Origin of the sequence: Trinickia symbiotica (assembly GCF_002934455.1) — a bacterium.
Classification (GTDB): domain Bacteria; phylum Pseudomonadota; class Gammaproteobacteria; order Burkholderiales; family Burkholderiaceae; genus Trinickia; species Trinickia symbiotica.
In genome coordinates this window covers 57,261-172,295 of sequence record NZ_PTIR01000006.1, presented here as the reverse complement: position 1 = coordinate 172,295, position 115,035 = coordinate 57,261, and the positions used below count along the sequence as shown (strand labels likewise).

Genomic DNA, 115,035 nt, shown 5'->3' with positions numbered 1-115,035 from the left:
CGGCTTTTCGCTCCTCGTGGGTCAGCTTGCCGATTCGATCGGCTACGGACCGCTCTTCGGTGCGCTCGGGGCATTCGACATCATCGGCGCGACGCTGCTCGTCGTGTTGATGCGAGGCGTCACGCGCGCGCCGCGGTCGCGGGCACCGAAACCCGACGCCCGTATCGCCTGAATTCCTTACTCATCAATATCGCATGGCCACGCTCGATCAACGTCCGCGCTTCACGCTCTCGGCGCATGCCGGCAACCCTCTCGTACTGACCGCCGCGAGCGGCTGCCGCATGGAGTGCTTCGTCCTTGCCGATGACATCATTCGCATACTCGTGCTGCCCGATGGCGAATTGCATGGCCCGCGCACCTGGGCGATCGCGCCGGGCATCGACGACGTCCCGCTCGAGGGTCGGGACCGGCGCGATCTTTCAGGGTTCGCGCAAACACAGTATTCAGTTTCGAGCGATACCGATCGTGTCGTCGTTCAAACGTCCTGCATTCGCCTGACCATCGCGCTCGATGGCGGCTATTGCGCCTGGGAGATCCTGCATGAGGGGGTGTGGCACCCCGTTTTGCGCGATCGAAAGACGCAGGCCTACAACTTCGGCTGGTGGGATTCGCGCGTCTATCACTATCTGGAGCGCCGCCAGGACGAGCTGTATGTGGGCCTCGGCGAACGCGCCGGCTCGCTCGATCGCGCGGGCCAGCGCTACGAAATGCGCAATATCGATGCGATGGGCTACAGCGCGCGCTCGACCGACCCGCTCTACAAGCACATCCCGTTCTACTTGACGTGGCAACCGAAGACGGCGACGGGCTTCGGCCTTTTCTACGACACACTTGCCGACTGTCACTTCGACATGGGCCGTGAGCTCGACAACTATCACGGGCATTATCGGCACTTCATCGCCGAGCACGGCGACCTCGACTATTACTTCATCGCCTCGCCCGCCACGCCGCTCGCGGCCGTGCGCCGCTTTACCTGGCTGACGGGGCGCCCCGCCTGGATGCCGAAGTGGGGACTCGGCTACTCCGGCTCGACGATGACCTATACCGATGCGCCCGACGCTCAACGGCGCATGAACGAATTCATCGAGCGATGTCGCGAACACGATATTCTCTGCGACTCGTTCCATCTGTCATCGGGCTACACATCGATCGGGCCCAAGCGTTATGTCTTTCACTGGAATCGCGAGAAATTTCCCGACATCGACGCGTTCGTCAGTCACTATCTCGATCACGGCGTTCGCCTTTGCGCGAACATCAAGCCATGCCTGCTGCACGATCATCCGTTCTTCGGTCAAGCCGCCGAGGCCGGACTGCTGATCCGAACGAACGCCGGCGAGCCGGCCTGGGTACAGTTCTGGGACGAGGTCGGGGCGTATCTCGACTTCACGAATCCGGCCACGATCGCGTGGTGGAAAGCGCGCGTCCAAGACGCCCTGCTCAGCCACGGCGTCGCCTCGACATGGAACGACAACAACGAGTTCGAGATCTGGACCGACGACGCGCTCGCGCACGGCAACGGCCAGCCCTACCCGGCACGCCAAGCCAAAGTCCTGCAGACGCTCTTGATGATGCGCGCATCGCGCGACGCACAGCGCGAGTACGCGCCATCCTTGCGTCCGTTCCTCGTGTCTCGCTCGGGTGGCGTGGGGATGCACCGATATGTGCAGACCTGGTCCGGCGACAACTACACGTCCTGGGAGACGCTACGCTTCAACCTCAAGATGGGCCTCGGGCTCGCGATGTCCGGCGTATCCAACAGCGGCCACGATATCGGCGGATTTTCGGGGCCGGCACCCGATCCCGAACTCTTGGCTCGCTGGGTCGCATTCGGCATTTTTCTGCCTCGATTCAGCATCCATTCATGGAATGACGACGGAACCGTCAACGAGCCGTGGATGTACCCGCAAGTGACGCCCTGCGTCGCAAGCCTCATCAAGCTGCGCTACCGTCTCATCCCCTATCTCTACGATTTGCTTTGGCAGTCGCACGACGCTTACGAGCCCGTGCTGCGTCCCATGTTCGCGGAGTTCCCCGCAGACCCGCGCTGTCTCATCGACGGCGACGACATGATGCTCGGCCCGTCGCTGCTCGTGGCGCCTGTCGTCGATCCGGGCCAAACGACGCGCGATGTCTATCTCCCGTCTGGAGTGCGCTGGTTGTCGTACTGGAGCGGCGAAGCATTCGAGGGCGGACAGACGATTCGCTTACCGGCGCCCCTCGAGAAGCCCGTCATGCTGCTTCGCGAAGGTTTCGCCGTTGCGCTCAACATCGCGGAGCAGACATTCGCGTATCGCGCGGACCGGCGCGCGTTCGCCGTGCTGCCGTTCGCCGGAACGGGCGTCGCACGCGGCGGTTCGATTGAAGACGACGGTGAGAGCGAAGCATGGCGCTCAGGCGAACAGGGGCGCTGGGAACTCACCCTGGCAAGCGAGGAAACGACGCTTCGGCTATCGGTCGTCTACACCGGCTCACACGCTAGCGCGCGAGACGAGGTCGAAGTCTGGCTGCCCGCGGCCGATGCTCGCGAGGTGCTGTGCGTGCACGGAAATCTCGCGTCCGATCGCGTGGATGCGAACTGGAGGCGTCTGACCGTTCGCGTGCCACCTCGTTGAAAGGATCGATGCGCGCCGCGGTAACGCGACGAAAAATCAAAAGCGAGACGCTCGTCGCCATGCGCGCTTACGCGTGAAGGCGCAGCGGATAACAACCCGATTCGCCCGCCCAATTCCGGGCGGCACTTGCCCCGGAGACTCTCAAGTGAACGATCGCAAGCACGCCAGGCGCCGTGCCCTCACCCTTTCATGCCTGCCGCTCGCCGGCTTGGTGTTCTCGACTGGCGCGCACGCGCAAAGCAGCGTGACGCTTTACGGCGTCGTCGATAACGCGTTCGCCTACGTCAGCAACCAGCACGGACAGTCGAACTTCTACATGAGCCAGGGCAACCTGCAGGCAAGCAAGTTCGGCCTGCTCGGTGCCGAAGACCTAGGCGGTGGGACGAAAGCGATCTTCCGGCTCGAAAACGGCTTCAACTCGCTGACCGGAGCGCTCTCGAGCTCCGGGTTGATGTTCAACCGGCAAGCCTACGTCGGATTGAGCAACGACCGATACGGAACACTGACGCTCGGCCGCCAATACACGCCTTACTTTTCGATGGTCGGTGCGCTCGGACCGACGGGTGTCCTGACCGGCGCGACGGGAGCGCATCCGGGAGACGTCGACGCGCTCGATACGACGCTGCGCTTCAACAACTCCGTCACCTATCTTTCGCCGACGATCGCCGGCTTGCAACTGAGCGCGCAGTATGCGCTTGGCGGCGTACCGGGCAGCGTGGCGACGGGCAGCAACTTCAGCGCCGCTGTCAGCTACGCGTATCAGCCGTTCGCGTTGGCGGCCGGCTACGTGAAGCTCAAGAACATTTCGACTAGCCAGGCGCTCGGCAGCTTCGCGATCAACTCGCCCGTCAACAGCGGGTACGCGACGGCCGAGAGCGTGCAGCTCTTCGCCGCGGCGGCGCGCTATACGCTGAAAAACTGGATGGTCGGCCTCAACTACTCGAATGTGCTGTATGCGCCGGGCACCGGATCGCTCTTCACGAATGAAGCCGTGTTCAACAACTATGGCGTCATCACGACGTACCGCTTCACGCCAGCTCTCATCGTGGCTGCCGGCTACAGCTATACGCGCGCGAGCAAATCGAACGGCATTGGCGATCCCGCGCGCTACCATCAAGTGTCGCTCGAGCAGGCCTACAGCCTCTCGACTCGTACCACGATCTACTTGCTCGAGGCGTACCAGATCGCGCGCGGGAGGACGCTCGTCAGCGCGGGCACGGGGACGAGCATCATCGATGCGGTAGCCGTGGTTGGCGATTCGCAGAATACAACGCCGTCCTCGGGACGCTCGCAGTTCGTCGGCATGGTCGGCTTGCGCCACGCATTCTGATCGCGTTCGAGCGGACGACACGTTTCGCGCGAAGCGCTTAAGATTGGGCGTTGCCGTGCCCAACTCAAGGAGACTTCGCGTGAAAATCGATCTTTCCGGTAAGACAGCGTTAGTCACCGCCTCCACGGGCGGCATAGGTTTTGCGATTGCGAAGGGACTCGCCGAAAGTGGTGCGGCCGTCGTATTGAACGGCCGCAGCGACGCCAGCTTGACGAAGGCCGGCGAGAAACTGCGCTCGGCCGTACCGTCCGCGCAGTGGCGCGGCATCGCCGCCGATCTCGGCGATGCCGCCGGCGCGCAGAAGCTGCTGGGCGAACTGCCGCCGGTCGACATCCTCGTCAACAACGCGGGCATCTTCGAGCCACAGGACTTCTTCGATGCCGATGACGACGTCTGGGAACGGCACTGGCAGACTAATGTCATGTCCGGCGTGCGGCTCTCGCGCGCGTTGCTGCCCGACATGGTCAAGCGCTGCTGGGGCCGCGTCGTGTTCATTTCTTCCGAATCCGCGCGCAACATCCCCGCGGACATGGTCCACTACGGCGTATCGAAGACAGCCCAGCTCGCCATCGCGCGCGGGCTCGCAAAGCGCGTCGCCGGCACCGGCGTGACGGTCAACTCCGTGCTCCCGGGGCCGACCCTATCCGACGGCTTCGCCGAAATGATGAAAGACGAAATGGCGAAGACGGGCAAGACTCTGGAGCAGATCGGCAAGGAATTCGTCATGGCGCATCGCGCAAGCTCGGTCATCCAGCGCGCGGCCACCGTCGACGAAGTCGCGAACATGGTCGTCTATGTTTCTTCACCGCAAGCTTCGGCGACTTCGGGCGCGGCGCTGCGCGTCGACGGTGGAGTCGTCGACGACATCGTCTGACGGCTGTGTCGATCGCCGCTATCGCACAACGCTGACTTTCGGAACTGTTTAGCGTCGCCGCGCGCACACCCGCTTGCCCCCCCGGGGTGCGAACCCGGCTCCTCCTCAACGTTGCATTGGCGTCGTGCATTGAGCCTTGCGATTCATCGCGCATCGCCTCTCGGGTAATTCCCTAATGTGACTTCGTCGCACGACTCTGGTATAAAACGACCTCACGCTGATTACGTTTTAGCAGTCATAAAACCGATGCTTGCAAGAGGCCGGCATCGAGGCGCATAAGGAGCCGCGATGGCGCGCGTTGTGGTGGTGGGCAGCATCAACATGGATCTCGTAACGGAAACGGACCAGTTTCCGCGGCTCGGCGAGACTTTGTTCGGCAAGCGCTTCGCGCAATACCCGGGCGGCAAAGGCGCGAACCAGGCGGTCGCGGCCGCGCGTCTCGGCGCCGAGGTCACGATGATCGGCTGTGTCGGCGCTGACGCGTTCGGCCAGCAGATGAAGGCCATCCTCGCGCGCGAAGGCGTCGATACGCGCTGGGTCTCGACCGGTCGTGAGGCAACGGGAATCGCCGCGATCACGCTCTCGGCCGGCGACAACGCGATCGTCGTCGTGCCCGGGGCCAATCACGAGTTGTCGGCCGCCGATATCGACCGCGCCGAGCAAGCGTTTCGCGATGCCGACGTCGTCCTTGCCCAGCTCGAAATACCGTTCGCTACCGTATGCCACGCCGCGCGTGTGGCGCGCGCGCACGGCAAGCCGTTTTTTCTGAATCCCGCACCCGCGGTCGCACTGCCCGACGAACTGCTCGATCTGACTACGCTCATTACGCCGAACGAGCATGAACTCGCCACTGCTTTACAGACTCCCGGCGTGGACTGGCGCGCGATCCTGCAACGCATGCCGGGCCGCATTGCGATGACACTCGGTAAGGAAGGCGCGTACTACGCCACGCCCGACGGCCAGCTCGTGCACCAGCCCGGTTTTGCGGTAAACGCCGTCGATACGACCGGTGCCGGCGATACGTTCAACGGCGCGCTCGCTTCGTTCTGGCATCTCGGCATGGCCGAGGCGATACGACGCGCGAACGCGGCGGGCGCCCTCTCCGTCACGCGCCCCGGCGCACAAGGCGGCATGCCGACGCTGGCCGAGCTCGAACGATTCAAATCCAACCATGAAAAAACTCGGACACCTGAACCGTGACATCGCTCGCGTGCTCGCCGGCATGGGGCACACCGACAGCCTCGTGATCGCCGATTGCGGGTTGCCGATTCCCGATGGCGTCGAATGCATCGACGTATCGCTGAAGATCGGCATGCCGGGCTTCTCCGATGTCCTCGATACGGTCCTCGCCGACTTTAAAGTCGAGCGCGCGGTCTTTGCGACCGAGAGCCTTACGCAGAACGCAGCCATCTCGAGCCGCGCCGAGCAATTCGCCAACACGGGCGTCGGCGTCGAATACGTCGCGCACGACGAGTTCAAGCGCCTGACGAAACGCGCGAAAGTCGTCATTCGCACCGGCGAGTGCAGCCCCTACGCGAATGTAATCCTGCATTCGGGCGTGATCTTCTGAGGGACGTGCAATGCAAGTCACCTTGCGCGGCATCAGCAAGGCGTTCGGGCCTGTGCGCGTGCTCGAGCACGTCGATTTTGAACTCGGCGCGGGAGAGATTCACGCGCTGATGGGTGAGAACGGCGCCGGCAAATCGACGCTGATGAAAATCCTGTGCGGCGTCTATCAGGCCGATGCGGGCAGCATCGCCATCGACGGCAAGCCTGCGCGCATTCGCGATACCGCCGACGCCGAGCGCCTCGGGATCGCGATCATCCATCAGGAGCTGAACCTGATTCCGCAGCTCACGGTCATGGAGAACATGTTTCTCGGCCGGGAGCCGCACCGCTTCGGCATCGTCGATGCGGGCGCGTTGTGGAGCGAGGCGCGGCGCTGGCTCGACGTGCTCGGCGCCGCCAGCATCGATCCGCAAGCGGAGGCCGGGCAGCTGTCGATCGGTCAGCAGCAGATGGTCGAGATCGCGAAGGCCCTCTCGCTCGACGCGCGCGTGCTCGTCATGGACGAACCGACCGCGGCGCTGACCGATCGCGAGATCGAGGCACTCTTCGCCGTCATGCGAGACCTCAAGGCGCGAGGCGTCGCGATCGTCTACGTCTCGCATCGGATGGAAGAGATTTTTCGCATTTGCGACAAGCTGAGCGTGCTGCGCGACGGCAAGTTCGTGGGCGTTCGCGCGATCTCGAGCACCGACTTCGACGAAGTCGTGCGCATGATGGTCGGCCGCGAAATCGGCGAGCGCTTCCCTCGCCGCGACAGCAGGCGCGGCGATGTGCGCCTCGAAGTGTCGGGTCTCGCCGACGACGGCCGTATCTCGGGCGTTTCATTCGACGTGCGCGCCGGAGAAGTGCTCGGCATCGCCGGCCTGATGGGCGCCGGCCGCAGCGAGATCCTCGAGACCCTGTTCGGTGCGCGCAAAAAGACCGCCGGGCAGGTTTTGCTCGACGGCCGCGCACTGGACGTCCGCGACCCATCCGATGCGATCGACGCCGGCATCGGCTTCGTCACTGAAGATCGCAAGAGCCGAGGCCTCGTGCTCGGCATGTCGGTGCGCGAAAACGCGACGCTCGTTCATCTCTCGCGCTACGCGCGCTTTGGCATCGTCGACGATGCAGCCGAACGCGCCGCCGTGGCGAAACTGATCGAGCAGTTGCGCATTCGCACGCGCGACGCGGAGCTCGACGTCAAGGCGCTTTCGGGCGGCAACCAGCAAAAGGTCGTCTTCGCCAAATGGCTCGCCAACCCGCCGAAGGTTCTTCTGCTCGACGAGCCCACGCGCGGCGTCGACGTCGGCGGCAAAGCCGAGATCTATCACATCGTCAACCGGCTCGCGGCACTCGGCGTGGCCGTCGTGATGGTGTCGTCGGAATTGCCGGAGGTGCTGGCGATGAGCGATCGCATCCTCGTCATGCATCAAGGCCGACCGGCGGGAATCTTCGACGCGAAACTCGCAACGCAGGAATCGATCATGACGGCCGCCACGGGCGGTACCGTGCTTGAGCGAGCCGTCGTCTCGACGGCGTCGTGACACGCGTTGTCGGCGTTGGTGCCTGTGTTCACGCTGTTGTTCGTTAAACCGGCGGCGGCCGCCGCTTGAAACTGAGTACCGGAATCGTGCAATCCATCCTCACGCCCACCAACAAGGCCACGCTCCAAAAGCTAGGGCCGTTCATCGCGCTTGTCATCGTCGCGCTCGCCCTGTCGCTGACGAGCACCGATTTTCTGACCGTCGGCAATCTGCTCAATGTAATGCGGCAGGCGTCGATCAACGCGCTGATCGGCTTCGGCATGACGCTCGTGATCCTGCTCGGCGGCATCGATCTGTCGGTTGGCTCGATCCTCGCGCTGTCGTCTGTCGTCATCGCGAGCCTCATGCAGGCGGGCACCGCACCCGCGCTCGCGACGCTCGCTGGCATAGCGGCCGGTGGCCTCATGGGTCTCATCAACGGCTTAGTGATCAGCAAGGGTAAGGTTGCACCCTTCATCGCGACGCTCGGCTCGATGACAGTGCTGCGCGGCGCCGCGCTCGTGGTCTCCAATGGCAGCCCGATCAGCGACTTCCATAGCGATTTCTTTTCGATGCTAGGTGGCGGCTACGTCGCCGGCCTGCTTCCGGTCCCCGTCGTCCTGATGCTGATCATGTTCGGTGGATTCTGGTTCCTGCTGAGAAAAACCGTGTTCGGCCGCCACGTCTACGCAACGGGCGGCAATGCCGATTCGGCGCGGCTCTCGGGCGTGAAGGTCGATCGCATTCAGCTCTGGGTCTACACGATTTCCGGCGTCATGTCGGCCATCGCCGGCGTGGTGCTGACCTCGCGCCTGAACTCGGCGCAACCGACGGCAGGCACGGGCTATGAGCTCGACGCGATCGCAGCGGTCGTGCTCGGCGGCACGAGCCTCACCGGTGGCCGCGGCTGGATTTTCGGCACGCTCGTCGGCGCGCTTTTGATCGGCGTACTCAACAACGGCCTCAACCTGCTCGATGTCTCATCGTTCTATCAGCAAGTCGTCAAAGGCGGCGTGATTTTGTTGGCAGTCCTTATCGATCGCGCGAACAAAAAATCGTCGTAAATCGACAAACATGTACTCAACACTTCTTATTCGAAAACCAGGAGATAACTGATGCAACGGATCATTTCGCCCCTCGTCGCGAGCCTCCTCGTGCTCGGCATCGCCGCCTGCTCGAAACAGGGACCCGACACGACCGCCGCGTCGGCCGCCGCCCCGGCATCGGGCGCCGCCGCCAGCGCGGTCACGGTGGGCTTGTCGGTCTCGACGCTCAACAATCCGTTCTTCGTCTCGCTGAGGAAAGGCGCCGAAGACGAAGCGAACAAGGAAGGCGTCACGCTGATCACGGTCGATGCGCAGAACGATCCGGCCAAGCAGCAGGCAAGCGTCGAAGATCTGATTCAAAAAAAGGTCAGCGTCATCCTGATCAACCCCACTGATTCGTCGGCCGTCGCCAATGTCGTCAAGGAGGCTACCGACAAAGGCATCAAAGTCGTATCGCTCGATCGCAGCGTGAACGGTGCCGAAGTCAGCTCGCACATCGCGTCCGACAACGCAGCGGGCGGCAAGATGGCGGCCGAGTTCATGCTGCAGAAGCTCGGCGGCAAGGGCAACGTCGTCGAGTTGCAGGGCATCCCGGGCTCCTCGGCGGCGCGCGAGCGCGGCGACGGTTTCGATAAATCGATCGAGTCGGACAATGGGGTGAAGATCGTCACGAAGCAGCCGGCCGATTTCGATCGCGCGAAAGGCCTTTCCGTGATGGAAAACATCATCCAAGGCAACAAGGACATTCAGGGCGTGTTCGCCCAGAACGACGAAATGGCGCTCGGCGCGGTGAAAGCGATCCAAGCCGCCGGGCTCAAGAACATCATCGTCGTCGGGTTCGACGCGACCGATGACGCGATGGCCGCCGTCAAGGCCGGCACGATGACGGCAACCGTCCAGCAGCAGCCGGAGCTCATCGGCCAATACGGCGTGCAGACGGCAATGAAGCTGGCGCAAGGCCAGCCGGTCGACAAGCTCATCCACGTTCCGCTCAATCTTTACAAGCAGTAAGCGCTCGTTGGCCGAACGCCGTCGGCACGATGTGCGCACGTAGTACGATTGGGCACTAGCACCGTGCGGGTATCAACATCGACGCACGGGCAAAAGCGCCGTCGGCCTCGGCCGACGGCGGCCCCTCGAGGACAAGCCAACGTGACTCAGTTCGAGCGCCTCACCATCGACGACATTGCCCGGCTCGCAAACGTCTCTCGGACGACGGCGAGCATGGTGCTCAACGGTTATGCCGAACGCTACCGGATCTCGCCGGCGACGGTCGAGCGCGTGCTGCGAGTGGCCAAGGAACATCACTTCACACCCTCGCAATCGGCTCGAGCGCTGCGCTCGCGGCGCAGCAACACGATCGGCCTCGTGATTCCGGACCTCACGAACTCGACCCATGCGGCGCTCGCTCAAGCGATGGAGACGCTGTGCCGAGACGAATACGGCTATCAGCTCGTCGTCGTGACGAGCGACGAGGATCCCGCGCGCGAAACCGAAGGGATCGCGCATCTCGTCTCGCATCAGGTCGACGGCATGATCGTGGTGCCCTGCACGGCCGACCCGAAGCGCTATCTAAAATGGACCAAGCGCCTTCCGCTCGTGTTCGCGGACCGGCGCGTCGACGAGACGGGCATTCCCTACGTCGTGACCGATGCCACGGAGACGGTCGCCATGCTGATCGGCGATGCGCTCGCACAAGGCGCGCGCGAGGTGGTCTACTTCGGTGGTCAGCCCGAGTTATCGGCGAGCCGGGACCGACTGGCGGGTTTCCGGCTGGCGCTGGCGTCGCACGGCCTGGCCGAACGGGAAGATTGGGTCTTCGAGCGCGACTATCATCGCGAATCCGGGCGGGTACTGATGGAGGCCTGGTTTGCAGCTCATGGGCGCTATCCCGAGGTGCTGTTCGCCGGCTCGATCACGCTGCTCGAAGGCGCGCTGTCGTTCATCAACAACGCGCATAAGCTTGGCCAGGCCCCCGGCCGCCTGATGACATTCGACGATCATCAATTGCTCGATTGCCTGCCGCTCACCATCGATGCGATCGTGCAGGATAGCCGCGAACTCGCGGCTCAAAGCTTGCAACGCGTAATCGGGATGCTGGAAGGCGATCCAAAGCCTCAGTCCCTCTTGGTGCCCGCCAACATCCACTATCGACATCCGCGCGCCCGCGCGAAGTGAAGTCGCAGTCAGCCCGCCTCCGCAAACGGCAGTCCGACGTAGTTCTCGGCAAGCGACTGCGCCGCGGCGTTCGAGGTCGTGACGTACTTCAGCTCCGACATTTTCAATCGATTGACGAAGCTCGTCTCGTCGGGCGACGGGTGGAGCATATTCGTCATGAAGTATGAGAAATGCTCGGCTCGCCATACCCGCTCCAGGCAGGTCGTCGAATAGCCTTCGAGCAGGTCCACCCTGCCGTCCCGATAGCGGGCGGCGAGCGCCCGCGATAGCGTGCGGACGTCGGCTACCGCCAGGTTCATCCCTTTGGCACCCGTGGGCGGCACGATATGCGCGGCATCGCCCGCGAGAAAGAGCCGTCCGTATTGCATCGGCTCGGCCACGAAGCTGCGCATCGGCGTGACGCTCTTCTGCGTGATCGACCCTTCGTTGGGCGTCCACCCTTCGTCGTTTTCGAAGCGAGTATGCAGCTCCGCCCAGATGCGCCCATCGGACCATTCCGCGAGATTCTCGTCAGGGCGACACTGCAGATAGAGGCGCGTGACGCTCGGCGAACGCATGCTGAAAAGCGCAAAACCGCGCTCATGGTGCGCATAGACGAGCTCGTCGGCCGACGGCGTCGCATCGGCAAGAATGCCGAGCCATGCGTAGGGATAAACACGCTCGTAAGTGCGCAGAACGTCGGCCGGAATCGACGCACGCGAAACGCCGTGAAAACCGTCGCATCCCGCGATGTAATCGCAATCGATGCGGATGCGCTCGCCTCGATGAACGAGTTCTACATAGGGCTGATCGCTTCGAATGTCATGCAATAACACATTCGCAACGTCGAAAAGAACGGGCTGCTCGTGATCGATCGCCGCCGCGATCAGATCGCGCACGACCTCATGCTGGCTGTACACGGTAATCGACCGGCCCCCCGTCAAGTGGGTCATGTCGATGCGATGGCGCCTGCGCTCGAACAGCAGCTCGATTCCATGATGGACGAGCCCCTCTCGCTGCATGCGCGCGCCGAGTCCGCTCTCGACGAGCGTATCGACCGTGCCCTGCTCGAGCACGCCGGCGCGGATGCGGTTCTCGCAGTATTCGCGCGAGCGGGTCTCGACGACGACCGAGTCGATCCCCTGCAAGCGCAAGAGATGAGAAAGAAGCAGGCCCGCCGGCCCGGCGCCGACGATCGCCACTTGAGTCTTCATGGATGTCCCCTCTGTATCTCTACTTCGAAAGATTGGCTGAGGGGAATTCTCGGGCGCCCCCTAATATACGGCAACGCGATTTTGCGCATACCCTGTATACGTCATTTCGATAAAGGTGCGGGGCCCGAGGGGGCCCGAAGAGTGATGCAGGATCTCGACTTGAATTTGATTCCCTATCTCGTGGCGATGGAGGAGGCGCGCAACGTCAGCCGCGCGGCGCAGATGCTCGGCGTGAGCCAGCCGCGCGTATCGACGGCGCTGGCGCGACTGCGCGATTATTTCGGCGATCCGTTGTTCGTACGGACTTCACGCGGCATGGAGCCGACGCCGCGCGCCCTGTCGTTGATTCCATCGGCACGCGAGGCGTTGGGACATATTCAACGCGGTGTGCTCGATACGCAGCAGTTCGACCCGGGCACGACGACCCGCACGTTTTCGATTGCGCTCTCCGATGTAGGTGAGATCGTCTTTCTACCGCGGCTCTTGCAAGTCTTGGCCCAACGCGCGCCGCATGCGAATTTGCGCTCTCTTTCTTTGCCGCCGGCCGAGCTCGAACGCGGGCTCGCGGCCGGCGAAATCGATCTGGCGATCGGCTATTTTCCCGATTTATCAGGCAACAACTTCTTTCAGCAGCGTCTTTTCTCGCATCGGTTCATCTGCTTGATGCGCAACGGCCACCCGCTTGCCAAGCGGTCGCTGACGCTCGAGGCGTTCCTGCGATGCGGCCATGCCGTGGTGCGCGCGGAGGGCCGCAGTCAGGAGGTGCTCGAAAAGTATCTGGAAAAGCACCGAACCCATCGGCGCGCCGTGCTCGAGACCTCTCACTTCATGAGCCTGCCGTTCATCCTCTCGCGAACCGATCTGATCGCGACGGTGCCTCACGCGATAGGGTTCGCCTACGCGGCCGAGCACGCTTCCATCACACTTGCCGAGCCGCCGCTCGCGTTGCCGCGCTTCGACCTCAAGCAGCACTGGCATCGCAAATTTCATAACGATGCAAGGACAATATGGCTCCGTGGCATCGTTGCGGAACTGTTCAACGACGAGCACGACGAGTGGCCCCGTTGAGAGGCTGTACGAACCGGAGGGAGTAGCCGCCTCCACGCTGCGAATCGCGCGGGCTGACAAGCGCGGTCGTGGTGCCCTTCGTTTTCGCCACTCACCTCGCTCCGCTCAACTCTTCATCAACGTGCGATAAAGATCGTTGGCCCGGCTCAGATGCGCATGCATGGCTTGCGCAGCGGCGTCGCCGTCGCCCGAGGCGATCGCTTCCGTGATGCGCTCATGCTCGGCGAGCGTCAGCGCTTCCGCGCCCGGCGCGCGAACCATCGGCCGGTAGTAGTCGGAAGCCCAACGGAAAATCGACTCGACGATCGCCGGGAAAATCGGATTGCCCGTGATTTGCGCAATCTCGCGGTGAAAGGCCATATCGCGCTCGAGAAACTCTTCGAGGTTGACCATCGATGCGCGTTGCTGCTCGACTCTGAGGCGCAGCCGCGCCGCATCTTCCTTCGTCGCGCGCTCGGCGGCCATCCGTGCGGTGCCTGCCTCGAGAAAGAGCCGCGCCGATTTCAAATGCTCGAGCATGTCGGGCTGCGTGCGCAACAGATGCATCGCGCCGCTGGCAATCTGCGCGATCAATCCATCGGCCGTCGGCACGACGACGCGCGCTCGCTCGCCATGCACGATCTCCACGATGCCCGAGCGCTCGAGCGTTTGCAGCGCCTCGCGGATCGCCGGACGACCAACACCGTACATCTCCATCAACTCGCGCTCCGACGGCAGATGCGCGCCCGGTGGAATCTCGCCATTACGGATGCGCTCCATCAGACGGTCGAGCACTTCCTGATAGAGCTTGCGACGAGGAATGATTTCTGGCATCGAGAACAGAGGCAAAAAACTGGTCTGATGACCATATCATGAAGCGGGTCGTTTTTAAAGCGCGCGGTCCGCGAAGCCCGCTGTATCAAGCGCCACGGAGCGCAGGCCAAACGGGTCGAGCGTTGCGATCGTTCGTTCTCCTATCGATACGCGTTGGATATCCGGCGTCAGGTTGACGAGGGCCAGTTCCAGCGCGCCGGCGTCCGTCACGGCGCCGAACGCCGCGACCTGCCCGGGCCGGCTCGAGCGGCACGGGACCCGAGGACGACGCGCCATCCGCGCGACGATGGCGGCGACATCGAACATCGGATACCGCTCACCTGAAACGTCCATGACGCCGCGCGGCCCGACGAGCGCCCCGAGCGTCAGGCATTCGACGCGCGCGCCCGCGAGCGCCGCGACATAGCCCCCTAGCCACGCCGCCCCGTAGCGTGCGCGCTGCCGCGGGTCCGCTTCGGCCATCGCCACGCGCTCCCGATGCGGATTCGGCATGACGCGCGAACCGTAGGGGTTTTGCCGCATGCCAATCGAAATCGGCCCGATGGCATACGGTTGGTCGCCGATGAAAGCGCGGCACGATCGCGTGATGTACGGGATGGCCTCGAGCGTCTCCATCACGCTGCGATCGTCGGCCGCGTGCACGATCGGGCAAGTGGCATGCGTCACGAAATCGACCATCCGCAGCGGCGGACGCTTTCGATTGAGCTCCGTGAAGTAGCTGAGCATGCCTCCACCGAGACGTAGGCCGGGCAGCGCATGCCGTGCCGCGCGGTAGACTTCGTCGAGCGGCGGACACGGCGGACTCGCGCTGCCGGGCGGATTCGATTGGCGATGCACGGCAGGACTCACGACGACAGCCGCCAAATCGAGCTTTGCTTCTCGAATCTGCGCCGCGACGCGCGCGAATTCCTCCGCCGGTGCGCCCTGCCCAGGCAGCGCGAGCTCGAGCGTCGCCGCAATGCCGCTCGCGCGCCGCAATTCGGCGTAGCGTCGCAACTCTTGCGCGCCGTGGCCCGCGAGCGGATCGAAGTGCAGCGTCAGCCGTCGCGGGGCCAGGGCCAGCAGCGCGTCCAGATTGGCGCGTACGGCTTCAATTTCCGCTGGGGCGACCGCGATGCCGAGCTCGGGCATCGGCTCTTCGCTGCATAGCGCGTCGATGTCGACCGCGACCATCGCGTCGTCGGTCTGCTCATTCCTCTGCCCGCTCTGTGCACTTGCATGCGCCGGCAGGGCGATCGTCACCGCGACCGCCTGTTCGCTCGTCTCGCCGGCACGGATCGTGTAAGGCCAAGGCAACGCCAGCGGGCGCGAATAGGTCTTGAACGAGGCGTCCGACCAGTTGCGCTGGTCTTCCATCTCGAACACGTCGCCGGTCAGCCCGCAGCGCACCCACCATCCCATCGGCGTTTGGTAAGCGATCGCGCGAATATCCATGAACGGTTGCCACGGATCGATCGTCTCGGGGAAATGTGCGACCTCGACCGTGCCGTCGCCGTGCTCGACGCGAGCCGGCGCGCCGGCCACGCCGGCGATCGGATGGAGCACGCAAAAGCCGCAGCGCGCGGCGATGAAATCGGTCAGTGCCGTGCACGTCGCCCGACATTCGAGGCCGTGTTCGGCGTCGCAGTCGATCGCGATCTCGAAGCGCAACGCGTGTCCGTCCGGATTCGTGCAACGGGCGCTGTACGAGAGACGAAAGCCCCCGTCGCGTTCGTCGATCCGCTGATCGCTGATTTCGGGCCGACAGGTACCCCAATCCTTGTCGCGTACGAGGTAGGCGATCGCCCGGATCACTTCGACGCCGTCGTACCGGATGTCGCGCAACGCACCGTCGATCAACGAGGCCGACCAAAGTCCCGCGTGCAGTCGGCGTAAAGTCGGCTCGACCTGCTCCGTACCGTACAAACCCAACATGTCGGATGCAGTGATCATTCGTGTCACGCCTCTACGGAGTTGAGCGCTGCATCGGCGGCGGGAGCCGGCGCCCCAAGCACGACCCCCTGCCCCGTTTCCGCCGATCGGTAAGTGGCGTCGACCAACGCGAGCGTCTTCAAATTGTCCCGCCCCGACGTCGATGGCTCGATCCGCTTCGTCAGGCAGTCGATCCAATGGGACTGAATGCCGACGACGCTATCCTGAATCGCATGCCACGGCGCCTCGGACCACGGATAGACCGTCGGCGCAGCGAGCTCCTCGCGGGTACCCCGGCGGCCATGAACCTGCAACCGGTAATCGGCGAAAAGCCGCAGCGTCCCCTCTGAACCGTCCACCTCGACGAGCGTCTGCGGGAAACGCTCCTGCGGCAGCCGCGTCGCATAGCTGCAATCGACAATGCTCGTCGCGCCAGCAACGTGCTGAAGAAGGATCGTCGCCACGTCTTCGCCCGCGATGTCGGGATTCACACGCGCAGTCGTCGCCGAGAGCCGCTGGACATCGCTGAACAGATATCGCGCGATATCGAGCACGTGAATGCCAAGGTCCTCGACGATAAAGCGCGGATTGCGCGCGAGGTATGGCTGGCCGCTGAATACATCGAACGCTGAGCGAAACGATATGCGGCCCCAGAACGGTGTTCCGATCTCGCCTTCGGCCAGCACGCGGCCGACCGCGCGGATGGCGCGCTGCCAACGGAAGTTTTCGTGCACCATCAACGGCACATCCGCCTGCCGGCAAACGGCGACCATCGCCTCCGCATCGTTCATCGACAAGGCAAATGGCTTCTGACAGATCACGGCCACGCGGTGCCTCGCCGCGAGCTCGACGAGCGCGCGATGGCTCGGCGCCGTCGTGGCGATGTCGACGAAATCGAGCCGCTCGCTCTCGAGCAGCGCGGCCGCATCGCCGTAGAGCCGTTCGATCCCGAACGCCGCGCCCGCCATGCGCAGCCGCTCCTCGTTCGCATCGCAAAGCGCCACGATTTCGACGCCATCGATTTCCCGCCATCCCTGCAGATGGTTGCGCGAAAAAAAGCCACAGCCGATCAGTGCCCCTCGGATCTTGCCGACAGCCGCGTGCACATTCACCGAAGCATCCGTCATGGGTTCAGCCTCCCGAAGCCGCTTGTCGTTGCAATGCGAAGCGATGCTGGACGCGTCGCTGGATCTGGTCCACGACGACGGCGGCAATGATCACCACGCCTTTCACCACGGTTTGCCAGAACGCACTGACGCCCATCATGACGAGCCCGTCGGACAGGATGCCGATGACGAACGCCCCGACGATCGTCCCACCGATCTTGCCGCGTCCACCCGACATCGACGTGCCGCCGAGCACGGCCGCGGCGATCGCGTTGAGCTCGAACGTCTCGCCGCTCATTGGATGCGAAGCGACGAGCTCGGACGAAATGATCAGCCCGACGATCGACGCGCAAAAACCCGAAAACATGTAGACGATCATCTTGACCCGATTCACGCGCACGCCCGAGAGCTGGGCTGCCCGCTCGTTGCTGCCGATCGCGTAGATCTGCCGTCCGAGCGGCGTGCGCGCGGCGACATAGGCGGCGATGACGCCGATGATCGCCAACAGCCAGACGGTAAGCGGCACGCCGAGGACCGAAGCACTGCCGAGCAGCGGAAACCCGGTCGTGCCGTAAGCGGGATTGCCGGCCAGGTTCGGGAAGGTTTCGCCGTCCGAAGACAGCAACGCCGCGCCGCGGGCGACATAAAGCGTGCCGAGTGTCGCGATGAACGGCGCCACGTTGAGCCGCGTAATCAGCAAGCCGTTGATGGCTCCGACCGCGACGCCGACGGCCAATGCGGCGACGATCACCATCGGCACGCTGAGGTAGAGCGTGTATGCGCCCAACGGGATGCCATGCAAAATCAGTCCGCCCGCCACCATCCCCGAGAGCCCGACGACCGAGCCGACCGACAAGTCGATGCCGCCCGCGACGATGACGAACGTCATGCCGATCGCGAGAAACGCGTTGAGCGCGACGTGTCTCGACATGATGAGCAGGTTCTCGATGTTGAGAAAATTCGTGGCGGCGAAGGAGAAGAAGATCACCACGGCGAAGAGCGCAATGAACGTACGCAGCTTCAGCAACAGCAGCAACGGCGCTTCTCCGACCGTCCACGTCGAGCTCGTTTGCTTGACGACAGCCGTCATTTCGATGTCTCCAATGTTATGAGTCTGCGTTCAGCGGTGTGCATGCCGTGCCTCGTCGAAATCATGCGCGAACGGCATCCGTTTCGTGCAAGCTCGCGGCCGCGCGCCGGCCAACTGCCGATGCGGCGACGATATCGTGCTGTGTGGCTTCGGCCGCCTCGAACTCGGCCGTCACGCGCCCGCTCGACATGACGAGAATGCGGTCCGACAGCGCCATCACTTCCTCGAGGTCCGAGGTGGCGAAGAGAATGCCGAGCCCCTTCACGGACAACTCGCGCATCACTTTGAAGATGTCGGCCTTCGCCCCGACGTCGATGCCGCGGCTCGGCTCGTCCATCAGCAGCACTTTCGGCGTCGTCATCAAGGCTCGCGCGATGACGACCTTCTGCTGATTGCCGCCGGAAAGCGAACTGACGGGCAGGCGCCAATCGGCGACCTTCATGGCGAGCTCGCCGATATACCGCGTGATCCGACTTTGCTCGTGTTTCGGGTCGATGTCGAAGCCCCGCGCCAACGTTCGCAGGCTCGACAACGTCATGTTGCTGCCTATCGAGAGGATCGGCAGCAGCGCATCCGCTTTGCGGTCTTCAGGAATCAGCGTGACGCCTTCGGCCACGCGCTCGGCGATCGCCCTGCCGCTCAACGGCTTGCCCGCCAGCACAACTTCGCCTTCCGCCTCGGCGTGGCAGCCGAGAATGCATTCGAAGAGCTCCGAGCGGCCCGCTCCCATCAAACCGTAGATGCCCACGATTTCGCCCGCGTGCAGCGTCAGCGATACGTGATCGACAAGATAGCCGCCGCCCTTCTTGGGCAGCGACAGCGCGCGCACGCCGAGCACTTCGGCGCCGCGCTCATGCCCGACGGGGCGCGCGAAATCGCGCGTTTCCCGCCCGACCATCTGCTGCACGATCCAGCGCACGTCGACCCGCGCCATGCGCTGATGGCCCGTGATACGCCCATCGCGCAGCACCGTGATGTAGTCGCCGATGCGAATCAGCTCCTCGAGTCTGTGCGAAATGTAGACGATCGCGACGCCATGTGATTTGAGGTCGGCAATGACACGAAAGAGCACCTCCACTTCTGCCGCGCTCAGTGCCGACGTCGGCTCGTCGAGGATCAGGATGCGCGCGTCCTGCGCAAGCGCTTTCGCGATCTCGATCAATTGCTGCTGACCGATCGGCAATTCCTCGACGAGCGTGTCGGGGCTCAAGTCCAACTCTAGCCGCTCGAGGAGCGCACGGACCTTCGTGCGCTGCGTGTTCGCGTCGATATGAATGCGGCCGCGCGTCATCTCGCGGCCCAGAAACACGTTCTCCGCGATCGACAGATTCGGAAAGAGGTTGAGCTCTTGATGGACGATCCCGATACCGTGCCTCAACGCTTGCGCGCTGTCGGCCAGCTCGATCGGCGCACCATCGAGCACGAGGCGGCCGGAAGTCGGTTGTTCGGCGCCGGCGATGATCCGCATCAGCGTCGATTTTCCGGCACCGTTCTCGCCGACGAGCACGTTGACAGCCGCCCGATGCACGACGAAGCTCACTTCCTTCAGTGCCGTCGTGCCCGGATAGACCTTAGTGACCGCCTCGACGGACAGGATCACGTCGTCGTGCGACACCACCGCATCGGCCCCGTCGCTCATTGCGCTTTCTCCAGTGCTATCGCAACGGGCACGACCTCGGGCTGATCGCTCGTGCCGTCGTACGAGAACGTGCCGGTCACCGTGATCGTCTTGCCTTTCAGGCCGTCGCGCGGCAGCGCCTTCATGACATGTTCGACCGCGTAGGCATTGAGCGCGGTACCAAAGCGCGCGTAGTCGATCTGATTCTTGAAGTCGGAAAACGAAACGAAATCGAGCGAATCGCGCAACGCCGTGCCGAGCACGGTGGGGCCGATATCGACGATGACGTCCGGCTTGCCGCTGCCGCTCGTATCGACGCCGATCGTCCCCTCGCTCGAAGAGGTGTCGACCGATACGATCGTGCCGCGCAGCTTCGTCGGGAAATTCCACGGCCCGCCGCTCGTCTTGTCGCGATAGCCGTACTTCTGGCCCGCCGCATCGGCATCGGCCGCAACGGCATCGCGCAGCAGCTTGAAGTCCGTCGCTCGCTTCGCGATATCGGGGACCACTTTTGCTTCCCAATCCTTCGCGACCGCGGCATTCGGATCGTACGCCGACGCGGCATAAGGATCGGCCGCCGCGCCGCTCGCGGCCCCAACGGCCGCCGTATCGTTCTTCACGAGCTTGCACGCCGGCAACACGCCGCACAGCGCGAGCAGTAGGCCCGCCCACACCAATCGTCTCATCGGTATCCTCGCCTCGACAACTCATCAGGCGGCGCCGCCGCGCCCCCCTCGGTTTCGCTCAACGCTCAACGTTCAACGCAGCGCGAACAGATCGAGCTTCTTCGCGTTGGCCTTCGTGATCAGCGAGCAATCGATCAGCTGCTTTTCCGGCTTACCCGTCGAGTGCGTCTTCAGATACTTGTCGGCCTGGTCCACGGCTTGGGTCGCCACGAGCGCGGCCGGCTGCAATACCGTTGCGCGGATCTCGCCGCGCTCGATTGCGTCGCGCACGTCGTTGCTGCCGTCGAACCCGACCACGATCACGTCGTTGCGCTTGGCCGCTTTGAGCGCGGCCGAGGCGCCCATCGCCATCGTGTCGTTGCCGGCGATCACACCCTTGATGTCCGGGTGGCTCTGCAGGATGGACTCCATCACGCGATAAGCCTCCGTCTGACTCCAATTGGCCGACTGGCGCGCCACCATCTTCATGTTCGTGAACTGGTCGATGACGTCGTGATAGCCCTTCGAGCGAATGCCGGCGTTGATATCCGCCTCGCGGCCGACGAGCTCGACGTAGTTGCCTTTTTCGCCCATCGCCTTGACGAATGCGCGCCCGCCGAGCTGTGCGCCCTGATAGTTGTTCGAGACGATTTGCGAAACGGCCACGCCCGTCTTGTTGATCTCACGATCGATAAGGAACGACGGAATACCGGCATCCTTCGCCTTCTGCACGGCGGAGATTGAGGCCTCGGAGCCCGCGTTATCGAGAATGATCGCTTTCGCACCGCGCGCGATCGCCGTATCGACGAGATTCATCTGTTTGTTGGCGTCGTCGTCGTGAGAGAGAACAATCGTGTCATAGCCGAGCGACTTCGCGCGCGCGTCGGCCGTGTCGGCTTCCACCTTGAAAAACGGGTTGTCGTGCGACGGCGTGATGATCGCGATCAAGCCGGCCGCGTGCACCGGACCGGTAGCGCCCAAAACGATGAGCGCGCACGCTCCGCCGGAAAGCCACTGCTTCAGACCTTTCATGTCTCGTCTCCTTGATGTGCGGCGAGCAGCATTGCCGATTGAACCGGCTCCCGCTGCCGCTGCCAGTGGTGCTTATCACTCTTGATGATGTCAACGTACCAACGCGGACGCGCTCAGGCTTCCTATCGCTTCATCATTTCGCCAATAGCCAAGGCGACTGAAGCGACTTGCGCGACCACCCCTTACAGCGTCACTTCCAGAAACCCAGCGCAGCTTGCAATGCTGGATGACGCATTGCATGTTGCTCGAGCGGCACCCCCTCGATCGCTGCAACCCATGCCTCGCGCAACGCGTCTACGCCGGCGGCCACCCCTCCCGGGTGACCGAAAATGCCGCCCCCCGCTGCATGAATGAGATCGGCGCAGCCGAGCGCCGCATAGGTAGGCGCCGCCTGCAGTCCGGTTTGCCCCGAGCTGAAGACGGGCATGGCCGGCATCGGCGCCTCGGGCATGACGGGCGAGAGGACGGCGCGCGCCGCCGCGATCACGCTCTCGTCCGATTCGCTGAACTTGTTGGCGAGCCCGTTCACGTGCAGGTGATCGGCGCCCGCGAGCCGCCAGATCTGCTGCCATGGTGCGTAATCCCAGCCGAGCTGCGGACTGCGCGACAGATAACCCCATCCGGCCCGATGCCCGTGTATCGGCAACTGTGAATGACGTCTGAGCTCATGCAGGCCGACGATCCCGACCGAGTTCAAGACCGCCATGACGCAGGTGCCGCCCTCGGCGAGCACAAGGTCATGGCGGCGGCGCATCTGATCGAGATCGCCCGTGAGGTTGAACGCCACCATCGCCTTCTTGCCGGTTCGATCCGCTTGCTCGTTGACGACGCGCATCACCGCGCGCACGCGCTCGTCGAACGGGCAATGCGGGCCGTCGGCTTGCAGCTCGTCATCCTTGATGAAGTCGATGCCGCCCATGACGAGCTCGCGCACTTGCCGCGCCGTTTCTTCCGGCGAGAGCCCCACGCTCGGCTTGATGATCGTGCCGATGACCGGGCCGTGGCTGACGCCCGTGAGCCGGCGCGTACCTTCGATCCCGAACGCGGGGCCCGGATAGGCCGCCGCGAACGAAGGCGGCAAACGCAAGCCCGTCAGCCGCAGGCCCGACACCTGACGCAGTTCGTACAGATTGCCCGCGATCGTCGAGACGAGATTCGGCAACGACGGTCCCATGTTTTCGATGGGCCACGAAAGCTCGAGCTCGCACTGCGTGTAGCGGTTCGAGCGCATGCCGCCGGGCAGGCTCGGTCCGTCGACTTCGCCTAGTATTCGGAGCCGCTCGACGCGCGCGCCCGAGCTTTCCTTCAGTTCCGGCGTTTCGTTCGGCAGCGCCACGAACGTACCGCTCGATTGCTCGCCCGCGATCACATCCGCTGCGACGCGCGGGTCCGCTCCGGTCTCGAGCCAGTAAGAGGCATGAATCCGTTCAGTCACGACAATGCTCCCTTCAATGGTGGGACGCTCATGCTTGCGCTTTGCGTTCGCCCGCGAACGCGGTGCCGTTTCATGGTGTCGGCATCGCGCCCTTCAGGCAGGCGCCAAAAAACGAAGCCTCGCCCATCTGGCCGCCCTTCAGTACGATCTCCAGCCCGTCGCGTCGCGGCGAATCTGACCAGACGCGGCACAGCGGCGCACCCGGCGCCATTGCGGCCAGCACGCTCAGCGCTGTGATGCCGAGCGAGCTCGCCACTTCGCCGGAACTGTCGCCGCCGGCCACGACCACGCGCCTGAGCGCAGTCTCGTCGAGCAGGCGTCGCATGATGTCCGCGAGCGTCGAGCCCACGCGGCGCGCCGCATCGTGGCGCGTCATGCCGGCCGCTCGCGCAATCGCATCGAAGCCGACCACATCGGGGTCGTCAGGGCCTTCGGCGCTGTGCACGACGACGCTTCGCCCTTGCGCAATGGCCTTGGCGGCCTGGCGAACATGGTGCTCGGCTTCTGCCCCTGCGCTCTCGCGATCGAGCGCGCGTCTCAGATCGAGTCGAGCCACATGGAATCCGTTTGCGCGGGCCCAACGAATCTGCTCGGCCGTCACGGGCGAGCAGCTGCCGCTCACGACAGCGATGGCATCGACCGCGTCCGCCGCCGGCAGAGACGGTGACGCGGGCAGCATGCCGCACTTGCGCCACCAGGCGGCGAGCGCGTACTGCAGGCCCGATGACGACGCGGTGAAGACACCGTCGCCGCGCCCTTCCCAAACCAACCTGCCCGCTTCGACGAGCGTTTCGTCATCGAGTACGTCGATCATCACGACAGGGACGTCGCTGCCGGCGATTCGATGCACGAACGGCAACGCGTCCGACGATCGCAGGCGCACCATGTCGACGAGCTCGATGCGTCTATCGGTCTGACGTCCGAGATGCACGGGCAGGTCGGCCTCGTTCATCGGCGTGACCGGATGCCGCGACATCGTCGGATGGCGATCGAGCCGATACCCTACGCCGCCGATCGCCGCGAACAGATGGCCGAACACTTGATAGCGCTTGAGCCGCGGGGCGCCGACAATCATCGGCGACCACTCGCCATTCATCGCCTTCACGCCGATATCGATGGCGCGACCGATCGAGCCGATTTCGGGTGACGAATCGAACGTCGAGCAAACCTTGTACTGCAGGATGGGCGCGCCCAGCTTCGCGAGACCGTAGAACGCATCGGGCAAGGTATCGCTCATCCATTGCGGCGTGCGCCCGCGCGAGGCGCCCGCGAGCCCCACGCAGCGAACGCCCGGAAACCGCGCGAGCAGCTCGCGCGACGGCGTATCGAGGCACAACAGCGTGGGCACGCCCGCCGCCGTCATCGCCTCCATCGCGTCAGTCGATCCCGTGAAGTCGTCGCCGTAGTAGGCAAGCAGCAAGCCGTCAGGCCAGGTCGTATGCATTTCGGTGCGCTCTTGCGGTGTCACTTTACGGCGTCACGTAATGCGCCGAATGCTCTCGGCGATTTCCTCGCGATCGAACACCTGCTTCCAGTCGTCGCGCATGAGCCGCGGCTTGCCGAACGTAATCGCCTTGTTGCAGGCATCCGAGAATGCGCCGGGAATCTCCTTGAAGATGACCGCCGCCAAAATGTTCATATGGCCGAGCAGAAAATCGCGTGCGGCTTGCGCGGGCACGCCGCGCTTGACGGTCTCGTCCATCGCTTCGCGCATCACGTCGAGCAGCGTCGCGCACACCGTTTCCGAAAGCCCGGGCTCGAGCAAGGCCATCTGGTCGACGCTCAGGCGATAGGAACGCAGGATCGGCGCGTAGATCGTTTTCGCCACCTGCTCGCCGAGATCGAAGGCCTCCTCGGGGCCCTGCATCAACGCGCTGGTGATCGATTGCTTGGCGTAGGCGCCGCCGAAGAAATCGCGTCGTGCCTTCGGATCGGCGTCGTCATTGAAGATCAGCGGATGACAGGGATGCGCGACGAAATAGACGAGGTCTTTCCGATCAGGCAGGTGGCCCGCGAAGGGGGCGGCCGCATCGAGCGTCATCACCATCGTGCCGGCCGGCAGCTTCGGTGCGATCTCATGGCTCAGCTTTCCGATCAACGTGTCGGGCACGGCCAGGATGACGACGTCGGCGCCATCCAGCGCTGCGTCAACACTGACGCATTCGACGCCGAGCTCGTCTTTTAGCCGCTTGCGTCCCCCCTCGCTGACCTCGACGTGCGCGACGCGATAGTCCGATCTCAGCAGGTTGTTCGTCAGGCGGTAGCCCATCTTGCCGCCCGCGCCGAATAACGCGATCTTCTCGTTCATTTAATTCTCCGATGGAGAGTAGGTTCGAACACCGATGCTGATTGGGTAGGCGCTTCAGCCGCGAGCCTGGCGGCCGATCGCTCGACCGACTGCTCCCCCTTCGTTGCGTGCATCCCGTCGTGCGGGTCGCCTAAGCGGCGACTGGTATAATGAGTACACCATCTTGGATGGCGAGCGGATACTAGGGGATTTACTGAGCCCTCAGTCGAAGCGGACAGGGGGACAGGCGGAAACGGGAAACGAGCGGCCGCGAACCGCTCGAATGAGCTAGATGATCACGCAGGCTTCGTCGAAATCGAAGCGAGGACTGCGCGGGAACAGCCCGGCCGGATCGCCATAGCCGAGGCAGCAGAGGAAGTTGACGCGCAACGAAGTGCCGGCGAAAAAAAGCGAATCGATGAGCCGCGCATCGAAGCCCGACAGCGGTCCGCAGTCGAGACCGAGCATGCGCGCAGCCAGAATGAAGTATCCGCCCTGCAGCGAACTGTTGCGCAAGCAGGTTTCTTCGGCGAGCGCAGGTCGATCGCGAAAGAGATCGCCAGCATTCGGACGGTGCGGAAACAGCTTGGGAAGTTGCTCGTAAAACGCGGTATCGTGGGCGATGATCGCGACGACAGGCGCCGTCCGGACTTTCTCGACGTTGCCCGGCGAGACAGCCGATAGTAGCTGCGCGCGCGTATCCGCCGAACGCACGAACGTCACTCGCATTGGCGAGCAATTCATGCTCGTCGGGCCCCACTTGGCCAATTCATATAACTCACGCAGCAGTTCGTCGGATACCGGGCGCGGGAGCCAGGCGTTCTGACTGCGGGCATGCGTCAACAATTGCTGTCGAATGGGGCTATCGAGGGGTTTCGTCGTCAACGCATGCTCCAGTTCCGCTCTGCTCACAGCGCTGCCCCGCTCTTCGCGCGACTGGCGCCGATCATGAAAAACGCGACGAGCGCGGGCACCTGACTCTTGTTGCGCCACGCGTGCCGCGTGCCCTGTTGCACGACGACATCCGTCGGGCGCAGCAAAGTCTCTTTTCCATCATCGACTTCCAGCCAAATTTCACCGGACAGGACGATCGCATAATCGACCGTATCGGTCGTATGCATGCCCGGGCAATCGGGCTCGAACGTGCTGGCGAGATCCGGCATGCGCGCAATGCATTCTTCACCCGCCGCAGCGGGATCGAAACCCGGTGCGGCCATCGTGCTGTCCGGCGGAAATGTGACGATCAGCAGACTCGTTCCGCCCGCCGGAGGCAGCAAGTTGGTCTGCCCTTCGGTAGGATCGCCACCGCTCGCAGGCAAAACCGGCGAACCGGGTGTCGTCCATACTTGAGCGAAGGCGTGCCCGGGAATCGATTGAAACGCGACGGTACGCGGCGTCGGACCGTCATAAAGCAAGACGGACCGGCCGCTGTCGTCATGACCGGTTACGACTCGTCTGATATGCATGAATATGCTCGACGAAGAAAGAAAAATAATCGATGCGCCTGGCGCGGCGGCTCATCGCGACGTCAGGCACCTACGTCCATGTTCAAGGGCAAATCACGTAGTTGCTGAAGCCGCCGTTGCGATTCTCGATACCACCGAGCGCAGTGTTGATGTCTTCGAGGTTGAAGACGCAATGTTCGAATACCGATAAATCGACGACGCCTGACTCCACCATATCGGCCATCTCCTGACCTTGACCCGCTGTGAACCAAGCGGAGCCGCTGAAGCGCTGATCGTTGTCCATCATATAGTGCAGGTTGATCGGGACTTCGCCCGCCACGGCGCCGATGTTGATCAGATGGCCGCCGCGCCGCAGTGTCTTCAGCGTTTCGCGCAGCGTCTCCTGCGGCGCGCCCGGTCCCAATGCATCGATGACTGCATCGATACCCGCACCCCGCGTCACACGCGCGGCCCATTCGCTGACCGAGCCATCATCCAACGACATGACTTCGATGCGCTCCGGCGCAATGGCTTTGACGCGCTGCAGGAGTTCGCGGTTACGTGCCGTGCCGAGTATCTTCTTCGCTCCCATCGCGAGCCCGAAGAGAGCCACGCCGATGCCGAGAGTCCCGCTGATGCCGCTCACGAGAATCGTGCTGCTGGGCCCGACTTCCGCCTTTTTCAGCGCCCGATAGGCCGTCCCCAAGTAGCCGAACCGCGCGGCAGTTTCGTGACTCAGGTTGTCGGGGATCTTCACGAGACTATATTGCGGAGCGGTCATGTATTCGCACAGCCCGCCGTACGGGTAGTCGTCGAATATCGCCTGCGAGCGTTCGCTGAATCCGAAATAGCCGTTGAATGTGTAGTAGGGACACGCGGTGGTATCACCGGAACGGCAAGCGCGACACCCTCCGCAATAGCGAGCGGGGTTCACATAGACGCGATCGCCTGGATTGAACGCGTGAACTTGACTTCCTACCTCCGCGACGACCCCGGTTGCATCGAGACCAAAAATGGCCGGCAGCTTCGGCAACGGAAGATGCGGGAACCACTTCTCCCAATTGCTCAACACGTTGCCGAGATTCGGCACAATCCCACATGCCTTCACCTGCACGAGCACGTCGGTCGGGCGCGGCGACGGCACGGGAATATCCTCCACCACCATCGGCTCGCCTACATGGTGCATGCGCGCCGCCCGCATCATCTTCGTCGTCATCGTTTGTCTCCTGTTTTATAGTTAAGTGCACAATATTGTTTTTTGTGCACAGAGCAAATGATCGTTTACCTGAACGCTATCGGAGGCCGTCCAGGCCCTTGACATCCGATGCCTGCAATCCACCCAGCCGCGCATGAACGCGCCCGCCCGTCGCCATGGCCAGCGCAAAGGCGATTTCGTTGCGACGCGGGCCGTCCCACACCGTGACCTCGCATGTGCCGTAATGGCTTCGCACATAGGAAGCCTGAATGTATCCGAGCGGAACCATCAGGCGCGTGCCGACTGCGCCGATCGTTTTGGCGGACGGCACGATCGCCTTCGGCCCGCCCAGTGTTTCCCTCATGGCCCATCCGCCCGCCTCGTGCCAAACGGCACCGTGCTCGAGTTCGCCGTCTTCACCGACGATCGCGCCCTTCCCATAGGCCTGAACTTTCGACGCGCCGCCCAACTGAGCGACGAGACGCGACGACAGCTCGGCCCCCAACTGGCGCAATTCGCTCATGAACGGCAATAGATCCGGCTCGTACCGCCCCGCGTAAGGATTGGCGACGATCGCCGTCGCCACGGCGACCACCAACGGCTCTCCCAGGCGGTCACCGCCTTCGTGCCAGACCTCTTCGACGTCCAGCTTGACCTTTCTTACATTCACTAGCGACATCCGCTGCTCCGAGGAAATAGTTCGCATCGACTTCCGACCGTGGTGCTGTATCGCACACCGGCGCTTGCATTATATCCATCGCGGTGTAATATGCACAAAAATATCTTTTATGCCCTAAAGGAGGCGAACGTAATGAAATTGGTCTCGTACCGAAATCAAGGCCGATCGGGGTTCGGCGCGGTCAAGGACGACGGCGTCGTCGATCTGACGAAGCGTCTGCCGGCCGTTGCTGATCTCGCCGCGCTCGTAGCGAACCCAGCCGATCTCGCGCAAGCGCGGCGGCTCGTCGATACAGCGTCGCCCGACTTTGCGCTCGCGGCGCTCGCGCTCGAACCGGTCATTCCCAACCCGAGCAAGATCATTTGCGTTGGCATCAACTATGTCGCGCATGCCGCGGAGGCCGGCCGCACCGTGGGCCAATACCCTGTCATCTTCCACCGCTTCGCGCAAACGCTGGTCGCGCACGGCGCTCCGATCATCCGTCCGCGCGTGTCGAACCAATTCGACTTCGAAGCGGAGCTGGCTGTGGTGATCGGCAAGGGCGGCTCGCATATCAAGCCGGAAGACGCCATGGATCACGTCGCCGGCTATACCTGTTTCAACGACGCGAGCGTGCGCGACTGGCAATTCCATACGCACCAGTACGGGATGGGCAAGAACTTCCGCGGCACGGGTTCGCTCGGTCCGTGGCTTGTCACCGCGGACGAAATCCGCGACTATCGCGAGCTCTCGATCCAAGGATCGCTCAACGGCGAATGTCTGCAGACGGGAAGGCTCTCCGAGCTCGCGTTCGACATTCCCGGATTAATCGCTTACGTATCGCAGGCACTCGACTGGCAACCCGGCGACATCCTGGCGACCGGCACCCCGAGCGGAATCGGCTTCAAACGTCAGCCGCCGATCTTCCTGAAGCCGGGCGATACGTTCGACGTCGTCATTCCGGGCGTCGGAACACTCTCGAACCCCGTCGCGGACGAAGCGTGAACGCGTGAACGTGAACCAGAAAGAAACGAGACATCTGGAGACAGGCATGGCGGCATTACCGAAAATTCAGTTCACGCATTGCGGGATCTTCTGCAGCGACCTCGAGAAGATGGTCGAGTACTACCGCAAGTTTCTTGGCTTCGTCGTCAGTGACAAAGGGGTTGCCTCGACCGGCCACCGCCTGTACTTCATGACGCAGGATCCCCAAATCCATCATCAGCTCGTGCTCTTTGACGGGAAGCCGACGGATCTGCCGTTCAATCCCGTCAATCAGCTCTCGCTGCTGCTCGAATCGCTCGCCGATCTGCAGTCTTACTACCGGCGCGCCGTGAGCGCCGGCGTTCAAGGGATCGAGCAAGTCGATCACGGCAACGCATGGTCGATCTATTTCAAGGACCCCGAGGGCAATCCGGTCGAGTTGTATGTCGACAGCCCGTTCTTTACGGCGCAACCTTGCCGCGAGCCGCTGAACCTCGATCTTTCGGCAGACGAAATCCTCGAACGAACGGAAGCCATGTGCCGCCGCCGCCCCGGCTTTTTGTCGCGCGAAGCCTGGATAGCCGAGATGCGCGCGCGCATTGCCGCCCAGCGCGTGGCGTTCGATGCGTAGGTGCGGCGCGTCTCGCGTGCGCTTGCGGAACAGTATTCGATAAGGAGGAGACGTGGACTTCGATTTGATCATCGTCGGGCTCGGTCCGGTGGGCGCGGTTGCCGCGAATCTGGCCGGCGAGGCCGGGTTGCGCACGCTCGTGCTCGAAAAGGCCCTGACGGTCTTCGACAAGCCGCGCGCAATGGGCTTCGATCAGGAAGTCATGCGCATCTTCGGCGACTTGGGGCTCGCCGATAAAATCGCCCCTTACGTGATGCCCTATCGACCGTCCGAATATTGGACAACGGATTCAAGCGTGATTCGGCGCATCGAGGCGGCAGAGCCACCGTTCCAATTGGGCTGGGCGCCCAACTACGTGTTCATGCAGCCGCAGATCGAAAGCACGCTGCGCGAGAATCTCGCCCGCTTCCCTTCGGTGACGGTCAAGCTCGGCGCGCACGTCGACGCCGTGACGTCTGGCGAAGATGGGGCATCGGTGACCGTCGCCGAGTCGCCGAGCGAGTCGAATGCACCGCGTACCTATCGATCGCGCTACGTGCTGGCCTGCGACGGCGGAACGAGTCCGATCCGAATGGCGCTTGGTCTCGAGATGGAAGACCTCGACTTCGACGAACCGTGGCTCGTCGTCGATGTTGTCCTCAAAAACGGGGGCGGCGCGAGCTTACCGAAGACGAATGTCCAGTATTGCGAAATCGAGCGCCCTTGCACGTTCGTGGTAGGTCCCGGCCAGGTTCGGCGCTGGGAATTCATGATCAATCCCGGGGAAACGCCGGCGCAGGTCATGGAACCTGCGTTCGTTCGCCGGCTCATTTCGCGCTGGCTCGACGAAAGCGAGTACGACATCTGGCGTGCTTCGTCCTACCGTTTCCACGCGCTCGTCCTACGCCAATGGCGCTCCGGCCGCGTATTCTTCCTCGGCGATGCCGCGCACATGACCCCACCGTTTCTGGCCCAGGGGATGTGCCAAGGGATTCGCGACGCGGCCAATCTGATTTGGAAGCTCGCGCTCGTGAACCGCGGCACCGCAGCCCCTCTTCTACTCGATACCTATCAGGCTGAGCGACTCCCGCATGTCAAGCAGACGACGCTTGTTACCAAATCGCTGGGCAAGCTTATCTGCGAGCGCGATCCGGCCGCCGCGCGCCAACGGGATGAACGCTTGCTCGAGGAAATGGCGGCGAATCCGTGCGGTACCGTGCGGCAATCGTTGATTCCCGGGCTCGCCGCAGGCTTCTTGTCCGCGTCGGCTTACGGGCCGTGCGGTCAACTGTTTCCGCAGCCGCTCGTCAAATTGCCGGACGGTCGTCAATGCCTGCTCGATCAAGCGACCGGCGCAACGTTTCGCCTCGTTGTCTCGAACGACGTCGATGCGGCCGTCATCGCGCGTATCGCAGAGGAATGCGATGCCGTGCGCGACATTCCGGTCGAACTGGTCGTGATCGGCACAGAGCCAGTTGGGACGAACGCACCGCCGCACACCTTCCAGGATTCGGACGGCATGCTCGTGGGTTGGATGCGACGGCACGCTTGCAGCGCGGTTATTGCTCGACCCGATCACTATGTGTATGGGGCTTGCCGCCAAGCCGAAGAGGCGTGCGCAATGATCCGCGAGCTCGCCGCGGCGCTCGGAGCGGGTAACCCACACGAGAATCCGGCTGCTGCCGCCTGCGCTTAATCCGCAATACAACCCGTGTGGCGCGAGGGATCGATGCCCCTCGCGCTTTCGCTCGGCCAATGAAAGACTCCTATTTGCATATCGCCAAATTTTGCGCATAAAATGACGTTATCCACTATTCCGTAGTCATCCCACACTCATGGACTCGACACCCGTCTCGAACGGTGCACCGCTGATTGATGTTGCCTTCGCCCGGATGAAGACGTCCATCATCCGCTGTGAGCTCGCCCCGGGCAGCCGGCTCAAGGTCGAAAGCCTTTCGAAGGCATATGGGCTCAGTAGCTCGCCGATTCGAGAAGCCTTGAACCGGCTTGCGCAAGACGGCATCGTCCAGGCGACGGAAAATCGCGGCTTTTGGGTTGCCCCCATCAGCCTCGACGACTTCAAAGACATCACGCGGATGCGCGTGCTGCTCGAACATGAAGCGCTCAGCGATTCCATCGAGTACGGCGGCGAAGAATGGGAAGTGGCCGTGCTGACGGCATTTCATCGATTGAGCCTCGCCGAGAAGCGTCTCGGGTCGGGCCCTGTCGCGCTCGACGACGACTGGTCGGAACGCCACCGCGCCTATCACATGGCGCTGCTTTCGGCGACACCGAGCGCCCTACTCTCGAATATGATCGCCTCGCTCTTCGATCGCGCAGAACGTTATCGCCGCTATTCCGCGCTGCACCGGACGGAGGAGCGTCACAAGAACAGCGAGCACGAAGCACTCATGAAGGCCGCGATCGACCGGGACAAGGAAAAGGCCTCGCGGCTCTTGCGCAAGCATATCGAAGGCACGCTGGCACGCGTCGCCGCAGCGCTCGAACGGCAATTGGCCACGGTGCAGTAAGCAAGCGCCACGCTGATTCGAGACCGCGCGGCATTCCATTGCCGCAATGTCGACGAGGCAGTGCAGTGCATTGCCTCGCCGATAGACGTTTCATCAAAACACCGTCTGCATACCGATCCGGCCGACGAACTGCGAGCGACTGCTCGAAGGGCCGAACGTCCCGTTGATGACCGCATTAGCGCCCGCGTTGGTCAGCTGATAGGCGCCTTGCGCGTAGACCGCGGTGCGCTTTGACAGGAAGTACTTGGCCACCGCGCCGAACTGATGCGCATGATTGTGATCGACGCCTGCGTTGCCCCACATGTAGGTATAGGCAAAGCTCGTCGAGAATGCGGGCGTGAAGCTGTAAAGCGCCCCGGCTTCCGCGGCGTTGACAGCCGCACCGTTGTGCGAATTGCGCGTATTCGTGAAGAGTGCCGTCAACAGCAGCGTGTCCCCCTTGTATTTCGCGCCCAAACCGAAGTTGCGGATGCTGTCGCCGAGCAGCGCGGCATAGCGTACGTCCGTATAAGCCGCGCCGAAGGCGAATGGCCCGGCCGCATAGCTCGCACCGACACTGTCCGCGCTGTTTTGGCGAAAGTTTCCCGCCGTGCCGCCAAAGGCATACATGCCGCCGAACCGCAAGCCACCGAAGAGCGGGCTCGTATATTTGACCGCGTTGTTCAATGGCGTGTCGCCGTTCATGCGATCGAAGTCGAACGCTTCGTCGGGCGGTGAGTCCGGAATGCCCAGCTTGGCAAAGGGACCGTCGCGAAACTGATAGAAGCCCCCGCCATACATTGCGATGTCCGCGCCGACGTCGCGAAAGAGCGTCTCGACCATGAAGTCGTACTGCCGCCCCAACGTGAGCTTCCCGTACTGATCGTTATCGAGCCCAACCCAGGCGTTGCGAGCGAAAAGCCCCGTTCCCGTTCCGCTTCCGTTCGTCGCCTGTGCGACGAGATTGCCCTGCAACGTGAATTGCGTCACCAACTCGAAGACCGCGTGCGTGCCGTTACCGAGATCTTCGCTGCCCTTGAAACCCACGAGATTCGGCAGCGCGATGCCGTCGTCGAGCCTCCACGTCGAATGCGCGCCGATATTACTGACGTAAGACACACCCGCATCGAGCAAGCCCCACAGCGTCACACTGCTCTGAGCGTGCGCACTTGGCACGATGCCGGCGCACGTGCCCGCTGCGATTGTCGCCGCAGCCATGATCCGCTTCTTCACTATTGTCTCCTCCGAGGTCGACCGTATGAACGTATATGCATATACAACTCAGGTACACGTAACAACGTGTTTTGTGCATATTCTATAAAAACGTCAGCAGCGGTCAATGCCCTCGGGGGCAAATCGTGGTCAGTGTTTACGTGTGTTTACGGCGCGCTCGTCAACGGCGCCTGGAAAGCGGCGAATGTTCGCTGGAAAACAAGGTGAAACGATGCGTGCAGGCTAATGGGGGAAGGTGTCGTGCCCGACCTTGCGTCGGTTTTCGGGTGACGTCGAACGCCGCCGTCGATCCGCCCATTCGTCGAACTGCCCCACTCCGCGCTGCCCGGCTTCGTCCTTCGCCGTGCGAATTGCGTCATAGAAGGTCAGTTCGGAAGCGACCTGCGCCCGATCGACAGTCACGACCCACCTGCCGAACGCAAAGCGCCAGCGAATGCGTCGCTCTTCGAGCAGTGCCGAAAACCAGCGCCACGTCGACGCATCTTCGGCATTGGCTGCTGCGGCGGCATCCCGCCGAGCTTGCTGCATGTTGTTCATATCGCAGGGACGTGCGCGATCCCACGCCGCATTGGCCCCGCGCCGCCAATGCGCATCGCGCGCCTATTCATATCGCGCGCTTCGCATGCAAAGCATCGATTTCCGCGGCGGTTGCGCCAAGCCAATCCGACAATACTTCGCTGGTATGCTCGCCGAGCGTCGGCGGTGCGTGCCGATACTGCACGGGCGACTCCGAGAGGCGAATCGGGTTCGCCACGAGCGGCACCTGCTTCGCCAATGGGTGAGGCATCTCGATGCGCATTCCGCGCGCCTGCACGTGAGGATCGGAGAACACTTTATCTAGCGTATTGATCGGGCCGCAGGGCACGCCGGCCCCTTCCATCGCGGCAACCCACTCGTCGGTCGTACGGCGCACAGTGATAGCGTGAATCAGCGCAATGAGCTCGCTCCTGTACTTCACGCGCTGGGGATTGGTGGCAAAGCGCTCGTCACCGGACCATTCCGGCTTCCCCAGCGTCTTGCACAAGCTCGCGAACTGACTGTCGTTGCCGACTGCCACGATCATGTAGCCGTCGGCCGTCGGAAACTCCTGGTACGGGACGATGTTCGGGTGTGCATTACCCATGCGCCGTGGCGCGACACCGCTCACCAAGTAGTTGGCCGCTTGATTCGCAAGACACGCGATCTGCACATCGAGCAACGCAAGATCGATATGCTGCCCTTCGCCGGACTGCTCCCGGCGCTTCAATGCGGCCAGTACCGCGACCGTGGCGTACAGTCCAGTCATGATGTCCGTCAACGCGACGCCGACCTTGAGCGGGCCCGCGCCCTCCATGCCGTCGGGACGGCCGGTGAGGCTCATCAAACCGCCCATGCCCTGGATCAGGAAGTCGTAGCCGGCGCGCGACGAGTAAGGCCCCGTCTGCCCAAATCCGGTAATCGAGCAATAGACGAGTCGTGGATTGATTGCTTTGAGGCTGGTGTAGTCGAGCCCGTATTGCGAGAGGCCGCCCAGCTTGAAGTTCTCGAGCAAGACATCCGCCTTGCTCGCCAGTTGCCGCACGAGACTTTGGCCTTCCGGGCTGGCCAGGTCGATCGTCGCCGATCGCTTGTTGCGGTTGGCGCTCAGGTAGTAGGCCGATTCCCCGGTCGATTGTCCCTCGGGATCATTCAACCACGGCGGTCCCCACGCACGCGTATCGTCGCCCGCGCCCGGACGCTCCACCTTGACGACATCGGCGCCCAGGTCGGCAAGCAACTGACCGGCCCACGGGCCCGCGAGCACGCGCGAAAGATCGAGGACGCGTACGCCGGCGAGCGCCCCCGGTTGCAGGGTTTCGTTCATTGCAGTTAGAAAGCGGCGATGCCGGTCATGGCGCGCCCGAGAATCAGCGCGTGAATGTCGTGCGTCCCTTCATAGGTATTGACGACTTCGAGATTCACGAGATGGCGAGCGACGCCGAACTCGTCGCTGATGCCGTTTCCGCCGAGCATGTCGCGCGCCATGCGGGCGATGTCGAGCGCCTTGCCGCACGAATTGCGCTTCATGATGGATGTGATCTCGACTGAGGCCGTCCCTTCGTCCTTCATGCGGCCGAGCCGCAAGCAGCCCTGCAAGCCGAGCGCAATCTCCGTTTGCATATCCGCGAGCTTCTTCTGGATCAACTGGTTTGCGGCGAGGGGCTTGCCGAACTGCTTGCGATCAAGCACGTATTGACGCGCGCGGTGCCAGCAATCTTCCGCCGCTCCGAGCGCGCCCCACGCGATACCGTAACGCGCGCTGTTCAGACACGTGAAGGGGCCTTTCAAGCCGCGCACATCGGCGAACGCGTTCTCTTCCGGGCAGAACACCTCGTCCATGACGATCTCACCCGTAATCGATGCCCTCAATCCAACCTTCCCATGAATCGCGGGCGCGGACAGTCCCTTCCAGCCCTTTTCGAGCACGAAGCCGCGAATCGCACCTTCGTCGTCCTTCGCCCAAACGACGAACACATCGGCGATCGGGCTGTTCGTGATCCACATCTTGTTGCCCGTCAGTTGGTAACCGCCTGCTACCCTTCGTGCTCGCGTCACCATGCTTCCGGGATCCGAGCCATGATTGGGCTCCGTCAAACCGAAGCAGCCGATCCATTCTCCCGTGGCGAGCTTCGGCAGATATTTCTGTTTGACGACTTCGCTGCCGAATGCATTGATGGGCACCATGACGAGCGAAGACTGGACGCTCATCATCGAGCGGTAGCCCGAATCGACGCGCTCCACTTCGCGCGCCACGAGACCGTAGCTGACATAGTTCAGACCGGCGCCACCGTACGCTTCCGGGATCGTCACGCCGAGCAGCCCGAGTTCGCCCATCTCTCGAAAAATGGCCGGGTCTGTTCGCTCATTGCGAAACGCTTCGAGCACGCGCGGCGCGAGACGCTCCTGGCAATAGGATCGCGCCGACTCCGCGACCATCCGCTCTTCTTCGCTCAACTGCTGCGCCAGCAGTAAAGGGTCATCCCATTGAAACGACGAAGACTTGTGCTGTTGACTCATTTCTGGCTCGGAAGTGTTGATCGTTCCATCAATCTAGCGGCAGCATTCCGCTCGAGCAAACGATTTGTTGTCAGCGACCTGTGCGAAAATTGCACAGGTTATCCGACAAGGGTTCCAGCACCATGCGTAGAAAGATTCCGTCCACCCTCGCACTGTCCGCGTTCGAAGCGGCGGCACGCCACCAGAGCTTCACGAAAGCTGCGGATGAGCTGGCGGTGACGCAAAGCGCTGTCTGCAGGCAGATTGCTTCCTTGGAGGATTTCCTCGGCCTCAAGCTGTTTCGCCGGGATCGCCGCGGCGTGGCCCTGACTGAAGCCGGTGTTGCCTACAGTCGAAAGGTGGCCTCCCGCCTCGACGATGTCGAACGCGATACGGTGGAATTGATGGGTAAAGGCGGCAAAGGAGGCACGCTCGAAGTCGCGGTCGTACCTACGTTTGCGACGAAATGGCTGCTCCCGCGCATGTCGATGTTCATGGCGGCTCATCCGGACATCACGGTCAATCTCAGCACACGCACGCGCCCGTTCCTGTTCGGCGACACCGATTTCGACGCCGCGCTTTACGCCGGCCCCGCGACGTGGCCCGGCACGGCAAGCTGCTTTCTGATGCGCGAGAGCTTGATCGCCGTCTGTAGTCCTGACCTCATCGCACCGCGGCAAAGACTCAAGGCTTCCGACTGGTCCCGCTATCGCCTGCTGCAGCAGAGCACGCGGCCGTATGCGTGGCGCGACTGGTTCGCGTCACGCGGCATGCGAGTGGAAGGCGATATGTCGGGGCCGAGATTCGAGCTCTTTTCGATGCAGACGGAAGCGGCCATTCAGGGCATCGGGATTGCCCTCATCCCACGTCTTTTGATCGAGGACGAGTTGAGGCGCGGCATTTTGATTTCTGTTGCGCAGCATGACTATTTGAGCGACCGGTCGTACTACCTGATCTATCCGGAGCAGAAATCGGATAGCGCGCCGCTCGTCGCGTTTCGTGAGTGGATCGAGGAACAGGCGCGCAGCTACCGGGAGCCGTTGGGATTGGGGTGAGATCGCGGCGCGGACAAAAAACCCGCAGAGCCAATAGCAGTGCGGGTTTCGGGGTACTGCAACAGAACACGATGGAACTGGCTGACGCAAATCGCGAACGGAATGGTGGGTGCTGAGAGGCTCGAACTCCCGACCTACGCCTTGTAAGGGCGCCGCTCTACCAACTGAGCTAAGCACCCGTTCGCGCTGCGTGACACATTGCTCGCTGCTTCGAGCTAGCTCGATGCCACAACTTGCGGATTTCTCGCTTAACGGCTTATCTACTCAATCAGCGAGCCCGCTAGTTTAGCGCATCTTTCAGCGCTTTGCCAGGCCTGAACTTCGGAACTTTCGCCGCACCGATCTTGATCGCAGCGCCCGTGCGCGGATTGCGCCCGGTGCGGGCCGTCCGCTTACCCACCGCAAACGTGCCGAACCCGACGAGCGTGACCGAATCGCCCTTTTTCAACGTGTTCTTGACCCCTGCGATCAACGCATCGAGCGCACGCCCTGCCGCTGCCTTCGATAAATCCGCCTGCTCCGCGATGTGATCGATCAGTTCCGACTTGTTCATCCAAACCCCCGAGCGTGAATGTTGGCAATCGTGGTGAATGCCCTCGCGATGCGCGCAGCGTTCGGCACGCAAAGCTGAGCTTGCTCATTAGATGCAGACGAAACCCGCATGTCAACCGGGGTTGCACCGGGATGACCCCAACAGGGGTATCCCTGGCGAGATGACTGGATCCGCACGCAAAAAAGCCCACAGGGCAAAGACCCTATGGGCTCTTGGGCACGCCGCGCCAATGCGGCGCGGCTTGCCAGCGGATCGGGACCGCCGAAGCGATCCCTTCCGATCCATCGTCAGTGCTTCACGAACTCGGTAGCCGTCTCCTTGGTCGCATCGGCGACGGGCGCGGCCGGCTTCGGCTCCTCCTCGGGGAGTGCCTCGGGCACGCGCTCGAGTGCGAGCTCGAGCACCCTGTCGATCCAACGCACCGGCACGATCTCGATCGAGTTCTTGACGTTGTCAGGGATCTCGGTCAAGTCCTTGACGTTCTCTTCCGGGATCAGCACGAGCTTGATACCGCCACGGTGCGCCGCCAGCAGCTTCTCCTTGAGGCCGCCGATCGGCAGGACTTCGCCACGCAGCGTGATCTCGCCCGTCATCGCCACGTCCGCGCGCACGGGAATGCCCGTGAGGACCGACACGAGCGCCGTCGTCATCGCGATACCCGCGGAAGGACCGTCCTTCGGCGTCGCGCCCTCTGGCACGTGGATGTGGATGTCCTGCTTGTCGAACGCCTCATCCTTGATGCCGAGTCGCCGCGAACGCGAGCGCACCACGGACCGCGCCGCCTCGACCGACTCCTTCATCACGTCGCCGAGCGAACCCGTGCGAATGACGTTGCCCTTGCCCGGCATCACGGCCGCCTCGATCGTCAGCAGATCGCCGCCGACTTCCGTCCACGCCAGACCCGTGACCTGTCCGATCTGGTTCTGCTTGGCTGCGAGACCGAAGTCGTACTTGCGCACGCCAAGGAACGTGTCGAGGTTCTCGCCATCGACCTTGACCGCGCCTTCCGCCTTCTTCAGCAGCAGCATCTTCACGACCTTGCGGCAGATCTTCGATACTTCGCGCTCGAGCGAACGCACGCCGGCTTCGCGCGTGTAGTAGCGAATGATGTCGCGAATCGCCTGCTCGCTGACCTCGATTTCGCCGTCCTTGAGGCCGTTGTTGCGCTTTTGCTTGGGCAGCAAGTAGCGCTGCGCGATGCTGACCTTCTCGTCCTCGGTGTAGCCCGAGAGGCGAATCACTTCCATCCGGTCGAGCAGCGGAGGCGGAATGTTCAGCGAGTTCGACGTCGCGACGAACATCACGTCCGAGAGATCGAAATCCACTTCGACGTAGTGATCGGCGAACGTATGGTTCTGCTCGGGGTCGAGCACTTCGAGCAACGCCGACGACGGATCGCCGCGGAAATCCATGCCCATCTTGTCGACTTCGTCGAGCAGGAAAAGCGGATTGCGCACGCCGACTTTCGTGAGGCTCTGCAGAATCTTGCCCGGCATCGAACCGATGTAGGTCCGGCGGTGACCGCGGATCTCGGCTTCGTCGCGCACGCCGCCGAGCGCCATGCGCACGAACTTGCGGTTCGTCGCACGAGCGATCGACTGACCGAGCGAAGTCTTACCGACTCCAGGAGGCCCGACGAGACAGAGAATCGGCGCCTTGACCTTGTCGACGCGTTGTTGCACCGCAAGATACTCGAGGATCCGTTCCTTGACCTTTTCGAGACCGAAATGATCCTCGTCGAGCACACGCTCGGCGTTCGAGAGGTCGTTGTTGACCTTGCTCTTCTTGCGCCACGGCAAGCCGATCAGCGTGTCGATGTAGTTGCGCACGACCGTTGCTTCGGCCGACATCGGCGACATCAGCTTGAGCTTCTTCAACTCGGCGTCGGCCTTCTTCTTGGCCTCCTTCGGCATGCGCGCCGCTTCGATCCGCTTTTCGAGCTCCTCGAGGTCCGCGCCTTCCTCGCCCTCGCCGAGCTCCTTCTGAATCGCCTTGACCTGTTCGTTCAGGTAGTACTCGCGCTGGCTCTTCTCCATTTGCCGCTTCACGCGACCACGGATACGCTTTTCGACCTGCAGAATGTCGATTTCCGCCTCGAGTTGCGCGAGCAGATGCTCGAGCCGCTCGATGACAGGGAACATCTCGAGGATGTGCTGTTTCTGGTCGAGCTTGAGCGGCAGGTGCGCGGCGATCGTGTCGGCCAGGCGACCGGCTTCGTCAATGCCCGCCAGCGACGTGAGGATTTCAGGCGGAATCTTCTTGTTGAGCTTCACGTACTGATCGAACTGCGAAACGATCGCGCGACGCAGCGCCTCGGTTTCGGCGCTATCGGCATGATCGGGCTCGAGCGGCATGACTTCGCACGAAAACTGCGTTTCCTGCTCTTCGATCGTCAACGTCTTGGCACGCTGCAGCCCTTCGACGAGCACTTTCACGGTGCCGTCGGGCAACTTCAGCATTTGCAGGATGTTCGCGATACATCCCACTTCATACATGTCCTTTTCGGTCGGCTCGTCTTTCGCCGCGGTCTTTTGCGCGACAAGCATGATGTGCTTGCCGCCCTCCATCGCCACCTCGAGCGCCTTGATGGATTTCGGCCGCCCCACGAACAGCGGGATGACCATGTGCGGGAACACGACCACATCCCGCAACGGCAGCAGTGGGAGCGTGGTGCGCTCGGAAGGAAGGAGCTGGGTTCCTGACATTTTCATTTCCCCAAGAATGGTTTCGTAACGTTCAGTAGTTGAGGCCCGCTATACAGAATGCAAGCCTTCGCGTGTGGGAAAAAGTTCAGTGCACGTGTCGCGGTAGTCAGCATCACCCACAAGATAAACGAAAAAAGCCGTTCACGTCGGCCATGAACGGCTTCTCCAAAAGCCTTCTCGGCTGCTCGATCAATTCGAACCCGCCACTTTCGGCGCTTCTTCATAGATCAGCAACGGTTTGCCGTCGCCATCGATGACGTTGTCGTCGATAATCACTTTGCTGACCCCTTTCATGGCCGGCAATTCATACATCACGTCGAGCAGCGCCTGTTCCAAAATCGAGCGAAGGCCGCGCGCGCCCGTTTTGCGCCGGATGGCCTTGCGCGCCACGGCCTGCAGCGCCGCGGGCCGGATTTCAAGCTCGACGCGCTCCATCGCGAACAGCTTATGGTACTGCTTGACGAGGGCGTTCTTCGGCTCGACGAGAATCTTCATGAGCGCCGCTTCGTCGAGCTTGCCGAGCGTCGCCACGACGGGCAGACGGCCGATCAGTTCGGGAATCAGCCCGAATTTGATCAAGTCCTCGGGTTCGACCTCGCGCAGCACCTCGCCCGCGTCGCGCTCCTGTTTGCTCTTGACCGTCGCGCCGAAACCGATCCCTGTTTTTTCGGTCCGGTCCGTGATCACCTTTTCGAGGCCGTCGAACGCGCCGCCGCAGACGAACAGAATGTTCGTCGTGTCTACCTGGATGAAGTCCTGGTTCGGATGTTTGCGGCCACCCTGCGGCGGCACCGACGCCATCGTGCCCTCGACGAGCTTCAGCAACGCCTGCTGCACGCCTTCGCCGGAAACGTCACGTGTGATCGACGGGTTATCCGATTTACGGCTGATCTTGTCGATTTCGTCGATGTAAACGATGCCGCGCTGGGCCTTCTCGACTTCGTAGTTGCAATTCTGCAGCAGCTTCTGAATGATGTTCTCGACGTCTTCGCCAACGTAACCGGCTTCGGTCAGCGTCGTTGCGTCCGCGATCACGAACGGCACGTTCAGCAGCCGCGCGAGCGTCTGCGCGAGCAATGTCTTGCCCGAACCGGTCGGTCCGATTAGCAAAATATTGCTTTTCGACAGCTCGATGTCGTCCTTTTTGTCAAGGTGCTTGAGCCGCTTGTAGTGGTTGTAAACCGCCACGGCGAGAATCTTCTTCGCTCGCTCCTGGCCGATCACATATTGATCGAGAATCTCACGAATTTCCTGCGGGCTCGGCAAGTCGGACTTCGACAAGCCAGCGTCCGTGCCTGCTCCCGCGGCTTCGTCGCGAATGATCTCGTTGCACAGGTCGATGCACTCATCGCAGATGAACACCGACGGGCCGGCAATCAGTTTCTTCACCTCATGCTGGCTTTTACCGCAAAACGAGCAATACAACAGCTTTTCGCTGTTCGAACCCTTCTTGTCCGCCATGGATATACGAGCCTCCGGACACTCGAATCACTACGCAGGCAGGGCACGCCACCCCCCATTGGGGACGGAACAAGTTCGCCGAACTTGTCTGGCGCCTCCGCTGCCCGCGCCTGAAACTATTATCGACCATTTATAACACCGCTTGAGCCGGCAACCATACCGAGGTATGAAAGAATTCGGCTCGCCGCGGCGCTTAGGGCATCTTACGGGCGCTTTTGCAAGACCTGGTCGATCAGGCCATATGCTTGGGCGTCCTCGCCGGACATGAAGTTGTCACGGTCGGTGTCGCGCGCGATGCGCTCGACGGGTTGCCCGGTGTGGTGCGAGAGCAACTGGTTGAGCCGTTCCTTCAGATAAAGAATTTCGCGTGCCTGGATTTCGATGTCCGACGCCTGGCCGCGTGCGCCGCCAAGCGGTTGGTGGATCATCACGCGCGCGTTGGGCAACGCAAACCGCTTGCCTTTTGCCCCGGACGCGAGCAGGAACGCCCCCATGCTCGCCGCAAGCCCCATGCACAGCGTCGAGACGTCCGGCTTGATGAACTGCATTGTGTCGTAAATCGCCATCCCCGCCGAGACGGAGCCCCCTGGGCTGTTGATGTAGAGGCTGATGTCTTTGTCGGGATTTTCGCTCTCGAGGAACAGCAGCTGCGCAACGACGAGGTTTGCCGTCTGATCGTTGACTTCGCCGACCATGAAGACGACGCGCTCCTTCAACAGGCGCGAATAGATGTCGTACGAACGCTCGCCCCGGCCGCTCGTTTCGACGACGATCGGCACGAGCCCCAACGCTTGGGTTTCAAGATCCCGCGGCGCTTGTGAGGCCAACGTGTCGAGCAATTGAGCGCGAAAGGTCATGCGATGAGTCCTTCTCTTGGAATGTGTCTTGAATGCCGACGGCAGCGCACCGGTGTCTTGCCTCGAGAACCCGGCGCCAAAAATACCCGGCCCCGGGATGCCTTTTGCGAGAAAAAAACGGCGTGCGGCCGTCGCCCCGACAGCCAGCACGCCGTTCGCGGCGATGCCTTACGCTTGCGCCGAGGCGCTCGCCAGTGCTTCGAAGCTGACTTCCTTATCCGTCACTTTCGCCTTGCCGAGCACGAACTCGACGACGTTGCTTTCGACGACGTAGGCTTCCATTTCGGCCAGGCGCTGCTTGTTCGAATAATACCAGCGGATCACTTCCTTCGGGTCTTCGTAGCTTTTCGCGAATTCTTCGACCTCGGCGCGGATCTGCTCGGGCTTCGCCTCGAGGTTGTTCGCCTTGACGAGCTCGGCCAGCACGAGGCCCAGCTTGACGCGGCGCTCGGCTTGCTCCTTGAACATTTCGGCCGGAATCGGGGCATCGGCCGCGTTCGGCACGCCGCGCTGCACGAGATCCTGGCGCGCCATTTCGACGAGGCGCTGTTGATCCTGTTCGATGAGCGCGTTCGGCACGTCGAGCTCGGCGAGCTTCAGGAGCGCATCCATCACCTGGTTTTTGACGATCGACTGCGTGCGGCGCTTCGCCTCACGCTCGAGGTTTTCCTTGATTTCGGCGCGCATCTTCGTAAGGTCGCCATCGGCGATGCCGAGCGACTTCGCGAATTCGCCGTCGATCTCGGGCAGATGCGGCCATTCGACTTTCTTCATCGTGACCGTAAACTGCGCCGTCTTGCCCGCGACTTCCTTGCCGTGATAGTCGTCCGGGAACTTGAGATCGAACTCGCGCGTTTCGCCGGCCTTCAGGCCGGTCGCGGCCTGTTCGAATTCGGGCAGCATGCGTCCTTCGCCGAGCACGAATACGAAATCCTCGGCCGTGCCGCCCTGGAACGCCTCACCGTCGATCTTGCCGACGAAGTCGATTGTGACGCGATCGCCGCTTTGCGCCGCCGCATCCGCGCCACCGTCGCCATGCTCGCCCGCTTCGCCGCGCGCATGATAGTGCACGCGCTGCTTGCGCAGGATCTCGAGTGTGCGATCGACTTCGGCTTCGGAGATGGACGTGACCGAGCGCTCGATTTCCGCCGTCGACAGCTCGCCGATCTTCACTTCGGGATAGACCTCGAACGTCGCGTCGAACGCGTAACTGTCCGTATCGCTATCCTCTTTCGGGCTGAAGCTCGGCTGTCCGGCAACGCGCAGGTTCTCGGCGCGGCTGATGTCGAAGAACTGCTTGCCGACCTTGTCGGAGAGCACCTCGGCCTCGACCTGCCCCGCGTACTGCTGCGTCACCATCTTGAGCGGCACCTTGCCCGGACGGAAGCCTGGCATGCGCACGTTTTTGGCGATCTGGCGGATCCGAGACTCGATCTCCTTTTGCACCGCCTCCTTCGGCAGGGAAATCGTCACGCGGCGTTCAAGCTTGCCGAGGTTTTCAACAACGTTAGCCATGGCTTCAATCGTCCTAAATTGTTCAAGCGTGTCAGTAATCTTCCCCGTGTCCACTGCTCGTCGACACCATCGGTATCGCGAGCGCACCTTTTGCCCAGTCGCGCCAGCCGCACGAACGGACGCGAAAAAACGGTGCTTGATCACCATCCTTTCGCTTCCTCGTTGGCATTGCGTGGCGCTTGCCTTGACGTTGTTCTTGGCAATATCGACCGGAGTCGGCGCTCTCGAGGAGCACGGTTCGGATCGGAAGAATCGGTTATTCTAGCAAACTATTCCGCCCGGCTGGCCGCGCATGGACGTGGCCGCTTCCGTCTTGATCGCGCGTCGCTTTGCCGCCGCCAACAGCTCCCACCCCCGATGACCGACCTGTTAAGCTGTCGCCCGGACAGCGGCCGCGCACGGCGCGCGGCAACTCGCATTCGCCATAGGTTATAGAGATAAGACCCATTCGGAGACACACTCATGCCGAACCTCTCGCCGGTCATCGTCATCGCCCCCGATTCGTTCAAAGGCTCTCTGAGCGCGCAAGGCGTCGCCGAAGCCATCGCCAAGGGCGTCGCGCGCGCCAGGCCGGACGCCGTCGTGCGGCTCTGCCCGATGGCCGACGGCGGTGAAGGCACGCTCGATGCCATGCTCGCGCGCGGCGGCGAGCGGCGTGTGTTGCAGGTGCGCGGCGCGAGCGGCGCCAGACGCGACGCCGCGGTGGGCCTGCTGTCGAACGGCGCCGCGATCGTCGAGACCGCCGAGATCGTCGGGATTACCGATGAGGTCGCGATGTGCGAGCCCGTCGAAGCGCGCAGCACGCGCGGCATGGGTGAAGCGATTCGTCTGCTCCTCGATGCGGGCATGCGGCGCTTTTTCGTCGCGCTCGGCGGCAGCAGCACGAACGACGGCGGCGCGGGCCTTCTCGTCGGCCTCGGGCTCAAGCTCTTCGACGATCATGGGCGCGAGCTCGAACCCACGCCGGCAGACCTCTCGCGACTGGCGCGCATCGATGCGTCGGGGCTCGACGCGCGGCTCGCCGAGGCTGCGTTCGTCGCGATGTCCGACGTCGACAATCCGCTCGCGGGAGAACACGGCGCGACGGCCGTATTCGGTCCGCAAAAAGGCGCGAGCGCCGACCAGATCGCTTTGATTGACGGTGTGCTGGCCCGCTTCGCGGCGCTTCTCGAAGCGGCGCTCGGGCGCACCGCGCGCGACCTTCCGGGCTCGGGCGCCGCCGGCGGGCTCGGCTTCGCGCTGCGCATGCTCGGCGCCGAATTCGAGGCGGGCGCGGAAGTCGTCGCGGCGCAAGTGGGACTCGACGCGGCACTCGACGGCGCCAACTGGCTCATCACGGGCGAAGGCCGCTCGGATGTCCAGACGCTGCACGGCAAGGCGCCGTTCGTCGCCTGCCGCCACGCGCGGACCGCGGGCGTGCCCGCGACGCTGCTCTCCGGCGCCGTCGATTCCTCCGCGCTCGAGCGGCTCTCCGAGCATTTTTGCGGCTGCTTTTCACCCGCGCCCGGGCCGATTTCGCTCGACACCGCGATCCGCGATGCGGCGCGGCTGCTAGCGAACGAGGCCGAGCAACTCACGCGGCTGAAGTACGGCTTATGAACACCACTTCCACGAAGGCCGCCAAGGCCGGGCTCGAGCAATTTCTGACCTATCGGATGCACGTGCTGAACAAGCTCTCCGAGCGCGGCATCAGCGAGCGATACCAGGCGAAGCTCGACGTCTCGCTGCCTGAAGCGCGCATCATCGCGTCCGTCGGATCGTTCGGGCCGTTTTCGATCATGGACCTGGCGAAACATGCGAACCTCGACAAGAGCCAGGCGAGCCGCGCCGCGGAAGCCCTGATCAGGCGCGGACTCGTTCGCCGCACGCCGAGCCTCGAGGACGGTCGCGTCGTCATGGTTTCGCTGACCGACGAGGGACGCGCGCTCTATCGCAAGGTCATGCCGATCGCGCGCAAATGGAACGCCGATCTCTTCGGCTGCCTCGACGAAGCCGAGAAAGCCGCCTTGAGCCGCGCGCTCGACAAGGTCATTGCCAGCGTGCTCGCGAATGACGATCGGCGACCGACGATGGACGAATGACGATCGTCGATCGAATCAGGCGATCGTGAGACCGCTATTGGCCGCGCGCTGGCGCAGCAGCCCGAGCACGGCGTCGCAGAAGGGGGTGGGCACGCCTAGTTTGCGGCCCAGCTCGGGAAACACACCGAGTATCGGATCGATCTCGAGCGGCCGGCCCGCCTCCATGTCCTGAAGCATCGAAGTCTTGAATGCACCGAGCTTGCGCGTCACCGCAACGCGCTCAGCCGCGCTCATGCCCGTCGAAAGGCCGAGGCACGCGCCGATCGCCTCGGCCTCCTCCATCATCCGCAGCACGAGCGCATGGGTGAACGGATCGTCGAGCAGGCGATCGGCCGTGGAGCCTGTCAACGCGCTGAGCGGATTCATGTTCATGTTGCCCCAGAGCTTGGCCCAGATCTCCGTGCGAATGTCGTCGACGGCTTGCACGTCGAACCCGCCCGCCCCCAGCGCCGCGGCGAACGTTCGCGCTATCGGCGCGTGTGCCGCATATGCCGCGCCGACGATGAGCCGATTTCCGAGCCCGCGCCGCACGATGCCGGGAGCGTCCGTCGACACGGACAAGTGAACGACGCAACCCAAAGCGCGTGGCGCGGGTAGCGCGCGTGAAACGACGCCTTCGGGATCGACGGCATCGATGCGTTGACCCGCGAGCGGCGTCGTGGTCCCGTCGAGAAACCACCAGGGCAGGCCGTTCATGGCGCTGACGATTGTCGTCCGTTCGTCGACGAGGGGACGCAGACTCGCCGCGATCGCCGGGAGCGTTTGCGCCTTCAGCGCGATGACAACGAAGTCCTGGGCGCCCAGCTCCGCGGCATCGTCGCTCGCGCGGAGCATGATCGACGATGTTTGGCCGTTGCCATCGATGACGCGCACGCCATGCTCGCGGATCGCATCGAGCGTCCTGCCGCGCGCGAGCACGCTGACTTCATGACCGGCCCGTGCAAGCGCTGCAGCCATCAGGCCACCGATCGCACCTGCTCCAATGACGGCCGTGTGCGAGACACGATCCGGCGCTTCTGATTCTTCGCTCATGGGATTCGATCTTGGGAGGCACGTGCGTGCCCGATGGACGGAAGCATAGAGCATCAATGGTTGCGCTCACAACCGACTCGGCTCCGCCTGTGGCCGCGAGTCGCCCGATGCGCGATGCGATCCGCGTCGCAATTCGGCACGCCCCTGGCCGATCGGACGACTCCACCCGCTCGTAATTTGGTCCGAAAATGTAGTCCAGTCTGCAGTCGCCCGATTGCTGGCAATACGATCCACTGCCGTAACCATGCAATGCGGGTCGCCGGAAGCCAGCGGCCGAAAAGGAGAAAGAAGATGGAAAAGTCGTTGGATGTCGCCAAGCTCGAAGCGGAAATTACGAAGCTGACCGCGGAGACGATGAAACTGGTCTCAGAATCGATCAAACTCGACAGAGAAAGGCGCTGGATGCCGTTCGTCTGTGTCAGCACCTTGATCGGTATTTGCTTCGCGATCGTGAAATTCCTTCAGTAGTAGACGACAAAGGCCGCCCGAAGGCGGCCTTTGCAGGTAGGGAATTCCAGTGGTGCGAGGAGCGGGACTCGAACCCGCACACCATTGCTGGCGTCAGGACCTAAACCTGGTGCGTCTACCAATTTCGCCATCCTCGCAGCCGGAACGGCGCGCTGCGCGTTCCGATATCCGGCACGCTCTCGACCATTCCGGCTCGTGCGGTGAGCGCGGAAGGCAGGTCCCGAAAGCGTAAGCGCGAGATTGTAACTGATTCGCCGATCGATGTCTGCACCGACGAGGCTCGCGCTCGTACCGCGAACGAAACGCCGCAAGAACAGGAGCCTCGGTCAGGCAACCAGCACGTGCGGCGTCCCTTCCGTCATCGTGCCGATTACCACCGCATTGTCGAAGCCGTCGGCGCGGAAGCGCTCGAGCACGTCGTCGACGCTCTGCTCCGCGCAGGCCACGAGCAATCCGCCCGATGTCTGAGGATCGGTCAGCAACGCCTGCACGATCGGCGGCAGTCCCGGCGACAGCGTCACCTCGTGTCCGTAGCCGGCCCAGTTCCGGCCCGATGCCCCCGTGACGAATCCCGCCTGCGCGAGCTCGGGCACGGATTCGAGCCACGGCAGCGCTGCGTAATCGATGCGCGCGCCAAGCCCGGCACCGCGGCAAAGCTCGAGCAAATGGCCGAGCAGGCCGAATCCCGTCACGTCCGTCATCGCGTGCACACCATCGAGCGTACCGAGCGCCGTGCCGGGGCGGTTGAGCTTCGTCGTCGCCGCGATCATGGCGGCGTAACCGGTCGACTCGAGCCGCTGTTTCTTCAGCGCGGCGGACAGTATCCCCACGCCGAGCGGCTTGCCGAGCACGAGTAGGTCGCCGGCACGCGCGCCGGCGTTGCGGGCGATCCGCCGCGGATCGACGACGCCGATCGCCGCAAGCCCGTAGATCGGCTCGACGGAATCGATGGAATGGCCGCCGGCCACCGGAATCCCCGCATCGGCGCAGACGGACTCGCCCCCTTCGAGGATGCGCGCGATCGTCTCGTGCGGCAACACGTTGATCGGCATGCCGACGAGCGCGAGCGCAAAGAGCGGCTTGCCTCCCATTGCGTAGATGTCGGACAGCGCGTTCGTCGCCGCGATGCGGCCGAAGTCGTACGGGTCGTCGACGATCGGCATGAAGAAGTCCGTCGTCGCGACGATCGCCTGCTCGTCGTTCAGACGGTAGACGGCCGCATCGTCGGCCGTCTCAGAACCAACGAGCAGGTCGGGGAAGGTCGGCATCGGCGTCGCGCGCTTGAGCAATTCGGCGAGGACGCTCGGCGAGATCTTGCAGCCGCAGCCGCCGCCGTGCGATAGCTCAGTGAGGCGCGGCACCGTCGACGAACCGGCTGTTGGCGCGTTCATGGAGAACCCCCAGAGAAATCAAAAATGGAGCGCAATGGCTGCAAGCCCGCCCGCCACGCCGACGGGGAACACCATCAACACCATCATCACCACGACGCGCCGGCCCAGCGCACGCGCCGTCATCGCAAGCGACGGCAAGCTGATGGGCGGCAGCGTCATCAGCAAGGCGGCAGCGGGCCCCGCCGCGACACCGAACGAAAGCATCGCTTGAACGATCGGCACTTCGCCTGCGGTCGGGATTACGAACAGCGTGCCGACGAACGCGAACAGGAGAATCCAGCCGATCGCATTGTCGACTTCGGGGCCGACATGCGGAAAGAGCCAGGCGCGCGCCGCGCCGAGCAGCAGGACGAGAACGATGTATTCAGGGACGAGCCGCACGGCCATCTGCGCGAGCAACTTGAACCACCTCGCGATGGCGTTGCCCTGCGGGGCGGCTTCGTAGGCCAACGCATCGAGCTGCACGCGCGCCGCGGTGCGTTCCGAAGCGGTGGCGGTCAAATCGACGAGCCAGCCGCCGCCGAACACGAGAACGATGCCGAGGGCGAGGCGCAGCGCCGTCCAGTGCCAGCCGAGCACGAACCCCATGAACACGAGCGTCGCGGGATTGAGCACCGAATTGCCGAGCCAGAACGCCACGGCGGCGCCCTGCGAGGCCTGACGCTCGCGCAGCCCGACGACCACGGGAGCGGCGCAACAGGTGCACATCATGCCGGGCAGCGACAGCAGGCCACCCGCCGCGACGCTGCGCAATCCCGCCTTGCCGAGGAGCTTTGCCACCCAGTGGACGGGCAGCAGCGTTTGAACCGCGGAACCGAGCAGCAAGCCAAGCACGAGCGCCTGCCAGATTGCGCGCCCGTACGCGCTGGCATAGTCGAGGGCCGCTTGCCACGACACCGGCTCGGGCGTCGCAGCCGTTCCCGAGAGGATGGAATGGCCGATCGAATGGGTGTCGGCGGCGACGAACACCCGATGGTAGTACGGCGACCACTTGACGTAGTAAAGGCCGACCACCGCGACGAGCGCGAAAATCACGGCGGCCACCGGAAAACTGACCTTTTGCCGGCTCTGTCCGAGCGTCTCCATAGTGCCTCGCAGATATCCAGTTGCGGTTATGTACCGGCCGTCAGATGCCGCTCGGCCCCGCGGCGCTCGGCGCACTTGTCAGGGTTGCCGTCGAGCGCCGTTTCTTTACTCTGGCAAATCAGCGCCGCGAGCCGCCGCGCCTCGCCGACTCGATCTTCGGCGCAGGGATCGAAAGCGAACCGCAAAGCGTGCTCCGTGTCGCCGAACGATCGCAAGCTGCTGGTGGCATAGGCCGGATCATAATGCCGCTCGACGAGCTCGGCAAAGAGCGCTTCGCGCTCGCCCGCATCGATCAAGGCGAGCCAATGCTCGACCGTTTGCCGGCTATGAAGGCCGATTAGCCGTTGGAGTTGATCTTTGAAGTACTGCGGCTTATCGAACAGATGGCCATAATCCTCGAGCAGGAATTTCACGCGCGTTTCGAGCGGCGCGACGACGCGCACGCGGCGGCCGGCGCGAAACGCGTCGAGCAACGTCGTCGGCAGGCTGATCCGGCCGATTCGGCGGCTTTCAGCTTCGATGAAGACGGGGCGCTCGGGGGCGAATTTGGAAAGCTCCGCGGCGAGCGCGGTGTCGAAAGCCTTTTGCGTCGGCTGCTCGGCGTCGGGCAACGCACCGAGCAGCGATCCTCGATGCCGCGCAAGCCCCTCGAGGTCGAGCACCTGCTCGCCCGCCGCGGCAAGCGCGTGCAGGAGGCGCGTCTTGCCGGTGCCCGTGTGGCCCGTCAGCGCGACATAAGTCAGCTGCGGCGGCACGCGCTCGAGCAGATCGAGCACCCAACGGCGGTAGGCCCGGTAACCGCCATCGAGCTGGCGAGCCTGCCAGCCGATCATATTGAACCAGGTCGTCATCGAGCCCGAGCGCTTGCCGCCGCGCCAGCAGTAGATGAGCGGCCGCCAGGTACGCGGGCGGTCGGCGAAGAGCGTGTCGAGATGGTGGGCGATGTTGCGTGCGACCATCGCGGCGCCGAGCCTCGTCGCCTCGAATGGCGATTGCTTGTAGAGCGTGCCGACGATCACGCGTTCTTCGTTGGACAGCACGGGCGCGTTGATCGCACCGGGGACGTGATCCTCGGCGAACTCGAGCGGCGTGCGAACGTCGATGACCTCGTCGAACGAAGGGAGCTCATCGACGGGAACGGCAAGGTTTTTCACAAAGCATGAGCGCCGCGGCGCGAAGCGACGATGCCTCTTGCCGGCGGCGGAAAGAGACGCGATTTGGCATTATCGCACGCGGGGGCACCCTTTCGGGTGTCCCGTCGCCCTACCACCGCCATGCGCGCGAACCCGACATCAATTTCGTTCGGACGCGATAATGCCCTCCTCGATCCGGCGCGCACGCTTGGCACGCCTTTCGGTTCGCAAGCCTTCGCGCCGTCCACTTCCAACGGAGGAGCGTTTTCATGGAATACCGTCAACTTGGCCGCTCGGGCCTCATGGTGTCGACCATTACGCTGGGCACGATGACGATGGGCGGCAAGGGCAAATTCGCGAGCGTCGGCCGCGTGAGCCTCGACGAGGCGCGTCGCCAGATCGAGCTATGCATCGATGCCGGCGTCAACCTCATCGACACGGCCGATGTCTACTCCGACGGCGCATCGGAAGAAATCGTCGGTGAGGCGCTCGGCGGCAAGCGCAAAGGCGGCGTACTGATCGCGACGAAAGCGCGCTTTCCGATGGGCGCCGGTCCCAACGATCGCGGCGTGTCGCGGCACCACCTGATTCAGGCCTGCGAAGCCAGTCTCAAGCGACTGAGGACCGACGTCATCGATCTCTATCAGATTCACGAGTGGGACGGCATTACACCCGTCGAAGAAACGCTCGGCGCGCTCGATCTCCTGGTGCGTCAAGGCAAGGTACGTTACGTCGGCTGCTCGAACTACTCGGGCTGGCACATCATGAAGGCGCTCGGGTTCAGCGAGCGCGACCGGCTGCCCCGCTTCGTCAGCCAGCAGATTCACTACACGCTCGAGGCGCGCGAAGCCGAGTATGAGTTGGTGCCGATCTCGCTCGATCAAGGCCTCGGCATACTCGTCTGGAGCCCGCTCGCGGGCGGCCTGCTGTCGGGCAAGCATCGGCGCGGCGTCACGCCCGAAGGGACGCGTCAGCTCGCGGGCTGGACGGAGCCGCCGATTCGCGACGAGGAGCGGCTTTGGTCGATCGTCGACGTGCTCGTCGATATCGCCGGCGCACGCAACGTATCGGCGGCACAGGTTGCGCTCGCATGGACGCTCGGTCGACCCGCCGTGGCCTCCGTGATCATCGGCGGGCGCAACGAAGCGCAGTTGCGCGACAACCTCGGCGCCGCGGACTTGAAGCTGACGGCCGAAGAAAGAGCCCGGCTCGACAAGATCAGCGTGCCTGCGCTGCTCTACCCCTATTGGCACCAGGTGCAGACGGCCAGCGATCGTCTCGGGCCAGCGGACCGGTCTCTGCTCGCGCCGTTCATCGAAAGCTAGATTGTCGTCGGCAACGAGACAGTGATTCGCATTGGTGACGGATTTCAAATTCGTTAGGCACCCTAAACTTCGGAGCGTGGTGAACGGCAACGTATCGTTCGTTGCCGGGGAACACCGATTCTGGAGATCGACATGCTTGAAATCCGCCGCGCAGACGAGCGCGGACGCGCCGAACACGGCTGGCTCAGCTCTCGCCACTCGTTCTCGTTCGCCAATTACTACGACCCGAAGCAGATGGGCTTCTCCGACCTGCTCGTCATCAACGACGATCGCGTCATGCCGGGCCGCGGCTTCGGCAAGCACCCGCACCGGGACGTCGAGATCTTTTCGTACGTGCTCGAAGGCGCGCTCGAACACAAGGACTCGATGGGCACCGGTTCGGTGATCCGGCCCGGCGACATCCAGTTGATGAGCGCGGGTACGGGCGTCGCGCACAGCGAGTTCAACCCGTCGAGCACGGAGCCGGTCCACTTTCTGCAGATCTGGATCGCCACCGCGGCGAAAGGCGCGACGCCGCGCTACCAGCAGCGGACGTTCTCCGATTCGGACAAGCGTGGCCAGCTTCGTCTCGTGATCTCGCCGGAAGGCGGCGACGACACGCTGGAGATCCGGCAGGATGCGCGTGTCTACGCCGGCCTTTTCCACGGCGACGAGCAAGCTCGCCTCGATCTGGAAGCGAACCGGTTCGCCTACGTTCACGTCGCGCGCGGCAGCATCAGCGTGAATGGCACCGTGCTGTCGGAAGGCGACGGCGTCCGCGTGCGCGCCGAGCGGAGCCTCACGCTCACGGATGGCCATGACGCGGAAGTGCTCGTGTTCGACCTGCGCGACATCGAAGTCTCCGACTTCTGGGCGTAGACACGCGAAGCGATGAGAGGCGTTTAGTTCTGCTTACGAAGCGGCATGACGCGATCGAGCGAGGCCTTCAGATGCCGTTGCATCGCGGCCTGGGCCTGGATCGCGTCGTGCGCTTCGAGCGCCTCGAGAATTTCCTTGTGCTCGTCGAGCGCGGCCTGCCAGGTCGTTTCGTTCTCGAAGTGATCGCGCAGCTTCGCGGAGAGCGGGCTGTGGCGCTCGTCGAACAGCGAGCCGACGGCGCGTTCGAGCAGGTCGTTGCCCGTCATTTGCGCAATGGCGACGTGAAACGCCCGGTCCAAGGCCGTGGGCTGCTGCCCCGCCTCGACTTCGCGCACCATCTTGTCGTAGAGCGTGCGCAGCGCCTTCAGCGCCTTCGGTTTAGCGAACGGCGCGACGCTTGCCGCAACCGCGCCTTCGATGACGACGCGCGCTCCCATGATGTCGACGAGGCTCTCGCCGAGCTCCGCTTCGGGCCGCGCGGCATCGCGAACCGCGCTCGGCGTCGCGCACGCATAGACGCCGGACCCCATGCGGATCTCCACACGGCCCTCAAGCTCGAGCGCGACGAGCGCTTCGCGCACCGACGGCCGCGATACGCCGAGCTGCTCGGCGAGCACACGCTCGGACGGCAACCGCCCGTTCTGCGTGAAGCCGGGCTGCTCCATCAACGCACGCAGCTTGTCGGCAATTTGTAGGTAAAGACGCCGTGTCTCGGCGGGTTTGATGGCCACGTGACGGTTCCTGCTTGTCGGCAAACCATTGATCGGCGATCGGCAAGCCTTTCCGGCTGCCTGGCGACGGGCGATTGTAAATCGAACCGATCGTCGCGCAAATGCGACGCCTGCGCACGATCGAAGCTGCCCCCATGACGCGCCACTGGCGACCCTGGGGTAAAACTGGCTTGACCAGCTCGGCCAGTTTCGATATTTTCGCAACTGGTAAGGCCAGAAGCAACAGCGAGGCAACGTCGTTCACGACGACTTCATCGCTCGCGCACGCTCAACCCGCATCGCGCTGTCCGTCGCGCGACGCATTACGCTCCCAGAGAATCTCCGCCCGTCGATGAAAACCGTCATCTGCGAAGAACCCGGCAAACTCGCCGTCGCCGACCAGCCCATCCCGCAACCCGGCCCTGACGACGTCCTGATCCGCGTCAAGCGAATCGGCGTATGCGGCACCGATCTGCATATCTTCACCGGCAACCAGCCCTATCTCGCCTATCCGCGCGTGATGGGACACGAGCTCGCCGGCATCGTCGAATCGGCGCCGGCTGGCGCTCGCGTGCAAGCCGGCGACCAGGTCTATGTGATGCCGTATTTGTCCTGCGGTCGCTGCGTCGCCTGCCGGGCCGGCAAGACCAATTGCTGCACGAACATCCGCGTGCTCGGCGTGCACACGGACGGTGGCATGACGGAGTACCTTGCCGTGCCGCAAGGATTCGTCTTCAAGGCCGATGGCGTCACGCTCGATCAGGCGGCCATGATCGAGTTTCTCGCAATCGGCGCGCATGCGGTCGCCCGCGCCGACGTGAAAGCGAACGAGCGCGTGCTCGTGGTCGGCGCCGGTCCGATCGGCATGGCCGCCACGATCTTCGCCAAGCTGCGCGGAGCGCGCGTCTACGTGCTCGACGGCCGCGCCGACCGTCTTGCCGCGTGCGCGACGGCGCTCGGCGCGGACGGCACCGTCGAGCTCGATACGAGCGAAGCCGGCGCCGACAAAGCGCGCCTCGCCGAGTTGACCGACGGGGAATTCTTCGAAGTCGTCTTCGACGCGACCGGCAACGCGAAAGCGATGGAGCGCGGCCTCGAATTCGTCGCGCACGGCGGCAGGTACGTGCTAATTTCGATCGTGAACAGCCGGATCTCGTTCTCGGACCCGGAGTTTCACAAGCGCGAAACGACGCTGCTCGCGAGCCGCAATGCGACGGTGGCCGACTTCGAAACGGTGCTCGCCGCGATGCGCGCCGGCAAAATCCCGACCGACGCGCTCAACACGCACAAGCTGTCGCTCGCGGAACTGCCTTCCGAGTTTCCGAAGCTGCTCGACCCCGGCGCGGGCGTCATCAAAGCGCTCGTTGCCTGCTGAGGTCGCACGACGCCGAGGCTTGCCCCACTCGCTGCTCCGGCCGTGGCACCTCGCCCCGGCCGGTAACGAGACATCACTGAACGATCATGAGCAACCCGATTCTCCAATTCGGCACGAGCCGATTCCTGCAGGCCCATGCCGACCTGTTCGTTTCCGAGGCGCTGGACGCGGGTCGCGCGCTGGGCAGCATCACCGTCGTTCAAACCACGACGAACCCGGAAAGTCGCGCACGCATTGAAGCGTTGCGCGCGCATGGGCGTTATCCCGTGCGGATTCGCGGCTTGCGCCACGAAGCGGTCGTCGACGCAACGGTCGATTGTCATGCGGTCAGTGAAGCGCTCGACGCCAACAGCGAGTGGCCGCTGGTGCTCGAACGATTCGTTCGCAATGCGCGCGTCGTGATCTCGAATACGAGCGATAGCGGCTATGTTCTCTTCGACGAAGACACGCCCGCACTGCTCGAACCTGGCGCGCCGCCGCCGCGCGGCTTCGCCGCCAAGCTCGTCGTTCTGCTCCACGCCCGCTTCCGCGCGGGCGGCGAGCCGCTGACCGTATTGCCTTGCGAGCTCGTCTCCAACAACGGCGATACGCTGCGCACGCTCGTCGCCGGGATTGCGCGCGTCTGGGCGATTGATCCGGCGTTTCTGAGCTACATCGAAGAGCGCTGCGTATGGGTCAACTCGCTCGTGGACCGTATCGTCTCCGAACCGATACGGCCGATCGGCGCGATCGCCGAGCCGTATGCTCTATGGGCCATCGAGCGGCGCCCTGGCATGGTGTTGCCCTGCGAGCACGAGGCCATGGTCGTGACCAACGATCTTTCGCACTACGAACGGCTGAAGTTGCTGCTGCTGAATCTCGGCCACACCTATCTCGCCGAGCGCTGGCAGACCGATCGCCGCCCGGCCGACGAAAACACGTTGCACGCCATGCGCGATCCCGCCGTGCGGGCTGACCTGGAGTCGCTGTGGCGCGACGAAGTTTTGCCGGTCTTCGACGCACTCGGGAAAGCAAGCGCCGCTCGCGACTATCTCGACGAAGTGCGCGAGCGTTTCGAAAACCCGTTTCTCGACCACCGCCTGGCCGATATCGCGCGCAATCACGACGAGAAAAAGCGGCGCCGCTTCCAGCCCGTCATCGATCTGGCGCGCGAGCTCGGATTGAAGATCGAGCAGCCCCGCCTGCATGCGGCGCTTCGCGTAGCCATGCCTATGTGACGCAGTTGCAGGTTCACTTACGAGGCATCGCGGCGAGCCGCCGGTTTCGCGTGACAGATGCCCTACTTAAGGAGACTATCAGATGAGAAAGATGCGTTGGGTCGTTGTTTTTCTATGCTTTCTCGCGCTCGCCGTCAATTACATCGATCGCGCCAATCTCGCGGTCGCGGCCCCCCAGATCGAAAAGGCGCTCGGCATCGGTCCGGCGCAAATGGGCCTCATTCTGAGCGGTTTCTTCTGGACCTACGCCTTCATGCAGATGCCGTTCGGCTGGTTCGTCGATCGCGTCGGCGCGCGCATCGCGCTGCCGCTCGCGGTCGGCTGGTGGTCCCTTTTCACGGCCGCGACGGCAGGCGTGTCGAGCGTGGCGTCGATGTTCGGCTGCCGGCTGCTGCTCGGCGTCGGCGAAGCCGGCGCCTATCCTTCTTGCGCCAAGCTCGTGAGCCAGTGGTTCAAGCCTCAGGAGCGCGCGCTCGCGACCAGCATCTTCGATAGCGGCTCGCGAGTCGGCTCCGCATTGTCGATCCCCGTCGTCGCCCTCATCATCGGCACGCTCGGATGGAAAGCCGCCTTTGTCATCACCGGTTTGCTCGGCGCCGTCTGGATCGTGGGCTGGCTTATCATCTATCGCAGCCCGGCGCACGGCGACATGACGGGCGAGCACGACGTCGTTCATGCGCCGCGCGCGGCCGGCGCCAGCGACGGCGACGAAGCGAACAACGTGACGTGGTCGTCGCTCTTTCGCCATCGCACCCTCTGGGGCATGATGCTGGGCTTCTTCTGCCTGAACTTCGTCATTTACTTCTTCATCACCTGGTTTCCGACCTATCTCGTGCAGACGCGCGGCTTTTCGCTGAAGTCGCTCGGCACGCTCGGCATGATTCCCGCGCTGATCGCGATTCCGGGCGGCTGGATCGGCGGGCTCGTCTCCGACGCGCTCTATCGCCGCGGTCTCTCGCTGACTGCCGCGCGCAAGACCTGCATGGTGGGCGGCATGCTGATGTCGTCAGTCATCACGTTGTCCGCGTTCACATCGAATGTCTATCTGATGCTGGCGTTCTTCGGCATTTCGTACGGCAGTCTCGCGTTCGCCGCCGCGAGCATCTGGTCGCTGCCCGGCGACGTCGCGCCTACGCTGCGTCACGTCGCCTCGATCGGCGGCATCCAGAACTTCGCGTCGAATCTGGCCGGCATCGTTATCACGACGTTCACCGGCTTCATGGTCGCCATGACGAAGGGCTCGTTCACGATTCCGCTCGTCGTCGCGGGGGGCTTCTGCTTTCTCGGCGCGTTCAGCTATCTGGTAATCGTTGGCCGGATCGAGCCGCTCTCGCTCGAGCGCGAGCGCAGCGAGATGCGGACCGGTGCACGCACGCCGATCTGATCGATCGTTTCACCCTGTTTGAGAAGGCCCGACATGTCGACTTCAGCTCCCACCCGGACATCGGCCGCGCATGCGGTCATCCGCCTTCATCCGAACGACGACGTCGTCATTGCCACGCGTCAACTCGTCTCGGGGACCCGTCTCGATGCCGAGGATCTCGTGGTCACGGGCCTCGTCCCGCCCGGGCACAAGATCGCGACGCGGGCGATCGCCAAAGGCGAGCCCGTGAAGCGCTACAACCAGATCATAGGCGTCGCCCGCGAGGACATCGCGCGCGGCCAGCACGTGCACGTTCACAACCTCGGCATGGCCGAGTTCGAGCGCGAGCACGCGTTCGGGATCGATACGCATCCGACGGACTACGTCGCCGACCCGGCCACCTTCATGGGCATCAGACGAGCGGACGGCCGCGTCGCCACGCGCAATTACATCGGCGTGCTGACGAGCGTGAACTGTTCGGCGACTGTCGCGCGCGCCATCGCCGATTATTTCCGGCGCGACGTCCATCCCGAAGCGCTAGCGGATTTCCCCAACGTCGACGGCGTCGTCGCGCTGACGCATGGTCTCGGCTGCGGCATCGACATGCAAGGCGAAGGCATCGCGATCCTGCGCCGCACGCTGGCCGGCTACGCGGTCCACGCGAACTTCGCTTCCGTGCTGTTCGTCGGCCTCGGCTGCGAGACGAACCAGATCGGCGGCATACTTGAATCGGGCGGGCTGACCGAGACCGACATGCGTTTGCGGACGTTCACGATTCAGGACAGCGGCGGCACGCGCAAGACGATCGAGCGCGGCATTGCGATGGTCCGCGAAATGCTGCCCGAAGCGAATCGCGTGAAGCGAGAGCCGGTGCCGGCTTCACATCTCGTCGTGGGGCTTCAATGCGGCGGGTCCGACGGCTATTCGGGCATTTCGGCCAACCCGGCGCTCGGCGCGGCCGTCGATCGGCTCGTTCGGCACGGCGGGACCGCCATCCTTTCAGAGACGCCGGAAGTCTATGGCGCCGAGCACCTGCTGACGCGTCGCGCCGTGAGCCGCGAAGTCGGCGAGAATCTGCTCGCACGCATCGGTTGGTGGCAAGACTATTGCGCGCGCAACGGCGCGGCGATGGACAACAATCCCTCAGCCGGCAACAAGGTGGGCGGCCTCACGACGATCCTCGAAAAATCGCTCGGCGCCGTGGCGAAAGGCGGAACGACGAATCTCGTCGCGGTCTATGAGTATGCGCAACGGATCGACGCGAAGGGATTCGTGTTCATGGATTCGCCCGGCTACGACCCAGTATCGGCGACGGGACAGGTCGCGTCGGGCGCCAATCTGATCTGCTTCACGACGGGCCGCGGTTCCGCGTACGGCTGCGCGCCGTCGCCGTCGCTGAAGCTCGCGACGAATACGGCGCTTTGGGAGCGTCAGCAAGACGACATGGACATCAACTGCGGGGGCGTGATCGACGGCACCGCGACCATCAACGAGCTCGGCGAGGCGATCTTCCGCATGATGCTCGACTGCGCTTCCGGCACGCGCTCGAAGAGCGAATTGCATGGATACGGCCAAAGCGAGTTCGTACCCTGGCAGGTCGGCGTCATTACCTAAGCGGTGCGTAAGGCTGACGCGGCGACGCAAGCCCGACCCCGGCCCCGGTCGCGTTGTCGCATCGTCGCGCACGCGGCACGCATTTGCCGGTCAATAGATAGGACACCGAACGAATCATGAAGATGACCTTCCGCTGGTATGGCGACAACGATCCGGTCCCGCTCGCCTATATTCGCCAAATCCCGGGCATGTACGGAATCGTGTCGGCGATCTACGACGTGCCCGTCGGCGATGTCTGGCCGCTCGACAAGATCCGCGCGCTGAAGGAAAAAGTCGAGGCGCACGGGCTGAAGCTCGAAGTGATCGAAAGCGTGCCTGTGCATGAGGACATCAAGCTCGGCAAGGCCACGCGCGATGCGCTGATCGCGAACTACGGACAGACGCTGCGCAACCTCGCGGCCTGCGAGGTGAAGGTCGTCTGCTACAACTTCATGCCCGTCTTCGACTGGACGCGCACGTCGCTCGAAATGCGCCTGCCCGACGGCTCGACGACGCTCGCGTTCGATGCCGACGCCATCGAAGCGCTCGACGTCTCGAAAGGCATCGCGCTGCCCGGCTGGGATACGAGCTATCGTCCCGACGAGCTGAAAGCGCTGTTGCACGAGTATGAAACGCTCGATGAATCGGAGCTCTGGGCCAACCTCGAGTACTTCCTGCGCGCCATCGTTCCTATCGCCAAAGACTGTGGCATTCGGATGGCGATGCACCCCGACGATCCGCCGCGTTCGATCTTCGGCCTCCCTCGCATCGTGAAGAATCGCGACGACCTCGAGCGCCTGCTGTCGGTCGTCGACGATCCCGCGAACGGGCTGACGCTCTGCTCGGGTTCGCTCGGCGCCGACCCGCGCAACGATATTCCCGCGCTCGTGCGCGAGTTTGGCGCGCGCGGCCGCATCCATTTCGCCCACTTGAGGAACGTGCGAACCAATGCGGAGGGCGACTTTTACGAGACTTCGCATCGCTCAGCCGACGGGTCGCTCGATATGGCCGAGATCGTCAAGGCCTACTTCGAAATCAGGTTCGAGGGCTATGCGAGACCCGACCACGGCCGGATGATCTGGGGCGAGACGGGGCGCGCGGGCTACGGACTTTTTGATCGCGCGCTCGGCGCCGTTTATCTGAACGGACTCTGGGAAGGGTTGGAAAAGGCTAACCGGGCCTGATCGTCGGGCACCTGCCCACCCCACGTCTGAGATGGCCGTGCACGTGGCACGACGTGGCCGGCGCCCCGCTGCCAACGAAAAGCAGCGCGGCGCCGCGCTTCCTCACGACCGTGTTGGGGTCCGACCATCGCTCATCGTTGCAATGTCGACGGCAACGCGCAAATGCCGAGGGCCACCGTTTGCTGCTTGAGGCTCGCGGCCGATGACGGTCGAACGTCCGAATATGACGCGATGCGCAACTCCTTCGCCGAATCGTCCTTGACACTGCTTCGAGGGTGGCACTTCTAGGTCCGCTTTTTCGACGCGATCTGCACGCTAGAAAAAGCTTGCACCCAGTGCTATATTTCAATCCTCGATCCATGTGAAGATGACGAAGTTCAGGAAGAAGATACGGGTATTCAAGACGAAGGCATTCGCCAAGTCAGCGAAGAAATCCAGACTTTCGAATCAAGCGTTGTGGCGTGCAGCTTCTGATCTCGCGGAGGGAAAAGGAAACGATCTTGGCGGCAACGTCTGGAAAAAGCGGCTCGACGACAACCGGCAGCGAAGCATCGTTATCAGCAAGGTCGGCACAGTCTGGATTTTCGTATTCCTGTTTGCGAAGCAGGATATGGAGAACATAGACGACAGTCAGCTGGCGAGACTCAAGAAGCTCGCGAAGGACTACGGCAAGATGAATCGAGCCGACATCGATACGTTGGTCCGATACAAGGAACTAGAGGAAATTTTCAGCGATGGCTAAACCACGGTACAAAAGCGACCTGGACGAGGCAATCCATAGCGCCGCTGCGGGCCTGCACCGCGCAAGGGTAATCGACAAGAAGACCATGCGCGAATACGACGAACTCTGCATCGCCGATACGCCGGAATTCAGTGCCCAGGACGTTGCCAACATCCGCAAGAACGCAAGGGTGAGCCAGCCAGTATTCGCTCGTTACCTAAACACGAGTCTTTCGACCGTTCAAAAGTGGGAGACGGGCGCGAAACATCCGAGTGGAATGGCAGCCAAGCTTCTGCAGATCGTCCGGAAACACGGCATCGAAATGCTCGCGTAACCGCGGGCGCCTGGCGAACTTGGCCCTGAGCTTGGAAGCGGGCCGAGCGGCGCATGGCAAATTTCGTCGGTTCGACCTTGGATAGACCGCCGACTTTGCTATTATGCCTGTACAAATATACAGGCTTCCGTTCCGCCCGTGCTTACCGACGTTCCGTCCCCGCTCTATTACCTGCATAACTTCGAACGCGCGCTGGCGTGGCTGGGGCAACGCTACGACGACCTGCTCGACGCGAGCGAGCGCGCCTTTCTCGCCGAATTCCCTCGCCTTCCGCTGAACTCGCGCGCACTGCTCGTTCGCATGCTGATGCGCAAGGGCATGCTCTTTCGCACGAGCCGCCTGACGTACGAAGAGGTCGGTTGCCCCGTCGCAGCCGCCGCTCCTCTCACGGTCCTCGGCTGGGTCGATCCCGATCCGCCGCTGACGATCGAAGAGCTCTTCGCACTGTCAACGCGTTCCGAATTGCAGCGGATCTTCAGTGACGCGGACATCTCGAAGTCGGCGCGCAAGTCCGATTGGCTCGACCTTCTACGCGCGAGGCACACGGACGCAAGGCGTCTCGTTGATTGGGATGCCGATACGCCGGATCAGGTGCTCCATGTCTGCATCGCACCGCTCGCCGATCGGCTGAAGCTCCTGTTCTTCGGCAATCTGCATCAAGACTGGTCCGAGTTCGTGCTGGCGGATCTCGGTGTCTACCAATACGAGAAGGTATCGATCGCCTCTTCGGCGCGGGCGTTCCGGCAACGGGCCGACGTCGACGCCTGGCTCGCTCTGCATGCCTGCCGAGAAGCGCTCGATGCCGCTGAAGACGTCGATTCGCTCGAGTCCATCTTCGGGGCGGCAATGTCGATCAAGATCGACAATGCGTGGCTCGAGACGCGTCGAGCACAGCTTTTGTTTCGCATCGGCCAATGCGCCGAACAACGGCACGAATGGGATTTCGCGCTGACGGTCTACGAGCGTTGCACTTGGCCCGGCGCTCGCCACCGCCGCATGCGCGTGCTTGAGCTTTGCGATCGGTTCGGCGATGCATTGACGCTTGCCTCGGAGGCTGAGCTCTCCCCGGAAAACGAAGCCGAGAGCCAGCGCGTCGCGAGACTGTTGCCGCGGCTGCGGCGGCGCTTGCAACTTCCGGCCTTGCGCGCGGAGCGCGCCTCGGTCGTTCCACGCGAGCTGTTGACGCTCGCCCGCCCTCGGGAATCGTTCGCCGTCGAATACGCGGTGCGCGATCATCTCGACGCGCCGCATGCGCCGGTCTACTACGTCGAAAACGCACTGATCAACTCGCTGTTCGGGCTCCTTTGCTGGGAAGCCGTATTCGCGCCGGTCTCCGGCGCGTTCTTCCATCCGTTCCAGCGCGGCCCCGCCGATTTGCACGCCCCTGACTTCTCTGTGCGCCGCGCACGCGAGTTCGCTCATTGCCTCGCGCAGCTCGACAACGGCACCTATCGGCAAACGATCGTCGGTCACTTCGAATGCAAAGCGGGGCTGCAATCGCCGTTCGTCTTCTGGGGCGTCCTCACCCCTGAGCTATTGGAAACGGCGCTCGATTGTCTGCCAGCCGCGCACCTGAAGCTGTGGTTCACGCGGTTGCTCGACGACATTCGCGAAAACCGCTCCGGCCTGCCCGATCTTGTCCGTTTCTGGCCTCGCGAGCGCCGCTACGAGCTGATCGAAGTGAAGGGTCCCGGCGACCGGCTGCAGGACAATCAAAGCCGCTGGCTCCAATACTGCGCGCGTAACGGCATTCCCGTGCGTGTCGTCGATGTGCGCTGGCACGAGGCCGAAGAGACGGAAGCGTCGGCATGAGCTACGTTGTCGCCGTCCGCATGCTTTGCGAATTCACGGCCAAGCGCGGCGATCTCGATCTGCGCTTCACACCCGCTCCCACGGCGCTCGAAGGAATCGAGGGGCATGCGGTGGTCACCGCACGACGTGGGCCTCGTTACGAATCCGAAATTACCTTGACCGGCACGCATCGAGAACTGACTGTGCGCGGCAGAGCGGACGGTTATGACCCGGCCGACAATCGACTCGAGGAGATCAAAACGTACCGCGGCGATCTCGACGCGATGCCGGACAATCACCGTGCGCTGCACTGGGCACAAGCGCTTGTCTACGGGCATTTGTTGTGCCGAGCGCGCGAACTGTCGCAGCTGCATGTCGCCCTCATCTACTTCGATGTCTCGACGCGAAAGGAAACGGCGCTCACTCGAACATACGATGCAACCGAGCTCGAAACGTTCTTCGTCGAGCAATGCGAGCGATTTCTCGACTGGGCCGTTCAAGAGCAAGCCCACGCCCGCGCGCGCAACGCGGCCTTGAGCGCCCTTGCCTTTCCGTATCGTACGTTTCGCACGGGCCAACGCGAGCTTGCCGTGGCCGTCTACCGTGCCGCGCGCGACGGCAGGACGCTGATGGCGCAAGCGCCGACCGGCATCGGCAAAACGCTTGCGACGCTGTTCCCCGCGCTGAAGGCCTGCGGGGAAGACCGCGTCGAACGTGTCTTCTTTCTCACGGCGAAGACGCCGGGCCGTGCGCTTGCGCTCGAGGCGATCGATGCACTTGGCGCGGAAAAAGGCGGGCTGCCGCTTCGGACGCTCGAGCTCACGGCACGCGACAAGGCATGCGAGCACCCGGACAAAGCCTGTCACGGCGAATCATGTCCGCTCGCGCGCGGCTTTTACGATCGTCTCGGCGCGGCCCGCCGCGCAGCGCTCGCCACGCGGCGCCTCGACCGGGCGGCGGTGCGCGAAACCGCACTCGCGCACGAGGTGTGCCCCTACTACCTCGCGCAGGAACTGGTGCGGTGGAGCGATGTCGTCATAGGCGACTACAACTATTACTACGACAGCAGCGCATTGCTGCATGCGCTGGCGCGGATGAACCAATGGCGCATCGCCGTGCTCGTCGACGAAGCACATAACCTGCTCGAGCGCGCGCGCAAAATGTACACGGCCTCGCTCGATCAAAGCGCCTTGCGCAAAGCGATCAAAGCGGCGCCCGCGGGTTTGAAAAGATCACTCCAACGATTGCAGCGCGAATGGAACGCGCTCGCTCGTATGCAAGAAGTCGCCTACCAGGTCTACGACGAGATACCGAAGACGCTGCTCAACGCCGCGCAGAAGTTCATTGGCCTGGTCAGCGAGCAACTCGGAGAAGCGTCGGTCCCGATCGAAGAGCCGCTGCTGCAATTCTTCTTCGATACAACGCATTTCGTCGCACTCGCGGAGCAGTTCGACGATCATTCTCTGTTCGATGCGACATCGGTCGAATATATTGCGCGTGGTCGCGCACGAAGGACCTCGACGCTATGCGTGCGCAACGTCATTCCGGCGCCATTCCTCGCCGCGCGGCACGCCACGGCGCATGCGACGGTCATATTCTCGGGCACGCTCAACCCGCAACACTTCTACCGCGACATGCTCGGCTTGCCCGACACGACGGCATGGCTCGACATCGAAGGCCCATTCCGATCCGAGCAGCTCGCCGTCCACGTAGCGGGCCATGTGTCGACGCGCTGGCGGGACCGCGAGCGATCGCTCGAGCCGATCGCCGATCTGATTGCCGAGCAATACGCGGCTCGCCCCGGAAACTATTTAGGTTTCCTCAGCAGCTTCGATTATCTCGATCGCCTCTGCGCGCTGATTCGCACGCGGCACCCGCATCTGCCGATATGTAGACAAGCGCCGGGCATTGATGAGGCGGCGCGCGACGCGTTCCTCGCACGCTTTCGCGCCACGGATTCGTGCATCGGCCTTGCCGTGCTGGGCGGCGCGTTTTCTGAAGGGATCGACCTCGTCGGCGAGCGTCTGATCGGCGCGTTCATCGCCACGTTGGGCCTTCCGCAAGTGAACGAGGTCAACGAACAAATGCGGCTCGCCATGGAAGCCCGATTCGGCCGCGGCTACGACTACGCCTATCTGTACCCAGGGCTCCAAAAGGTCGTTCAGGCCGCGGGGCGCGTGGTGCGCAGCGAAAATGACGTAGGCGTGCTTCATCTGATCGACGATCGCTACCGCCGGCCCGAAGTGCGGCGTCTGTTGCCCCGCTGGTGGAAATTGCCGTAAGCCCGCGTTCGCGGGCAGAAAACGGAAACGGGCGTGTCAATCGATCGCAGCGGACGATCGGCTCGTGAACGATCGACAGCCGTCGCGCGGCGCGGTGAGCCGGTCGTGCAGTCGACACACGCGCGTATCGGCCGCACTGGCGCCGAACGCCGACCCGAGCGACGTCAGCCCAGGGATGGAGGCTTCGAGCGAAGAACGCGCGCTCGACCAGTAGCGGCACGCCGTGCAGCCATTCGGGATGTCTGTCATTGCGCGAGCCGCTCCCAGTAAGGGGCGAACAGATGAGCGGAAAGCAAATAACCGACGATGACATTCACGACGACACCGGCCGCGAATACAGCCAACGGCTTTTTGCCCGTTGCCGCGAGGCTGGCAAATCTCGTCGTGAGCCCGATGCTCAGGAAGCAAAGCGTAAAGGCCCAGATACGCAGCGTCGTGATCGGCGCGACGAGCGCGGGCGTGACGATCGAACGATAGTCGCCGATCGAGTAATGGCTGGCCACCCACGTGACGAATGCCGATGCGACGACGAAACCGATCACGAACTTCGGGAAACGCGCCCAGATTTCGCCTGCGCCCGTCCGCGTACGAATGCCGTCGGCGGCATCCTGCCAGCGGCTCGTCGCGACAATCGCGAGCACGAAGGCCCAGATCCCTATCCAGATATCGCGACCGATCACTTTCATCAGCGTGAACGCTTGGACGGACGCCTCGGGCGATCCGGCAATCGCGCCGCCCGCGTGACGCGCCATATCGCCGTACGCCTGCGCGGCAGCGATTCCCGCGGCGTCCGCGAACTCCGACGTGCCGATCCATGCGCCCGCCACGCCGGTGGGCAATCCGAGCGCTCGCGAGGCGAACGGCAGCACGAAGACCATCACGATCGCCCAGACGACGACGAGCGTGATCGCGACCGAAGCCTGCTCCCGTTTGGCGCGCACGGCGCCGGCAACGGCGATCGAAGCCGAAACGCCGCATACCGCGCCGCCGACACCGAGCACGGCGGCGAAGCGCGGCTCGAGTCCGGCCCAGCGCGCGACGATGAAGATCGTGAAGAACGTGACGAGCGAAACGATCGTCGCCTGGCCGAGCGCAACGGGTCCGGCCCAGACGAGCAGCGTGAAGGGCAGCGTCGCGCCGAGTAGAACGATGCCGACTTTGATGAAGAGCTCCACGCGCAGCGCCGGCTTCAGCCATTCCGGCACGCCGAACACGTTAGAGACGACGAGGCCGAGCGCCAACGCGACGAGCGGCGGCTCGAGGTTGTAGCGCACGGCGACCGTCCAGGCCCCGAAGGCAAAAACGAGCGCCGATACGATGAAGAGCACGACGAAAGCGCGGACGAATTGGAGCGCGGAGCCGCCTTGCGCGGCGATGCTCACGCCGAAGAGCACGGCAAACGCCGCCCCGAGCGCGAGATAAGAAACGATGTGCGAACCCAGGTCGCCGGCGGCGCCGGACAACGCGCTCCACTTCGCCGGCGCCACGGCGATCGGCTTGATGCTGCCGCCGGCCGTGAACAAGGCATAAGCGATCACGACGACGCCGAGGCCGATCCAGACGGCCCACCAGTCTTCCGTCGCAAACAAACCGCTCAGTCTGGCCGACCGTTCCCCGGGCGCATGCCCAGGACGCGCACTCTCTTGAATTTGCGTCATCGCTCTCCCCGAAGGCGCGGCATCGTGCCGCTTTCTCGCCGCGTTCCCGCCTTGCGCGCTCATGACGCGGCCCACTGACTGCATGGCGAGAATTCTGGGCGCGGCGCGCCTCGAGGCAAACGAATTTATCGCGCTATCGATACAACGAAATCAGCTTTGCCGTGGCGCATAGCGGAACGCGCGAATCGAAGCGCTCGTCATCGTCCGCGTCCTCGCCGCTCGAGGAAAGTTCGCAACCGCTCGAGCCCGGCATCGATGCGCGCGACGTCGCAGGCGTAACACCACCGAACATACCCTTCCCCCTCGGGGCCGAACGCGCTGCCGGGCGCGAGTCCAAGACCGGCTTCGCGGACGAGCGCTTTGCAGAGCGCGAGGCTTTCGCCGGCACCCGGCATCGAGAAAAAGAGGTACATGGCGCCCGCCGGGGACGTGACGTCGACACCGGGCAACGCCTGCAAAGACTGCACGAGATGGTCGCGGGCCACGCGCAAATCGCCGACCAACTGCCGTGGCGTGCTCCCGCCGTCTCCCAGCGCGGCAATTCCGGCCTGCTGCACGAACGACGGCGCACACGATGTGTTGTATTCGATCAGCTTGGCGAGGTCGTCCATCAACGCAGCCGGCGCAACGAGCCAGCCGAGGCGCCAACCCGTCATCAGGTAAGCCTTCGAGAACGAGTTCACGCAAATGACGCGCTCGTCCCTCGACGCGATGTCGAGAAAGGACGGCGCGCAAGCGTCGTTACGGACATCGTCGTAATAGAGGCGCTCGTAGACCTCGTCGGCGAGAACCCAGATGCCGTGGCGCCGGCAATGGTCGAGCACGGTCTGCTGCTCGTCGCGAGTCAGTACCCAGCCGGACGGATTATTCGGCGAGTTGACGATGAGAAGCTTCGTCGACGGGGTGAGTGCCGCGAGCAGCTGGTCGAGGTCCAGCCGCCAGCCGTGAGGCCCGTATTCGAGCGAGACCGTCTCGACATCGGCGCCGAGGATCTTCGGAATTTCGACGATGTTGGGCCACAGCGGCGTGACGGCGACAACGCGATCGCCTGCCTCGACGATCAATTGCGATGCGAGCATGAGCGCGTTGACGCCGGCGCTGGTAACGGCCACATGATCGACGGACGTCTGCCCGTGCAGCGTCGATACATGGCGCGCGATAGCTTCGCGCAGCGGTGCGATGCCGAGGTTGTGCGTGTAGAACGTCGCTCCGGAGTTGAGCGCCTCCGATGCCGCATCACGGATGAAACGAGGCGTCACGCGATCGGATTCGCCGAACCAGAACGGCAGGACGTCGCCGTTGCCGAAGCCCGCGTTTGCGACTTCGCGGATCTGCGACGAACGCAATGCGCGCACGGCGTTGCGTGCGCTCGGTGCGTCGCTCGATTGGACTACTGAGGTATTCGACATGTCTTTTGGTGGACCGACGCGCAGCCTGCCGGGGCCGAGCCGCGCGCTCGTGATCGATGATGGATTGGAGCGTTCGAAAGATTAAGAAAACGGGATTAAAGATATTGCATTGACGCAATACTTCCATTATTCCCTATTTCATGACTACCGGCGTGAGCGGATTCGTCGGACTGAGCCCGCTAACCCTGGCGCAAACATTGCAGCATTCCCGCTATCCGTCACGCATAGCCGCGGCATGACGTCGCCGGACCATGCCGAAGAATCCGATTCGATCGACGGGGGGCAGTGGAGGACATCCGATGTTGGATGGAGCGCTTGCGCTTGCGCTTGCGGCCGGGGCGGCAGCCTGTGCCGGAGCCGCGCGCCTCGCCGTCGAATGGCGTCGGCTCGAGCACATGCCCGCGCTCACGCCGTCAACACGTGCGTACGGGATAGCCGGCTGCTCCGTGCAAGCGGGTACGTTTTCGATGTTTCACCGAATGCGCCCCGGGCCGCCCTCCGCCGCGAACTACCCGCCGGTCGTTCTCGTTCACGGTCTCGTGGTATCCAGCCGCTACATGGAGCCGCTCGCATGCGCGCTCAGCCGGAATTTTCGCGTCTACGCGCCCGATCTGCCCGGCTTCGGCGAAAGCGCCTGCCTCCAGCATCTTCACCGGCCGCCGCTATCGGTCGTCGAGTTGGCTCATGCGCTGCATCTTTGGCTGCAGACGTGCCGGATCGAGCGCGCCATGTTCGTCGGGAATTCGTTCGGCTGCCAGGTGCTCGCCGAGCTTGCCGTACGCTATCCCGATGTCGTCGATCGGCTCGTGCTGCAAGGACCGACGACCGATCGTTGCGCCCGCTCGCTGCCGCGGCAAATCGCGCGCGCACTGATCAACGGCCGGCGCGAGCGACGGCCCTCGCCTGCCCCCGTCGCTCGGATCGACTATGCGAAGGCGGGCATTAGGTATGCACTGGCCGCGATACGGATGGCGATGCGCGATCGGATCGAGGATCGGCTGTCCGATATCGTGGCGCCGACCCTCGTCGTACGCGGTACCCGCGATTCGCTAGTGACGCAGCGTTGGGCCGAGGAAGTCGCCGGGCAATTGCCGAACGGCGAATTGCTCGTCATCGCGGGGGGCACGCACACGCTCAATTTCGTCTATCCAGAAAGTTTCGCGTTCGAGATCCTGCCGTTTCTGCTGCGTTCGCATGAACCGGTCAGGCTGGTCGATACCGTCTCGCATGCGGGAGCCCATTCGTGAACAGACCGCCGCGCGGAATCGCGCGCTTCGATTCGGCCGCCGCGATGGCACAAGCATTGGCGGCCTCGCTGAGGGGAAATCCGTTCAGCAGCCCCAGCCAGTCGCCGCTCCTCGATGCCGCCATGCCGGCGATCAATTGCTTGCCGCGCACGGCGCGCGAATGGGCCTACGCGATCGGCGGCATGACCGAAGGCATCGGCCCGCGTGAAGCGCGCCGGCTCGATATCGAAAAGATCGCCGAATGGGTCGCCGGCCTGTACCCGGACGGCCCCTTCCCGGCCGCATTCGTCGGCTCCTCGAACGGCGCGCTCGTTCATCTGGCCGCGGCGCTGGGTGTTCCGTGGCTGCCGCAGACATTTCTCTGCCCCGTGCGCGCGCCGCTATCCGATCCCGACGATGCGCGTCGCGGCTTCGAAGAGGGTCGGCGCATCGTCGACGCACTGCTCGAAGCCGACAGCCGCATCGCCGTCCATCATATGTTCGATCCGAACCAGGATCGATTGATGTTGCAGACGATGCGCTACTTCCGGCTCAAGCACCGCACCCTGCCGCTCGCCTATCGCGAATTCCTGCTGCGTAACCTGGTGCGCGGGGGCACGCTCTATGTCGTGGCATGCAAACGCAGGTGGCCCGTCACCCGGTTGAACGAGCGCGCTTGCTTTCAGTTTGGTGCGACAGGCGGCGCAACCGAGCATGAATACTTGCATGGGGGGCCGCGCGTGCGCGATTATCTGGCTCGTTACGGCAGCACGCGCAGCCGTTGGGATCCGCCCGAGCCCGACGACATCGCGCCGGAAGCCGAATGGGGCTTCGACGCGGCGCTCATCGAGGAGCTGCTGGCAATGGGAGCGAGGATGAACTGGCGCATCGTCGAGATTCGCTTTCGCGAACCGGAGGCAGCGAGCTTCGTCGCCGCGAACATCTACCGCGACTGGTACCGCGACGCGGGCATCGAGCCGCAGCGGCTCATCGTCGATTCTTTTCTGCTGATGGATCCGTTCACGACATTGCGACTGCACGCGCTGCCATTCTGGCTGCTCTTTTGCGTCGAGCGATCGGCCGATGCGCTGCGGCGCTTCCTCGCCGGGCAGCCGCCCTTCGAGGAAATCGACCTCATGCTGTTCTCGCACGGCACCGAGAGCATCGGGATCGAGCCGATCGCGCGATGGCGCACGTTGATCGATTCCGCGACGCGCGAGGGGCGGTTTCTCGGCGTCGACGAAGCGCGCTATCCGCGCGACTTCGCCACGTTCACGCGCTTTCACCGCGCGCTTTCGCAACTCGCGCCGCGCTACGAGCCGCCGCGACGGCTTGCGCCCGCGCGCTTCGAGACCCTGCTGCACCACCACGGTCCGGCCAACGATGTCCATTGCCTCGAACGCGCGCGCACACTGACATGAACGACCCCCACGCTCACTTCGTTCGCTGCCCCCCGCGGGGGCGGTCAGTGCGCTTGGGGCGGCCCGGCGCACACTGACATGAAACTCCCGGTGCGCACGACACTGCTCTCCGTCGCCGGCATCGCCGCGCTCGGCTATGGATCGATCGTTGCGATGCTGCTCTGGCTGCAGGGCCGGCTCATTTATCCGCTCGAACGGATCCGCGACATCCCTCCACACCCGGACGCCGATCGGCTCTCGCCCGCTGTCGTGCGAACGCGAGACGGCCTCGAGATCGGTATTCGATATAAACCGCCCGCCACTCCTGACGCCGCGACCATCGTGCTCTTTCACGGCAACGGCGAAGACCTCTCGCAACGCGTACACATCGCGCACGCTCTCGTCGAGGTCGGCTACGGCGTCGTCCTCGCCGAATACCGCGGCTACGGCGGCAACCCCGGCAAGCCGCACGAAGCGGGGCTCTACGCGGACGGCCGCGCGGCGCTCGAGTTTGCCTATCGGCAAACGTCGCGCGTCGTTCTGCATGGCTATTCGCTCGGCTCCGGCGTCGCGGTTCAAATGGCGACCGAGTACCCTGTCGAAGCGCTGCTTCTCGAAGCGCCCTTCACCTGTATGGCCGATGTCGCCCGCACGCGCTTTCCCTACGTGCCCGTTCGCTGGATGCTGCGCGACCGGTACGACAACCTTGCGAAGATCGGCGCCGTGCGTGCGCCCGTGCTGATATACGGCGGCCTTGCCGACCAACTGATCCCGCCGCGCCAGTTTGCCGCGCTGCACGCCGCCGTGCCCGGGCTGCGCCGGCTGGTGCTGATCGACGACGCCGACCATGTCGACGTCTGGACCAAAGGCGGCGCCGGACACGTGCTTTCCTTCCTGCGCGCGCTTCCCGCCGGAACGCGGAGCGCCAGCCCCGACACGCGGATGAGGTAGTATCCGCACTCCACTCGTTCCGTCGCTCGCGGCTTGCCAGACGTGTCACAAGATTCAGGCTTATCCCATCAGAACTTCGACGACTATTGCGCGCAAAAGGCCGGGCCGCCAGGCTCCAGCGTCTACTACGCGCTCCGTCAGGCGCCCGTCGCGCGGCAGCCGCTGCTGACCGCGCTGTTCGCCCTGCGCGGCGAGCTCGAGCAAACGGTCAAGGAAACGAGCGATCCGGCCATCGGCCGCACGAAGCTCGCCTGGTGGCAGCAGGAACTCGGCGCGCTCGCGACGGGACGGCCCTCGCATCCGGTCTCGCTCGCGCTCGCGGCACACGGGGCCGACATCGGCACCGAAGCCGGAACGCTCGAGGCGCTCGTCGCCGGTTTCGAAATGGACCTCAACCAGGCCCGGTATCTCGACTTCGCCAACTTGCGCGGTTACATCGAGAAGGTCGGCGGCGCGTTCGCGGGCGCGGTGGCCCGCGTCACGGCGCGCGAGCCAGAGCGCGCGGGCGAGTGGGCGCCGCCGCTCGGCAACGGGCTCATGCTGGCGCAGCTGGTTCAGGAGCTCGGAAACGATGCGCGCCACGGCCGCATCTATATCCCGATCGACGAACTGCAGCGCCATCAGGTCACCGCGGCCGATCTCATCAATCGCAAATACAGCGCCGAGTTTTCTGAGCTCATGCGCTTCCAGACGAGCCGGGCTCGGGACGCGCTCCAGGCGGCGCTCGCCGGCATCCCGGCCTCCGAGCGCAAGACCCAGCGCACGCTGCGCGCGCAATCGGCGATGGCACTTGCGCTGCTCGACGAAATCGAGCGCGACGGCTACCAGATCCTGCATCAGCAGATCGCGCTCACGCCGATCCGCAAGCTGTGGATTGCCTGGCGCGCGGCGCGCGCACGGTAAGGCAGGGAGAGAGGAAAGGCAAGAAACGCAGCGTACCGGTCATCGACTGGCGGCGACGTTCCCGCTGGAAACGGAAAACCTTCGGCCGTGCGTCAACGCTTGTAGAGCTCGCGTACGGCGTCCTCGATGTGCTGACGCAGCAGGTGGCGCTCTTCGGGCGTCATGTGACCGTCGCGCTGCGTCGTGTCGAAGTCGAGCAGCGTGGTCGTGCGCACGATGGGATCGGAAGCCGCGGCGGACGCTTGCTGCCGTTGAGTCCTTGGTAGAAAGCGCCTCGGCGGCGGCTGAGATTCGGCGGCGCCGCGCCGTGGCTGCCCGTAGACGTCCATCGAGCCGACGGTGCCGACGACTGCGCCGGCAATCGCGATCGCGACGACCTGCGCCCGCATGCGCGGCCATGCTCCCACCGTCATCTTGTTCCCTTCGTCATGCGGCAACCGGCTACCTCGAAATCACGTGTGCTACGCCCGGACCACGCCCAGGCAAAAAGGAATACTGATCGGACGGATGAAGTATCCACCGAAGAGCCGGCATCCGTGAAGCAGTTTATGGTCGCGGTGTTTACTCGGACCCCTTGGTGAGGGTAAATTTTGTAACTGACTGTAACCCGAAATTCGGACTTTCCCGACCTGCTTTGCAATCGCGCTAAGATGCCGCCCATGGAAACGAAAAACCCCTCCAAAATTCTCGTCGTCGACGACGATCCGCGCTTGCGCGATCTGCTGCGCCGCTATCTCGGCGAGCAAGGCTTCAACGTCTACGTCGCGGAGAACGCGCCCGCGATGAACAAGCTCTGGGTGCGCGAGCGGTTCGACCTGCTCGTGCTCGACCTTATGCTGCCCGGCGAGGACGGTCTCTCGATCTGCCGCCGGCTGCGCGGCAGCAACGACCGCACGCCGATCATCATGTTGACGGCGAAGGGGGAGGACGTCGATCGGATCGTCGGCCTCGAGATGGGCGCCGACGACTATCTGCCGAAGCCGTTCAACCCACGCGAGCTCGTCGCGCGCATTCATGCGGTGCTCAGGCGGCAATCGCCGTCCGAGCTGCCGGGCGCGCCGTCGGAGACGGCCGAGGTGTTCGAGTTCGGCGATTTCGCGCTGAACCTCGCCACAAGGACGTTGACGAAGGCAGGCCAGGAAATCCCGCTGACGACGGGCGAGTTTTCGGTGCTGAAGGTGTTCGCGCGCCATCCGCGTCAGCCGCTCTCGCGTGAAAAGCTGATGGAGCTCGCGCGCGGACGCGAATACGAAGTCTTCGATCGAAGCCTCGATGTCCAGATTTCACGTCTGCGCAAGCTGATCGAGACCGATCCCAGCAGCCCGCGTTTCATTCAGACGGTCTGGGGCCTCGGCTACGTCTTCATACCCGACGGCTCGGCGTGACGCATCGCGCGCCGCCTTTGTCACACTCCCAGTAGCCCATGCGGATCGACCGGCGTTTTTTTACGCATGTCTTCGGCGGGCTATTCTGGCGAACGTTCCTGCTCATTGCGCTGCTGATTGCGGTCAGCCTCGCCGCCTGGTTCCAGAGCTTCCGAGTGATCGAGCGCGAGCCGCGCGCGCAGCGCGTCGCGCTGCAGCTCGTCGCCATCGTCAAGCTCACGCGCACGGCGCTGCTCTACTCGGATCCCGATCTGCGCCGCGCGCTGTTGCAAGATCTCGAAAGCAACGAGGGCGTGCGCGTCTACCCGCGCGAGGCGACGGACAAATACACGCTGCAGCCCGACGAGTCGTTGAACCGGCTGATCGAGCATGACATCCGCGGGCGACTCGGCGACGACACGGTCATCGCGCAGTCCGTCAACGATATCCCGGGCGTCTGGATCAGCTTCAAGATCGACGATGACGATTACTGGGTCGCGCTCGATCGCGAACAGCTCGACAACGTCACCGGCCTCCAGTGGGCGGGCTGGGGCATCTTCGCGCTCGCCCTTTCGCTCTTCGGCGCCGCATTCATCACGAGCCTCGTCAATCGGCCGTTCGCGCGCCTGTCGGCCGCGGCGCGCAAGGTCGGCTCCGGTCAGTCGCCGGAGCCGCTGCCCGAGCGCGGGCTCGGTGTTGCCGCCGAGACGAACCGCAGCTTCAATCAGATGGTGCGCGATCTCGAGCAACTCGAGGCCGATCGCGCGGTGATGCTGGCCGGCATCTCGCACGACCTGCGCACGCCGCTTGCCCGGCTCCGGCTCGAAACGGAGATGAGCCCTTCCGATCAGGATACGAAGGACGCGATGATCGACGACATCGAACAGATGGATATGATCATCGGCCGCTTCCTCGATTACGCGCGGCCCGCCCAGCATATGTCCGAATCGGTCGACCTGTCGCAAATCGCGGGCGAGATGGCCGCGCGGCTCGCGAGCGAGGACGGCGTGCGGCTCGCGACGAAGCTGGCCGCGTCGGCCGTCATAGAGGCCGATACGACAGACGTTCGCCGCGTGGTCGGCAATTTGCTCGAGAACGCAAGGAAGTACGGCCACAGCGAGGCGGACGGGATCCCTCACATCGTGTTGGAGACGCGTGTCGTGCATTCGCGCGTCGAGCTTTCGGTCCTCGACGAAGGCCCCGGGATTCCCGAGGACCAACTCGCGCTCGTCACGCGCCCCTTTTACCGCGTCGACTCGGCGCGCAGCCAGGCGAACGGCACGGGCCTCGGCATGGCGATCGTCCAGCGACTCGTCAGCCGTCACCGCGGAACGCTGCGGTTGCGCAACCGCGTCCCCGGGCCGGGGCTCGAAGTCACGATCGAGTTCCCGTCGGCGAGGAGCTTCTAAAACCGGGGCCAGCGTCTGGGGCGACCGCCTCAAACGCGTTGCGCCCGGTCCTCATGCGATGGCCGTCGCGCATGGTGCAACGACCGAAGCTATCCTCCTCAATATATAATTTCTATTGAAAAAGTAACTCAATAGTGTTATTGTAGCGGGTGTGTAACGGAATCGTTACAGGCACCGGGTAGTTTTGGAAGACACCGTTTTTTTCAACTCATAGAGGAGTCACTGCATGAAAACCGTGGGCGATAAACTCGAAGCGTTCACCGTCACCGCCGCGAAGCCGGGCTTCAACCATCATGAAGAGAACGGCCAGTCGGGGGTCGAAGAGATCACCGAACAGTCGTTCCCGGGCAAGTGGAAGATCATCTATTTCTATCCGAAGGACTTCACGTTCGTGTGCCCGACCGAGATCGTCGAGTTCGCGAAGCTCGCGAAGGATTTCGCGGAACGCGACGCCGTGCTGCTCGGCGGCAGCGGCGACAACGAATTCGTCAAGTTCGCATGGCGCCGTGAGCACAAGGACCTCGACAAGCTGAACCACTACTCGTTCGGCGACGTCAAGGGCGAACTGATCGACCAGCTAGGCGTGCGCGACAAGGAAGCCGGCGTGGCGCTGCGCGCGACTTTCATCGTCGATCCCGACAATACGATCCAGCACGTCTCGGTCAACAATCTGAACGTCGGCCGCAGCCCGCAAGAAATTCTGCGTATTCTCGACGGCCTGCAGACGGACGAGCTCTGCCCCTGCAACCGCGCAGTCGGCGGCGCAACGCTGTAAATCAGCCATCGTCGGAGTACGAGCCCGCTATGCTCTTTCAAGCCGGCGGGCTTTTTTGTCGAATCCCCGATAGGAGCTATCAATGGAATTCTTGTCTGCGATTAAAGACCGCATCCCCGATTACGCGAAGGACATCCGACTCAATCTCGACGGCACGATCGCGCGCTCGTCGCTCGAGGGCAACGACGCGGTCGGCGTAGCATTGGCGGCCGCCTTCGCGGCGAAGAGCAAGACGATCGCCGACGCGATTCGCTCGTCGGGCGTGCTGTCGCCCGAAGAGATCAACGGCGTCCACACGGCTGCGGCGCTGATGGGGATGAACAACGTTTGGTATCCGTTCGTCGAGATGGCGGACGACGCCGATCTCAAGACACAACGGCCCGAGCTGCGGATGACCGCATACGCGACTCACGGCGGCGTCGACAAACGGCGCTTCGAGATGTATGCACTCGCGGCCTCGATCGTCGGCAAATGTCACCATTGCGTCGCTTCGCATTTCGCAATCCTGAAGAACGAGCAAGGGATGTCGGCCCAGCAGTTGCGCGACGTCGGCCGCATCGCCTCCGTCGTCAACGCGGCGGCGCAGGTGCTCGCCACCGAGGGGCAGTAAGTCAGCTCGCTTGATCAGGCGCGCGCAGCAGCACCGCGGCCTGCGCCTCGATCCCCTCGCCTCGTCCGAGATAGCCGAGCTTCTCGTTAGTCTTCGCCTTCACGTTGACGCGCGTGATCGGCAGACCGAGATCCTCGGCGATGTTGGCGCGCATCGCGTCGATGTGCGGCGCGAGCTTCGGGGCCTGCGCGATGACGGTGCTGTCGACGTTCTCTATCGCGAAGCCGGCGTTGGCGAGGCGCGCCGCGCATTCGCGCAGCAGCACGCGGCTGTCGGCGCCCGCGAAGCGCGCGTCGGTGTCGGGGAAATGGCGGCCGATATCGCCGAGCGCTGCCGCGCCGAAGAGCGCATCGGTAATGGCGTGCAGCAACACGTCCGCATCTGAGTGCCCGAGCAGTCCCCGGTCGTAGGGCACCGTCACGCCGCCGATGATGAGCGGCCGTCCCGACACGAGCGCATGCACGTCATAGCCCTGCCCGATTCTGTAGTTCATTCGATATTCCGTTTCGATGGATGGAAGAGCGGAGATGGACACCGCGAATCGGGGCGCCGCTCCTCGGGATTCAGGCGGCTCCGCCGTGCCGCAGGATCGCGTCCGCGAGATCGAAGTCCTCGGGGTAAGTCACCTTGAAGTTGCGCAAGCTCCCTTGAACGAGGCGCGGCGCGTGCCCGAGCCATTCGATTGCGCTGGCCTCGTCGGTCAGGTCGTGCCCGTCGCGCTGCGCGCGCTCGATCGCTTCGCGCAGCATGCCGATGCGGAACATCTGCGGCGTTTGCGCCTGCCAGAGGCCGTTGCGCGATTCGGTTCGAGCGATGCGCTCGCCGGACTCCACGTCCACGCGCTTCAACGTATCGGCGACCGGCAGCGCGATGATGCCGCCGACCGGGTCGTCCTTGACCGCCGTGATCAGCGAGCGAATCAGCGCGGGCGTGACACCCGGTCGGGCGGCGTCGTGCACGAGCACCCAGTCGTCGCCCGACGCGCCGAACTCCGTGAGCGCGGCGAGCCCGTTCATGACCGACGCCTGTCGCGAGGCACCGCCGCAGCGCCGGACGGCGAAGCGCAATCCGCCGAAGCGGCGAGCGTCGAAGTGGGTATCGTCCGGCGCGAGCACGACGAGCGTCTGCGCGAACTCGTTGCACGCATCGAAGGCGGCAAGCGTGAAATGCAGCAACGGCCGGCCGGCGACGGTGCGGTACTGCTTGGGCGTCGGCGCGCCCGAACGGCTGCCGGTGCCGGCGCAAGGGATCAGGGCGAAGAAGCGGGAGGTCACGAAACCAACTTGCGGATCAAAAGTGGAGGACGGATTTTATAATAGGTGGTCGTTTCACTTCCTCATGCCTCAAACCGCCGGATCGTCCACCTTGCCTCTCCTGCCGTTTCCGCTCGTCAAGCCCGGCCAGCGCTATGCCTTCGACGGCACGCATGGCTCCTCCGATGCGCTCCTCATCGCCCGCTATCTGCAGATGGCCGGGAAATCGGCGCCGCTCATCGCCGTCGTCTGCGCAAGCGCCGTCGACGCCCAGCGGCTCTCGCAGGAGATTGCCTGGTTCGCGCCGAGCGCCCGCGTGCGGCTGCTGCCCGACTGGGAAACACTGCCGTACGACACCTTTTCGCCTCATCAGGATCTCGTTTCGGAGCGGCTCGCGACGCTGCACGACCTCGGCGAAGCCCGCTGCGACGTGTTGCTCGTACCTGCCACGACGGCGCTCTACCGGATGCCGCCCGCCTCGTTTCTCGCGGCCTATACGTTTTCGTTCACGCAAGGCGAGCGGCTGGACGAGGCGAAGCTGAAGGCGCAACTGACGCTGGCAGGCTACGAACACGTGAGCCAGGTCGTGCGGCCGGGCGAGTACTGCGTGCGCGGCTCGCTGATCGATCTTTTCCCGATGGGCTCGCCGCTGCCGTACCGGATCGATCTTTTCGACGATCAGGTCGATTCGATCCGCGCGTTCGATCCCGACAGCCAACGCAGCCTCTATCCGGTTCGCGACGTGCGCCTCTTGCCGGGACGCGAGTTTCCGTTCGACGAGGCGGCGCGCACGGCCTTTCGCAGCCGCTGGCGCGAAGTATTCGAAGGGGACCCGAGCCGTTCCCCGATCTACAAGGACATCGGCAACGGCGTGCCGTCGGCCGGCATCGAGTACTACCTGCCGCTCTTCTTCGACGAAACAGCAACGCTCTTTCACTATCTGCCCGAGGGCGCGCACCTCGCGTTCGTCGGCGATCTCGACAGCGCGATCCGGCGATTCACGGCCGACACCAAGCAGCGCTATGCGTTTCTCTCGCACGATCGCGAGCGCCCGATCCTCGAGCCGCAGCGACTGTTCCTCAGTGACGACGACTTCCATACGCTCGCCAAGCCGTTCGCGCGGCTCGTGCTGCCAGCCGACGGCGGCGGCGCCTGGTCGACGCCGCTGCCGCCGCTCTCGATCGATCGCCGCGCCGAGGATCCGGTCACCGCGCTGCGCGACTATCTGTCGGCGAGCGGACGGCGCGTGCTGATCGCGGCCGAGTCGGCGGGCCGGCGTGAAACGATCGCGGAGCTGCTCTCCGAGAACGGCTTGCGCCCTCACCCCGCCGATACCTTCGAGAGCTGGCTCGAGAGCGACGCGCCGTTCGCGCTCGGCGTCGCGCCGCTCGCGAACGGCTTCGCGCTGCCGGGCGAAGGCTGGGCGATCGTCACCGAAACCGAGCTTTACGGCGGGCTGGCGCGCCGTGCCGGCCGGCGGCGCCAGGAGCAGGCGAGCAGCGTCGATTCGATGGTGCGCGATCTGTCCGAGCTCAAGGTCGGCGACCCGGTCGTCCATGCGCAGCATGGTATCGGCCGCTACATGGGCCTCGTGACGATGGACCTCGGCGAAGGCGAAACCGAGTTCCTGCACCTCGAGTACGCGGGCGACAGCAAGCTTTACGTGCCCGTTGCGCAGTTGCACGTAATCTCGCGCTACAGCGGCGCAGATCCCGAAAGCGCGCCGCTGCACTCGCTCGGATCGGGCCAATGGGAAAAGGCCAAGCGGCGCGCGGCGCAGCAGATCCGCGATACGGCGGCCGAGTTGCTGAATCTCTATGCGCGACGCGCGGCGCGCGAGGGTCACGCCTTCAAGTTCGATCCGCGCGACTACGTGAAATTCGCCGAGAGCTTCGGCTTCGAGGAAACCCCCGATCAAGCGGCCGCGATTGCCGCCGTCATCGGCGACATGACGGCCGGTAAGCCGATGGATCGGCTCGTTTGCGGCGATGTGGGGTTCGGCAAGACCGAGGTCGCGCTGCGAGCCGCGTTCATCGCCGTGGCGGCCGGCAAGCAGGTGGCCCTGCTCGCACCGACGACGCTGCTCGCCGAGCAGCATACGCAGACGTTCACGGACCGTTTCGCCGAGTGGCCCGTGCGCATCGCCGAGCTGTCGCGCTTCAAGTCGACGAAAGAGGTGAGCACCGCCATCACCCAAATCAACGAGGGTTCCATCGACATCGTCATCGGCACGCACAAGCTGCTCTCGTCCGATGTCCGGTTCAAGCGGCTCGGGCTCGTCATCATCGACGAGGAGCATCGCTTCGGCGTGCGTCAGAAGGAAGCGCTGAAGGCGCTGAGGGCCGAAGTCGATGTACTGACGCTGACCGCCACCCCGATTCCGCGCACGCTCGGCATGGCGCTCGAAGGCTTGCGCGATTTCTCGGTCATCGCGACGGCGCCGCAAAAACGACTGGCGATCAAGACGTTCGTGCGGCGCGAAGAAGACAGCGTGATAAGGGAGGCGATGCTGCGCGAGCTCAAGCGCGGCGGACAGGTCTACTTCCTCCACAACGAGGTGGAAACGATCGAGAACCGGCGCGCGATGCTCGAAGCGCTCGTGCCCGAGGCACGGATTGCCGTCGCACACGGGCAGATGCACGAGCGCGAGCTCGAGCGCGTGATGCGCGACTTCGTCGCGCAGCGCGCGAACGTCCTGCTGTGCACGACGATCATCGAGACCGGCATCGACGTGCCGAGCTCGAACACGATCATCATTCATCGCTCCGACAAGTTCGGACTCGCGCAGCTGCATCAACTGCGCGGACGCGTCGGGCGCTCCCATCACCAAGCCTACGCGTACCTGCTCGTGCATGATCCGCAGGGGCTCACGAAGCAGGCGCAGCGCCGGCTCGAAGCGATCCAGCAGATGGAAGAGCTCGGCTCCGGATTTTATCTCGCGATGCACGACCTGGAAATTCGCGGCACGGGCGAAGTGCTCGGTGACAAGCAATCGGGCGAGATACACGAGATCGGTTTCCAGCTCTATTCGGAAATGCTGAACGACGCCGTAAAGGCGCTCAAGAACGGCGACGAGCCCGATCTCACGGCGCCGCTCGCGGCCACGACCGAAATCAACCTGCACACGCCGGCCATTCTGCCCGCCGACTATTGCGGCGACGTTCAGGAGCGGCTCTCGATATACAAGCGCCTCGCCAACTGCGAAGAGAATGATGCGATCGACAACATCCAGGAAGAGCTGATCGACCGCTTCGGCAAGCTGCCGCGACAGGCGCACGCGCTGGTCGAGACGCATCGATTGCGACTCGCCGCCAAACCGCTCGGCATTTCCAAGATCGACGCCGGCGATACAGCGATCAGCCTCCAGTTCGTGCCGAATCCGCCCGTCGATGCAATGCGCATCATCGAGATGGTCCAAAAGAACAAACACATCAAGCTTGCGGGACAAGATCGCTTGCGCATCGAGACGCGCAGTCCCGATCTCGCGGTCCGCGTCTCGACGGTCAAGGAGACGCTGCGCGCACTCGCCACGCCATCCCGGCAAACGGCCGCCGCGGCGCGATGAACCGACCCGATGGCGCACGGCGGGCATCGGTCGTTTTATGGCATCGGCGGAGGGGGAATGAGGCTTCCCCCTCGCGTTATAGCATTCGAGTGATAACGACGCGCGCAGCGCGCTGGGATGCCGCATCGCAACATCGGATGTCGGCTAGCGACGATGCGCAGTGTTTGGGGGCATAGGGGTTTTTTCGGTATGATCGGATGACCATGAATCGGAGTCTTGTCATGTCGCACGAAGTCGAGTCGGCGCATCGGTCACCCTCCTCGTCCCCGCCCCCGGCTTCTCCCGCTCCTTCATCTCCCGTCAGCCTGCAGTGGGTCCAACGGCTCGTGTCGATGGATACGACGAGCCGCCTCCCGAACATCGGGCTGATCGAGACTGTGCGCGATGCGCTGGCCGAGCGCGGCATCGCGGCGACACTCACGAGCGACGAACACGGCCACGGCGCGCAGTGGGCCAATCTCTTCGCGACGATTCCCGCGCACGACGGCGCGACGAACGGCGGCGTGGTTCTGTCGGGCCATACCGACGTCGTGCCCGTCGACGGTCAACAATGGGATAGCGACCCGTTCAAGCCCGAGGTTCGCGACGGCCGGCTATACGGGCGCGGAACGTGCGACATGAAGGGATTCATCGGCGCGGTCATGGCGCTCGTGCCCGAGATGCAGGCCGCCAAGCTGGCGAAACCCATTCATCTCGCATTTTCGTTCGACGAGGAAGTAGGCTGCGCGGGAGCGCCGCTCATGATCGCGGACCTGCAAAAGCGAGGCTTGAAGCCGGAAGGCTGTATCGTCGGCGAGCCCACGAGCATGCGTCCGATCGTCGCGCACAAGGGGATTCACGCCTACCGGTGCTGCGTGCGTGGCCGCGCGGCGCATTCGTCGCTGACGCCGCAGGGTCTCAATGCGATCGAGTATGCGGCGCGCCTCATTTGCCATATTCGCGATGTGGCGGACCAGATGCGCCGCGAGGGACCGTTCGACCAATGCTTCGATGTGCCGTTCACGACGGCGCAAACGAGCACGATCGAAGGGGGCAATGCGATCAACACCGTGCCGGCCGAATGCCGCTTCGCATTCGAGTTCCGCAACCTGCCCACGCTCGATCCCGCCACGATCTTCGCTCGAATCGAGCGCTACGCGCAGGAGACGTTGCTGCCGCAGATGCGCCGGGAGCACCCGAACGCGGCCATCGAATTCACGGCTATCGCCTCGGCGCCAGGGCTCGATGCGATGGAGCAGAACGCCATCACCGAGCTCGTGCGCGCGCTGACCGGCGACCGCGCAACGCGCAAGGTGGCCTACGGCACCGAGGCGGGGCTCTTCGCGCAGGCCGGCGTGCCGAGTGTCGTCTGCGGCCCCGGCGACATTCAGCAGGCCCATCGCGCGAACGAGTATGTGGAGCTCTCGCAACTGACGGCCTGCGAAGAGTTCTTGCGCAAGTTCATCCATAGCATGTCGGTCGACGCGCGCGTCTGACGCGTTTTTCTCGCCATTCAACGATCGCTTCCCACATGTCCACCGCCACGCCGCAACACACAGACCATACGATCGATACCGAGCCGATTCCGACACTCGACGCCATCGCGACGCAGCATTTCGCGCTTGCGCCATGGGTGCTGCGCACGCCCGTGTTCGAACGGCACGATTTCCCGTCGCTCGAAGGCACGAGCATCAATTTCAAGTTCGAGCTGCTGCAGGCGAGCGGCAGCTTCAAGGTGCGTGGGGCGTTCACGAATCTGCTCGCGCTCGACGCCTCTCAGCGCAGCGTCGGCGTGACCTGCGTTTCGGGCGGCAATCACGCCGCGGCGGTTGCCTATGCGGCGATGCGGCTGGGCACGAGCGCGAAGGTCGTCATGTTCCGCACGGCGAGTCCCGCGCGCGTCGCGCTATGCAAGCAGTACCGTGCCGAGATCGTCATCGCGGACACGCCGGCCGAGGCATTCGATCTCGTGCGCCGGATCGAGGCTGAGGAAGGACGATTCTTCGTGCATCCGTTCAACGGTTATCGGACCGTGCTCGGAACGGCGACGCTCGGCTACGAATGGGCAACGCAGACGCCCGATCTGGACGCGGTGATCGTACCGGTCGGCGGCGGCGGGCTCGCGGCCGGCGTATCGACGGCGCTGCGCCTGGCCAATCCGCGTGCGCATGTCTACGGTGTGGAGCCGGAAGGCGCGGACGCGATGTCGCGCAGCTTTGCCGCGAATCACACGATCAAGATGGGCCCGATGCATACGATCGCCGACTCGCTGATGGCCCCTTACACCGAGCAATACAGCTATGAACTCTGCCGGCGGCATATCGACCGCCTCGTGACGGTCACCGACGACCAGTTGCGCGCGGCCATGCTCAAGCTGTTCCAGCAACTGAAGCTCGCGGTGGAACCCGCCTGCGCGGCGGCGACAGCGGCGTTGCTCGGGCCGTTGCGCGAGACATTGCAAGGCAAGCGCGTCGGCATCCTGCTCTGCGGTACGAATACCGACCCAGCGACGCTCGCGACGCAGCTCGAGCTTGCCGCGGCGCGCGGCTGACCGACGAACCGCGAACCAGCCCCCGAGGCCGCAAAGCGGCCTCCCTTCCCCAGCGTTACGGCCGATTGTCCTCGAACATATTGAGGATCTGCTTCTTCTCTTGAGTCGTCACCTGCGGCGGCGGAACGGTCGGTGTCGTCAAGCCTGCCGGCCCGATGGTGCCGAGCGCCTCGCTCGCGCCGCTCTCGCCCGCGAGCGCGGTGCCCGAATCGACGCCGATGCTGGCCACGAAGCCTGTGCCGGGCGTCATGTCGGCGTAGTACAGCTCACCGTTGACGGTGGTCACGCCATCGGGCATCGGCATCTGCTCCTGCGGCACGCCACGCAGCGCACGCGACATATAGTCCACCCAGATCGGCAGCGCGAGCTGCGCACCGAACTCGCGGCTGCCGAGACTCTTCGGCTGATCGTAGCCCATCCATGCCACAGCGACGAGCGTCGGCTGGTAGCCGGCGAACCAACCGTCCTTCGCATCGTTGGTCGTACCGGTTTTGCCCGACAGATCCGAACGGTGCAGCACGTTGGTACCCGCGCCCGTCCCCGCTGTCGCGACCGAATGCAGCAGGCTGTTCATGATGTACGCGTTCGCCTCGCTGATGACGCGCGGCGCGTCGCGCCCGGCGACGATCGGCTGCGCCTTCGAGATGGGCTGGCCGCGTGCGTCGTCGACTTCGGCGATCAGGTACGGGTTGACGCGATAGCCGCCGTTCGCGAAGACGGCGTAGCCAGAAGCCGACTGCAGGGGAGTCACGAGCCCCGCGCCGAGCGCCATCGGCAGATAGGGCGGCGTCTTGTCGGCGTCGAAGCCGAAGCGCTGCGTCACATAGTCCTGCGCATACTTGGTCCCGATATAAGAGAGGATCCGGATCGAGACGAGGTTCTTCGATTTTTCGAGCGCGACGCGCATCGACATCGGACCGTCAGGCTGATCGTCGTCCTTCGGTTCCCAGGCATCGCCGCCCGGCGTCGTCGGCGGGAAGTAGAGCGGCGCGTCGTTGATGATCGTCGCCGGCGCCAGTCCCTTTTCGAGCGACGCCGAATAAATGAACGGCTTGAAGCTCGAGCCCGGCTGGCGCCATGCCTGCGTCACGTGATTGAACTTGTTCTTGTTGAAGTCGAAGCCGCCCACGAGCGCGCGGATCGCACCGTCTTGCGGCGAAAGCGAAACGAGCGCGCCCTCGACTTGCGGCAGCTGCGTGATCTGCATGTTGCCCTTCGCATCGGGCATCACGCGCACGATCGAACCGGGCCGAATCCGTTGCGCCTGCGTCGCGCGCGGGCCCAGCGCAGACGCCACGAAACGCAGACCGTCGCCGGTCACGTTCGCCGTCGTGCCGTCGACGAATTGGACCGTCACCTGCTTCGGACTCGCCGCCGTGACGACGCCCGCGACGATCTCGCCGTCGTCGGGATGGTCCGCGAGCGCATCGTCGATCGCCTCGTCTCGCTCGTCCTTGTCCGCCGGCAGCTCCACGAACCCTTCGGGCCCGCGATAGCCGTGCCGCCGCTCGTAGTCCATGACGCCCTTGCGCACGGAGTGATAGGCGGCGTCCTGATCGGCCGAGTCGATCGTCGTCACGACCGAAAGCCCCTTCGTATAGGTCTCGTCCTTGTACTGCGCATACATCATCTGCCGCACCATCTCGGCGACGTATTCGGCATGCACGCTGTACTCGTTGCCCGAGACCTTCGTGTGAATGTCTTCCTTCACGGCCTGGTCGTACTGGTCCTGCGTGATGTAGCGCAGATCGAGCATCCGCTTGAGGATGTATTCCTGGCGGATCTTCGCGCGCTTCGGATTGACGATCGGGTTGTAGGCCGATGGCGCCTTCGGCAGCCCCGCGAGCATCGCCGCCTGGGCAAGCGTAATGTCCTTCAGGTCCTTGCCGAAGTAGACGCGCGCCGCCGCCGCGAAGCCGTACGCGCGCTCACCCAGATAGATCTGGTTCATGTAGAGCTCGAGGATCTGATCCTTGGTCAACGCGCGCTCGATCTTGTAGGCGAGCATCATTTCGTAGATCTTGCGCGTGTACGTCTTCTCGCTCGAGAGGAAGAAGTTGCGGGCCACCTGCATCGTGATCGTGCTCGCGCCCTGCGAGGCGCCGCCGTGCATCAGATCAGCCGTGCCGGCGCGCAGGATGCCGATGAAATCGACGCCGCCGTGCTCATAGAAGCGATAGTCCTCGATCGCGAGGACCGCTTTTTTCATCACATCGGGGATGTCGGCGAAGCGCACGAGCTTGCGCCGCTCCTCGCCGAACTCGCCGATCAGCACGTGGTCGGCCGTATAGACGCGCAGCGGCACCTTCGGGCGATAGTCGGTCAACGCGTCGAGCGACGGCAGTTGCGGCGCCATCACGATCAGCGCATAGCCGACGATGAGCGCCCCGACGACGGCGAACGTCGCGAAGAGTCCGGCGATCGTCAGCGCGATGCGCGTGCCGAGCGAGCGGCGGCGCTCCGAACGAGCGGAACTGCCTCCCGGAGTATTGCGGCCATCGGCCTCGGAATCGGAAGATGGGGGTCTTTTGATGATCGGCATGACGGCATGATCGGCGCGGCTCACCGCACCGGTTTGAGCACGCCCGATGGGCGGCGCTCGGGGAATCGAGTCGTGATTCTAAGTGTAAAACCTGCGAAGGCGCCGCGCCCGTCTCAGGGCCCGCTGGGCGAGGCAACTGCGCATTGTAAAGAAAACGCCCGCTCGGCAACGGAATTTTTTGTAAAAATTCCCGACGTTCATCGATGTTCGCTCCCGCACGGCCTCTCGGCCGGTTATCAACAGAAAATGTGCAAAGCCCTGTGGAAAAGCGTCAGGAAAGCAAGGCAAGTCGTTGATGCAGCGGGAAATGTGCCAAACCGCACATTTGTGCGCACTGCCCGACGAGAGAGGGTCCGCAAGCTGACCGTCTTTGTCGGACGCCCGCCGCTGATTCGGCCAGGCGCACCGAGCGGCCCGTTATGGGAGGCAAGCAACGTAAGCTCGTAGCCACCCTTTTTTTGTCCGGGGGGAGCGTCCTATGATAAGAGGGTGCCCTGCTGCAGAAACGGCACGCTCGTCCACTGGCCTACTCTTTCATTCATGCCCGCGAGCCGACCCATGAAAAACAGCAGCGAACGTCTCGTCGTCTTCGTCACGCCAGCCCAGAAGCACGCCATCACCGCCCGAGCGCGCGAGCTCGGCGTCAGCGTCAGCGAACTGTTGCGGCGCGCCCTGCTCGCCTACGACGGCACGGCCGAGCAAGTGCGGGCCGCGCGCATCGTCGGCAACTGGCGCACCGGGCAATCGGTCGATGCGCTGAACGAAACGCTGCGGCAACTTGCGCAAGTGACAGCGGCGGCGCGGCCCGCCGCGCCCGCCGCGCCCGCCGCGCCCGCCGCGCCCGCCGCGCCCGCCGCGCCCGCCGCACCCGCCGTTCCGACGCCCGCGCCCGGGCTCGTTTCGCCGCCTGCCGTCGAAGCCGAGGAACGGGAGCAGCCGGTCTCGGTCGCAGCCGCCGTCGCGCAGGCGCTGGAGCTGCGCGGTGAAGACGCCGATGCCCCCTCCGAGGATCGCAGTCTGGACGCCCAAACCGTGGCGCGCATGGCGGCGCGCTGGATGGCCGGCACCCGGGACGCCGACCATGCGGCCGAAATCGATGCCGCTGCCCTACCCATGGCGAGACAGGCCTGGTCGGGCACCTGAATACTCGCCGCATACAGATACAGCGTTCTTCAGACCTCCTCCGCCCGCTTCTCGCCCGCCGGGCCGAGCAACGCGACAGGACGGCCATCTGCGCCCGACCTGACCCGCCACTATTTTTAAGGCCGTTTTAACACGGCACTGTTGTAATATCCGCCGGCGGGAAAGAAGGGTCGCGCGGCGCTCGCGTTTTTTCGCGAGAACGCTATTGCAAATGCAGAATGCGGCCCGACATCCGCCAGAAGCGGGGATACCCCCCGCCCGGCGAGGCGGCGTACAGTATCGAGGAAACGCCCGCCCGCACGTCATTCGTCCGGCGCCGAGTCAACAGGAGGCTTTCATGTCGCTATTCGACACCATTTCGCGCACTGTCAAAGGGTTGCTGAACGATGCGGCCGAGTCCGTGCAGGATCCTTCGCGCGATGCGCGCCAGATCGTGCGTGAGCTCGACGACAGCATCGCCAAGGCGGAAAACTCGCTCATCGAAATCGAGGCCCAGGTCGCGACGCAGCAAAGCAAGCGCGATGCGGCCGCCGAAAAAGCCCGCAAGTACGAGGATGGCGCCAAGCGCGCACTGCAGGCAGGCAACGAAGACTTGGCGCGCGAAGCGCTCGCGGCTCAGGCCAATGCGGAAGCCGAGCGCGACGCCCTGGCGCACGAGCTGACGACGCTCGAGCCTTCCGTCGAACAGCTCAAGAGCCAGATTGCGGACATGCGCCAGCGCCGCAACGATCTCAATGCGCGCTCGAACATCCTGCAAGCGAAGCAGCAAATCGCCCAAGCCAAGGACACGGCGGCGACGGCGCTCGGCGGCATCGGCGGCAAGAATCTGTCGGAGGACTTCCGCAAGCTCGAAGACAAGGTCGCGCTCTCGAATGCGCGCTCGGACGCGCGGTTGAATTCGGCGGACGTCTCGAGCGGCAAAGCGCTCGACGACAAGCTGGCCGCGCTCGATCACGGCCCGTCCGTCGACGAGCGGCTCGAAGCACTGAAGAAGCAATTGAACACGCCGGCGCAATAGGAAGCGAGCGATCGCGCGCAGGGCATCGCGGTATCGGCCGACTGGAGGTGCAAGCGATGTCCGAAAGTCGTCATATGCGGCCTCGTTGCACGATGCTTGCGGTATCGACATCAGGATTGCCACGGAGACGGGCGCGCCGCGCCCGGTTCAGCCAATGAAGAGACTTCTCGCAGCCGCAAGCGCATCGCTGCTGCTGCTGATTTCGGGACTCGCCTTCGCGGTGCCGAGCGCACAGCAAGTCGAGCGCGCGATGGCGCAAGGCAACTGGCAGCAGGCCGATGCCGAGCTGACCCAGGTGTTGCAGGCGCATCCGAACAATGCGCACGCCCACTATCTGTACGGCCAGGTGCTCGCGCGCGAGGGCCGCTTCGCCGACGGCCTCGCGCAGATCGAGCAGGCCAAGACGCTCGACCCGCAAATCCGTTTCACCGATCCTTCGCGCTTCGCGCAGGTCGAGGCGCGCGTGCGGGCCGCCGCCAATCGCGTCGGCTCGACCACGGGCACGACGGCCACGACGGCGACGGCGCAGCAAACGCCGGCCGCTCCGCCGGCAAGCGCACATAGGGGGCCCTCGATGGCAGCTTGGATCGGCATCGCAATCTTGATCGCGGCCATTGCGCTCGTGCTGCGCTGGACACTGCGCCGCGCGCGTTCGTCCGAAGACGGCCGAGCCGACGACGAGCGCCGCGAGCAGTTGAAGCGCGCCACCGAGCTGCTCAACGCAACGCGCTCGCTCAAGCTCGATGCGCGGCTTTCGACGGCACCCGGGCATGAGACCCTTGCCAGCGAAGTCGAAGGCGTCGAGACGCAGCTGCGCGAGCTCGTCGAAACCCTCTCGGGCGGCAAGAATCCGGTACCCGCCTATCGACTGGAGGAACTCGAGCGGCAGCTGGCAAGCCTCAAGGCCCGCACCGAAGGACGGCCGGATCCGAACGTCGCCGCATCGGCGCCGGGCGCGTATGGCGCGCCGAATGCCTCGCCTTACGCGCAGGAGGCCGACCGCTTCCAGCAGCAGGCGCCGCAGCCACCCTATCAGCAGCCGCAGCAGCAGCCGACCGTCGTCGTGCAGCAAGGCGGCGGCGGCTTCGGCGGCGGCATGGGCGGGCTCCTGACGGGCGTGCTGCTTGGCGAAGCGCTTTCGCATGGGCGCGACCGCGTGGTCGAGCGAGACGTCTACATCGACGACGAGGAAGCCCGCCGGCGAGCCGAGCGGGGCGATAACGGCGGCGGCGTCGATTTCGGCCAAGGCTCGAACGACTGGAGCGACGATAGTAGTGGTGGTGGCGGCGGCGTCGACTACGGCAGCGACGATTCGGGCGGCGGCTGGAGCGACACCTGAGCTTGGCCGGCATGCCGCGCGAGGCTGCCCGAACCGCGCCGCCTCGCATTGCGATCATCGGTTGCGGTTTTGCCGGCATCGGCATGGCCATCCGCCTGATGCGGATGGGCCTTGGCACGTTCACGATCTACGAAGCGGGGGCCGACGTCGGCGGCACGTGGCGCGAAAATACCTACCCTGGCGCCGCCTGCGACATCCCTTCGCACCTCTATTCGTTCTCGTTCGAGCCGAACCCGCTCTGGTCGCGCACCTTCGCCTCTCAGCAAGAGATACTTGCGTATCTGAAGCGTTGCGCGAACAAGTACGGCCTCATGCCGTTCATCCGCTTCAACGCGCGCGTGGCGGCGGCGACATTCGACGACGACGCCCGGATCTGGCGGCTGGAGCTCCTGGCGAACGGGACCAGGGAGACCGTCGAAGCCGACGTCGTCATCGCAGCGAACGGTCCCCTCTCTCGGCCCGCACTGCCGCGAATCCCGGATATCGAGCGTTTCGCCGGCAAGCTCTTTCATTCCGCTTGCTGGGATCACGAGTATGCGCTCGAGGGTAAGCGCATCGCTGTTGTCGGCACGGGCGCGAGCGCTGTCCAATTCGTGCCGCGCATTCAGCCGCGCGTCGCGCACCTTTCGGTCTTTCAGCGCACGCCGCCGTGGATCATGCCGCGCCGCGATCGCGCGATCAGCGAGCGCGCGAAGACACTTTTTCGAACCTTTCCATTTACGCAACGTCTCGTGCGCTATGGCCTTTACTGGCAGCACGAAGTGCGCGCGCTCGGCTTCGTCGTGAACCCGAAGCTGATGAAGCGGCCGATGGCGTTCAGCCTCGGCTACCTTGCCCGCCGGGTAAAGGATCCGGTGCTGCGCGCGAAGCTCACACCCGATTACCAGCTCGGCTGCAAACGCGTACTGTTGTCGAGCGATTACTACCCCGCGCTTGCGCAGCCCAACGTCGATCTCGTCACGGCGCCGATTCGGGAAATCGTCGCCGACGGAATCGTCACCGAGGATGGCAAGCATCACGCGGTCGACGCGATCATTTGCGGCACGGGATTCAAGGTCAACGACGCGGGCGCGCCGTTCTCCGTGACCGGCGTCGATGGCGCCGACCTCGATACACTCTGGCGGCGCGAAGGCCCGCAAGCCTATCTCGGCGCGAGCATCGCCGGTTTCCCGAATTTTTTCATGATCACGGGACCGAACACCGGGCTCGGACACAACTCGATGGTCTACATGATCGAGTCGCATATCGGCTATGTCGCCGATTGCCTGCGCACGCTGCAGCGACGCCGCGTGCGTACGATGGAAGTTCGCCATGAAGCGCAGTGCGCGTTCAACGAGCAACTGCAGCATGCGCTGCGGCGCTCCGTCTGGCAGACGGGGTGCCGGAGCTGGTATCTGTCCGAGAGCGGGAAAAACACGGCACTGTGGCCCGGATTCACATTTTCGTTCCGGCGGCTCACGCGACGTGTGCGCGCTGGCGATTATCGTTTTCTGTAGCCGCCGGTCGCGACGATGGTGACGAAGGGTCGGCTACGGCTGCCCGGTATCGACGCTATGCCGAAAACGCCGGTTCCGGTCGCAAGCGACTCGCCGTCGCGGCCACCTCGACTGGCTGCGACGGCGCCCGCGCCAGTGGGGACGCGGCGACCCGAAACTCGGCCACGGCCGCGTCGAGCCGCGCCGCCTGCTCTTCGAGCGACGCCGCGGCGGCCGCGGCTTGCTCGACGAGCGCCGCGTTCTGCTGAGTCACGGTGTCCATCTGCATGACCGCGCGACCGATTTGCTCAATGCCGTTCGACTGCTCGCCAGAAGCCGCGCTGATCTTGCCGATGATGTCCGTCACCCGGCGCACCGCGGCCACGACTTCGTCCATCGTCGAGCCGGCGCGTGCGACGAGCGTCGTGCCGGCCTCGACCTTGCCGGCCGATTCGGCGATGAGGGCCTTGATTTCCTTGGCCGCGCTCGCGCTGCGTTGCGCGAGGCTGCGGACCTCGCCCGCGACGACGGCGAAGCCGCGCCCCTGCTCTCCCGCGCGCGCCGCCTCGACGGCCGCATTGAGCGCAAGGATGTTCGTCTGGAATGCGATGCCTTCGATGACGCCGCTGATATCGCCGATCTGATGCGAGCTCGAGGCGATATCTTCCATCGTCCGCACGACGTCGCCGACAACCTCACCGCCCTTCGTCGCCGTACGCGATGCATCGTCGGCAAGCCCGCTCGCCTCGCGCGCATGCTCGGCGTTCTGCTTGACGGTCGCCGTCAGCTCCTCCATGCTCGCGGCCGTTTCGGCGAGCGAGGCGGCCTGCTGCTCCGTTCGTTGTGAAAGATCGGCGTTGCCCGAAGCGATCTCCCGCGCACCGTGCATGATCGCCTCCGAGCCGCTACGCACGCGCGATACCGTGGCGGCAAGCGCCGCCTGCATCCGCTGCAAGCCTTCCAGCAATCGCCCCATCTCGTTGCGACGCCTCGCGTCGATCGAGCCGGTCAGATCGCCCGAAGCAATGCGCTCGAAATGCCGGATTACACCGTCGATCGGCCGCACGACGGCCGCGACGAGTGCCGTCCGGGCAAGTGCGCCGACGATGAGCGCGGCAATCGCGATGACGGCGGCGCCGACCGCCAGCGTATGAAAAGCCGCCTGCGCGCGATCATAGCGAGCCTGCTGATGCCGGACCTGCAACGCTTCGAGCGCGCCGATCGCGGCGTCATAGCGCGTGTAGAGCGCATTCGCCGTGCGCCCTTGCAGATTGCGAAACGCGTTGAAGTCGTTGTCTTGCAGCGCCTTGAACTCCGGCTCGACGGCTTGCGCAATGAGCGCGCTGCGGGCCGTGCCGACCGCGTCCGCGAGCTGCGCCTCCTCGGCGTCGCGCGGTTTCTTCAGATATTCGGCCCATTCGGCGTCGCTTTCTTTGATCACATCATGCGCTTTCGGCAACATGTCGTCGGACGCCTCGCCCATCGCAAACAGCGTTTCGTAGCTGCTGAGCGCGAGCCGCACCTGCAGCATGCGCTCCGAGCTCGTTTTCAGATGCGTCAGCGCCGCCGTGTCGGTGGCGAACATCTGTTTCAGCGCGTTATTGCTCTGGTTGAGCCCGAGCATCGCAACGGCCATCGTCGCAACCAGCGCGAGCGTATAGCCCGCGATCGTGAGCGTCAGCCCCCCGCGTATCGTCAAGCGATTCAGCATGGTATCAAGCGCGTGCGCGCCGAAAACGGAAGCGCACGGTTCCTTAGTAGTGGTGTAAAGCGCGCACGGATGGCTCTCTGACGGAGCGTTTTTTACTACCCGGTCTGCTGCGAGCGGTCTTGCGGGCGCGTCGTGCGTGCGAAGGCGCGACCTCATCTTAACGTGGCATTTCAGGCGCGCAATGCAGGTAACTCACTACGGCCGCGACTATCAAGGTATGCGCCGCGCCGCCGTAAACACAGGGATCGAGTCCGTCTCCTCCTGCGCCTCACGGTTTGTCGCGCGACGCAACGACACCAAAAAGAAACGCCCGCCCTGTACGAACACTCTGGCCGTTCGCTATCATGGCCGCGGACGCGCAGCTTTGCCGCCACGCGCGCCGTTCATAAGGAGGGAACAGAGATGAGCATCGCAAAAGAATTTAAGGAATTCGCCCTCAAGGGCAACGTGATGGATCTCGCGATCGGCGTGATCATCGGCGGCGCCTTTTCGACGATCGTCAATTCGATCGTCAAGGATCTGATCATGCCGGTCGTCGGCCTGGCCACGGGGGGCCTCGACTTCTCGAACAAGTTCATCCGGCTGGGCGACATCCCGCCTTCGTTCAAGGGCAACCCCGAGTCTTACAAAGACCTTCTGCAGGCGGGCGTGGCCGTGTTCGGCTACGGCTCGTTCATCACCGTTCTGATCAACTTCCTGATTCTCGCGCTCATCGTGTTCGCGATGGTGAAGTTCATCAATGCCCTGCGCAGGCCGACGCCCGCGGAGGCTGCCGCACCGGCGCCGACGCCCGAAGACGTCCTGTTGCTGCGCGAAATTCGCGACGAACTGAAGCGCGCGCCGCGCTGAATATCGGCGGGTCGAGCTCGCCAGGCGCGTGGCGCATCGGCCTACGGCGCGAAGCTCCGATAACGCCGCGCAGTTCAAGCCAGCGCGGAGCGCGGGCCGTCGCCGCCACGTGCCTTGGCGGCGGCCGCGCGCTGGATCAGCTCCTCGAGCTGGCCAAAGTTGACGGGCTTCGTCAAATGCGAGGTGAAGCCGGCGGCAAGGCACCGCCGGACGTCCTCGTCCGTGCCGAAACCCGTCAATGCCACGGCCGGCGCTTGCGAGCGCAGGCGAAATTCCCCGATAAAGTCGATCCCCGTGCCGTCAGGCAGCCCGATATCGCTGACGACCAGGTCGAAAGGCGCGCTCCGCGCGGCGTCGAGCGCGGCCGCGACGCTCGACGCCACCGTCACTTCGTGGCCAAGGCCGCGCATCAATTGCGCCATGACTTCGGCCGTGTCGGCGTGGTCCTCCACGAGCAGAATGGCGAGCCGCTCGTCCGCGCCGACGGCGGCCGGCGGCGCGACGACGGGCTCGGATGCCGACGCGGCGACGGTCGGTAACGCGATCGTAAACGTCGCGCCGCAATGCGGGCCCGGGCTCTGCGCGCTGACGGTGCCGCCGTGGGCATCGGTCAACGCCTTCGTAATCGCAAGGCCGAGTCCGAGACCGCCGAACTGCTGCGTCATGCGCTGGCTACCCTGCTCGAACGCATTGAAGAGCTTGTCGATCTGGTCCGGCGCGATACCGATGCCCGTGTCTTCGACCGAGATTTCGATGTGCATGCGCGCGTCGCGCGTGCGCACATAGATGTGGCCGCCTTCTGGCGTGAACTTCGATGCGTTGCGCACGAGGTTCCAGAGCATCTGCTGAAGCCGGGCGCGGTCCGCCATGACATAGTGGCTCTCGGCCATCTTCTCGATGTGCACGTCTTGCTGCTTGAGCTGAATTTCGCCGCCGAAGAGCTCGAGCACGCTGTCGATGACTTCATGCACGTCCACCGTCTCGAGCGACAGCCGCAGCTTGCCGTTCGCGACACGCGTGAGATCGAGCAAATCATCGATCAGCCGGGCCTCGAGCTCGATGTTGCGGCGGATCATCCTGACGTTCGCCTGCGCCGCCTCGGGCAACTCCGGCATCGTCTCGAGCACGCGCGTACCCGCCAGGACCGGGGTGAGCGGCGTTCGCAGCTCGTGCGAAAGCATCGCGAGGAACCGGTCTTTCGCGCGATTCGCTTCTTCGGCCGTCTGGCGCGCGCTCTGCTCGGCGGCGAGCAGCCGTTCGCGCTCCTCGAGCGCCTCGCGCTGCGACTGAATGTCCGTGCAGCTCGCGAACCATTTGCCGACGCCTCCGCTCGCGTTGCGCACGGGTGCGATATGCACGTCGAACCACCGGTAAATGCCGTCGCCCGAACGAATCCGCAGCTCGTGGCGATAGTCGGCTGCCGCGCCGTGCACGGCATCGAGCCACTTGCGGCGCAGCGTCTCGCGATCGTCGGGATGGATGGCCGCGAGCCAGGCCAAGCCGCGCGAAGCCGCTTCGTCGAGGCCGGTGTAGGCATACCACTGCCGGGAGAAGAAGTCGCACTCGCCCTGCGTGTTGCTCGTGAACACGAGATGAGGCAACGCTTCGGACAAGCTGCGGTAATGGGCTTCACGGTCGCGCAGCAGGATCGCCTCGGCCGACGCGCGCTGCAGCCGGATCTGCGCGAGCACGCGCTCGACGGCCTCCGGCAAGTAGTCGAGATAGCCACCCGATTTGGGCACGACATCGGACACGCCGGCGCGCAAGGCCTCGATCACGCGCGATTCGTCCGTGAAACCCGTCACGAGGATGGCCGGCAGCGCGACGCCTTCGCGCCGCAACCGGCGGAAAAAGTCGAGCCCCGTCTCCACGCCGTCGAGCTGATAGTCGAGCACGAGCAGGTCGGGCCGGTCGCGCCCGATGCTTTCGCGTGCCGCGGCAAGCGTCGCGCTCGCGAACACGACGCAGCCCGCGCGTTCCAGCGATTTGCGCGCGAGCCTCAAAATGCCCTCGTCGTCGTCGACGAGGAGCACGCGGGCGGGTTCCGGGCGGGCTGCCACTTCGGTCATACTCGTTCTTGAATGGGCTGGTGCAATCGGTGCAATCGGTGCATTCGTTCTTGTTGCGTATTCCACAGCTTATTACATGCGAATCGGTTGTTCGGGCAGCGTCACGAAAAACGTCGAGCCGACACCTTCCACGGACTCGACCCAGGCACGGCCGCCATGCCGCTCGGTGACGCGGCGCACGAGCGCGAGGCCGATGCCGTCGCCTTTCGAACGGTCGCCATGCAGCCGCTGGAACGCGCTGAACATTTTCGGCATATAGGCGTCCGGGATGCCGAGTCCGTTGTCTTTGACATAATAGGCGCGCATGCGCGGTCCGCGCGCGCTGGTGCCGTCCGCGGTCCGCTCGACCGCCCCGACCTCGATGCGGCCGGGGCGAGCCGGATCGAGATAGTTGATCGCATTGCCGATCAAATTGCCGAAAATCTGCTCGATCGCCGTCGGGTCGCCCCATGCGGGCGGCAGCTCTCCGACCGACACCGAGATGCCGCGCTCGGCGATCGGCGCATGCAGCGCTTCGATCACGCGCGCGACGGTCCGCGCGACGCTGACCCGCTGCCACTGATATTCGAGACGTCCGGCGCGGGAAATGCGCAACAACGCGTCGATGATCGATGCCGATCGCGCGACGGCCGTCCGCAAGAAATGCAAGGCCTCGCTCAAGTTGCCGTCGAGCACACGCATGATACGCTCGCGTTCGGGCTCCGGCAGACGCGCGCCGTCGAGCAGCGCGCGCAATTCCTCGCACGATACCTGAAGCTCGCGCGAAAACCCTTGCAAGTTCACGAGCGGCGAGCGCAAATCGTGCGACACGCTGTAGATGAACATGTCGTTATCCTGCTTTTGCTGGCGCAGGTTTTCGTTCGCCTGTGTCAGCTCCCGCGCCCGCGCTTCGAGCGAAGTCTGCAGCGTCGCCTGCTCGTGCTCCGCTTCCGCGAGGCGCGCGCTCGTCCGGTGCAACACTTTGTCGAGCGCCGCGATCTCATCGTCCCCCGCGAGAGGCGCGCCCAGCGACTGCCCGCGGCCGAGACGCTCCGCATTGGCGGTCAAGGAGGCCAGCCGCCGGCCGATATTGCCCGCGAAGCCGAGCGCGGCAATGGCCCAGATCAGCATCGACCCGGCGATCGCCGCGATGAGCGCGCGGCGCTGCCCGGCCCGCGTCGACGCGAGCTCGGCGTTGCGCTCTTCGTCGAGGCGCGACTCCGCCGCGACGAATGCGTCGAGCTCGTCGCGAAACGCCACGATCGGCGTGGGCAGCGCCGTATCGTCGAACGCAGCGAATTGCGCCCGCCGGCCGCTCTTCAGGCTTGCATACTGCGCGTCCACCCGCGCACGATACGCGTGCACCGCCTCGTGCATACGGGAAAGGCGAGCAACCTGGAGAGGATCGTCGGCGACGAATTTTTCGAGTTGATCGAGCTTGCTGTCGAGCTCGGCCCACACCGTTCGCTGATCGAAGAATGAGGGGTCGCCGGCAATGAGCCCCGCTCGTGCACGCGAAGCCGCGCGCAAAAGCGGATCGACGATGACGGACGCCTGGTAGAGCACCTGCTTGCTGTGGGCGGCCCACTGAGCAGCCTGCGTCGTCTGCTCCTGTGTCTTCGACAGCATACCGAGCAGCGCCAATTCGACGACGCTCGGGACGGCGATCAGCAGCAGCCCCTTGGTGAACAGTTTCATGTGTCCTTGGCGGCCCTCTTGCTTTCTCGGTCGCGCGCCGAAGCCCACAAAGCACCGCGCGGCACGACCCTTGCACCGCTCCGGCATGCGGAGCGTCAAGCTGCCCCATTATCGTTGCAGTTCCCGGATATTTCAACGAAGCGGAAACGCGGCGCCATGAGGCGACGGCGCACACAAAATCGCCATTTTTTCTGCGTTCGATCAGCACGCGAACGGGCGGGAGGCCTATTATTGACGTAGATGGCGAGCGGTAGCCGGCCGCGCAGCGCGGCGCCACTCGCCACTGCATGCGGACCGGTTACGGGTGAACCCGAGCATTATCGTGAACACGACCGGTTCGTATGCTATAAAAGATCGACGTGCGGCGCGCGAGAGCCGGGAGTGGTCGCATGAGGACGCTGTGTTTCTTGCAATTCTTTTTCAGGCGAATGTTTATGTCCTTCCCGAAAAAGCGCAGGCGCGCTAGCGCGCAAAGCGAGGAGTCGTTTCTGGCCGTCTTGCGTCAATTCAAGCCGTTTGCTCAGCTGGATACGAAGATCGCGCGAGCGCGCGCGCAAGATGAACCTGTGCTCTACGCGCACGTACTGCCCGGCCTCGACGTCCTGCTTTGCAGCGTACGCGGCGCGCAGCCGCCGTATCCGGCTGTCGACGAGCTGCGACGGCGTTGCATGGAGTCGATTGCCAACGCGCTCGAGCAACCGCTCGACGGGCTCGAGAACGGCGGTTACTGGTACGAGGCGAACGGCTTCGGGTTCCTCGTCTTCGCCAGCCGCGCGCGGGCAAGGATTCTTCCCGAGTTCGGCGCCGGCGCGGCCGCACGCGGCGCGCGCCGTCAGAATGCGGGCGACGCCACGCCGCGCTCGCTGCGCTGAGACTCTCGCGCCACACCGCTTTCGGGCGTACGACCGACCATCTTCGAGGCCGCGGGCTGTCCGTGGCTTTGCTCCGCGAGTCCCTGCGCCGACGCTTGTCGGCGAGCCTTCGGCCGGCATGGCACGGCACCGTTGCCTATACTCTTACTGTTCCCCCGGACAACGGAGCCGCTCATGAGCAATCACGTCTACAAGCAAATCGAGCTGACCGGTTCGTCGACCCAGTCGACCGATGACGCGATTCGCACCGCACTCGAACGCGCCTCGAAGACGCTTCGCAACCTCGATTGGTTCGAGGTCACGGAAACGCGCGGACGGATCGAGAACGGCACGGTCGCCCATTGGCAGGTCACCCTCAAGGTGGGCATGCGCCTCGATGAATGAAGCGCCCCGGCAGCAGGGACAGTAAAAAAGTAAGCCGAAGCGGAAGGCATAGGGGCGGCGGCCCCTATGTTCAGTGACGGGCGCCGCGTTCGTCACCCATTCCGCTGGCGGCGCTCCCCTAGCGCCGGATTACTTCGGCAGACTACCCTCTACACCTTCGACATACCAGTTGATCCGCTGCAGCTCCGGATCGGACAGTGTCTTCCCCGCGGGCACTTTGACGGCGCCCGACTGATCTTTGATCGGCCCCGTGAAGACATCCCACTTGCCGCCCGCCAACTCGCTGCGCATCGCCTCGACCTTCTTCTGACCGTCGGCCGGAATCGCCGCGGCATTCAAGTCCTCGAGATTGACGGCCTTCTGCGGGATGCCCCACCAGACGGGATCGTTCTTCCACTTGCCGTCGAGCACGGCTTGCACGGCCGCCGTATAGTAGACGCCCCAATGGCCGACGACGGAACCCAGATGCGCGTCGGGCCCGAACTTTTTCATGTCGGAATCCCAGCCGAACGCGTGCACCTTCTTGGCCTCGGCCGTCGCGAGCGTCGCGCTCGAATCGGTGTTTTGCAGCAACACGTCGGCGCCCTGACCGATCAGCGTCTCGGCAGCCTGCTTCTCCTTGCCCGGATCGAACCAACTGTTGATCCAGATCACTTTCGTGTGGACCTTCGGATTGACCGAGCGCGCGCCCAGTGTGTACGCGTTGATATTGCGCACCACTTCGGGGATCGGCACCGAAGCGACGAACCCGAGCGTGTTCGTCTTGGTGACATATCCGGCCACGACGCCCGCCAGATAAGCGCCCTGGTACATGCGCACGTCGTAGGTACCGAAGTTCGGTGCCTTCTTGAAGCCCGTCGCATGGAGGAAGACCGTATCGGGGAAGTCTTTCGCGACCTTGAGCTCGAAGTCTTGATACCCGAAGCTCGTGCCGATGATGACCTTGTTGCCCTTGCTCGCCAGATCGCGAAAGACGCGCTCGGAATCGGCCGATTCCGGGACATTCTCGACGCGCGTCACCTTGATCTTGTTGCCGAACTTGGCCTCCGTTTCCTTCGAGCCCTGATCGTGCGCGAAGGTCCAGCCCGCATCGCCCGGATTGCCGAGGTAGACGAACGCGACGCCGGGCGCATCGGCCGCTCGCGCGGCCTGCCCCGCGGCGCCAAAGGCCAAAGCGAGCGCGAGCGCGGCAGTTCCGGCCCATGTGGTCGAGATTTTTCTTTTCATTAAGCTTCTCCAATGGAGTGGGTTTGACGGTAACTATCGGCGAAGAGCGGCGTTGCTTCGTGTCATCGATCGAAGGCACGGCGGACCGGCCGCCGCACCGCATCTCGTGCCATGCTCAGAGCGCGGCGAAGAACGGCTTGCCGAGCGACGCGGGCGCGTTGAGCTTGATGGCGTTGGGATTGCGCGAGATCGCGGCGAGCACGACGATCGTGGCCAGATAGGGCAACATCGCGAGAAACTGAGTCGGCACCGGTACGCCCGCGCCTTGCGCGTAGAATTGCAGCCCTGTCACGGCGCCGAAGAGCAGCGCGCCGAGCAGAAGGCGCCCCGGCCGCCACGTCGCGAACACGACGAGCGCCAGTGCGATCCAGCCTCGCCCGGACGTCAGCTGCTCCTGCCAAAGCTGCAAGTAGGCAACCGAGTAGTAGCCGCCCGCGAGACCGGCCATGCCGCCGCCGAACAGCGTCGCACCGTAGCGCACGCCGACGACCGAAAAGCCGACCGCGTGCGCGACTTCTGGCGATTCGCCGACCGAACGCAGAACGAGCCCCGCGCGCGTGCGATAAAGGAACCAGCCGACGATGCCGAACATCAGGCAGGCCAGATAACCAAGCGGCGTCAACGTGAACAACGCCGGTCCGAGCACGGGGATCCGCGAGAGACCCGGAATCGCCCAGGCGCCGATTGTCGTGCCGACGGATGCCGATGTATACGGCTTGCCGACATAGGCCGACAGGCCGATGCCGAAGATCGTCAGCGATAGACCGGTGGCCACCTGGTTCGCGAGCATCGTCAACGTGAGAAAACCGAAAAGCAGCGCCATCGCGATACCGGCCGCGACGGCGGCGGCGATACCGAGCCAGGGGCTGCCCGTTGCGACGGTGACCGCATACCCGCTCACGGCGCCCATCAGCATCATGCCTTCCACGCCGAGATTGAGCACGCCGGATTTTTCCGTGACGAGCTCGCCGAGCCCCGCGAACATGAGCGGAATCGCGGCGACGACTGCGCTCGAGGCGAGCGCGCTGAGTTGTTCGATGTTCATCGGATGTCTTTATGCGGCGAGCACTACGCGCCGCACGCGGTAGTTCACGAAGAGATCGGCGCCTAGCAGGCAAAAGAGCAGCAGGCCCTGAAAGACCCCGGAGAGCGCTTGCGGCAACTGCAACGACGTCTGCACGGCTTCGCCGCCGAGATAAAGCAACGCCATCAGCAAGCTGGCGAGCACGATGCCGACAGGATGCAGGCGCCCGACAAAGACGACGATGATGGCCGTAAAGCCGTATCCCGGGGACCATGTCGCCTGCAACTGGCCGATCGGCCCCGCTATTTCGCCCATGCCGGCGAGCCCCGCAAGCGCGCCGCTCACGATCAGCGACGTCCAGATCGTCCGCTTGTCGGAAAACCCGGCGTAACGCGCGGCAAGCGGCGCGAGGCCGCCGACGTTCATGCGAAAGCCGGCAAAGCTCTTGGCGCTGAAGAGCCATACGAGCGGCACCGCGGCAAGCGTGATGAAGATCGAGGCATTGAGCCGCGTGCCCCGCATGAACTTCCAATGCCAGTCTCCGCCGAACGTCGGATAAAGGGCATCGCCGCTGAACATCTCCGAGATCGGGAAGTTCATCCCCTGTGGATCGCGCATCGGACCGCTCACGAGATAGATCAAGAGCTGCGTCGCGACGTAGGTCAGCATCAGGCTCGTCAGAATCTCGTTCGTGTTGAAGCGGCTCTTGAGAAAGGCCGGGATCGAGGCCCAGACGACGCCGCCCGCGATACCCGCCGCCATCATCGAAGGCAGGATCCACCAGCCGCTCGCCTGATCGAAATGAATGGCGACGGCGCTGGCCGCGATGCCGCCCACGAGCATTTGTCCTTCCGCGCCGATGTTCCAGACATTGGCGCGATAGCTGATCGCGAGTCCGAGCGCGATCAGGCAAAGCGGCGAGGCCTTCAGCAGCAGCTCGGACCACCCGTTCACGCTCGAGAGCGGATCGATGAAGAACGCGCGCATGGCGTCCGCCGGATCGCGCCCCACGAGCCCGAAGATCAAAAAGCCGATGATGAGCGTGAGCGCCGCCGCAATCAGCGGCACAGCGAATTGCATCGTGCGGGAGGGCGTCGTACGGGCCTCGAGTCGATAGGGAAAATGCATGTCCGGTGTCGATTGGGGTTGTGGTCGCTTTTCGGTCGGTCCTGCTGCCGCCCTCACGCGTGCACGGGTTCGGGCGCCGGCGGTACCGCGCCGCGGTCGCCGAAGAGCCCCGCCATCCAGCGGCCGATCTCCTCGGCGTTCGTCTCGCTCGTCTTGCGCGCGGGCGACAACCGTCCGCGCGCTACGACCGCAATGCGATCGCAGATATCGAACAGCTCTTCGAGTTCCTCGGAGATGACGAGCACGGCTACCCCCTTGGCCGACAGGTCGAGCAATTGCTGGCGAATGAACGCGGCCGCGCCCACGTCGACGCCCCAGGTCGGCTGGGCAACGACGAGCACCTTCGGTTCTTGAAGAATTTCGCGGCCCACGATGTACTTCTGCAGGTTCCCGCCCGACAGCGATCTGGCCGGCGCCTGCTGGCCGCTGCACCGCACGTCGAACGTCTCGATGCAGCGCTCGGCGAACGCACGCACCGCCCGCGCCCCGACCCAGCCGTGGCGCACCATACCAGGCTTGCGGTGTGCGGTCAGCAGCGCGTTCTCGGCCAGCGACATCGACGGCACTGCGCCTCGTCCGAGCCGCTCTTCGGGCACGAATGCGAACCCGAGCCGGCGCCTCGCCGCCGGCGACAAGCGCGCGGCCGGCTTGCCGCAAATCGAGACGGCATCGGGCGCGACGCCGGCGGCGAGCCGTTCGCCCGAGAGCGCTGCCAAGAGCTCGGCCTGCCCGTTGCCCGATACGCCGGCAATGCCGAAAATTTCGCCCGCATGGACGTCGAACGAGACATCCTCGAGCGTGGTTCCGAACGGGTCGTCGCTCGGGACGGACAAGTGCCGGACCGCGAGCAGCACGTCGCCGGGCGTATGCGCTCGGCGCGTGTAATCGGGCAGCGAGTGGCCCACCATCAGCTGCGCGAGCGATGCATGCGTTTCCTCACCGGGCTTCACGCGGCCTGTCACGCGGCCGCCGCGCATGACGGTGGCCGTATCGCAAAGCTCCTGGATTTCATCGAGCTTGTGGCTGATGTAAAGGAGGCTGCAGCCTTGCGCCGCAAGACGCTTGAGCGTCTCGAAGAGCTTGCGCACGGCCTGTGGCGTCAACACCGACGTGGGCTCGTCCATGATCAAGAGGCGCGGATCCTGCAGCAGGCAGCGCACGATCTCGACACGTTGCCGCTCGCCGACGGCGAGGCTGTGCACGTGCCGCGCCGGATCGACGTCGAGGCCGTACTCGCCCGACACCTCGCTGATGCGCTTGCCGAGCGCGGCCAGGTCGAACGGCTCGTCGAGCGCGAGCGCGATGTTCTCGGCAACGGTCAGCGTCTCAAACAGCGAGAAATGCTGAAACACCATGCCGATGCCGAGTTTGCGCGCCGCCGCGGGACTCGCGATTTCGACCGGCTGGCCTTCCCAGCGAATCTCGCCGGAATCGGGCCGCACGGCACCGTAGACGATCTTCATCAGCGTGCTCTTGCCGGCGCCGTTTTCGCCGAGCACGGCATGAATCTCCCCGGGCGCGACCACGAGGCTCACGTCGTCGTTCGCACGCACGCCCGGATACTGCTTGCAGATGCGTGAAAGCTCGAGCCGCGGAGCCGGGGCTCGCGGTGCGCCTTGGTCGCGCTGCGAAAATGAATGGTCGGAAATGTCGTTCATGAAGTCAGTCAGCCGAAATCGTCCCGGCTTGTGGTCCGACGATACCTAAATCACCCTGCACCGTCGAGCCGACAAAATCCGGCTCGCCGTGGTGTCCCGTTCTCGCGTCATTCGAGTACGTCTCGCTTGACGCCAATTAATGCACATATTAAAAGCCTGATATCCGCATCCCTGGCCGATCAGCCTGGGAATATAAATGGAGAGGTCATGAGTCAGCAACGCGAGGCGATCGACACCTACCTGCTGCGCGTCCTCCATACGTTGCTGATGGAGCGCAGCGTGACGCGTGCGGCCGTCAAGCTCAACCAATCGCAGCCGGCGATCAGCGCTGCGTTGAGGCGGCTGCGCGACATCACCGGCGATCCGTTGCTCGTGCGCGGAAAGTCCGGGATGGTACCGACCGAGTACGGTTTGCGCCTGCTCGAGCCCACGCAGAACGCGCTGCGCGAGATCGAGCGCATCCGCTTTCAGCAGCACAACTTCGATCCCGCCACGTCGATCCGCTGTTATCGGATCGGCTGCCCCGACTACCTCAACGTGCTGTTCGTGCCGACGGTCGTCGAGCGCTTTCGCCAGGCCGCGCCGAACGCCACCCTCGAATTCCATTCGCTCGGTCCCGCGTTCGACTACGAGCTTGCGCTCGAAGAAGGCAAGCTCGATATCGTAGTCGGAAACTGGCCCGAGCCGCCCGAGCAGCTTCATCTGTCGAACCTCTTCACGGACGAAATCGTCTGCGTGATGAGCAATGCGCATCCGTTCGCGAAGCGCGGCAGCCTGACGCTCGATCAGTATCTGAATGCGCCGCACCTTGCGCCAACTCCGTACTCCGTCGGCCAGCGCGGCGCGATCGATGTCCATCTCGCCCGCGAGCGGCTCAAGCGTCACGTCGTCGTCACGTTGCCGTACTTCAACCTCGCGCCGTACGTGCTCGTCAAATCGGATCTGATCTTCACGACCACGCGTCTCTTCGCGGATCACTACGCGAAGCTTCTTCCGCTGACGGTTCTGCCGGCGCCGCTCGACTTTCCGCCGATGCAGTACTACCAGCTCTGGCATGAGCGCTGCCACTATTCGGACGAAGTGCGCTGGCTGCGCGGGCTCGTCGCCGAAGCCACGCGCGCGCTCGTCGAGCACGCAATCTGACTCAGCTGTCCACGACAAGGCGGCGCTTTCGGCGCCGCCTGCATTCCCGCATTTCCCGCGTCGCTCGGCATTCGAATCGCACGCCGCGGCGTCAATGCAACGATCGAGGGCCAAAATCGCTCTGGCAATACTGCGCGGCCGATACTCGCCTTCAGGGCCGCCATATATTGGATCCCTCATGCGCGCGGGCTTATCTTTCCTATCGCTCGCGCGCACCGCGCCGGGACTTCTTAGAATGCCTCTACGGCGCTTGCCGCGAACGACTTCAGGCGCCGTCATACCCGAAAACTTGGCGACCAGGATCCCCTTCGCATGGGAAAGCTCACTACACACGTGCTGGACACCGCCCACGGCCGCCCCGGAGCGGGCATCCGCGTGGAACTTTTTTCGCTCGACGGGGATGCGCGCCGGAGGCTCGCGACTGTCGTCACGAACAGCGATGGCCGTTGCGACGCCCCACTTCTCGAAGGCTCCGCCTTCAAGACGGGCGAATACGAGCTCGTGTTTCATGCCGGCGACTACTTTGCCGCAGCCGGCGTGGCGCTGCCGGCGCCGAGGTTCATCGATCGCGTCGTACTGCGTTTCGGTGTGGCCGACCCGAAAGCGCATTACCACGTCCCGCTGCTCGTCTCTCCGTGGGCGTACAGCACCTATCGCGGCAGCTGAACGCCGATATCGGCGGTTAGTGTCCTGAGGGAGAATTCATGGAAGGCTTCATCACCGATTGGCTGAACCTTGCGCTTCGCTGGCTACATGTGGTGGTGGCGATCGCCTGGATCGGCGAATCGTTCTATTTCGTCGCGCTCGACAACAGTCTCAAAAAGCCGAAAGACCCGGCCCTCGTCTCGCGCGGCGTATTCGGCGAACTCTGGCACGTTCACGGCGGCGGTTTCTACAACATGCAGAAGTACATGGTGGCGCCGCCGGAGATGCCCGAGGACCTGCACTGGTCGAAGTGGCCGTCCTACACGACCTGGATGTCCGGTTTCGCGCTATTTACCGTCGTTTATCTTTTCTCGCCCGGCACCTATCTGATCGACAAGAACGTGCTCGACATGGGCCCTGTCGTCGCCATCTCGGCGGCGCTCGGTTTCCTCGCGGCGGGTTGGATCGTCTATGACTCGCTTTGCCGCCTGCTCGGCGCGAGAGACAAACTGCTCGGTGTCTGCATCGGGCTTTATGTGCTCGCGGCGGCCTGGCTCGCCTGCCATGTCTTCGCGGGCCGCGCGGCGTACCTCATCGTCGGCGCGATGCTGGCGACGATCATGTCGGCCAACGTGTTCTTCGTGATCATTCCCGGCCAGCGAAAGATGGTCGACGCAATGCTGAAGGGAGAAGCGCCCGATCCGATCTACGGGAAGCGCGGCAAGCAGCGCTCGGTGCACAACACCTACTTCACGCTGCCCGTCGTTTTCGCGATGCTCTCGAATCACTACGCGATCACGTACACGCACCCGCACAACTGGGCGGTTCTCGCGATCATCATGCTGGCGGGCGCGTTGATCCGGCAGTTCTTCGTCATGCGCCATCGGGGGCAGGTGCTCTGGTATCTTCCGGCCGCCGGCGCGGCGTTGCTCGCCGCCGCGCTCGCGTTCACGCTGCCGCGGCCGATCGCACCGCAAGCGGAAGCCGTCAACGCGCCACAACTTCGGATCGCCGAGATCGCACCGGTGCTGCAGCAACGCTGCGTTGCCTGCCACTCGGCGCATCCGACGTTGATGGGCAGCGCCCCGGCCGGCGTCATGTTCGATACACCCGATGAGATCGCGCGCAATGCCCAGCGCATCTATCAACAGGCCGTTCAATTGAAGGCCATGCCGCTCGGCAACGTGACGAATATGACCGAGGACGAACGTTTGAAAATCGCCGCCTGGTTCGAGTCGGGCGCTCAGCGCTGAGCGTGAAAGTATCGATGTGAAACGCCCTGACCAGAGTGGCCGGGCCATCGCTCATCGCTTGGTGTGGAAAATGGTGCGGTAATTTGCCGCTGCGTGTCTGCCTCGACGGAACCGCGTTGCGAGGACCAAGACGTGCGCCTTTGTGTCGGACGTCGCCGTATCAAGCAGCGGTCTTCGCCAGCTGCCGTCCGCGATCCGCCAAGCCGCCGAGCACCGCGCGATCGGTAAAGCGAAAAAGGCAAATCAATTGGTCGCGCGCCGCCAGCTTTTGCGTCTGATCTTCCGAAAGCTCCACGAGCAACTCCGCGAGCGGCGCCGACAGACCCAGCGTGGCCATGCCTTCGGCGCGATCGTCTCGCAGTATGCGCTGCACGAGAGCAAGATACGACCGGTTGATTTCTTGAATCGATTGATGGATGTCGCAGCTCATTTTTACCCTCCTTTTTTCTTCGACGGCTCTTTCGGGGCCTCGGCTTGAATGCGCAAACGTTTGCGCGCCCGACCAGCTCAATGGCCCTTACGCCAATCCGCGACGCCAAACGCGATGAGGCTTGCCGCGATTTCGCGCAGCAGGTGTTGCGTCAGAGCTCCAGCTCCGCCCTCGCTCAGGCGCTTGAGTTCGATCAGGTCTTTCGCGATGCGGCTCATTTGGAAATCTCCTTGGATCGTCGGCTTTCGCTAGCGGGTTCGATGAGAAGAACCGTTTGGCTTGACGAAAGTATCGGTCAAGGGGTGGCCGTACGAAATCAGCGCGCGCTGAACCTCGCGTAATACGTGGCGGCGCGCTTGTCAGGGGTTTCCTACAATGGCTGTCGCCAACACGACCGGCGCCAGTCGAGGCGCCGCTTGAGACGGAATGGGAGACGGTTCGGTCGGTCAGATCTACACGATGCGGCGCTATCCCGCCGTTGCTGCCCGCCACGCGTCCTCGGTCAGCCAAAGCGACTCGGGCAGCCGCTCCTCGTCGCAATTGTGGCCTTCGCCGCCTCGGTCGATGACGACGAAATCGCTGACCGCCTCGAGGGCGATCAGCGGATGGTGCCACACCCCTTTTTTGTAATTGACGCCCTGCCAGCCCCGCGTCACGAAAGCCCGAATCACCGCAGGCGTCAGCGGCCCCAGGGGCGCAACGACGATGAGGTAAGGTCGATCGGAAAGTGGCACAAAGGCCTGGCTGCCGAGCGGATGGCGCTCCAGCATCGATACTTCGAATGGCAAGGCTCGCGGCTCGCCCCGGAACAGGTTCAGCAGCGGGCGTCCGCCGGCGTCCGTCACGTCGACGCGCGCGAGATCATGAAAGCGCGTCGTGGTGCCCTCGTTGATCGGGAAGTGTCGCGCGCCCTCGAGTTCGATCACGTCGCCGAACGGCGCGAACGACTCGCGCGTCAGCGGTTCGATTGAAAGCGTCCTCATCACGGCGTATCCCCTTTCCTCAATCGACGAATCCCCACAGCCGCAAGCGCGATACGCCGCCGTCGGGAATGATGTTGAAGCGCACGTGCGTCACGGGCCCAAGCGACACGATCTCACGTTCGAAGACATGTTGCGCGTCCATTGTGAGCTTCTGCTCGCCGAGCAGCTCAGGCCAGAACATGGCCTGCGTGACGAGCGAGCTGTCGGTGCCGCCTGATACGCAGGCGGCCTGCAGCGAGCAACGATCGGGATAGTTGCCCTTGAAGTGCGCGGTGTCCACTTCGACCTTCCTGATCGTCCCCGGCCGCGCGAGCGCAATGATCGCCCAGTCGTTGCCGGGCTCGCGGCGGCGGCGCGTTTCCCAGCCGTCGCCCATGTCGACGCCACGCCCGGGCATCAGCAGATTCGATGCCGCGCCGAAATGTTGATTGTTGGCCGCGACGATGTGCGCGCCGTTTTCCATCGCCGCGAGATCGATGAGATCGGCCCGGCTCGCCTGCCCCCAGTCGAGCCGAGGTTGCCCGTAGACGCGAAGCCGGGCCACGCCGCCATCGGGATAGAGGTTGAGGCGAATGTGCGTATAGCTCGCTGGGTCACGCACTTCGACGTAATGGTGGCTGTTGCCTTGCAAAGTCGTCGACGCCACGATCTCGGTCCATTGCGTCGCCGCGTCGGCAGTCGCCCCCGCTGGCACGTGGGCAGCTTCGATCGAAGCCGCGGGCGGAAAGTTGCCGGTGAAATGACTCGTGTCGATGTCGAGCCCTTTGATCACGCCCGCGCGGGCAAGCTTGACGATGCACCAATCGTAGCCCGTCGTGCGTTTGCGGCGCGTCTCCCAGCCGTCCATCCATTTGCCGTGATCGTCGTACTTGCCAGGGATGAAGACGGCCGGCTCCGGATTGAGCATGCGCTCCTTCGGCGCGAAGAACTCGTCGCTTGCTTCGAGCGCTTCGGCGCCGAGCCGGGGGTCCGCCAGGTTCGCGTAACGCCGCGTGAAGTCGGGCGCATCGGGATCGGAAATCAGAAGAGCCATTGCTGTCGTCCTTGCTTTGTTCGAATCGTCATGCCGCGATCAAATCGTCGACGCGAAAGCGCGCGATCCGATAGATCTGCTCGAGGCTCATACGCATTTCCTCGTCCCGCTCATTGCCCACCCGCGCCTCGAAGTTGGCGAGGATGCCCGCACGATCGTAGCCGCGCACGGCAAGGATGAACGGGAAACCGAATTTATCGCGGTACTCGCGGTTGAGCCGCTGCAGTGTGTCGAATTCGGCCTGCGTGCATTGCGAGAGGCCCGCACTGCTTTGCTCGCGCGTCGACTCCGCCGTCAGTTCGCCGCGCACGGCCGCTTTGCCGGCGAGTTCGGGGTGCGCATTGATGAGGGCGAGCTGCCGCGTGCTCCCGGCGTGAGCGACGACGCTCACCATCGCGTCATAAAGCGCGTCGACGCTCGCGAAAGGCCGCTCGCGGGCGGCCTCACGCGGAACCCATGGCGAATGCTCGAAGATGCCGGACAGCGCATCGACGAATGCGTCCTCGGGCATCGCGTTCAGTTGATCTAGCGTGTATCTCATGAGACTCGCACTCGCTCAGGCCCGCGCCTCAAACGGATGGCGTGCCCGCCAGTGGCGCGCGATATCGATGCGCCGCGTCACCCACACGCGATCGCGTTTCTCGATGTGATCGAGAAACCGCTGCAGTCCGTGAAAGCGCCCGGGTCTTCCGAGCAAGCGGCAATGCATGCCGATCGAGAGCATCTTCGGTGCCTCTTCCCCCTCTTCATAGAGGACGTCGAAGGCATCCCGCAGATAGATGAAGAAATGCTCGCCCGTGTTGAAGCCCTGCGCAGTTGCGAATCGCATGTCGTTCGTATCGAGCGTGTACGGCACTATCAGATGCGGCCGCTTTTCGCCACCCGTCACTTCGACTTCGGTCCAAAACGGCAGATCGTCGCCATAGCAATCGGAGTCGTAGAGGAATCCGCCATATTCCGCCACGAGCCGGCGCGTGTTGGGACTGTCGCGACCGGTATACCAGCCGAGCGGCCGCACGCCCGTCACGCGCTCGATCGCCTCCATGCCGAGCCTCATATGCTCGGCCTCCCGATCCGGCGTCATGTCCTGGTAGTGGATCCACCGCCAGCCATGGCACGCGATCTCATGACCGAGCTCGACGAACGCGCCCGCGACCTCGGGATGGCGCTCGATGGCCATGCCGACGCCGAACACGGTCAATGGCAGGCCACGCTTCTCGAACTCGCGCAAAATGCGCCAGACGCCCGCGCGCGAGCCGTACTCGTAGATCGACTCCATGCTCATGTGACGCGCCGGATAAGCGGCCGCGCCGACAATCTCGGAAAGGAACTGCTCCGAAGCCGCGTCCCCGTGGAGCACGCAGTTTTCCCCGCCTTCTTCGTAATTGAGGACGAATTGGACCGCCACGCGCGCACCGCCCGGCCAGTCCGCCTGCACGGGATGGCGGCCGTAACCAATCAAGTCGCGCGGATAGGAGGGATCGAATGGCATGATTCGGCGGCCTCGCTCGGAGGCAATCGTCAAGGACGGCCCAGTGTAGCGAAAACGCCCCGCACCGCCCATATGCCGAACCGGATAGTGCGCGTCAGCGGGAAAGTATGTCCGTTTTGCGCGTCTCGCGGGGCGGCGATGCCGGTCCTACCGCAAGTGGGGATGCCCCGAGAGGGTCAAGCGAAAGCCGCGCTCGTGCACGATCAGATGCGCCTTCGCGCCGACAGGCAGCGTGACGATGTCGTCGATATGGCCGAACGGCAAGCCGACGACGACAGGGATGCCGGTCACCGAGCGAATCTGCTCGACGACCGCCGCCAGGCCGTAACCGTTGTCGTAGTCGTAAGCCTTGATCCCCGAGAACTCGCCGAGCACGATCGCCCGCTGACGCGCGAGCACGCCAGCCAAGTGCAGTTGGTAAATCATTCGCTCGATACGGAACGGCTGCTCGTTGACGTCTTCGAGGAACAAAATGCCGCCGTCGACATGCGGCATGTAAGGCGTGCCCACCAGCGACACGATCGTCGAGAGATTGCCGCCCCACAGGGTGCCGCGCGCTTCGATCGGCCCCGTCTGCGCGGCCTCGACTTCGAGCGTGAACGAGGGCGCCGTCAACGCTTGCCAGAAATGGTCCATCGTGAACGCACTCGGCGTCTCCGCCCCGAAATGCATGCCGAGCATCGGACCGCCGAACGTCGTCAGTCCGCATCGCGCGAGCAGGGCGAGCTGGATCGCGGTGAAATCGCTATGACCCACGAGCGCGACGGGCTGGTCCGCGAGGCGGCGCGCAAGCCCGTCGTAATCGAGCGCGGGGAGGATGCGCACGGCACCGTAGCCGCCGCGCACGGCCAGTGCGACGTCGGGCAACGGGCGAGACGGATCGGCGAGCCCATTGAGATCGCCGGCGCGCTCGGCGTCGGTGCCGCCGAAGCGCTGGTAGCGCCTGGCAGCCGCTTCGACGCCTCGCACCGTGTGCCCCGCCTCGCGCAGCCGCGCGACGGCACGCTCGATCGCCGCCGGATCGGGCGGATAGCCGGACGGAGCAATGAGTTCGATGGTTCGGGACTGCGTCATCGGATCGTCGCGCCCGTTATTCCGCCGCGCTCTCGCGACGCGCGGCGCGAATCGCCTGCCGCCGCTGCGAGAAAAAAGACTTCAGCGCATTGCCGCACTCGCTCGCGAGCACGCCGCCCTCGACGCGCGTATGGTGATTGAGCCGAGGATCCGCGAACGCATCGACGACGCTACCGCACGCGCCCGTCTTCGGATCGTGCGCGCCGAACACGACCCGTGCGATGCGCGCATGCATGATCGCGCCCGCGCACATGAGACACGGCTCGAGTGTCACATAGAGCTCGCAGCCCGGCATGCGGTAGTTCGAGAGTGATTGGGCGGCGGCGCGCAGCGCGACCATCTCGGCGTGCGCCGATGGATCGTGAGCGCCGATCGGATGGTTGAACCCCGACGCGATCACATCGTCCCCGCGCACGAGCACCGCCCCGACCGGCACCTCGCCGGCCGCGCGGGCCGATTCGGCCGCTGACAAGGCCAGCCTCATGAAGCGGCTGTCGCGCTCGCTAATCGGGGCGCCGTCGGTCGCGCCGGCGTGCGCGGCACCCGCCGCCGGGGCTGAGCCCGCGGCGGTCTGGGCGTCGCCGGTCGCGGTCGACTCGGACAATGCGCTCACGAACACCCCGCGCCGTCGGCCGACGCGGCAGGCCAGGCCTCGATCGCCGCGGCGCCTTCCTCCAGCACGCGCTCCGACAGCCGCTCGGCAATCCGCCGGCAATACTCGCGCGGTACGATGGTCGGTTC

At 64.0% G+C, this 115,035-nt stretch carries 103 protein-coding genes and 2 tRNA genes (2 of these 105 running past the window's edge); 51 read left to right on the top strand and 54 right to left on the bottom strand.

Annotation, left to right across the window (positions count from 1 at the left end; all coding sequences use genetic code 11):
* From B0G57_RS11405 to B0G57_RS11360, 10 genes are all read left to right on the top strand, one after another.
* Positions 1-172, top strand: partial view of an MFS transporter gene (locus B0G57_RS11405; protein WP_026230183.1) — the final stretch only. It extends 1,121 nt beyond the left edge of the window; 172 of the gene's 1,293 nt are visible here — the last part of the coding sequence; its start codon lies beyond the left edge, outside the window; its stop codon occupies positions 170-172.
* A gap of 22 nt (positions 173-194) precedes the next feature.
* Positions 195-2,612 carry a glycoside hydrolase family 31 protein gene (locus tag B0G57_RS11400; RefSeq protein ID WP_018443423.1) on the top strand — a complete coding sequence of 806 codons (2,418 nt, stop codon included), beginning with the start codon at positions 195-197 and terminating at the stop codon, positions 2,610-2,612.
* A gap of 145 nt (positions 2,613-2,757) precedes the next feature.
* Positions 2,758-3,942 (top strand): porin, encoded by a 1,185-nt coding sequence (locus B0G57_RS11395; protein WP_018443424.1) that lies wholly within the window; start codon positions 2,758-2,760, stop codon positions 3,940-3,942.
* Between the two features lie 79 nt (positions 3,943-4,021).
* Positions 4,022-4,816: an SDR family NAD(P)-dependent oxidoreductase gene (locus tag B0G57_RS11390; RefSeq protein WP_018443425.1), complete on the top strand. Its 795-nt coding sequence runs from the start codon at positions 4,022-4,024 to the stop codon at positions 4,814-4,816.
* Between the two features lie 288 nt (positions 4,817-5,104).
* On the top strand, positions 5,105-6,016 hold the full coding sequence (gene rbsK / locus B0G57_RS11385) for a ribokinase (RefSeq protein WP_018443426.1): 912 nt from the start codon (positions 5,105-5,107) through the stop codon (positions 6,014-6,016).
* The gene (gene rbsD, locus B0G57_RS11380) at positions 5,988-6,386 is read left to right on the top strand and encodes a D-ribose pyranase (protein ID WP_018443427.1); all 399 of its coding nucleotides are present in this window, start codon (positions 5,988-5,990) and stop codon (positions 6,384-6,386) included. Before rbsK ends, rbsD begins: the two co-directional genes overlap by 29 nt.
* Positions 6,387-6,396: 10 nt before the next feature.
* Complete coding sequence (locus tag B0G57_RS11375; protein ID WP_018443428.1) at positions 6,397-7,911, top strand: sugar ABC transporter ATP-binding protein; 1,515 nt, start codon at positions 6,397-6,399, stop codon at positions 7,909-7,911.
* A gap of 65 nt (positions 7,912-7,976) precedes the next feature.
* The gene (locus tag B0G57_RS11370) at positions 7,977-8,954 is read left to right on the top strand and encodes an ABC transporter permease (RefSeq protein ID WP_018443429.1); all 978 of its coding nucleotides are present in this window, start codon (positions 7,977-7,979) and stop codon (positions 8,952-8,954) included.
* 51 nt (positions 8,955-9,005) lie between these two features.
* Positions 9,006-9,947, top strand: coding sequence for a ribose ABC transporter substrate-binding protein RbsB (gene rbsB, locus B0G57_RS11365; protein WP_018443430.1), 942 nt, complete (start codon positions 9,006-9,008; stop codon positions 9,945-9,947).
* 141 nt (positions 9,948-10,088) lie between these two features.
* The gene (locus tag B0G57_RS11360; protein WP_018443431.1) at positions 10,089-11,114 is read left to right on the top strand and encodes a LacI family DNA-binding transcriptional regulator; all 1,026 of its coding nucleotides are present in this window, start codon (positions 10,089-10,091) and stop codon (positions 11,112-11,114) included.
* An 8-nt stretch (positions 11,115-11,122) separates the two neighbouring features.
* Here B0G57_RS11360 and pobA read toward each other — a convergent pair whose 3' ends face one another.
* On the bottom strand, positions 11,123-12,307 hold the full coding sequence (pobA, locus tag B0G57_RS11355) for a 4-hydroxybenzoate 3-monooxygenase (RefSeq protein WP_018443432.1): 1,185 nt from the start codon (positions 12,305-12,307) through the stop codon (positions 11,123-11,125).
* A 144-nt stretch (positions 12,308-12,451) separates the two neighbouring features.
* Between pobA and B0G57_RS11350 the strand changes: the two genes are divergently transcribed.
* Positions 12,452-13,375 carry a LysR family transcriptional regulator gene (locus B0G57_RS11350; RefSeq protein WP_018443433.1) on the top strand — a complete coding sequence of 308 codons (924 nt, stop codon included), beginning with the start codon at positions 12,452-12,454 and terminating at the stop codon, positions 13,373-13,375.
* 105 nt (positions 13,376-13,480) lie between these two features.
* Here the strand turns inward: B0G57_RS11350 and B0G57_RS11345 are convergent, their stop codons facing one another.
* The 14 genes from B0G57_RS11345 to B0G57_RS11280 form a co-directional block, all read right to left on the bottom strand.
* Positions 13,481-14,188 carry a transcriptional regulator NanR gene (locus B0G57_RS11345; protein ID WP_018443434.1) on the bottom strand — a complete coding sequence of 236 codons (708 nt, stop codon included), beginning with the start codon at positions 14,186-14,188 and terminating at the stop codon, positions 13,481-13,483.
* Between the two features lie 54 nt (positions 14,189-14,242).
* Positions 14,243-16,120: a D-apionate lactonase gene (apnL, locus tag B0G57_RS11340; RefSeq protein WP_035469515.1), complete on the bottom strand. Its 1,878-nt coding sequence runs from the start codon at positions 16,118-16,120 to the stop codon at positions 14,243-14,245.
* Between the two features lie 5 nt (positions 16,121-16,125).
* Positions 16,126-17,226, bottom strand: a complete 1,101-nt coding sequence (locus B0G57_RS11335; protein ID WP_018443436.1) for a Gfo/Idh/MocA family protein — start codon at positions 17,224-17,226, stop codon at positions 16,126-16,128.
* Between the two features lie 4 nt (positions 17,227-17,230).
* On the bottom strand, positions 17,231-18,295 hold the full coding sequence (locus B0G57_RS11330; protein WP_018443437.1) for an ABC transporter permease: 1,065 nt from the start codon (positions 18,293-18,295) through the stop codon (positions 17,231-17,233).
* A gap of 61 nt (positions 18,296-18,356) precedes the next feature.
* Positions 18,357-19,934, bottom strand: coding sequence for a sugar ABC transporter ATP-binding protein (locus B0G57_RS11325; RefSeq protein WP_018443438.1), 1,578 nt, complete (start codon positions 19,932-19,934; stop codon positions 18,357-18,359).
* On the bottom strand, positions 19,931-20,599 hold the full coding sequence (locus B0G57_RS11320) for a DUF2291 family protein (RefSeq protein ID WP_026230185.1): 669 nt from the start codon (positions 20,597-20,599) through the stop codon (positions 19,931-19,933). Before B0G57_RS11320 ends, B0G57_RS11325 begins: the two co-directional genes overlap by 4 nt.
* Positions 20,600-20,671: 72 nt before the next feature.
* A complete protein-coding gene (locus tag B0G57_RS11315) occupies positions 20,672-21,610 on the bottom strand; it encodes a D-ribose ABC transporter substrate-binding protein (protein ID WP_018443440.1) in 939 nt (312 codons plus the stop codon).
* A 190-nt stretch (positions 21,611-21,800) separates the two neighbouring features.
* Complete coding sequence (locus tag B0G57_RS11310; protein WP_018443441.1) at positions 21,801-23,045, bottom strand: ribulose-bisphosphate carboxylase large subunit family protein; 1,245 nt, start codon at positions 23,043-23,045, stop codon at positions 21,801-21,803.
* 70 nt (positions 23,046-23,115) lie between these two features.
* Positions 23,116-24,489, bottom strand: coding sequence for a 3-oxo-isoapionate kinase OiaK (oiaK, locus tag B0G57_RS11305; RefSeq protein ID WP_020566520.1), 1,374 nt, complete (start codon positions 24,487-24,489; stop codon positions 23,116-23,118).
* Positions 24,490-24,522: 33 nt separating this feature from the next.
* A complete protein-coding gene (locus tag B0G57_RS11300; protein ID WP_018443443.1) occupies positions 24,523-25,353 on the bottom strand; it encodes a phosphogluconate dehydrogenase C-terminal domain-containing protein in 831 nt (276 codons plus the stop codon).
* Positions 25,354-25,620: 267 nt separating this feature from the next.
* Entirely contained in the window at positions 25,621-26,217 is a 597-nt protein-coding gene (locus tag B0G57_RS11295; protein WP_035469563.1) for a malonic semialdehyde reductase, read from the bottom strand.
* Positions 26,218-26,240: 23 nt separating this feature from the next.
* Entirely contained in the window at positions 26,241-26,798 is a 558-nt protein-coding gene (locus tag B0G57_RS11290; RefSeq protein ID WP_018443445.1) for a cupin domain-containing protein, read from the bottom strand.
* Positions 26,799-26,880: 82 nt separating this feature from the next.
* Positions 26,881-27,993, bottom strand: a complete 1,113-nt coding sequence (locus B0G57_RS11285; protein WP_018443446.1) for an alcohol dehydrogenase catalytic domain-containing protein — start codon at positions 27,991-27,993, stop codon at positions 26,881-26,883.
* A 76-nt stretch (positions 27,994-28,069) separates the two neighbouring features.
* A complete protein-coding gene (locus B0G57_RS11280; RefSeq protein ID WP_018443447.1) occupies positions 28,070-28,651 on the bottom strand; it encodes an amino acid synthesis family protein in 582 nt (193 codons plus the stop codon).
* 132 nt (positions 28,652-28,783) lie between these two features.
* Between B0G57_RS11280 and B0G57_RS11275 the strand changes: the two genes are divergently transcribed.
* From B0G57_RS11275 to B0G57_RS11260, 4 genes are all read left to right on the top strand, one after another.
* Positions 28,784-29,635 carry a fumarylacetoacetate hydrolase family protein gene (locus tag B0G57_RS11275; RefSeq protein WP_026230187.1) on the top strand — a complete coding sequence of 284 codons (852 nt, stop codon included), beginning with the start codon at positions 28,784-28,786 and terminating at the stop codon, positions 29,633-29,635.
* Positions 29,636-29,681: 46 nt separating this feature from the next.
* Positions 29,682-30,245: a VOC family protein gene (locus B0G57_RS11270; protein WP_018443449.1), complete on the top strand. Its 564-nt coding sequence runs from the start codon at positions 29,682-29,684 to the stop codon at positions 30,243-30,245.
* A 52-nt stretch (positions 30,246-30,297) separates the two neighbouring features.
* Positions 30,298-31,920, top strand: a complete 1,623-nt coding sequence (locus B0G57_RS11265; protein ID WP_018443450.1) for a bifunctional 3-(3-hydroxy-phenyl)propionate/3-hydroxycinnamic acid hydroxylase — start codon at positions 30,298-30,300, stop codon at positions 31,918-31,920.
* Positions 31,921-32,059: 139 nt separating this feature from the next.
* On the top strand, positions 32,060-32,755 hold the full coding sequence (locus B0G57_RS11260) for a GntR family transcriptional regulator (RefSeq protein WP_018443451.1): 696 nt from the start codon (positions 32,060-32,062) through the stop codon (positions 32,753-32,755).
* Positions 32,756-32,848: 93 nt separating this feature from the next.
* On the opposite strand, the gene B0G57_RS11255 is transcribed toward B0G57_RS11260, so the two are convergent.
* From B0G57_RS11255 to B0G57_RS11240, 4 genes are all read right to left on the bottom strand, one after another.
* The gene (locus B0G57_RS11255) at positions 32,849-33,967 is read right to left on the bottom strand and encodes a porin (protein WP_399278110.1); all 1,119 of its coding nucleotides are present in this window, start codon (positions 33,965-33,967) and stop codon (positions 32,849-32,851) included.
* 222 nt (positions 33,968-34,189) lie between these two features.
* On the bottom strand, positions 34,190-34,495 hold the full coding sequence (locus B0G57_RS31340) for a hypothetical protein (RefSeq protein WP_189595347.1): 306 nt from the start codon (positions 34,493-34,495) through the stop codon (positions 34,190-34,192).
* Between the two features lie 76 nt (positions 34,496-34,571).
* Positions 34,572-35,810, bottom strand: a complete 1,239-nt coding sequence (locus tag B0G57_RS11245; RefSeq protein ID WP_018443454.1) for a CaiB/BaiF CoA transferase family protein — start codon at positions 35,808-35,810, stop codon at positions 34,572-34,574.
* A 5-nt stretch (positions 35,811-35,815) separates the two neighbouring features.
* A complete protein-coding gene (locus B0G57_RS11240) occupies positions 35,816-37,003 on the bottom strand; it encodes an acyl-CoA dehydrogenase (RefSeq protein WP_018443455.1) in 1,188 nt (395 codons plus the stop codon).
* A gap of 122 nt (positions 37,004-37,125) precedes the next feature.
* On the opposite strand from B0G57_RS11240, the gene B0G57_RS11235 reads away from it, so the two are divergent.
* Complete coding sequence (locus B0G57_RS11235; RefSeq protein WP_018443456.1) at positions 37,126-38,037, top strand: LysR substrate-binding domain-containing protein; 912 nt, start codon at positions 37,126-37,128, stop codon at positions 38,035-38,037.
* Between the two features lie 103 nt (positions 38,038-38,140).
* Here B0G57_RS11235 and B0G57_RS11230 read toward each other — a convergent pair.
* The 6 genes from B0G57_RS11230 to tig form a co-directional block, all read right to left on the bottom strand.
* Positions 38,141-38,216 (bottom strand) — tRNA-Val (locus B0G57_RS11230).
* Between the two features lie 101 nt (positions 38,217-38,317).
* Positions 38,318-38,590: an HU family DNA-binding protein gene (locus tag B0G57_RS11225; RefSeq protein ID WP_018443457.1), complete on the bottom strand. Its 273-nt coding sequence runs from the start codon at positions 38,588-38,590 to the stop codon at positions 38,318-38,320.
* Positions 38,591-38,877: 287 nt separating this feature from the next.
* Complete coding sequence (gene lon / locus B0G57_RS11220) at positions 38,878-41,295, bottom strand: endopeptidase La (protein ID WP_026230188.1); 2,418 nt, start codon at positions 41,293-41,295, stop codon at positions 38,878-38,880.
* 189 nt (positions 41,296-41,484) lie between these two features.
* Complete coding sequence (gene clpX, locus B0G57_RS11215) at positions 41,485-42,756, bottom strand: ATP-dependent Clp protease ATP-binding subunit ClpX (RefSeq protein WP_018443459.1); 1,272 nt, start codon at positions 42,754-42,756, stop codon at positions 41,485-41,487.
* Positions 42,757-42,959: 203 nt separating this feature from the next.
* On the bottom strand, positions 42,960-43,613 hold the full coding sequence (clpP, locus tag B0G57_RS11210) for an ATP-dependent Clp endopeptidase proteolytic subunit ClpP (RefSeq protein WP_018443460.1): 654 nt from the start codon (positions 43,611-43,613) through the stop codon (positions 42,960-42,962).
* A gap of 168 nt (positions 43,614-43,781) precedes the next feature.
* Positions 43,782-45,128, bottom strand: a complete 1,347-nt coding sequence (gene tig / locus B0G57_RS11205) for a trigger factor (protein WP_018443461.1) — start codon at positions 45,126-45,128, stop codon at positions 43,782-43,784.
* Positions 45,129-45,590: 462 nt separating this feature from the next.
* Between tig and B0G57_RS11200 the strand changes: the two genes are divergently transcribed.
* Both B0G57_RS11200 and B0G57_RS11195 read left to right on the top strand, forming a co-directional pair.
* Positions 45,591-46,727, top strand: a complete 1,137-nt coding sequence (locus tag B0G57_RS11200) for a glycerate kinase (protein WP_018443462.1) — start codon at positions 45,591-45,593, stop codon at positions 46,725-46,727.
* A complete protein-coding gene (locus B0G57_RS11195) occupies positions 46,724-47,209 on the top strand; it encodes a MarR family winged helix-turn-helix transcriptional regulator (protein ID WP_018443463.1) in 486 nt (161 codons plus the stop codon). The genes B0G57_RS11200 and B0G57_RS11195 overlap by 4 nt, the downstream gene beginning before the upstream one ends.
* Positions 47,210-47,224: 15 nt before the next feature.
* On the opposite strand, the gene B0G57_RS11190 is transcribed toward B0G57_RS11195, so the two are convergent.
* Positions 47,225-48,241, bottom strand: a complete 1,017-nt coding sequence (locus B0G57_RS11190; RefSeq protein ID WP_018443464.1) for a 2-dehydropantoate 2-reductase — start codon at positions 48,239-48,241, stop codon at positions 47,225-47,227.
* Positions 48,242-48,532: 291 nt separating this feature from the next.
* Between B0G57_RS11190 and B0G57_RS11185 the strand changes: the two genes are divergently transcribed.
* On the top strand, positions 48,533-48,709 hold the full coding sequence (locus tag B0G57_RS11185) for a hypothetical protein (RefSeq protein WP_020566521.1): 177 nt from the start codon (positions 48,533-48,535) through the stop codon (positions 48,707-48,709).
* Positions 48,710-48,759: 50 nt separating this feature from the next.
* On the opposite strand, the gene B0G57_RS11180 is transcribed toward B0G57_RS11185, so the two are convergent.
* The 4 genes from B0G57_RS11180 to mnmH all read right to left on the bottom strand — a co-directional run bounded on the left by B0G57_RS11180 (position 48,760) and on the right by mnmH (position 52,340).
* Positions 48,760-48,846, bottom strand: a tRNA-Leu gene (locus tag B0G57_RS11180).
* A gap of 189 nt (positions 48,847-49,035) precedes the next feature.
* On the bottom strand, positions 49,036-50,100 hold the full coding sequence (selD, locus tag B0G57_RS11175) for a selenide, water dikinase SelD (RefSeq protein WP_018443466.1): 1,065 nt from the start codon (positions 50,098-50,100) through the stop codon (positions 49,036-49,038).
* 18 nt (positions 50,101-50,118) lie between these two features.
* Positions 50,119-51,186 carry a permease gene (locus B0G57_RS11170; RefSeq protein ID WP_018443467.1) on the bottom strand — a complete coding sequence of 356 codons (1,068 nt, stop codon included), beginning with the start codon at positions 51,184-51,186 and terminating at the stop codon, positions 50,119-50,121.
* Positions 51,187-51,212: 26 nt separating this feature from the next.
* Entirely contained in the window at positions 51,213-52,340 is a 1,128-nt protein-coding gene (gene mnmH / locus B0G57_RS11165; RefSeq protein ID WP_018443468.1) for a tRNA 2-selenouridine(34) synthase MnmH, read from the bottom strand.
* Positions 52,341-52,588: 248 nt separating this feature from the next.
* On the opposite strand from mnmH, the gene B0G57_RS11160 reads away from it, so the two are divergent.
* Together B0G57_RS11160 and B0G57_RS11155 are read left to right on the top strand one after the other, a co-directional pair.
* Complete coding sequence (locus tag B0G57_RS11160; RefSeq protein ID WP_018443469.1) at positions 52,589-53,644, top strand: aldo/keto reductase; 1,056 nt, start codon at positions 52,589-52,591, stop codon at positions 53,642-53,644.
* A 132-nt stretch (positions 53,645-53,776) separates the two neighbouring features.
* On the top strand, positions 53,777-54,502 hold the full coding sequence (locus tag B0G57_RS11155) for a pirin family protein (RefSeq protein WP_018443470.1): 726 nt from the start codon (positions 53,777-53,779) through the stop codon (positions 54,500-54,502).
* A 23-nt stretch (positions 54,503-54,525) separates the two neighbouring features.
* On the opposite strand, the gene B0G57_RS11150 is transcribed toward B0G57_RS11155, so the two are convergent.
* On the bottom strand, positions 54,526-55,233 hold the full coding sequence (locus B0G57_RS11150; RefSeq protein ID WP_018443471.1) for a FadR/GntR family transcriptional regulator: 708 nt from the start codon (positions 55,231-55,233) through the stop codon (positions 54,526-54,528).
* A 331-nt stretch (positions 55,234-55,564) separates the two neighbouring features.
* Here B0G57_RS11150 and B0G57_RS11145 point away from each other — a divergent pair, with 331 nt between their 5' ends.
* From B0G57_RS11145 to B0G57_RS11105, 9 genes are all read left to right on the top strand, one after another.
* A complete protein-coding gene (locus B0G57_RS11145; protein WP_018443472.1) occupies positions 55,565-56,587 on the top strand; it encodes a zinc-binding alcohol dehydrogenase family protein in 1,023 nt (340 codons plus the stop codon).
* Positions 56,588-56,673: 86 nt separating this feature from the next.
* Positions 56,674-57,804 (top strand): mannitol dehydrogenase family protein, encoded by a 1,131-nt coding sequence (locus B0G57_RS11140; RefSeq protein ID WP_018443473.1) that lies wholly within the window; start codon positions 56,674-56,676, stop codon positions 57,802-57,804.
* Positions 57,805-57,886: 82 nt separating this feature from the next.
* Positions 57,887-59,188 (top strand): MFS transporter, encoded by a 1,302-nt coding sequence (locus B0G57_RS11135; protein WP_018443474.1) that lies wholly within the window; start codon positions 57,887-57,889, stop codon positions 59,186-59,188.
* Between the two features lie 33 nt (positions 59,189-59,221).
* Entirely contained in the window at positions 59,222-60,781 is a 1,560-nt protein-coding gene (locus B0G57_RS11130; RefSeq protein WP_018443475.1) for a UxaA family hydrolase, read from the top strand.
* Between the two features lie 116 nt (positions 60,782-60,897).
* Entirely contained in the window at positions 60,898-61,944 is a 1,047-nt protein-coding gene (gene uxuA / locus B0G57_RS11125) for a mannonate dehydratase (protein WP_018443476.1), read from the top strand.
* A gap of 367 nt (positions 61,945-62,311) precedes the next feature.
* Positions 62,312-62,686: a type II toxin-antitoxin system RelE/ParE family toxin gene (locus B0G57_RS11120; RefSeq protein WP_018443477.1), complete on the top strand. Its 375-nt coding sequence runs from the start codon at positions 62,312-62,314 to the stop codon at positions 62,684-62,686.
* A complete protein-coding gene (locus B0G57_RS11115) occupies positions 62,679-62,999 on the top strand; it encodes a helix-turn-helix domain-containing protein (protein ID WP_018443478.1) in 321 nt (106 codons plus the stop codon). Before B0G57_RS11120 ends, B0G57_RS11115 begins: the two co-directional genes overlap by 8 nt.
* Positions 63,000-63,137: 138 nt before the next feature.
* The gene (locus tag B0G57_RS11110) at positions 63,138-64,811 is read left to right on the top strand and encodes a VRR-NUC domain-containing protein (RefSeq protein WP_018443479.1); all 1,674 of its coding nucleotides are present in this window, start codon (positions 63,138-63,140) and stop codon (positions 64,809-64,811) included.
* The gene (locus B0G57_RS11105) at positions 64,808-67,072 is read left to right on the top strand and encodes an ATP-dependent DNA helicase (RefSeq protein WP_018443480.1); all 2,265 of its coding nucleotides are present in this window, start codon (positions 64,808-64,810) and stop codon (positions 67,070-67,072) included. Before B0G57_RS11110 ends, B0G57_RS11105 begins: the two co-directional genes overlap by 4 nt.
* A 36-nt stretch (positions 67,073-67,108) precedes the next feature.
* On the opposite strand, the gene B0G57_RS11100 is transcribed toward B0G57_RS11105, so the two are convergent.
* The 3 genes from B0G57_RS11100 to B0G57_RS11090 form a co-directional block, all read right to left on the bottom strand.
* Positions 67,109-67,321 (bottom strand): hypothetical protein, encoded by a 213-nt coding sequence (locus B0G57_RS11100; RefSeq protein ID WP_018443481.1) that lies wholly within the window; start codon positions 67,319-67,321, stop codon positions 67,109-67,111.
* Positions 67,318-68,730, bottom strand: a complete 1,413-nt coding sequence (locus B0G57_RS11095; RefSeq protein ID WP_026230190.1) for a YeiH family protein — start codon at positions 68,728-68,730, stop codon at positions 67,318-67,320. The genes B0G57_RS11100 and B0G57_RS11095 overlap by 4 nt, the downstream gene beginning before the upstream one ends.
* Positions 68,731-68,927: 197 nt before the next feature.
* Positions 68,928-70,139 carry a pyridoxal phosphate-dependent aminotransferase gene (locus B0G57_RS11090; RefSeq protein ID WP_026230191.1) on the bottom strand — a complete coding sequence of 404 codons (1,212 nt, stop codon included), beginning with the start codon at positions 70,137-70,139 and terminating at the stop codon, positions 68,928-68,930.
* A gap of 299 nt (positions 70,140-70,438) precedes the next feature.
* On the opposite strand from B0G57_RS11090, the gene B0G57_RS11085 reads away from it, so the two are divergent.
* The 4 genes from B0G57_RS11085 to B0G57_RS11070 all read left to right on the top strand — a co-directional run bounded on the left by B0G57_RS11085 (position 70,439) and on the right by B0G57_RS11070 (position 74,619).
* The gene (locus B0G57_RS11085; protein WP_018443485.1) at positions 70,439-71,386 is read left to right on the top strand and encodes an alpha/beta fold hydrolase; all 948 of its coding nucleotides are present in this window, start codon (positions 70,439-70,441) and stop codon (positions 71,384-71,386) included.
* The gene (locus B0G57_RS11080) at positions 71,383-72,786 is read left to right on the top strand and encodes a hypothetical protein (protein ID WP_018443486.1); all 1,404 of its coding nucleotides are present in this window, start codon (positions 71,383-71,385) and stop codon (positions 72,784-72,786) included. The genes B0G57_RS11085 and B0G57_RS11080 overlap by 4 nt, the downstream gene beginning before the upstream one ends.
* A 78-nt stretch (positions 72,787-72,864) precedes the next feature.
* A complete protein-coding gene (locus tag B0G57_RS11075; protein WP_018443487.1) occupies positions 72,865-73,716 on the top strand; it encodes an alpha/beta hydrolase in 852 nt (283 codons plus the stop codon).
* 42 nt (positions 73,717-73,758) lie between these two features.
* Positions 73,759-74,619 carry a squalene/phytoene synthase family protein gene (locus tag B0G57_RS11070; RefSeq protein WP_018443488.1) on the top strand — a complete coding sequence of 287 codons (861 nt, stop codon included), beginning with the start codon at positions 73,759-73,761 and terminating at the stop codon, positions 74,617-74,619.
* 92 nt (positions 74,620-74,711) lie between these two features.
* On the opposite strand, the gene B0G57_RS11065 is transcribed toward B0G57_RS11070, so the two are convergent.
* Positions 74,712-75,032 carry a hypothetical protein gene (locus B0G57_RS11065; protein ID WP_026230192.1) on the bottom strand — a complete coding sequence of 107 codons (321 nt, stop codon included), beginning with the start codon at positions 75,030-75,032 and terminating at the stop codon, positions 74,712-74,714.
* Between the two features lie 237 nt (positions 75,033-75,269).
* Between B0G57_RS11065 and ompR the strand changes: the two genes are divergently transcribed.
* From ompR to B0G57_RS11045, 4 genes are all read left to right on the top strand, one after another.
* Positions 75,270-76,004 carry an osmolarity response regulator transcription factor OmpR gene (ompR, locus tag B0G57_RS11060; protein ID WP_026230193.1) on the top strand — a complete coding sequence of 245 codons (735 nt, stop codon included), beginning with the start codon at positions 75,270-75,272 and terminating at the stop codon, positions 76,002-76,004.
* 38 nt (positions 76,005-76,042) lie between these two features.
* Positions 76,043-77,392 carry an ATP-binding protein gene (locus B0G57_RS11055; protein WP_018443491.1) on the top strand — a complete coding sequence of 450 codons (1,350 nt, stop codon included), beginning with the start codon at positions 76,043-76,045 and terminating at the stop codon, positions 77,390-77,392.
* 226 nt (positions 77,393-77,618) lie between these two features.
* Positions 77,619-78,167 carry a peroxiredoxin gene (locus B0G57_RS11050; RefSeq protein ID WP_018443492.1) on the top strand — a complete coding sequence of 183 codons (549 nt, stop codon included), beginning with the start codon at positions 77,619-77,621 and terminating at the stop codon, positions 78,165-78,167.
* Between the two features lie 82 nt (positions 78,168-78,249).
* Entirely contained in the window at positions 78,250-78,777 is a 528-nt protein-coding gene (locus B0G57_RS11045; protein ID WP_018443493.1) for a carboxymuconolactone decarboxylase family protein, read from the top strand.
* Position 78,778: 1 nt separating this feature from the next.
* Here the strand turns inward: B0G57_RS11045 and ispF are convergent, their stop codons facing one another.
* Both ispF and ispD read right to left on the bottom strand, forming a co-directional pair.
* Positions 78,779-79,270, bottom strand: coding sequence for a 2-C-methyl-D-erythritol 2,4-cyclodiphosphate synthase (gene ispF, locus B0G57_RS11040; protein WP_018443494.1), 492 nt, complete (start codon positions 79,268-79,270; stop codon positions 78,779-78,781).
* Between the two features lie 70 nt (positions 79,271-79,340).
* Complete coding sequence (gene ispD / locus B0G57_RS11035; RefSeq protein ID WP_018443495.1) at positions 79,341-80,051, bottom strand: 2-C-methyl-D-erythritol 4-phosphate cytidylyltransferase; 711 nt, start codon at positions 80,049-80,051, stop codon at positions 79,341-79,343.
* 64 nt (positions 80,052-80,115) lie between these two features.
* Between ispD and mfd the strand changes: the two genes are divergently transcribed.
* The 3 genes from mfd to B0G57_RS11020 all read left to right on the top strand — a co-directional run bounded on the left by mfd (position 80,116) and on the right by B0G57_RS11020 (position 86,125).
* Positions 80,116-83,595 (top strand): transcription-repair coupling factor, encoded by a 3,480-nt coding sequence (gene mfd, locus B0G57_RS11030; protein WP_018443496.1) that lies wholly within the window; start codon positions 80,116-80,118, stop codon positions 83,593-83,595.
* Positions 83,596-83,816: 221 nt separating this feature from the next.
* Positions 83,817-85,070, top strand: coding sequence for an acetylornithine deacetylase (gene argE / locus B0G57_RS11025; protein ID WP_026230194.1), 1,254 nt, complete (start codon positions 83,817-83,819; stop codon positions 85,068-85,070).
* A gap of 35 nt (positions 85,071-85,105) precedes the next feature.
* Positions 85,106-86,125, top strand: a complete 1,020-nt coding sequence (locus tag B0G57_RS11020) for a pyridoxal-phosphate dependent enzyme (RefSeq protein ID WP_018443498.1) — start codon at positions 85,106-85,108, stop codon at positions 86,123-86,125.
* Between the two features lie 55 nt (positions 86,126-86,180).
* Here the strand turns inward: B0G57_RS11020 and B0G57_RS11015 are convergent, their stop codons facing one another.
* Positions 86,181-88,667, bottom strand: coding sequence for a penicillin-binding protein 1A (locus B0G57_RS11015; protein ID WP_026230195.1), 2,487 nt, complete (start codon positions 88,665-88,667; stop codon positions 86,181-86,183).
* A 558-nt stretch (positions 88,668-89,225) separates the two neighbouring features.
* Here B0G57_RS11015 and B0G57_RS30880 point away from each other — a divergent pair.
* The 4 genes from B0G57_RS30880 to B0G57_RS10995 all read left to right on the top strand — a co-directional run bounded on the left by B0G57_RS30880 (position 89,226) and on the right by B0G57_RS10995 (position 93,663).
* A complete protein-coding gene (locus tag B0G57_RS30880; RefSeq protein ID WP_158256611.1) occupies positions 89,226-89,810 on the top strand; it encodes a plasmid mobilization protein in 585 nt (194 codons plus the stop codon).
* A gap of 337 nt (positions 89,811-90,147) precedes the next feature.
* Complete coding sequence (locus B0G57_RS11005; RefSeq protein ID WP_018443501.1) at positions 90,148-90,828, top strand: PspA/IM30 family protein; 681 nt, start codon at positions 90,148-90,150, stop codon at positions 90,826-90,828.
* 154 nt (positions 90,829-90,982) lie between these two features.
* Positions 90,983-92,167 carry a tetratricopeptide repeat protein gene (locus B0G57_RS11000; protein ID WP_018443502.1) on the top strand — a complete coding sequence of 395 codons (1,185 nt, stop codon included), beginning with the start codon at positions 90,983-90,985 and terminating at the stop codon, positions 92,165-92,167.
* Positions 92,168-92,178: 11 nt separating this feature from the next.
* Positions 92,179-93,663 (top strand): flavin-containing monooxygenase, encoded by a 1,485-nt coding sequence (locus B0G57_RS10995; protein WP_018443503.1) that lies wholly within the window; start codon positions 92,179-92,181, stop codon positions 93,661-93,663.
* 55 nt (positions 93,664-93,718) lie between these two features.
* Here B0G57_RS10995 and B0G57_RS10990 read toward each other — a convergent pair whose 3' ends face one another.
* Entirely contained in the window at positions 93,719-95,353 is a 1,635-nt protein-coding gene (locus tag B0G57_RS10990) for a methyl-accepting chemotaxis protein (protein ID WP_018443504.1), read from the bottom strand.
* A 402-nt stretch (positions 95,354-95,755) separates the two neighbouring features.
* Between B0G57_RS10990 and mscL the strand changes: the two genes are divergently transcribed.
* Positions 95,756-96,202 (top strand): large conductance mechanosensitive channel protein MscL, encoded by a 447-nt coding sequence (gene mscL, locus B0G57_RS10985; protein ID WP_018443505.1) that lies wholly within the window; start codon positions 95,756-95,758, stop codon positions 96,200-96,202.
* Between the two features lie 74 nt (positions 96,203-96,276).
* Here the strand turns inward: mscL and B0G57_RS10980 are convergent, their stop codons facing one another.
* Both B0G57_RS10980 and B0G57_RS10975 read right to left on the bottom strand, forming a co-directional pair.
* Positions 96,277-98,271 carry a hybrid sensor histidine kinase/response regulator gene (locus tag B0G57_RS10980; protein ID WP_018443506.1) on the bottom strand — a complete coding sequence of 665 codons (1,995 nt, stop codon included), beginning with the start codon at positions 98,269-98,271 and terminating at the stop codon, positions 96,277-96,279.
* A gap of 72 nt (positions 98,272-98,343) precedes the next feature.
* Positions 98,344-99,948, bottom strand: a complete 1,605-nt coding sequence (locus tag B0G57_RS10975; protein WP_020566523.1) for a sensor histidine kinase — start codon at positions 99,946-99,948, stop codon at positions 98,344-98,346.
* 389 nt (positions 99,949-100,337) lie between these two features.
* Between B0G57_RS10975 and B0G57_RS10970 the strand changes: the two genes are divergently transcribed.
* Both B0G57_RS10970 and B0G57_RS10965 read left to right on the top strand, forming a co-directional pair.
* Complete coding sequence (locus tag B0G57_RS10970; RefSeq protein ID WP_018443508.1) at positions 100,338-100,820, top strand: hypothetical protein; 483 nt, start codon at positions 100,338-100,340, stop codon at positions 100,818-100,820.
* Positions 100,821-100,994: 174 nt separating this feature from the next.
* Positions 100,995-101,204, top strand: a complete 210-nt coding sequence (locus B0G57_RS10965; protein WP_018443509.1) for a dodecin — start codon at positions 100,995-100,997, stop codon at positions 101,202-101,204.
* Positions 101,205-101,333: 129 nt separating this feature from the next.
* Here the strand turns inward: B0G57_RS10965 and B0G57_RS10960 are convergent, their stop codons facing one another.
* The 4 genes from B0G57_RS10960 to B0G57_RS10945 form a co-directional block, all read right to left on the bottom strand.
* On the bottom strand, positions 101,334-102,431 hold the full coding sequence (locus tag B0G57_RS10960) for a BMP family ABC transporter substrate-binding protein (protein ID WP_018443510.1): 1,098 nt from the start codon (positions 102,429-102,431) through the stop codon (positions 101,334-101,336).
* A gap of 115 nt (positions 102,432-102,546) precedes the next feature.
* Positions 102,547-103,476, bottom strand: coding sequence for an ABC transporter permease (locus B0G57_RS10955; RefSeq protein ID WP_018443511.1), 930 nt, complete (start codon positions 103,474-103,476; stop codon positions 102,547-102,549).
* A 9-nt stretch (positions 103,477-103,485) separates the two neighbouring features.
* Positions 103,486-104,583 (bottom strand): ABC transporter permease, encoded by a 1,098-nt coding sequence (locus B0G57_RS10950; RefSeq protein ID WP_018443512.1) that lies wholly within the window; start codon positions 104,581-104,583, stop codon positions 103,486-103,488.
* A 53-nt stretch (positions 104,584-104,636) separates the two neighbouring features.
* Complete coding sequence (locus tag B0G57_RS10945) at positions 104,637-106,241, bottom strand: ABC transporter ATP-binding protein (protein WP_018443513.1); 1,605 nt, start codon at positions 106,239-106,241, stop codon at positions 104,637-104,639.
* Between the two features lie 207 nt (positions 106,242-106,448).
* On the opposite strand from B0G57_RS10945, the gene B0G57_RS10940 reads away from it, so the two are divergent.
* The 3 genes from B0G57_RS10940 to B0G57_RS10930 all read left to right on the top strand — a co-directional run bounded on the left by B0G57_RS10940 (position 106,449) and on the right by B0G57_RS10930 (position 109,282).
* Entirely contained in the window at positions 106,449-107,384 is a 936-nt protein-coding gene (locus B0G57_RS10940) for a LysR substrate-binding domain-containing protein (protein ID WP_018443514.1), read from the top strand.
* Between the two features lie 312 nt (positions 107,385-107,696).
* Positions 107,697-108,050 carry a hydroxyisourate hydrolase gene (uraH, locus tag B0G57_RS10935; protein WP_018443515.1) on the top strand — a complete coding sequence of 118 codons (354 nt, stop codon included), beginning with the start codon at positions 107,697-107,699 and terminating at the stop codon, positions 108,048-108,050.
* A gap of 38 nt (positions 108,051-108,088) precedes the next feature.
* The gene (locus tag B0G57_RS10930; protein WP_018443516.1) at positions 108,089-109,282 is read left to right on the top strand and encodes a urate hydroxylase PuuD; all 1,194 of its coding nucleotides are present in this window, start codon (positions 108,089-108,091) and stop codon (positions 109,280-109,282) included.
* A gap of 160 nt (positions 109,283-109,442) precedes the next feature.
* Here B0G57_RS10930 and B0G57_RS10925 read toward each other — a convergent pair whose 3' ends face one another.
* From B0G57_RS10925 to B0G57_RS10885, 9 genes are all read right to left on the bottom strand, one after another.
* Positions 109,443-109,712, bottom strand: a complete 270-nt coding sequence (locus B0G57_RS10925) for a flagellar transcriptional regulator FlhD (protein WP_018443517.1) — start codon at positions 109,710-109,712, stop codon at positions 109,443-109,445.
* A gap of 77 nt (positions 109,713-109,789) precedes the next feature.
* Positions 109,790-109,930 carry a hypothetical protein gene (locus tag B0G57_RS10920; protein WP_018443518.1) on the bottom strand — a complete coding sequence of 47 codons (141 nt, stop codon included), beginning with the start codon at positions 109,928-109,930 and terminating at the stop codon, positions 109,790-109,792.
* 249 nt (positions 109,931-110,179) lie between these two features.
* Entirely contained in the window at positions 110,180-110,695 is a 516-nt protein-coding gene (locus B0G57_RS10915; protein ID WP_018443519.1) for an ureidoglycolate lyase, read from the bottom strand.
* Between the two features lie 19 nt (positions 110,696-110,714).
* Positions 110,715-111,728 carry an allantoicase gene (gene alc / locus B0G57_RS10910; RefSeq protein ID WP_018443520.1) on the bottom strand — a complete coding sequence of 338 codons (1,014 nt, stop codon included), beginning with the start codon at positions 111,726-111,728 and terminating at the stop codon, positions 110,715-110,717.
* Positions 111,729-111,756: 28 nt separating this feature from the next.
* Positions 111,757-112,269, bottom strand: a complete 513-nt coding sequence (gene uraD / locus B0G57_RS10905; RefSeq protein ID WP_018443521.1) for a 2-oxo-4-hydroxy-4-carboxy-5-ureidoimidazoline decarboxylase — start codon at positions 112,267-112,269, stop codon at positions 111,757-111,759.
* Positions 112,270-112,284: 15 nt separating this feature from the next.
* Positions 112,285-113,220 (bottom strand): allantoinase PuuE, encoded by a 936-nt coding sequence (gene puuE, locus B0G57_RS10900; protein WP_020566524.1) that lies wholly within the window; start codon positions 113,218-113,220, stop codon positions 112,285-112,287.
* A 147-nt stretch (positions 113,221-113,367) separates the two neighbouring features.
* Positions 113,368-114,294, bottom strand: coding sequence for a muramoyltetrapeptide carboxypeptidase (ldcA, locus tag B0G57_RS10895; protein ID WP_018443523.1), 927 nt, complete (start codon positions 114,292-114,294; stop codon positions 113,368-113,370).
* 16 nt (positions 114,295-114,310) lie between these two features.
* Positions 114,311-114,898 (bottom strand): tRNA adenosine(34) deaminase TadA, encoded by a 588-nt coding sequence (gene tadA, locus B0G57_RS10890; protein ID WP_399278145.1) that lies wholly within the window; start codon positions 114,896-114,898, stop codon positions 114,311-114,313.
* A gap of 5 nt (positions 114,899-114,903) precedes the next feature.
* A protein-coding gene (locus B0G57_RS10885) for a DnaJ family domain-containing protein (RefSeq protein WP_018443525.1) crosses the window boundary here: on the bottom strand, positions 114,904-115,035 show its 3' portion. 303 nt of this gene lie beyond the right edge of the window; 132 of the gene's 435 nt are visible here — the last part of the coding sequence; the start codon falls outside the window, past its right edge — the gene reads right to left on this strand; the stop codon is at positions 114,904-114,906.

What these genes read in the sequence shown, in the direction of transcription:
- B0G57_RS30880 (WP_158256611.1), top strand. Translation starts at nt 89,226, where the DNA reads ATGAAAAACAGCAGCGAACGTCTCGTCGTCTTCGTCACGCCAGCCCAG.
- B0G57_RS11120 (WP_018443477.1), top strand. Translation starts at nt 62,312, where the DNA reads ATGACGAAGTTCAGGAAGAAGATACGGGTATTCAAGACGAAGGCATTC.
- B0G57_RS11195 (WP_018443463.1), top strand. Translation starts at nt 46,724, where the DNA reads ATGAACACCACTTCCACGAAGGCCGCCAAGGCCGGGCTCGAGCAATTT.
- B0G57_RS11235 (WP_018443456.1), top strand. Translation starts at nt 37,126, where the DNA reads ATGCGTAGAAAGATTCCGTCCACCCTCGCACTGTCCGCGTTCGAAGCG.
- B0G57_RS11055 (WP_018443491.1), top strand. Translation starts at nt 76,043, where the DNA reads ATGCGGATCGACCGGCGTTTTTTTACGCATGTCTTCGGCGGGCTATTC.
- B0G57_RS11160 (WP_018443469.1), top strand. Translation starts at nt 52,589, where the DNA reads ATGGAATACCGTCAACTTGGCCGCTCGGGCCTCATGGTGTCGACCATT.
- B0G57_RS11050 (WP_018443492.1), top strand. Translation starts at nt 77,619, where the DNA reads ATGAAAACCGTGGGCGATAAACTCGAAGCGTTCACCGTCACCGCCGCG.
- B0G57_RS11075 (WP_018443487.1), top strand. Translation starts at nt 72,865, where the DNA reads ATGAAACTCCCGGTGCGCACGACACTGCTCTCCGTCGCCGGCATCGCC.
- alc (WP_018443520.1), bottom strand. Translation starts at nt 111,728, where the DNA reads ATGGCTCTTCTGATTTCCGATCCCGATGCGCCCGACTTCACGCGGCGT.
- B0G57_RS10980 (WP_018443506.1), bottom strand. Translation starts at nt 98,271, where the DNA reads ATGACCGAAGTGGCAGCCCGCCCGGAACCCGCCCGCGTGCTCCTCGTC.
- B0G57_RS11325 (WP_018443438.1), bottom strand. Translation starts at nt 19,934, where the DNA reads ATGAGCGACGGGGCCGATGCGGTGGTGTCGCACGACGACGTGATCCTG.
- puuE (WP_020566524.1), bottom strand. Translation starts at nt 113,220, where the DNA reads ATGCCATTCGATCCCTCCTATCCGCGCGACTTGATTGGTTACGGCCGC.
- B0G57_RS11345 (WP_018443434.1), bottom strand. Translation starts at nt 14,188, where the DNA reads ATGCCAGAAATCATTCCTCGTCGCAAGCTCTATCAGGAAGTGCTCGAC.
- B0G57_RS11145 (WP_018443472.1), top strand. Translation starts at nt 55,565, where the DNA reads ATGAAAACCGTCATCTGCGAAGAACCCGGCAAACTCGCCGTCGCCGAC.
- B0G57_RS11100 (WP_018443481.1), bottom strand. Translation starts at nt 67,321, where the DNA reads ATGACAGACATCCCGAATGGCTGCACGGCGTGCCGCTACTGGTCGAGC.
- B0G57_RS11335 (WP_018443436.1), bottom strand. Translation starts at nt 17,226, where the DNA reads ATGACGGATGCTTCGGTGAATGTGCACGCGGCTGTCGGCAAGATCCGA.
- B0G57_RS11245 (WP_018443454.1), bottom strand. Translation starts at nt 35,810, where the DNA reads ATGAACGAAACCCTGCAACCGGGGGCGCTCGCCGGCGTACGCGTCCTC.
- clpX (WP_018443459.1), bottom strand. Translation starts at nt 42,756, where the DNA reads ATGGCGGACAAGAAGGGTTCGAACAGCGAAAAGCTGTTGTATTGCTCG.
- lon (WP_026230188.1), bottom strand. Translation starts at nt 41,295, where the DNA reads ATGTCAGGAACCCAGCTCCTTCCTTCCGAGCGCACCACGCTCCCACTG.
- B0G57_RS11350 (WP_018443433.1), top strand. Translation starts at nt 12,452, where the DNA reads ATGCAGGATCTCGACTTGAATTTGATTCCCTATCTCGTGGCGATGGAG.
- B0G57_RS11140 (WP_018443473.1), top strand. Translation starts at nt 56,674, where the DNA reads ATGAGCAACCCGATTCTCCAATTCGGCACGAGCCGATTCCTGCAGGCC.
- B0G57_RS11000 (WP_018443502.1), top strand. Translation starts at nt 90,983, where the DNA reads ATGAAGAGACTTCTCGCAGCCGCAAGCGCATCGCTGCTGCTGCTGATT.
- apnL (WP_035469515.1), bottom strand. Translation starts at nt 16,120, where the DNA reads ATGATCACTGCATCCGACATGTTGGGTTTGTACGGTACGGAGCAGGTC.
- B0G57_RS10975 (WP_020566523.1), bottom strand. Translation starts at nt 99,948, where the DNA reads ATGAAACTGTTCACCAAGGGGCTGCTGCTGATCGCCGTCCCGAGCGTC.
- B0G57_RS11315 (WP_018443440.1), bottom strand. Translation starts at nt 21,610, where the DNA reads ATGAAAGGTCTGAAGCAGTGGCTTTCCGGCGGAGCGTGCGCGCTCATC.
- B0G57_RS11020 (WP_018443498.1), top strand. Translation starts at nt 85,106, where the DNA reads ATGTCCACCGCCACGCCGCAACACACAGACCATACGATCGATACCGAG.
- B0G57_RS11045 (WP_018443493.1), top strand. Translation starts at nt 78,250, where the DNA reads ATGGAATTCTTGTCTGCGATTAAAGACCGCATCCCCGATTACGCGAAG.
- B0G57_RS11130 (WP_018443475.1), top strand. Translation starts at nt 59,222, where the DNA reads ATGTCGACTTCAGCTCCCACCCGGACATCGGCCGCGCATGCGGTCATC.
- B0G57_RS11260 (WP_018443451.1), top strand. Translation starts at nt 32,060, where the DNA reads ATGGACTCGACACCCGTCTCGAACGGTGCACCGCTGATTGATGTTGCC.
- B0G57_RS10960 (WP_018443510.1), bottom strand. Translation starts at nt 102,431, where the DNA reads ATGAAAAGAAAAATCTCGACCACATGGGCCGGAACTGCCGCGCTCGCG.
- B0G57_RS11225 (WP_018443457.1), bottom strand. Translation starts at nt 38,590, where the DNA reads ATGAACAAGTCGGAACTGATCGATCACATCGCGGAGCAGGCGGATTTA.
- B0G57_RS11115 (WP_018443478.1), top strand. Translation starts at nt 62,679, where the DNA reads ATGGCTAAACCACGGTACAAAAGCGACCTGGACGAGGCAATCCATAGC.
- clpP (WP_018443460.1), bottom strand. Translation starts at nt 43,613, where the DNA reads ATGACCTTTCGCGCTCAATTGCTCGACACGTTGGCCTCACAAGCGCCG.
- B0G57_RS11105 (WP_018443480.1), top strand. Translation starts at nt 64,808, where the DNA reads ATGAGCTACGTTGTCGCCGTCCGCATGCTTTGCGAATTCACGGCCAAG.
- mscL (WP_018443505.1), top strand. Translation starts at nt 95,756, where the DNA reads ATGAGCATCGCAAAAGAATTTAAGGAATTCGCCCTCAAGGGCAACGTG.
- argE (WP_026230194.1), top strand. Translation starts at nt 83,817, where the DNA reads ATGTCGCACGAAGTCGAGTCGGCGCATCGGTCACCCTCCTCGTCCCCG.
- B0G57_RS10965 (WP_018443509.1), top strand. Translation starts at nt 100,995, where the DNA reads ATGAGCAATCACGTCTACAAGCAAATCGAGCTGACCGGTTCGTCGACC.
- B0G57_RS11285 (WP_018443446.1), bottom strand. Translation starts at nt 27,993, where the DNA reads ATGACGACGAAGATGATGCGGGCGGCGCGCATGCACCATGTAGGCGAG.
- ompR (WP_026230193.1), top strand. Translation starts at nt 75,270, where the DNA reads ATGCCGCCCATGGAAACGAAAAACCCCTCCAAAATTCTCGTCGTCGAC.
- B0G57_RS10950 (WP_018443512.1), bottom strand. Translation starts at nt 104,583, where the DNA reads ATGCATTTTCCCTATCGACTCGAGGCCCGTACGACGCCCTCCCGCACG.
- rbsK (WP_018443426.1), top strand. Translation starts at nt 5,105, where the DNA reads ATGGCGCGCGTTGTGGTGGTGGGCAGCATCAACATGGATCTCGTAACG.
- B0G57_RS11275 (WP_026230187.1), top strand. Translation starts at nt 28,784, where the DNA reads ATGAAATTGGTCTCGTACCGAAATCAAGGCCGATCGGGGTTCGGCGCG.
- B0G57_RS11065 (WP_026230192.1), bottom strand. Translation starts at nt 75,032, where the DNA reads ATGACGGTGGGAGCATGGCCGCGCATGCGGGCGCAGGTCGTCGCGATC.
- B0G57_RS10945 (WP_018443513.1), bottom strand. Translation starts at nt 106,241, where the DNA reads ATGAACGACATTTCCGACCATTCATTTTCGCAGCGCGACCAAGGCGCA.
- B0G57_RS11320 (WP_026230185.1), bottom strand. Translation starts at nt 20,599, where the DNA reads ATGAGACGATTGGTGTGGGCGGGCCTACTGCTCGCGCTGTGCGGCGTG.
- B0G57_RS10915 (WP_018443519.1), bottom strand. Translation starts at nt 110,695, where the DNA reads ATGAGGACGCTTTCAATCGAACCGCTGACGCGCGAGTCGTTCGCGCCG.
- B0G57_RS11330 (WP_018443437.1), bottom strand. Translation starts at nt 18,295, where the DNA reads ATGACGGCTGTCGTCAAGCAAACGAGCTCGACGTGGACGGTCGGAGAA.
- B0G57_RS11170 (WP_018443467.1), bottom strand. Translation starts at nt 51,186, where the DNA reads ATGGAGACGCTCGGACAGAGCCGGCAAAAGGTCAGTTTTCCGGTGGCC.
- B0G57_RS11200 (WP_018443462.1), top strand. Translation starts at nt 45,591, where the DNA reads ATGCCGAACCTCTCGCCGGTCATCGTCATCGCCCCCGATTCGTTCAAA.
- B0G57_RS10955 (WP_018443511.1), bottom strand. Translation starts at nt 103,476, where the DNA reads ATGAACATCGAACAACTCAGCGCGCTCGCCTCGAGCGCAGTCGTCGCC.
- B0G57_RS11400 (WP_018443423.1), top strand. Translation starts at nt 195, where the DNA reads ATGGCCACGCTCGATCAACGTCCGCGCTTCACGCTCTCGGCGCATGCC.
- tig (WP_018443461.1), bottom strand. Translation starts at nt 45,128, where the DNA reads ATGGCTAACGTTGTTGAAAACCTCGGCAAGCTTGAACGCCGCGTGACG.
- B0G57_RS11300 (WP_018443443.1), bottom strand. Translation starts at nt 25,353, where the DNA reads ATGAACGAGAAGATCGCGTTATTCGGCGCGGGCGGCAAGATGGGCTAC.
- B0G57_RS10930 (WP_018443516.1), top strand. Translation starts at nt 108,089, where the DNA reads ATGGAAGGCTTCATCACCGATTGGCTGAACCTTGCGCTTCGCTGGCTA.
- ldcA (WP_018443523.1), bottom strand. Translation starts at nt 114,294, where the DNA reads ATGACGCAGTCCCGAACCATCGAACTCATTGCTCCGTCCGGCTATCCG.
- B0G57_RS10940 (WP_018443514.1), top strand. Translation starts at nt 106,449, where the DNA reads ATGAGTCAGCAACGCGAGGCGATCGACACCTACCTGCTGCGCGTCCTC.
- B0G57_RS11095 (WP_026230190.1), bottom strand. Translation starts at nt 68,730, where the DNA reads ATGACGCAAATTCAAGAGAGTGCGCGTCCTGGGCATGCGCCCGGGGAA.
- B0G57_RS10925 (WP_018443517.1), bottom strand. Translation starts at nt 109,712, where the DNA reads ATGAGCTGCGACATCCATCAATCGATTCAAGAAATCAACCGGTCGTAT.
- B0G57_RS11375 (WP_018443428.1), top strand. Translation starts at nt 6,397, where the DNA reads ATGCAAGTCACCTTGCGCGGCATCAGCAAGGCGTTCGGGCCTGTGCGC.
- B0G57_RS11005 (WP_018443501.1), top strand. Translation starts at nt 90,148, where the DNA reads ATGTCGCTATTCGACACCATTTCGCGCACTGTCAAAGGGTTGCTGAAC.
- B0G57_RS10990 (WP_018443504.1), bottom strand. Translation starts at nt 95,353, where the DNA reads ATGCTGAATCGCTTGACGATACGCGGGGGGCTGACGCTCACGATCGCG.
- B0G57_RS11280 (WP_018443447.1), bottom strand. Translation starts at nt 28,651, where the DNA reads ATGTCGCTAGTGAATGTAAGAAAGGTCAAGCTGGACGTCGAAGAGGTC.
- pobA (WP_018443432.1), bottom strand. Translation starts at nt 12,307, where the DNA reads ATGAAGACTCAAGTGGCGATCGTCGGCGCCGGGCCGGCGGGCCTGCTT.
- B0G57_RS10920 (WP_018443518.1), bottom strand. Translation starts at nt 109,930, where the DNA reads ATGAGCCGCATCGCGAAAGACCTGATCGAACTCAAGCGCCTGAGCGAG.
- uraD (WP_018443521.1), bottom strand. Translation starts at nt 112,269, where the DNA reads ATGAGATACACGCTAGATCAACTGAACGCGATGCCCGAGGACGCATTC.
- B0G57_RS11155 (WP_018443470.1), top strand. Translation starts at nt 53,777, where the DNA reads ATGCTTGAAATCCGCCGCGCAGACGAGCGCGGACGCGCCGAACACGGC.
- B0G57_RS11290 (WP_018443445.1), bottom strand. Translation starts at nt 26,798, where the DNA reads ATGCATATCAGACGAGTCGTAACCGGTCATGACGACAGCGGCCGGTCC.
- oiaK (WP_020566520.1), bottom strand. Translation starts at nt 24,489, where the DNA reads ATGCATACGACCTGGCCTGACGGCTTGCTGCTTGCCTACTACGGCGAC.
- selD (WP_018443466.1), bottom strand. Translation starts at nt 50,100, where the DNA reads ATGAACGCGCCAACAGCCGGTTCGTCGACGGTGCCGCGCCTCACTGAG.
- B0G57_RS31340 (WP_189595347.1), bottom strand. Translation starts at nt 34,495, where the DNA reads ATGCAGCAAGCTCGGCGGGATGCCGCCGCAGCAGCCAATGCCGAAGAT.
- B0G57_RS10970 (WP_018443508.1), top strand. Translation starts at nt 100,338, where the DNA reads ATGAGGACGCTGTGTTTCTTGCAATTCTTTTTCAGGCGAATGTTTATG.
- B0G57_RS11085 (WP_018443485.1), top strand. Translation starts at nt 70,439, where the DNA reads ATGTTGGATGGAGCGCTTGCGCTTGCGCTTGCGGCCGGGGCGGCAGCC.
- uraH (WP_018443515.1), top strand. Translation starts at nt 107,697, where the DNA reads ATGGGAAAGCTCACTACACACGTGCTGGACACCGCCCACGGCCGCCCC.
- B0G57_RS10995 (WP_018443503.1), top strand. Translation starts at nt 92,179, where the DNA reads ATGCCGCGCGAGGCTGCCCGAACCGCGCCGCCTCGCATTGCGATCATC.
- rbsB (WP_018443430.1), top strand. Translation starts at nt 9,006, where the DNA reads ATGCAACGGATCATTTCGCCCCTCGTCGCGAGCCTCCTCGTGCTCGGC.
- mfd (WP_018443496.1), top strand. Translation starts at nt 80,116, where the DNA reads ATGCCTCAAACCGCCGGATCGTCCACCTTGCCTCTCCTGCCGTTTCCG.
- ispF (WP_018443494.1), bottom strand. Translation starts at nt 79,270, where the DNA reads ATGAACTACAGAATCGGGCAGGGCTATGACGTGCATGCGCTCGTGTCG.
- B0G57_RS11185 (WP_020566521.1), top strand. Translation starts at nt 48,533, where the DNA reads ATGGAAAAGTCGTTGGATGTCGCCAAGCTCGAAGCGGAAATTACGAAG.
- B0G57_RS11240 (WP_018443455.1), bottom strand. Translation starts at nt 37,003, where the DNA reads ATGAGTCAACAGCACAAGTCTTCGTCGTTTCAATGGGATGACCCTTTA.
- B0G57_RS11190 (WP_018443464.1), bottom strand. Translation starts at nt 48,241, where the DNA reads ATGAGCGAAGAATCAGAAGCGCCGGATCGTGTCTCGCACACGGCCGTC.
- uxuA (WP_018443476.1), top strand. Translation starts at nt 60,898, where the DNA reads ATGAAGATGACCTTCCGCTGGTATGGCGACAACGATCCGGTCCCGCTC.
- B0G57_RS11270 (WP_018443449.1), top strand. Translation starts at nt 29,682, where the DNA reads ATGGCGGCATTACCGAAAATTCAGTTCACGCATTGCGGGATCTTCTGC.
- B0G57_RS11015 (WP_026230195.1), bottom strand. Translation starts at nt 88,667, where the DNA reads ATGCCGATCATCAAAAGACCCCCATCTTCCGATTCCGAGGCCGATGGC.
- B0G57_RS11135 (WP_018443474.1), top strand. Translation starts at nt 57,887, where the DNA reads ATGAGAAAGATGCGTTGGGTCGTTGTTTTTCTATGCTTTCTCGCGCTC.
- rbsD (WP_018443427.1), top strand. Translation starts at nt 5,988, where the DNA reads ATGAAAAAACTCGGACACCTGAACCGTGACATCGCTCGCGTGCTCGCC.
- B0G57_RS11090 (WP_026230191.1), bottom strand. Translation starts at nt 70,139, where the DNA reads ATGTCGAATACCTCAGTAGTCCAATCGAGCGACGCACCGAGCGCACGC.